Raw genomic sequence first — 113947 nt, 5'->3', positions numbered from 1 at the left:
AACCAGGCCAGGGTCGAGGACGACACCACCGTGTTCTCCACCAGCACCCGCAACTTCAACAACCGACTCGGAAAAGGCGCCCAGGTTTACCTGGGCAGCGCCGAACTGGCAGCGGTCTGCGCCCAGCTGGGACGAATCCCCACGGCGGACGAGTACCGCAGCATCGCCTCCGCAAAGATCGATCCCCTTTCCGACGAGCTCTACCGCTATCTGAATTTTGACCAGATCAGTGGCTTCGAGGATCAGGGTCGGGTGGTCAGCGCAGATGAGGAGGCCCAGATGCTGGCCGGGGCCTGATCCCCGACTGGCCATGCCATGGTCGTTCTGAGTGAACTAAAACAACGCCGCCACCAGCTCGGCTCCAGCCGCAGCATCCGACGCCTGCTGGAGCGACGCTGGTGGGTTGTGGTGCTGGCCCTGATGCTCACCGGCCTGGGCGCTGCCCTGACCGGTGTGCTGTTCAAGGCCGGCATCAAAGTCTTGAGTGGCTGGCGACTGGAACTGCTGGCGGATCTGCCGGCCTGGGCTGTTCTGCCTGGGCTCGGAGCCCTCGGCGGCCTGATTTCAGGGCTGATGGTGGCCTACCTGGCTCCAGCCGCTGGCGGCTCAGGCATCACCCACATCATGGGATTCCTGAAACACCGGGCGGTGCCGATGGGGCTTCAGGTGGGCCTGGTGAAGCTGGTGGCTGGGATCGTGGCCATCGGCAGCGGCTTCCCTCTCGGCCCGGAAGGACCTGCCGTTCAGATGGGCGGCTCCGTGGCATGGCAGATGGCGCGCTGGTTGAAAGCACCCGTGGCCTTTCGCCGCTTGATCGTGGCCGCCGGCGGCGGAGCCGGTATCGCAGCAGTGTTCAGTGCCCCCATCGGAGGCTTCGTCTACGCCGTCGAGGAATTGCTGCACTCCGCCAGACCGGTGGTGTTGCTGCTGGTGATTGTCACCACCTTCTGGGCCGATGCCTGGGCAGACGTTCTGGGTTTGGCAGGCCTCAATTCCAGTGGAGGAGGCCTCGATGCCACGCAGGGATTCCAGCTTGAACGGGAATACACGCCACTGGTGAACTTCCTGCCGATCGATCTGGGCTATCTGATCGGGCTTGGTGTGGTGGTTGGGGTGCTGGCGGAGCTCTACTGCCGCTATGTGCTCGCCATGCAACGCAAGGGCAATGCCTGGTTCGGCGATCACCTGGTGCTGCGCATGGTGATCAGTGGTGGCGTGCTAGGCGGCGTGTACGCCTTTCTGCCTGAGGACTTTCACAACCTTGAAGGGTTGCAGCACCTGATCGCAGATGGCAAGGCCGATATCCCCATGGCGCTGGGCACCTTCATCGTGCTCTTCTTCAGCACAGGTCTGGCTGCTGCGTCGGGAGCTCCAGGCGGGCTGTTTTATCCGATGCTCACCCTGGGAGGTGCCATCGGTCTGGCCTGCGGCATCTGGGTGGAAGCGCTCACCGGACACGTGCCCAGCACCTATGTGTTCGCCGGGATGGGTGCCTTCGTGGCGAGCTGTTCACGCACGCCGATCACGGCCATGTTCCTGGCCTTTGCGCTCACCAAGGATCTGCTGATCCTCAAGCCGATCCTGGTGGCTTGCCTGGCCAGCTTCCTTGTGGCACGTCTGTTTGATGACCGCTCAATTTATGAGCGCCAGCTGGGCATGGAACTGTTGGAGGAGGATCACCTGGAAGCCCGCAGAGAACGACGGGGTGGCATTCACCACGCCTGGGAGGGATCGATTCGACGCAGAAAATTTGACCCTCCCAAACCATCAACACCTCCTAAAAACAACACCAAAAAACCTGATCCATAGAAGCAACCTTCATTCCGTGGCTCAGACCAATAAAAGGTGTCTGCGGATGGTCTGCTGCAGCCGGTGATGAGCAGGTCTCCACCTCGCGGGGCAACAGCACTGATGGCCTTGGCCGGAGCATCTGAAGCATTGATCCTTCAGGATGAAGATGATCCTCTGATGCCCATGCCCTCCTGAACCAGGAAACGCTGCTGTTTGATCCGGCCGTACCGGAAACCGGAGCCCTGCGCGCGGTGATGGCCTTTCCCAGCACCTACACGGTTGGAATCACCAGCCTCGGCTACCAAATCGTGTGGGCGACTCTCGCCATGCGGTCGGATCTGGATGTACGTCGCCTGTTCACCGATCAGAGCGATCCACCGCATCGGCAGTGCGATCTGTTCGGACTCTCCCTCAGCTGGGAACTGGATGGTCCGGTGCTGCTGGATCTGCTGGAGCAGCAACGGATTCCGATCTGGAGCGAACAGCGCTCGGATCAGGATCCAATCGTGTTCGGTGGCGGTCCTGTGCTGACGGCGAACCCCGAACCGCTGGCTCCCTTTTTCGATGTGATCCTGCTGGGCGACGGCGAAGAACTGCTGCCCAGCTTCATCGACGCGCTTCAAGAGGTGCGGTCTGAATCACGATCCGTGCGCCTGAGGCGACTGGCTCAGGTGCCTGGGATTTACGTGCCATCGCTGTACGCCCCCCGCTACGGAACCGACGGCTGTTTGCAAGGCATCGTCCCGATCGAGACAGATCTGCCGGCAACAATCAGCAAGCAAACCTGGCGTGGCAACAGCCTCAGCCATTCAACGGTGATCACCCCCGAATCCGCCTGGCCCGATATCCACATGGTGGAGGTGGTGCGCAGCTGCCCGGAACTGTGCCGTTTCTGTCTGGCCAGTTATCTCACGCTTCCCTTCCGCACACCGTCTCTTGATGACGGCCTGATCCCTGCTGTCGAGAAAGGTCTGGTGGCAACGCGCAGGCTGGGACTCCTGGGTGCATCAGTCACTCAGCATCCACAGTTCGCAGACCTGCTCAGCTGGCTCGGTCATGACCGCTTTGATGACGTGCGGGTGAGTGTGAGTTCGGTGCGGGCAGCCACCGTGACGACTGAGCTTGCCAGCGGACTGGCCAAGAGGGGAAGCAAATCACTCACGATCGCCATCGAGAGCGGCAGCGAACGCATCCGCGAGGTGGTGAACAAGAAGCTGAGCAACGAGGAGATCAGTGCCGCTGCGCGCCATGCCAAAGAAGGAGGACTGCGTGCTCTCAAGCTCTACGGAATGGTTGGGCTTCCCAGTGAGCAGGAGGAGGATGTGGAATCAACCGCAGATCTGCTGCTGCAGCTCAAGAAGACCACCCCTGGCTTGCGTTTCACCCTGGGAGTGAGCACTTTTGTTCCCAAGGCTCAGACCCCCTTCCAATGGCAGGGCGTGAGACCTGAAGCCGACAAACGCCTCAAACGGCTAGCCAAACGACTGAAGCCGAAGGGAATTGATCTGCGGCCGGAGAGTTACGGCTGGAGTGTGATCCAAGCTCTGCTCTCTCGCAGTGACCGCCGTCTGGCACCGGTGATCGCTGCCGTTCGGGGATCGCAGGAAAGCCTCGGAGGCTGGAAGAAGGCCTACCGGGCTGCGGTAGCAGGCGAACTGCCGGGGGCCAGAAGCGGTGGGGTGGATTTGCCTTTGCCCCCTCCATGGGAGCAGGTGGTGCATGACAACTGGGATGAAACCGTCGTGCTGCCCTGGGACCATCTCAAAGGCCCTCTTGGACAGAAAACCTTGCTCAAACACCAGAGCCTTTCTCTGGCTGGAGCCGTGCCGACAGTTCAGGACTAAAGGACGCTCGCAAACCCGCCAGCAGAATCCAGCCGGCAATGTTGAGACGGCTGTCAAAAAAGGGCAGATCCGTTCCATGCAGAACCATCAGCACAAACAGCGCCGTCCACCAGGCCCGGTCGAACAGTCCGGACAGTCCTCGGCGCAGGCTCACCACCAACAGGGCTACGACAAAGCCCACCAGCAGCACTGCCACCGGCAGACCATGACCAATCGCCAGCTCCAGCGGCAGATTGTGAGCATGGCCATGCCACTGGCCGGTGCGCAGGGGATAGATCACTGAGAACGCTGCAGCTCCCCAACCAAGCCAGGGCCGTTCAGCGATCAATTGCAGCGCAACGGTCCATTGGCTGATACGCGTGGAAGCCAGGACCCTTTCTCCGGCGTACTGACTGTCGTTGAGACGAGCCCAGAGACTCTCAGGCACCAGAGTCCGGGCGGGATCCTGAAGCATCAACGGCACCCCGGGAAGCACGGACAGCAAGACCGGCAGAAGCGCCAGCGCCAGCAGAGGAATCAACCAGGGCCAGCTGGGTGGACCCAGAACGAGCGGCACCACCAACACCAGTGCACCCCAACCATTGCGGGATTCCGTCAGCACCAACGCCACCACCAACAACACGGCCAGGATCAGCACCACCACACGACGCCAGCGGTTCAGCCCCTGCTGCACGAGAGCAGCCAGGGTCAGTGGCCAAACCATGGACAACCAGGCGGACGCGATGTTGGCGTAATCAAACAGTCCCGAAAGACGCCCCTCGGGACGGCCACCTGCTGCCATGAACCACACGATCAATCCACCCAGCAGTTGCCACGGTCCCTGCCATCCCCACCAAAGCTGGCCGAGACCGGTCACCACCACAGGAACACTGCCTGCCACCAACAAAAGGGCAGAGCGGCGCCGGGCCTCACCACTCATCACATAAGGCTGAAAACCCCAGAAACCCCAGAAAAAAGGAATCCAGTTTCCCAGCCCCACCCAGGCGAGTCCCTGGTCATAGGCTCCAAAGCAGCCAAGAATCATCAGGCCCGAAGCCAGCAGCAGCGGAGCATTCCAGGGGTCACGCCAATAGGGCCGTTCACGACCAGCGCAACCAAACAACAGTGCTGTGAACAGCAGCAGACTTCCCAGCAGGGCTGACGACGGCAGCAGAAACAGACCGAGCTGAAAGCAGCGCCAACCACGCGCAGACGCCAGGGAGGGTCGACCTTGATCCAGCCAAACCATCACGCGAACACTGCCGTACGGCCTCGATAGACCATCACCTGTCGGCAGAGATGAAGGCGCAGCGCCCTGGCCAGAGCGAGTCGCTCAGTGTCACGCCCCTTGCGGATCAGGTCCTGTACCTCATCGCGATGGCTCACATGAGCGATCGTCTGCTCAATGATCGGACCGTCATCGAGTTCTTCAGTGACGTAATGGGAGGTCGCACCGATCAGTTTCACGCCCCGTTCCCAGGCACGGTGATAGGGCTGTGCACCCTTGAAGGCGGGCAGAAATGAGTGATGGATATTGATCACATTGGGAAATTGTTCGAGGAAGGTACCGCTGAGCACCTGCATGTACTTGGCCAGCACCGCAAGGTCCACCCGATGTTCGATCAGCAGCTCAAGAATGGTTTGCTCAGCTTCAGCCTTGCTCTCGCGGGTCACAGGCACATGAACAAAAGGAACCCCGAACTCCTTGCAGCTGCTCTCCAGATCAGGGTGATTGGCAATCACGATGGGAACCTGCATCGGCAGTTCGCCACTGCGGGCACGCCAGAGCAAATCAAGCAGGCAATGACTCTGCTTGCTCACCAGAATCGCCACACGGGGATGATCGTCGGAGAAGTGCAGCTGAGCCTCACCCCCGAGCCGTTTTGCCAGAGACTCCGCTGCTGATGGAATCGCCTGACGCGGCAGACCGAAGCCCTCCAGATCCCACTCAATCCTGCTGAGAAACAAACCAGCACCGGAATCGGTGTGGTGATCCGCATGACGGATATTGCCCCCGTTCGCAGCCACCCAGCCGGCGAGTTCACTCACAAGAGCCGGACGATCCGGACAGATCAGCTGAAGGATGACCGAAGCGGAAGACAACGATGTCAGAGAGATGACAACGTTGATTCTGCGCCGGGGCGTGCCTGCGTCTCAGCGAAGATGCAGGTTCAAGTCCCTGGATGTGGCCTGTCGGATCCGAGCACGAATGGTTGGCAGGCCAAGACGTTCATGGGCTGCAACCCTGTGACAGCCGTTAAATCCCCAGAGCTGCCCATCCACCTCCAGCAGATCAATCGGTTCGCGCAAACCCTCCTGGCGAATCGAGGCCATCAGGGCTGCCACCTTGTCTTCATCGAGGAAACGCTGCAGAGGTCTGCGGACGGAAGCCAACGGCACCTTGTCCTCCCTCATGAGCGCACACTCGTAAAGCAACAGGCCAGCTGACTTTAGGTGGCGGTTACACTCGCCACCACTCTTGTGAACACCGATGCTGAGCGCCCTGCGCCGCGTGGCCGCCTTTTGCCTCTGCCTCGCCCTCTGTTTCGGCCTCGCAGCTTGTGATGGCGGCGCCAATGCCAATCCTGCCACCATCAGCCCAGAGGATATGGCTGTGATCCGCCGCCAGGTGGAAGGGTTTACGGCTGCCAGGGACCGGCTGCCTGAACTGGCCAAGCTCGTCGACGAACGCGACTGGACCTTCACTCGCAACCTGATCCATGGCCCCATGCAGGAAGTGGGCCGCGAAATGCTGTACATCAATCAGCGGCTGCTTCCCCAGGACCGAGCAGAAGCCAACAAATTGGCGAAATCCCTGAAGGACGCCATGGCTGATCTCGATGAAGCCGCTCGTCTGCAGGACAGCGACAAACTTCAGAAGTTTTACGACGACCTTGAGGCTGACTTCGCCAATTACGCCGCAGTCATCCCCGAGCAGGCTCTGAGCTGATCGCATCCATCGCCGTCATTGGTGCCGGGGTCACCGGCACCGGCACGGCTTGGCAACTTGCCAAGCAAGGGCACAGCGTTTTGCTGGCAGACCCATCACTGGCTACACCGATCCCAGATAGGCCAGCTGATCGTGATCTGAATGGCAGCACCGCATCTCTGGGCGTGCTGATGGGCCATGCCTTCCGCCGTTCGAGCGGCAGAGCCTGGAGGCTGCGCCAACGCAGCATGACACTGTGGCCAGCATGGGTTGAGCAACTGAATCATCCGGCGTCGCCGCTGCAGCTGGAGACTCCGCTGATCCAACTCGCTGGCAGTGCCGAAGAAGCGCAGCGGATGCAACAGCTTGCGGATGCAAGACCCGATTCAGGACTGCAGTTCATCTCCAACAACAGGCTTGATGAGGCTGATCCGGTTTGGCCCCAGGCTGGTCACGGGGCAATGCTCTCCGAACGAGATGGACGAGTTGATCCTCTGCTGCTGTTGAAGGCCCTGAGGCGGAGCCTGATTGAACACAACGTGGAGCGACGAGCAACAGAGGTCGTGGAACTGCAGCGTCCTGGCAGCACAGCCCAGCGCCAATGGCGCCTCATCACCGCTGAAGGACGGAACGAAGCCGTGGATCTGGTGGTGATCTGCTCTGCTTTGGGCAGCACCAAACTGCTTCAGAGCCTTGGGCATCAACGCCCCATGGATGCCGTGCTCGGTCAGGTGCTGGAGCTACAGCTCAATAAGCCAGCCAAGCAATGGTCAGGGTGGCCAGCAGTGCTCACCTGCGGCGGCATCAATCTGATTCCGCACGAAGGACAAGATCGCCTGTGGATCGGAGCCACGCTGGAGCCTGGCGTGAACGCGGATCCGGCAACCATCGAGACCATGAAACGGTTAAACGACCTAGCCCCGGCATGGCTGGAAGACTCTCAACTGGTCGGCCAATGGCATGGCTTGCGTGCACGACCACGAGACAGACCTGCCCCTCTACTGGAAGAGCTCGAACCTGGACTGCTGCTGGCGTCAGGGCACTACCGCAACGGCGTCTTGCTGACACCCGCAACCGCTGAATGGGTTGGCCAGCACGTTGATCAAGAAACGATAACCAGCCCTTAAATCCGGTCTCCTCACATTGCAATAAGTTCAACTTGAGTGTTCTTCACTCTCCATCGATTGTTTTAGAAGAGTTCATGCAACGCTCTTTTCTCACGAGAACGCTGACTGTCATGTCGGGTGTGGCCGCAGGGCTCAGCTTGGCTGCTTGCTCCACAGGTGGTGGTAGTGATGAAAAAGGCCAGGGCAGGCTCTCCGCAGCAGGCGCTTCTTTCCCTGCAGCCATTTACCAACGATGGTTTCAGGGGTTGTCTCCCCAAGGTGTGAATGTCAACTACCAGTCAGTGGGGTCGGGTGCTGGTGTGCGTCAATTCACGGCGGAAACCGTCGATTTCGGCGCATCCGACAAGCCCATGAAACCTGAAGCCATCGCCAAGGTGAGTCGCGGTGTGGTGCAAATCCCAATGACAGCAGGTGCGATCGCTGTGGCTTACAACAACCCCGGCTGCGATCTGTCACTCACCCAGAAACAACTGGCAGGCATTTTTCTCGGGCAGATCACGAACTACAGCGAACTCGGATGTACCGACAAGGCGATCAACGTTGTCCATCGTTCCGATGGCTCCGGCACCACCTACAACTTCACGAAACATCTGGAAGCCATTAGCCCTGAATGGAAAAAGGATGTCGGTGCAGACAAGTCGGTCAAATGGCCAACCGGTGTTGGAGCAAAAGGCAATGAGGGTGTCTCCGCCCAGCTGAATCAAATCGCTGGAGGCATCGGTTATGTGGAATTGGCCTATGTGAAGGGTGATCTCCAGGCCGCTGCAGTGCAGAACGCTTCGGGTGAACAGGTGAAGCCCACCAATGCCACGGCAAGCGAAGCTCTGGGTTCCATTGACCTCGGCCCCGATCTGATCGGAAGTAACCCCAATCCCAAAGAGGGCTATCCGATCGTCACCTTCACCTGGGTGCTGGCCTATGAGACAGGCAACGACGACAAAACGGCACTGTTGAAGAAGACCTTCAACTACATGCTGTCCGAGGAAGCACAGTCGCAAGCTCCTGATCTGGGCTACGTCTCTTTGCCACCTGAAGTTGTGAGTCAAGCCAAAGCTGCTGCCGATTCCATTAACTGAACGATCGCAACCTCTAGAGCAACTGCACCTAGACCAACTCGCAAATCAAAAGGGAGCGAATGCTCCCTTTTTTGTGCAACAAAAAACCCCCGCCTGTGATCAGACGGGGGAGACAACACAAGGATTCAAGCCACGTGTGATTGGCCTTCAAGGATTACTTGGATTCAGTGAATTCAGCGTCGATCACATCATCGCCAGACTCACCTGACCCAGAACCCCCTCCAGGAGTCGCTCCTGAGTCGCCACCCGGAGCTGCACCGGCTTCAGCACCAGCCTGCTGATAAACAGAGGCTCCAACGGTGTAAAGCTCCTGCTGCAGTTCCTCAAGCAGGGTCTTCATCGCGTCGTAATCCTCCTTCTCAGTGGCCTCCTTGAGCTTGGTGCGCTTCTCCTCCACCTTGGTCTTGGCGTCTGCATCAACTTTGTCGCCAAGCTCTTCCATCTGCTTCTCGGCTTGATAGACGAGGGTTTCAGCCTGGTTCTTGAGATCGATGCGCTCGCGCTTCTCCTTATCAGCACTGGCATTGGCCTCGGCATCCTTGACCATGGTGTCCACCTCGGAGTCGCTGAGGGTGGAGGCTCCGGTGATGGAAATCGATTGCTCCTTGCCGCTGCCCTTGTCCTTGGCGGTGACGCTGAGAATGCCGTTGGCATCGATGTCGAAGGTCACTTCGATCTGAGGCACGCCGCGGGGAGCAGCTGGAATTCCGTCAAGACGGAAAGTTCCAAGACTCTTGTTGTCGGACGCCATCTCGCGCTCACCCTGGAGCACGTGAATCTCCACGTTGGTCTGGCCGTCAACCGCAGTGGAGTAGGTCTCAGACTTCTTGGTCGGCACCGTGGTGTTGCGGGTGATCATCTTGGTCATCACACCGCCGAGAGTCTCCACACCCAGAGAAAGAGGGGTGACGTCCAGCAACAGGATGTCCTTGACTTCACCGGCGAGCACACCGCCCTGGATGGCAGCACCCACGGCCACCACCTCGTCAGGATTCACCGTCTGATTGGGATCCTTGCCAGTCACTCGCTTCACCAGTTCGAGCACCGCTGGAATCCGGGTGGAACCACCCACCATCACGATCTCGTCCAGCTCACCGGACGACAGCTTGGCGTCCTTGAGCGACTGCTCAACAGGTACACGACAGCGATCAATCAATTTGGACGCCAGTTCCTCGAACTTGCCTCGGGTCAGGGTGAGGTCGAGATGCTTCGGCCCTTCTGGGGTGGCCGTGATGAACGGCAGATTGATTTCGCTCTGAGTGGCGCTGGAAAGTTCAATCTTGGCTTTTTCAGCAGCTTCGGTGAGGCGCTGGAGAGCCTGCTTGTCCTGTCGCAGATCAATGCCCTCGTTGGACTTGAAGGTGTCGGCCAGGTGATCAACAATCACCTTGTCAAAGTCATCACCGCCGAGGTGGGTGTCACCCGAGGTCGACAAAACCTCGAAAACACCATCACCAACCTCGAGAACCGAGACGTCGAAGGTTCCACCACCAAGGTCGAACACCAGAATCCGCTCATTGCTCTTTTTATCGAGCCCGTAAGCCAAAGCCGCAGCGGTGGGCTCGTTGATGATGCGCAGCACCTCAAGGCCGGCAATCTTTCCCGCATCCTTGGTGGCCTGACGCTGGGAATCATTGAAATAAGCGGGAACGGTGATCACCGCCTGGGTCACGGACTCTCCGAGGTACTTGCCGGCATCTTCTGCAAGCTTGCGCAGCACCTGGGCAGACACCTCCTCAGGGGCGAACTGCTTCTCGAGAACCGGACACTTCACTTTCACGTTGGAGCCAGCCTTCTCCACCGTGTAACTGACTTCCTTCGACTCCTCATTCACTTCATCAACCCGACGGCCGATGAAACGCTTCACGGAATAGAAGGTGTTGTCAGGATTCATGACCGCCTGGCGCTTGGCGATCTGACCCACCAGTTGATCCTGGTTCTTGGTGTAGGCCACCACCGACGGCGTGGTGCGGAAGCCCTCGGCATTGGCGATCACGGTGGGCTTGCCGCCCTCCATCACCGACACACAACTGTTGGTGGTTCCGAGATCGATGCCGACAACCTTGCCCATCCGTGCCTCCTTGCTCCGCGTAGTGACTGATTAGATCCCCTGCATCTTCGGCAGAGGCAATGCCTCCAGGCGAGGTGTGGTTCCCGAACAGACCGATGACGCAGCAGGCTGGTGGAGAGGATCGCGCTTCCCCGAATGATCAGCGGAACCACTGCACTGATCGGCCTACTGGGACAACCAGTGAGCCACTCCCTGTCACCGGTGATGCACAACGCAGCTCTAGAGGCCATGGCGCTCGATTGGCGCTACATGGCATTTCCCTGTGACGCTGAAGATCTGAAGGCGGTGCTCGATGGATTGCAAGCCGTGGGATGCCGCGGCCTGAGCGTGACGATTCCGCACAAGCAGCAGGTGGTGGGTCTCTGCCGAGAGCTGAGCCCCCTCGCCGAACGACTGGGTGCCGTGAACACGCTCACACCCCTCAAAGAAGGAGGCTGGCATGGCCACAACACTGATATGGAGGGTTTTCTGGCGCCACTGCAGATGCAAGCAGAGCAGTGGCAGGGTGCGGAGGCCGTGGTGCTGGGCTGCGGTGGCAGCGCCCGTGCCGTGGTGGCGGGGCTGCAGCAACTACCCCTCACCGCGATCCACGTCGCCGGCAGACGCCCTGATGCGCTGACTGACTTTCTGAACGACCTGCGTGCAGGCCAGGGCAGCGACAGCACGCCGCTGATCGCCATGAGCTTCGATCCGGAAACGCTCAGCAGGGTCTTGCAGCGATCGAAGCTTGTGGTGAACACCACTCCTGTGGGAATGCAGGGGCATGGGGATGACAACGCCATGCCTCTCGGCAGTGATCTCTGGGCAGGAGTTGATGCATCCATGACCCTCTACGACCTGATCTACACGCCACGACCAACGCCTTGGCTTGCACTGGGTCAACAGCGCGGATGCCACACCATCGATGGCCTGGAAATGCTGGTTCAGCAGGGAGCTGCCGCCCTGCGGCGATGGTGTGGTCGCGCAGATGTGCCTGTTGATCAGATGCGGGAAGGCGCTCTTCGAAGCCTGAATGCGCATCAGGCTTAGCCCGAACGATCCCCCCAACTGAATCGAATCACACGCTCTACGCTCGAGCCACTATCGAGGCTGCGATGGCCATTCCCGTCTGGCAACGGTTCCTGGGTCTGCTGGTGTATGTGCTGCCCTGGAGCGATGCGATTCCCTTCGGAAGCCATCTGATGGGTCAGTTCCCCTGGATGCAGTGGCTCACGCTGCCTGCATTGCCTCTCGTGCTGCTCGAGCGGGGCATCCCTTTCGGAAATCTGCTGGTGTTCTTCCTGCTGTTCCTGGCTGTGGTGCGCAATCCAAACGTGCCTTATTTCCTGCGCTTCAACACGCTCCAAGCCCTGCTGGTCGACATCATCGTGGTGCTGCTTGGCTACGCCTTTGCCATCCTGCTGCAACCACTCAGCAGTGGTCTGATGCTGCGCACCCTTTCGAGCACGGTGGTGGTGGCGGTGCTGGCCGTGGTGCTCTTCGCCTTGATCGAATGCATCCGCGGCAGAGAGCCCGATCTTCCCGGATTGAGCCAGGCGGTGCGCATGCAGCTTTACTGAAGGTGTCAACCCTAAGGAGATAAGCTTTTGAATCCGTCGCTCACGCAGTGAGCCATCAGTCCCTGTCGGATCTGTCTCCATGACCCAGACGCCTTACTACGAGACCATGTACATCCTTCGTCCGGACATTCCGGAAGAGGAAGTCGAGTCTCATCTCACCAAGTACCGCGACATTCTGGTGGAAACCGGTGCTGATGTCCTGGATAACCAGATGCGCGGCAAGCGTCGCCTCGCCTATCCGATCGCAAAGCACAAGGAAGGCATCTACGTTCAGCTGAGCCACAACGGTGATGGACAGCAGGTCGCTGTTCTTGAGAAAGCCATGCGCCTCAGCGAAGACGTCATCCGCTATCTCACCGTCAAGCAAGACGGACCTCTGCCGGCTCCCCGCGTGGCTCCAGGCACCGAACCCGCAGCACAGCCTGAAACAGCCGAAGCTTCCGCTTGAAGCAGGGGCATTGATCAACTGCTGACCGGGCGATACCGTTCGGTCATGCAGCCTCAGGAAGCCGACCATCAGGCACCATTGCCTCAATGGAACCCATCACTGGACGTGGTGCAGGCTGATCGAGAGCACGAACACGAAAGCGATGCTCTGCGAGCGCGCATCGCTGAACTCGAGCAGATGATCGAGGGTTATGAGTCGCTGCTGAGTGAGCTTCCAGAGCTGTTTGAGCGCAAGTTTCAGCAACGCCTCGAACCACTGATGGAGCGTTACCGGCTGCTGGCGAGAGCGCAGCAAATGCTGGGTGAACCTGCGTTACCCCTGATTGAGGAGCGCTCCAAGCCGCTGAGCGACATCCCCATTCCCTTCCTGGAACGTTGGCGCAACACACGACAGAGCCATCAACGGCGATCCGATCGGAACGCCGCCTGATTCAGTCCGCGACTCACGCATAACTAACGACGTCGGGCTGCCGACCAGAGCCGAATGGGCAACCCCCAGATGTAGATGAAACCCTCTGCTGCACGGTGATCAAATTGATCGTCGCTGCCATAGGAGGCCATCTCAGGAACGTAGAGGCTGCTGTCGCTGGACCTGCGCCCCGTGACGATGGCATTGCCCTTGTGCAGTCGAAGGCGGACCGTGCCATTCACATGGGTCTGAGTGCGATCCATGAATCCATCCAGAGCTTCCTTGAGCGGTCCGAACCAGAGGCCCTGATACACCAGATCCGCCCACTGCATCTCCAGTTGTCGCTTGGTGCGAAGAACGTCGGCAGCGAGTGTGAGGCTCTCCAGTTCCTGATGGGCCTGAATCAGCAGCAGCAAACCGGGAGTTTCATAGATCTCTCGGCTCTTGATCCCGACCACCCGGTTTTCAATCATGTCGAGCCTGCCGATGCCGTGCATTCCGGCAAGACGGTTGGCTTCACGAATCAGCTCGACCGGAGCCAGCCGCACGCCATCAATGCTCACAGGGTTACCGGCCTCGAAGCCGATTTCAATCTCCTGAGCCTGAGACGGCGCCGCATCCACGGACACGCTCATCGCAAACACTTCCTCCGGGGGCGCAACCATCGGATCCTCAAGCGGACCCGCCTCAACGCTGCGGCCCAGCAGGTTGAGGTCGATGGAATAGGGGGACTTCTTGCTCACTGGAGCGGGGATCCCACAACGTTCGCCGTAGGCAATGGTCTCCTCGCGGCTCATTCCCCATTCACGAGCAGGTGTGAGCACCTTCAGATCAGGAGCCAAGGCAGCAATCGCCACGTCAAAGCGCACCTGATCGTTGCCCTTGCCGGTGCAGCCATGGGCTACGGCATCGGCGCCAACCTCCCGCGCCACCTCCACGAGGCGTCTGGCGATCAGCGGACGCGCCAGTGCTGTGGACAGTGGATAGCGGCCTTCGTACAACGCATTGGCGCGGATCGCTGGAAAAGCGAACTCCTCGATGAAAGGTTGAATCAGATCACCAACCAGAGACTGACTTGCACCAGCGTCCAAAGCCTTGAGGCGAATCGGCTCCAGCTCATCACCCTGACCGAGGTCTGCAGCGAAGGTGATCACCTCGTCGACTCCCCACTCCTGCTTGAGGTAAGGAACGCAGACACTGGTGTCCACACCTCCGGAATACGCGAGCACAACCTTCTTGGCGCGTCCCATCAAGCGGACTCCTGATCTATGTCGGAACTATTCCGATTCTCCACTCCCGCGGGACGACCAGAGCAGCCATCCAGCCATCAGCCCTGAAGGCACGAACAGCAGAGCCAGCACAGGGACGGCACCGGGCTGCAGAGGCTGTGGATGCTGCTGTCCCCAGAAGCGCAGAAGCGCACTTATCAGTAGAGAGATTCCCCAGGCGGAAGCGAGAATCGCCGCTTTCTTCAAGAACAGGAAAAGCGCAGTCTTCTATGATGAAGGATTGGCTCTGAAGATCTTGTCCTCAGCTCTCACAGACTTGAGCGGCCTCGACAACGTCAACCCGGCCCTGACCCGATACGGACGCAAAGAGCCCGCACCGGTGCTTCCGCTGCGCGAGGAGCCTGATTTGTTGAGCTGGCTTGAAACCAGCGGTCGCTTGGTGGAGGACGAGGAGTCCAGTTCTCCCGAGGTGAGCACGGTGGAAGAGGAAGAGCTCTCCGCGCTGATGGGCGAAAAAGAGGACTACAAGGCCGACGAAGAGAACGAAGAAAACTGGGAAGACTGATTTAAGGTCCCTGCGATTCGTCCACGGGACTTGAGCGCTTCTGCAGACCGATCCACTCGTCTCGACGGACGTGTTCCCGCTGCTGTGTTGATCATGGCCGTCGTGATGGCGGCCTTTGCGTCAGACCGCTGGATCCCCAACAGCCTGCTGAGCCTGCCGTTGCTCACGGCCACGTTGATCTCTGCCGTTGTGACCTGGTGGGGAACACCGCGACTGCGGGCACTGAAGATGGGCCAGGTGATCAGAACCGAAGGTCCTGAAGCACATCAAAGTAAATCCGGCACACCAACGATGGGTGGCCTCTTAGTCATCCCCGTCGGCGTGATTGCAGGATGCCTGATCAGCTGGGAAGGACGTAGCGCCGCCCAGTTGTTGGCTGTTGGTCTGGTCACGCTGGCCTACATGGTGATTGGTGGCATCGATGACTGGAGCAGCCTCACCAAACGCACCAACACGGGCCTGAAACCCAGAGGGAAAATTTTGCTGCAAAGTGCAGCTGCGATGGTGTTTCTGGGCTGGTCAGCCTGGCAGGGATGGATCCCTGACACGGTGAACCTGCCCCTCGGCATTGAGATTCCTTTTGGCTGGCTGATCTGGCCACTGGGGTTGTTCGTGTTCCTTGCGGAAAGCAACGCCACCAATCTCACCGATGGACTGGACGGCCTCGCCTCAGGCTGCGGAGCCCTCGTGTTCACAGGTCTGGGATTGCAGTTGATGCTGCGCGGCAACGAGGGTGACCCTGCAATGGCAGCGTTCTGCATGGCGATGGCCGGTTGCTGGCTCGGCTTTCTGATTCACAACCGCAACCCGGCACGAGTGTTTATGGGGGATACGGGCTCCCTGGCGATGGGCGCTTCACTCAGTGCCGTGGCGTTGCTGTCCAACAGTCTCTGGCCGCTGCTGCTGATGGGTGGTGTGTTCCTGGCTGAATCGCTGTCGGTGATCATCCAGGTGTGGGTGTTCAAGGCGACCAAAGGGCCGGATGGTGTGGGACGCCGGGTGTTGCGAATGGCTCCGCTCCATCACCATTTCGAACTGGGAGGAACATCTGAGCAGGTCGTGGTGCCGATGTTCTGGCTTGTGACAGCAGGGCTGGTCTTGCTGGGTATCGCCCTAAGACCAACATGATTTACGAGCGCAAAGAGGTAAACATCACCGGCTTACCAGCTGGCTGAAAAAAATCACAATTAACAGCCCGGGGCTCAAAAACCTATGTTGATTATCGAAGAATTTAAAAATTATGACTTCGTAAATAACCCTGTATTACTGGGGTACATAGTATTATTAATCACTGAAGGAAGAGCATCTCGCCAGCCAAATTGGTCATAATCAATAGATTTAACTTTTCGTGCAATTACGGAGGAGTGACAGTATAAATCTGTTACCGGAGTGCCTCGAAGATGGGGATTAGCTTCATGTGCAAAGCGCCCTACGATAGGATTATCCAGGCCAGAATCAATGATTTCAAAACCAAGCCTTTCATTAAACAAACCTTCCAAAGCATTGGAGTTGAATTGGTAAAAATGCCAAGGCAATTCATGTTCCGAATGAGAAAAATGAGTTTCAATTGCAACATAACCACCAACTTTTAAAATTCTTGCAATCTCTTCAACAACTACCCATGGCATCGCTAGATGCTCAAATACAGCAAAAGATAAAATCAGATCAAAGCTTTCCTTTTCAAAGTGGTTGGATAAAAAATGCGCATCGGCCACTAAATCAACATTCTCACCCTCCATTACATCAACACCCACATATTCGACATCAGGGAAAAAACGTTTCCAATGCGCTTGCGAACAGACACAACGTGAGCCAATCTCGAGAACCTTAGTCTTTGAATGATTAAACTGTGCAGCCCAAGGGTGAATATTTCCATGTCTAGCCAAAGACGAACGCTTACTATTCGACGTAAAAAATCGTGAATCCAGCTGAGAAGGAATACCAACAACAAATCGGTCGCCGATTAAAACTCTTAAGCGAAGATATTTCATCAAGAGCCTAAGCTTAGAGGCAAGTCTAGACTTTAAATTCACCATAAACTAAAATCAAATCGAATAACTAACAACACCTTAGATCACAGCAATCTTTATATACGTAAAATATTACATCAATCTGTGACATAACTAGCAAAACAAACGGTTGCCAGCAATGCATGAAGACATGATGTTTCTCAAATTAACTTTTCAGCAAGTATAGCCCTTTACTCAAAAGAGTCTTATACGTAAATATATAACAAAAGACAGAGAAAGAGCTTGCTTAGTTTGTCTAATATAGACTGACCAGTTAACACAATCAAGCCGTCACTTGCCAGCAAAGACTGAGAGAGTTTGGAAAAAATCAATCTCCTCAAGCAAGTCTTCTTTTTCCAGCCTTGTTATTGTTATTCGATACTTAAACTGCTTTAAAGTGTCTTATTTCACCTGGAAGGAAGCAGGTCTCACCGCCGACTGCGCCAGCCTTGAGGCAATGGCCTCCCGCTTCGAGGAGGCCGCCAGCCTGATGCGCCGCATGGCCGACAGAGGATTCGTGCTGGAACAGCGCAATGGCGCTCAACACATCACCCACGCGGATGCTGACATCTTCCAGTCATGGGGGTTTGTGAACGAGGAACCAGCGGAGCGCCAACTGACCCTGATGCACGACCTCGAACCGTGAGGCTGATGGGTCTCAGACCCTCGCTCGCAGAGCTCCAACCAACCAGACGATGACAAACGCCAGCAGCGACGCACCCAGATAGATCAAGGCCCATTTCTGCACTGTGGCGATCTCCCAGCCGAAAATCAGCCCATCAGCGGCATCTCCAGCCGTCGTGAATGCGACGGGAGTGAAGCTCAGTGATGGGAGCATCAGGCGTGGAGCGAGGATCAATCCATGCTGCCCTGAAAAAGGCCATGACGACGTTTCCCGCCACCGTGATGCTCTTAGGCAGTGGTGAACTGGGCAAAGAGGTGGCCATTGCCGCCCAGCGCCTGGGCTGCAGGGTGATCGCCTGCGATCGCTATGCGGGGGCACCGGCCATGCAGGTGGCAGATCTGGCGGAGGTGCTGCCCATGACCGAGCCTGAGGCACTGCTGGAGGTGGTGCGACGCCACAGGCCCAGCGTGGTGATTCCAGAGATTGAAGCTCTGGCCGTGAATGCACTGGCCGAACTGGAGGACGAAGGCATCACCGTGATTCCCACGGCCCGCGCCACTGCCGTAACGATGAATCGTGATCGAATCCGCGACCTCGCATCAGCAGAGCTTGAACTGCGCACCGCTCGATTCGCCTATGCCTCCAGTGCCGAAGACCTGCACAACGCTGCAGAACCTTTGGGGTGGCCGGTGGTTGTGAAACCGGTGATGAGCTCGTCCGGGAAAGGGCAGAGCGTGGTGAAAAGCGCCGAGGATCTTGATCAGGCCTGGGAGGCGGCCATGGCCAATGCACGTGGCACCTCCAACCAGGTGATCGTGGAGGAGTTCCTGCACTTTGATCAGGAAATCACTCTGCTCACCATCCGCCAACGCGACGGCTCCACTCTGTTCTGTCCACCGATCGGACATGAACAGGCCAATGGGGACTATCAATGCAGCTGGCAGCCGGCCCAGCTGAGCGAAGAGCAGTTGCACCAGGCGCAGACCATGGCCCGCACTGTGACCGACAACCTGGGAGGGGCCGGTCTATTCGGAGTGGAGTTTTTTCTCTGCGGTGACGAGGTGATTTTTTCAGAGCTGTCCCCTCGCCCCCATGACACGGGTCTTGTCACTCTGATCAGCCAGAACCTCAGTGAGTTCGAACTGCATCTGAGAGCTGTGCTTGGTTTGCCGATCCCAACAATCTGTTGTGTCACAGCGGCTGCCAGCAGAGTGATCCTCGCGGATCGCCATGGCAGCCGGGTGAGCTTCAGCGGTCTGGAGTCAGCCCTGAGCGAGCCCGACACCCAGGTGTTGTTGTTCGGGAAAGAGGAGGCCCGCCCCGGCCGGCGCATGGGCGTGGCTCTGGCTTGCGGCAACCACCGAGCTGATGCCCAGGCCAAGGCCGATCGCAGCGCTGGTGCTGTGACGCTTCAGATCGAGGCCTAATCCAGTCGGGACCGTGCGTTGAGGAAGCGGTAGTGCTGGAGACCCTCCAGCACGCCCATCAAGCGCGACCGATTGGCGAAATAAACCCGCTGCTGATGGCGACAGCCATCGAGACAGGGGTCATGATCAGCAGTCACCACAGCCGCCGGCAGACCTTGGACCAGCTCCGCATCCCCTTGCTGACTGGCCACCACAAGAATGTGTTCAAGAGGCAAACCCCAGCGCAGCGAAAGGAAGCGAATCGCCTCGCTGAGTGAGGCCCGCATGGGAAGCACATCAAGGAACCAGTGACAGCGCAATTGAGGCCGTGCAGGCAGGCCGCTCTGGCGCAAACGCTGGCGAATCAGCGGCAACACGGAAGGGCCTGGTTGCTGCAGCAGATAACTGACCTTGAACTGACCCTGATGCTCAGGTTTCTGCAGTTTGATGTGATCGCCAAGATCGGAGAGGGTCTGCTCCACGGACTCGCGTTGCCAGTCAACGCTGATCTGGGCCTGCCAAAAGCGATCCGCCTGCTCTTCTTGGCCATAGTGAATCTGAGTGCCCGCCTGGGAGATCCAGACCTGCGGGTCAGGCAGATGAAGCTCAGCGAAACGCTGCCTGGCCACACCGAGAGGCCGTCCAGTGGTGATGCCGAAACTGGTCTGGGCAGCTTGGGCAGACGGAGCCATCAGCTGTTGTCGCAGACTCTGCAGATCCTTGAGATCCGGCTGTTCAAGACTGCTGTCGAGATCCAGCAGCAGCAGACGGGAGCCGAAAGGACTCAGCCCCGATGGCGTCGCCAACAGTTGCGATGAAACAGTCACCGTGTTCGAGCGCTTCAGACGCTCTTGCATCAGCGCCAGGTAACCGCAGACATGAGCATCCCAGCTGTAGTGACGGCTGACAGCCTCCACGCCGTTGTCACTCCACCGCCGCCAGCGATCTCGATCAGCACCGGCACGCTCCAATCCATCCTGGAGCGATTCCCGGTCGGTCACGTCAACGACAAGTCCGTTATCGCAACGACTCAGAATCTCTCGAGGACCCCCGTCATCGGTGGCGACCATCGGCAAACCTGAAGCCGCAGCCTCCAGCAGCGTGAGACCGAAAGGCTCGGTCAGCGCTGGATTGACGAACAAACCGCGGTGAGCAGCAGCCCAGCGGTAGATGGCCGGAACCTCATCACGGCGATGGTGCTTGGGATAGGCAACGGAGCCGTAGAGGTCATAACGGTCAACCAGATCAAAGATCTGCTGAAACACCTCACGCTGCTGACGATCCATCTGGCGAGAGTCATCACGATTGCCGAGCACGAGCACCAGGTTGTGGCGCTGCCGCAGGACCGCGGATCGACCGAAAGCTTCAACGAGCGCGGGAATGTTTTTACGCCGATCCGCACGGCAGATGGCCAGCAGAGGTGGACGCTCAGGCTCCCTCAGAAACGAACTCAAGAGCTCTGACACCTCAGTGAACTCACTCGAGTTGCCGTGAGGATGAAAACGTCTGCTGTCAACACCCGGTGGCACGACCTCCGCATGGTCAGGGTTGAAGCAGCCATAACGGGCGTATTGCTGATCACGCTCCTGTCGCGTGCTGGTGATCACCAGATCGGCATGAGCAAGAGCCAGTTCCTCGGCATCGATGCGCCGACTGATCGAATAATTTTGCTCGATCTGCTCATGCTCTCCACCAGCCGCAAGCAGACGGCGCAACTTCTCACGTCCTAGGGAATGGCCTGTATATGCAAGCGGAATTCCCAAACGTCGACTGACAAGAGCCCCCACATAGCCGGCGTCGGCGTAATGGGCATGAATCCAGTCGGGTCGATTGTCACTCTCCCGGAGATAACGAACCAACTGGTCGGCCAGCTCATCCAGATACGGCCAAAGCTGTTCCTTACGCAAATAACGCCGCGGTCCAAAACTGAATCGTCGGATCGATGCACCGGGTGCAATCGGCTCGAGAGGTTGGGAATAGTCGAGAGACACTCGCCGATCCTGAATCAGCCGCGTGACGACCTCGACATGATCCACCTCGGCGCGATTGGCCAGGCTGCGGGCCAGTTCCAACACGTAGAGGGTCTGACCTCCAGTGTCCGCATCACGGCCAAGCTCCAAATCCTGCGAGCGAAATAAGCCATGGAGATGAAGATGCAGCAGCCTCAGTCCCACAAGACCTCCAACACGTTCAGGAACAGGTCCTGGTGTCCGATCAAGGGTTAGGTGATATGGAACTGCGAAAAGATGAAAACAATCTGATGACTGAAAGAGAGCAATGCAAAAACATGCCCGGATCGCTTGGCTTCAAACCGGTTTAAGTCCGACCAGCACTGTTACTTGAGCGTTTTGTGGATGTAGAAATGCGGACAAAAAAGTCTTGTTGACAACACCGATATGGCGTAAAGAATTTTCATAGTTGGCCGGTGACATCCACCAGCGGCACGCGTTGATGGCCCCAACCGCCCCCCTGGAAGCTGAGCGAATCGGTGATTCCCGAATGGTCATTGATCCAAGCAAGGATCAGGGGCCCAAGGATCGGTGGTTGTTCAGCACCCACAGGAGCCCAGAGATTGAAGTGATCGCCACCTGAGGCCAGCACAATGCGGTGACCATTGGCCAGAGGCTGACCATTGCGAAGCGGAACGACCGCTTCAGGATCGGATGGAACAACCCAATCGCGGGTCCCGCTCACCAGCAGCACCTTGGCCTGCATCGACGGGCCACTGGCTTCGTCGAACAGCAGTCGCAGAGGTGGGCTCACCACAACCGCAGTCCGAACCCTCGGATCAGCCAACGACCCTTGATCGGCACCTTTGAGCCAGCTGCACTGCAAAATCCAGCTGAGGTTGCGATCTGGATCACGTGGGTCCTGACAGCGAGAACTCAGCTTTCGGCTTGTGGTCTGAAGACCACTCAGCTGCAGAGCCGCGGTGGCACCCCAGGAATGACCAACAACCGCAACGGAATCAGTTTGCACAGAGGAACCTGAAAGCAGGTTGCCGGTCTCGACCGCATCAATCACGGCAGTGACATCCATGGGACGCAAGCGCAGTTCCTCCGAAGCCGGCGGAGGCTGTTTGCCCTTGATCATTAACTCCTGCTGCTTCGCATCACTGCCCGGGTGATCTGGAAGCAACACGGAATACCCATGGGCAGCAAGCAGATAGGCCCAACCCTCAAAACTGGACGGCTCATCCCAAAGCCCATGAGAGATCACCACCAACCGACCGTTGGACCTTGCGGTCGGGACGATTTCCGTGATCTGTAAGGGCTGCGGCCGATGGTTCACCGCAACAGAGCGTTGCCGGCGGGTCCAGCCGGATGCCGCTGCAGCGACAATCGTTGAAGAGACGGGCTTGGCTGCGGTGCCCTTTTGCACCAGGGCCCGTGCATCGTCCTGGTTGGCTCTGAGTCTTTTGGCGTAGAAAGCGAGCGACTGCAAATTGATCGAGAGCTCATCTCCCGGGACTCGACGCAGAAATCCCAGCAGATGGGGCTGATCGTCCCTGTAGGCAGCGGCCAGAGCCTCAGACACCATGCGCCCGCTGGTGTCGGCTGGAAGACCCTTGACCTCAACCAATTCGGAAACAGTCAAAAGCAGCTGCTCAAACAGGGGGTGACCGAGAGATTGGCGAACAATGCTGCCGGTTTCTTCAGGGAGAGGGGCCGTCAGCAGCGATTCGATCAGCGTCTGCACCGATCCATCACCTGCCCAATCCAGCTCCTGAAGATCTGGATTGGAATCGATCAACTCCCGAGCATTGGTGGCTCGACTCAAATCCAGGCTGATGCTCTCATCCAGCACAGGCAAGGTGAAGGTGAGCCGCTCAACCGCTGCCACCGGTTGGGCGACCAACAGCGAAGCCATGGCTGCAGCCAATCCACGCAAGCGAAAACACGGAAAGGACGTCATGCCGCCAGAGGAGCACTCTGAGGAGGATGTTGCTTGAGAACCCTGGCGAGATAGCGACCGGTGTGACTGGTTGGATGCTGGGCCAACTCTTCCGGTGTTCCGCAGGCCACCAACTCTCCACCACGATCACCCCCCTCGGGACCAAGATCGATCAACCAGTCGGAACAACGGATCACATCGAGATTGTGCTCAATGCAGATGATCGAATTGCCCTTGTCCACAAGACGCTGCATCACATCCATCAGCTTGTGCACGTCATAGAAACTCAGGCCGGTGGTGGGCTCATCAATCAGGTACAGCGTCTTGCCGGTGGCCCTGCGAGACAGTTCAGTGGCCAACTTCACCCGTTGCGCCTCACCGCCGGAGAGCGTGGGTGCCGGCTGACCCAGCTTCACGTACCCAAGACCCACATCCACCAGGGTCCGCAGTCGATCCGCCGCCTGCGGAATGGCAGAAAACACGTCGGCAGCCTGCTCAACGGTCATCTCCAGAACGTCGGCGATGGTGTGACCCTTGTAGGTGACCTGAAGAGTCTCACGGTTGAATCGAGCGCCCTTGCACACGTCGCACTGCACATACACATCGGGCAGGAAATTCATCTCGATCACATTGACCCCCTGACCGCGACAGGCTTCGCAGCGACCGCCCTTGACGTTGAAACTGAACTGACCCACCTGATAGCCGCGGGCCTTGGCTTCAACCGTGGCTGCGAACACCTGACGGATTGGGTCAAAGGCACCGGTGTAAGTGGCGGGATTGGAACGGGGAGTTCTGCCGATCGGTGACTGATCGATCACGATCACCTTGTCGATCGACTTGAGACCACGCATCTCCCCAAGACCGTTGGGGAAAGGCACCTTGTGGCCGAGGCCATGCTCCAGAGCGGGATGAAGCAACTCATTCACCAACGTGCTCTTGCCGCTGCCGCTCACTCCAGTTATGGAGACCAGGCGTCCGAGCGGGAACTCCACATTCAGGTCTTTGAGATTGTTGCGATTGCAGTTGAGCAGCTTGAGGCTGCGAGTCCCTGCCGAGCGCCGTTCCGGAGGAGTGGGAATGCTTCGCTCACCACTGAGATAAGCACCTGTCACGGAGTCCTCCGCGTTCAGGAGATCATCCAGAGATCCCTGCGCCACGATGTGGCCTCCGTGCACACCGGCTCCAGGACCGATATCCACCACGTGATCGGCAGCGCGAATGGTGTCTTCATCGTGTTCAACAACCACCAGCGTGTTCCCAAGATCACGAAGACGCTCAAGGGTGGCGAGCAGGCGGTCATTGTCCCGTTGGTGCAAACCAATGCTCGGTTCATCGAGCACGTAGAGCACTCCGGTGAGACCGGCACCGATCTGGGTCGCCAGACGGATTCTCTGCGCTTCACCACCGGACAGGGTCATCGCCGGCCGATCGAGGCTCAGATAGTCCAGACCGACATCCAGCAGAAAGCGCAATCGCATGCGGATCTCGCGCAACACGAGGTCTCCGATCTGCATCTGACGGTTCGTAAGCAGTGGTTCACTGCCCTCGAAGGCACCCTCACCCATTAACTGCTCAATCCGGTCAAGGGTCTGGCCGACGCTCACAGCAGTGAGATCCGTGATTCGGAAGCAGCCCATGCGCACGGCCAATGCCTCAGGGCGCAGTCGTTTGCCAGCACAACTGGAGCAGGGGACAAGTTCCAGATATTTCTCCAGCTTCTGACGCTGGGCCTCACCACTGGCATCACGCAACTGCCGCTCAAGAATCGGCAGGATCCCCTCAAAAGGACGCTGATAGGCACCAGTTCCTTTGCGATAACGGCTGTCGGCCTGAATCAGGATCGGTTCGCGACTGCCATTGAGCAGCACATCCTGCTGCTCTTCAGACAGATCCTTCCAGGGAGTCTTGATCTCAAACCCGAAGGCCTCCCCAACGGAATACAGCAGGGAGAAGTAATAGGAATTGTCTTTCTCGGCCCAGGGAGCCACTGCGGCATAAACCGGCAGTGAGGGATCTGGAACCACTCGCTCAGGTGTGAACTTGCGCAGGTGGCCGATTCCGTGACAGTCCTCGCAAGCACCGTAAGGACTGTTGAACGAAAAAAGCCTTGGTGAAAGCTCTTCCATGATCGCCCCATGCTCGGGGCAGGCGAAATTCTCGGAGAACAAACGCTCCCGGTCGACTCCTTCAGGAAGTTGCTCGTCCTTTTTGGGAACCACCTCAACGATGGCCAAACCATCTCCGCGTTTCAGTGAGGTGCGCAGGGAGTCGGTGAGCCGTTCCTGGATTCCCTCACGAGCAACAAGCCGATCCACCACCACTTCAATGTTGTGGCTTTGGTTCTTGTCAAGTTCGATGTTGTCGGCCAGCTCGCGCACTTCTCCATCGATCCGCACCCGGGCAAAACCTTCGGCGGCTAGCCCGCTGATCAATTTGGCGTGGGTGCCCTTCTTGCCACGCACAACCGGAGCAAGCAGCTGATAACGCGTCGATTCAGGCAAGGTGAGGATCTGATCGACCATTTCATCAATGGTCTGAGGCCGGATCGGACGATCACACCTCGGGCAATGAGGGTCGCCGGCGCGACCAAACAACAGACGCAGATAATCCTGGATCTCCGTGACGGTTCCGACAGTGGAACGTGGGTTGTGACTGGTGGATTTCTGATCGATCGAGATCGCCGGTGAAAGGCCCTCAATGGCATCGACATCCGGCTTGTCGACCTGACCCAGAAACTGACGTGCGTAAGCGGAAAGACTCTCGACGTAGCGACGCTGACCCTCAGCGAAAATCGTGTCGAAAGCCAAGGAGCTTTTACCGCTGCCGCTCACTCCTGTGAACACCACCATCTTGTTGCGAGGGATGGTGAGATCGACGTTCTTGAGATTGTGCTGGCGAGCACCACGAACTCGGATCACGTTCTCTTCAGATCCAATCGCGAGTTTCACCGGCTCCGCCGGAGACGAGGCCTTTGATTTGGGAGCGGTTCGCCCCATACGGCTGGATCTCAGGAACTGAGGATTCTACTGAGATCAGATGATGCTCATGCTGCTTTCTGATCCAGAAGGCTGGCTGCATAGGCCTCGGCTTCGCGGCGCTCACCGCCAGCCAGTTCGGCCAGCTCACGCTGACGCTCCTGAGTGTCCCGCAGCTGGGACACTCGCGAATGGGTGACCCCGTCAGACACGTCCTTGCTGACGCGGAAATGATGATCAGCAGCAGCAGCCACCAGCGGCTGATGGGTTACACAGAACACCTGACGATGGCGCGATAACAGCCGAAGCAGATCGGCCATGGCACCGCTGACACGGCCGCTCACTCCAGTGTCGATTTCATCGAAGAGCAGTGTGCTGGATCCATCTACCTCGGCAAGGCAGGTCTTGAGAGCCAGCAGAAAACGCGACATCTCACCCCCGGAAGCCACTTCAGCAAGCGGGGCCATCGGCTGTCCTGGATTCGCTGAGAACAGGAAACAGACCGCATCCGCTCCGCTCTCGCCAGGTTCAGAGGGCTCAACAGCGACCTCGAAACGCACATTGGCCAATCCCATCGGCCTGAGATGGGCCATCAACCGCTCTTGCAGCTCCGCCGCAACAATCAACCGTTGTGAACGCAGCGAAGCATTGCTGCGATCACGGATGACACAAGCCGCCTGCTCCTGGCTGCGCAACTGCTCAAGCAGTGCATCAACACCACCGGACTGCTGACGATCACGCAGCTCATCGCGACGCTTGATCAGATCGATCAGATCCTGACCATGACGTCGTTCCAGGCGCTTGAGCTCGGCCAGGCGATCCTGAAGCACAGACAGACGATGGGGATCACTGTCCAGAGAGGCTCCGTAACCCTCCAGCTCCCTGATCAGATCCTGAACACCTGATTCAAGATCGAGACATCGCTCACTCAAAGGCTTCAAAGACGGGTCGAGACCCTGCATCTGCTGCAGCTCATGACTGCAGGCCAGCAAGTGATCAAGCGTTGAGGGTGCCTGATCAGCACCGTCCTGAAGACGCCCGATCAACAGACCCAGACCCTCCTGCAGACGCACCCCATGAACGAGACGGTCCTGTTCCCGTTCGAGCTGATCAATTTCCTCGGGGTCGTCAAGCTCAGCTCGGTCGAGCTCAGCCAGCAACAACTCCAGCTCCTCACGCTGTTGATCCAGACGCAACCGATCTGTTTCAGCCCGCTCAAGCTTGGACTGACAGCGAAGCCAATCGTTCCAGTGACGGCGAACCTGTCTGAGCTCGGCATCAAGGGAAGCTCCGCCGAGATGGTCAAGCCAGCGTTTCTGCTGACCGGGACGTGCCAGCTGCTGGGTTTGACCCTGAACGGTGAGATCAATCAGCAGAGGACGCAGCACCAGCAGCTGCTGACGATTCACCATCACCCCGTTCAGCCTTGAGCGGCTGCTGAGGCGATCCTCCTGACGCCGCCATTCACGGCTCACCACCAAATCCTCCTCTCCGTCGCTGATCTCCTGTTCAAGCAACCAGCGGCTGGCGGCTGCGCCAGGACGAAAACTGGCCTCGATCACGCCTCGGTCACAACCGGAACGCAACAGACGCGCACCTGCCCCCGCCTGCAGACCTCCAAGCACGGCATCCAAAGCATCGAGAAGGATCGACTTCCCTGCCCCTGTCTCGCCGGTCAGCACAGAAAAACCTTGATCAAAAGCCAGATCAAGGCTGTCGATTAAGGCGATGTTCTCGAGTCGCAGGCCGGTTAGCACGGCAGACCCCGGTGTAGGAGCAGACCGTAGCGGCGGCTTTGCTCGTTTAGAAGGGGTGCACATGGCATTGAGGCCAGTGGCCCCTCAAGAACTCGGAGATTTCATCGAAGCCGCCGGTCTACTGACGTATGACCCGGCTGCCATCACCCGGATCTACGCGGGTCATCCCCAACGGCTGCTGCGACGTCTATGGCAGACATTGGTGCCAATTGGAATGCTGCTGATCGGCATCGGTTTCGACTGGATCTTCCAGCTGCTCAAGGATCAGCAGCGAGCTCGAAGCAGGGCGCGGGAATGCTCTGAACTGCTGGTGGAGCTCGGACCGGCCTTCATCAAAGCGGGCCAGGCTCTCTCCACACGTCCAGACATCGTGCCTCCGGTGCTGCTGGAGGAACTTGCCCAGCTTCAGGACCAACTTCCAGGGTTCGACAGCGCTCTGGCCATGGCCTGCATCGAGGAAGATCTGGGTGCTCCAGTCGACAGCATCTACGCGGAACTGGAACGCGAGCCGATCTCCGCTGCCTCTCTTGGCCAGGTGCATCGCGGAACGTTGCACGACGGTCAACGTGTTGCCGTGAAAGTGCAAAGGCCTGGTCTGCGCGAACAGATCACGCTTGATCTCTACATCGTGCGCAACATCGCCGCCTGGCTCAACAGCAATATCGGCCTGATCCGCAGCGATCTTGTTGCCCTAATTGATGAACTGGGCAGTCGGGTGTTCGAAGAAATGGACTACCTGAATGAAGCCTCAAATGCGGAGAAATTCAGCGAGCTGCATCAAAGAAATCCCCGGATCGCTGTTCCAAAGATCTATCGAGAAGCCACCAGTCGAAGGGTGCTGACGATGGAATGGATCGACGGCGTCAAGCTCACCAACCTTGAGGCGGTGAGAGACATGGGCATCGATCCCGACGACATGGTGTCTGTGGGCGTGAACTGCAGCCTCCAACAGCTTCTTGAGCACGGCTTTTTCCACGCCGATCCACATCCAGGCAATCTGCTGGCCCTCGCTGATGGACGGCTCTGCTACCTGGACTTCGGAATGATGAGCGAGGTCTCGCGGGAATCACGCACAGGATTGATCCAAGCCGTGGTTCACCTGGTGAACCGTAATTTCGGCAAATTGTCCAAGGATTTCGTCAACCTTGGTTTCCTTGCGGAGGACGTGAATCTGGAGCCCATTGTTCCAGCGTTTGAAACCGTGTTCAGTCAGGCACTGGAGGCAGGTGTCAGCCGCATGGACTTCAAAGCGGTCACCGATGATCTCTCAGGGGTGATGTACAAGTTCCCGTTCAGAGTTCCGCCCTACTACGCACTGATCATCCGCTCACTGGTCACCCTTGAGGGGATTGCCCTGAGCGTGGATTCCGACTTCAAGATTCTCGGAGCTGCCTATCCCTACTTCGCGCGCCGACTGATGGAGGATCCGGATCCACAGCTCCGGCAGAGCCTGAAAGAGATGTTGTTCGACGGCGATATCTTCAGCTGGACCCGGCTGGAAAATCTGGTGGCCAGTGCAGCCAGTCAAGACCAGCTGGACCTGGAAGCCCTGCTGGATCAAGTTCTGGATTTCCTGGTGTCAACCCATGGGGGCATGCTGCGCCATCAGCTCGTTGAAACCGCAGCCGATCGCATCGATTCACTGGGGTGGATGACCCTGCAACGGATTGGACGGCGTCTGCCCCGTCCATTGCAACCCTCCCGGCTGATGGCGTCGGGAGCCGAGTTGGATCAGGACTTCTATATGGACCTTGAACCGGTCCGTCAGCTCATCCAGGTGCTGCAACAGCTTCCAGGCTTCAGTCCTGATCTGCTGTTCAGTCGCTTGCCCCGATTGATGCGTGAGCCCGACGCCCGTCGCATGGGAGTTGAACTCGCACAGGGTCTGGCCGAACGAGGAGTTGTCCGACTGGTCAAAGCAGCAGCAGGAGTCTCCCCCTAGATTCCGAGCAACTCAATCTGCCCATGTCTGCACGATCACGCCTTCGCAGGCACGCTCTGGCAACAGGTTCGGCGATGGCTCTGAGCCTACTGAGTTGCTTCCAACCCGTTCACGCCGCGAAGGACGTTGCCCTGGTGAGCGGGGCTTTCATCCGTTCGATCAGTGTTGCGGACCTCGCTTACCTGGCTGAAACCGGCGAAGCTCGGGGACTGCTGGTCGAGCTTCTGAAACTGAGCCGTCAGGATCCCGAGGAGGTTGCAAAACTGCTCAATCAGGAGCTGAATCTGCCACTGGTGCTCACGAGCAGGCTGATGTCCACAAGGATCGGAGATGTGATTCTGACCAGGGTGGCTCGGATCATCTATCCACTGAGAGTTCCCGCGCCCTCGGTGAGTGTTCCAGCCATCCGCGCTGGCGTGATCAACGGGCTGCAGATCGGTGAAGGCGGATTGACAGCCATCAAATTTCTTGAGGCCTATCCATCGGACGTGATGGAAGTGAATATCCCAGCACTCCTTGCCGTGATCGAAAAAGCAGAATCCATCGCAGGCCTGGTGCAGTTCTTCTCAGATTCCCCCCTGGACGGTCTGAAGGACGGCAGCAACTGAACCAGGCTGCAGTGCCTGCCACATAGATTCCTGAGGAACATTGCCCTGCGCAGGTGTCACTGCTCAACAGCTTCCGTCGCCGCTTCTCCCCTGCTCCTGTCATGCAGGACTGGCCAGGGCTGATTGAGGCTTACAGAACCTGGTTACCAGTGAGCAACTCCACTCCGGTGGTGACCTTGAGAGAAGGCGCAACCCCCTTGATCCCCGTGCCTTCGATCGCCGAACGGATCGGAAAGGGGGTGAAGGTCTACGTGAAATACGACGGTTTGAACCCGACTGGTTCGTTCAAGGACCGGGGCATGACCATGGCGATCAGCAAAGCCAAGGAGGCTGGATGTGAAGCGGTGATCTGTGCCAGTACCGGCAACACATCAGCGGCAGCCGCGGCCTATGCACGACGGGCAGGGATGCGGGCCTTCGTGCTGATCCCCGATGGATATGTCGCCCAGGGAAAGCTGGCTCAGGCACTGGTTTACGGCGCCGAGGTGCTCGCCATTCGCGGCAACTTTGATAAGGCACTGGACATTGTGCGGGAAGTGTCGAATCAGTACCCGGTCACCTTGGTGAATTCGGTGAACCCCTATCGCCTCCAGGGCCAGAAAACAGCCGCGTTCGAACTGATCGATGCTCTCGGTGATGCCCCCGACTGGTTGTGCATCCCAATGGGCAACGCCGGCAACATCACCGCCTACTGGATGGGCTTTCAGGAGTATCACCAGGCGGGTCGAAGCCGCACGCTGCCCAGAATGATGGGCTTCCAGGCCAGTGGATCAGCTCCGTTGGTCAACGAAACCACGGTGACCGATCCAGAAACGATCGCCACGGCCATCCGCATCGGCAATCCCGTCAACAGGGAGAAAGCCATTGCCGCACGGTCGGCAAGCAACGGCGCTTTCCTGGATGTGACAGATGAGGAAATCCTTCAGGCTTACAAGCTGCTGGGCGGGCAGGAAGGCGTGTTCTGCGAACCAGCCAGCGCTGCTTCAGTGGCAGGTCTGCTCAAACGCAAAGACGAAGTGCCGGCAGGAGCCACGGTGGTTTGCGTGCTCACGGGCAACGGACTGAAAGACCCCGATTGCGCCATCAACAACAATGACGCTGCCTTCCATACCGATCTGAACCCTGACCTGAGCACGGTGGCCAAAGTGATGGGTTTTTGAGTCCTCACCACAGCCCCAGATGATCTGCATCGCGAAAGAACCCCTCCCGAGAAGGGGTTTTTTGATGTCGAAAGGGCGAAAGGGAACAGCGGCCAGATGACGAACTGCCTGCGGAAGCTGGCGGAAAACCATGCCTGAAAGCTGTGGAGAACCAGACCCAGAAGCCTCCCTCCTCGACCGTTCCAATTTCCCCAGGCTGTTGATTCTGTGAAAAACAGCAGTTTCTCCTCACCGGCAAAAAAAGAATCCCCAGGCCTGTGTGATCAGGAAACGACTGATCAGCAAGGGACTTGATGGTTTTCCACGGTTTCCACAGGCCCTACTACGGCTGTTTTTGTTGTTTCTTCTAAAAGACTTAAACAGCCAGTAATCAGCAAGAAGGGCATGTTCGTTTGGACCATTGCGCTTCGTGCGTCCCTGTGAAACCGTGGGTGACCTCAGGCCTTGCAGCGGACAACGTCGCCATGAAACTGGTTTGTTCCCAAACGGAACTCAACGCTGCTCTGCAATTGGTCAGCAGGGCGGTTGCAGCGAGACCGACCCATCCGGTGCTTGCCAACGTGTTGCTGACCGCGGATGCCGGCACTGATCGATTGAGCCTCACTGGCTTTGACCTCAATCTGGGCATTCAGACGTCTCTCGCTGCGACCGTCGAAACCAGTGGTGCGGTGACACTGCCAGCGCGGCTGTTTGGTGAGATCGTTTCGCGTCTTTCCAGCGATTCACCGATCACTCTGGTCACTGACGCCACCGGAGAGCAGGTGGAACTCACCAGCCTGAGTGGCAGCTATCAGATGCGAGGCATGCCTGCGGATGATTTCCCGGAGCTGCCTCTGGTTGAGAACGGCACAGCGCTCAAACTGGATCCAGCAGCTTTGGTGAAAGCACTGCGCAGCACGCTGTTTGCCAGCAGTTCCGATGAAGCCAAGCAGCTGCTCACCGGGGTGCATCTCCGTTTTGATCGCACCAGCCTTGAGGCTGCTTCCACGGACGGTCACCGTCTGGCAGTGCTCAGTGTTGATGACGCACTGCAGGACCCACTTGCTCTGTCCGATCAGGACGCTTCGGAAGAGGCTGGCCTCGCTGTCACCCTGCCCGCCCGCTCCCTGCGGGAAGTGGAACGTCTGATGGCGGGATGGAAAGGAACGGACGCTGTGAGTCTGTTTTGTGAAAGCGGTCAGGTTGTGGTTCTCGCCGCTGATCAGATGGTCACCAGTCGCACGCTCGAGGGCACGTACCCCAATTACCGCCAGCTCATTCCCGATTCGTTCAATCGCACGCTTGATCTTGATCGTCGGGCCTTCGTGGCTTCACTCGAACGCATCGCTGTTCTGGCAGATCAGCACAACAATGTTGTTCGTATCGGCAGTGATCCTGAGAAGGGTCTGGTTCAGATCAGTGCCGATGCTCAGGATGTTGGCAGTGGTTCGGAGTCCCTATCTGCTCAGATTGAAGGTGATCCCGTACAGATCGCATTCAATGTTCGTTATGTGCTTGATGGACTCAAAGCGATGGATTCGGAACGTGTTCGCCTGCAGTGCAATGCCCCGACAACCCCGGCCATTCTTTCACCATCTGATGATGCTTCGGGCCTCACCTATCTGGTGATGCCTGTTCAGATTCGTTCCTGACCTTGACGCTGCCTGATCCCCTCCTGCTCAGCGATCTGCTCAGGCATCGTGTGCGTTGTGATCAGGGGCTTGATCACGGCATTGGGGTGATGGCCTGGATGCATCCTCCGGTGCATCGCCTGCTGGGCTGGGTGAGTCGGCCTTCGGCTCTGCGTAATTCCCGCACCGTCTGGAGACTTGATCAGTGTCGTGGTCTCGACGATCAGCAGGTGTTTGTGAAAGGGGCGCCGTCAGAGATTGATCAGCTCACCCTTGAGCGACTTCCCACTTTGCTTGACGCCGATTTGCTCGGTGTCGCTGGAGAGCGCCTTGGTCAGGTTGCAGACCTCGCTTTTGTTCCCTCAACAGGAGAGATCCTTCACTACCTGGTGTCTCGCAGCGATCCACGTCTGCCAGGAAGCAGCCGCTGGCGGCTCACACCTGATCGCATTGTTGATCAACAGCCAGGGATGGTCTCCACGGGTCTTCGTGATCTGGATGATCTTCCCGAGGCTCGCGCCAGTGTTCGCCAGGATTTCGTTCGTCGGTCTCGTCACTGGCGAGAGCAGTTGCAACAGTTGGGTGATCGTGCCGGCGAACGGCTTGAAGGTTGGTTGGAGGAACCGCCTTGGGATGACCACCCCTCTCGTCGTGATCTCAACGAACCTGATGATCATCCCCAGCCCATGGATTCAGATCCACTGGAGGATTGGCAGGACGACGACTGGATTGATCGAGAGCCTGCTATGCAGAACCGACGGCCTGTCGAACGCGATGGGGATCCTTGGATCTGATTGGCACGGTCAGGCCGTCGGCAACACTGGGAGCAGATGACCTGTTGACTGTGGCCCAGTCTTCTTCTGTGGCTGAGACGTTTGATGTCGCGGCCGCCCTCCGCCAGGAAGGGCTCACGCAGCAGGATTACGTCGAGATTCAACGCCGCCTGGGGCGAGACCCCAACCGCGCTGAACTTGGCATGTTCGGGGTGATGTGGTCAGAGCACTGCTGTTACCGCAACTCCAGACCGCTGCTCAGTGGTTTTCCAACAGAGGGACCTCGCATCCTGGTGGGTCCGGGTGAGAACGCCGGTGTGGTGGATCTCGGAGGAGGCCATCGCCTCGCGTTCAAGATTGAGAGTCACAACCACCCTTCGGCGGTGGAACCCTTTCAAGGTGCCGCGACAGGTGTTGGTGGAATCCTCCGCGACATCTTCACCATGGGTGCTCGTCCGATCGCGCTGCTGAATGCCTTGCGTTTTGGCCCCCTGGATGATCCCGCCAATGTCGGATTGATGCAGGGCGTGGTGGCAGGCATTGCCCATTACGGCAATTGCGTGGGCGTCCCCACCGTGGGGGGTGAAGTGGCTTTTGATCCCTCCTACAGCGGCAATCCTCTGGTCAATGCGATGGCCCTCGGTCTGATGGAGACCGACGACATTGTGAAATCCGGGGCCTCTGGAGTTGGTAATCCTGTGGTTTACGTGGGCAGCACCACCGGTCGTGATGGCATGGGTGGTGCCAGTTTTGCCAGCGCTGAGCTGAGTTCCGCCTCTTTGGATGATCGTCCAGCTGTGCAGGTGGGAGATCCCTTTCTGGAAAAGGGGTTGATTGAAGCCTGTCTGGAAGCATTCCAGAGCGGTGATGTGGTTGCCGCTCAAGACATGGGGGCTGCTGGTCTCACCTGCAGTTGTTCGGAGATGGCAGCCAAAGGGGATCTGGGAATTGAGCTGGATCTCGACAAGGTGCCTGCGCGGGAGCAGGGCATGACCGCTTACGAATACCTGTTATCTGAATCGCAGGAGCGCATGCTGTTCGTGGTGCGAGCTGGTCGCGAAGAGCCTCTGATGAAGCGTTTCCGGCGCTGGGGCCTACAGGCGGCTGTTGTGGGTCGCGTCCTGGCTGATCCTGTGGTTCGGGTGCTTCAGGCAGGCGTTGTGGCGGCAGAGGTCCCTTCGAGGGCCTTGGCGGAAGACACGCCGATCAATCACCATGATCTGCTTAGTGAGCCTCCTGCTGAGATTCAGGAGCTGTGGCGTTGGTCTGAAGCGGATCTTCCACTCCCAGGCCAAGACCATGACTGGAGTCAGAGTCTTCTGTGCTTGTTGGATGATCCAACGATTGCCAGCAAACGCTGGGTGCATCGTCAGTACGACCAGCAGGTTCTGGCGAACACCGTGGTGTCTTCTGAATCCGCAGACGCAGCAGTGGTCAGACTTCGGCCGCAGCAGGGTGAAGGATCGCTGGATGCCTCAACCAGGGGAGTGGCTGCCACGGTGGATTGTCCCAACCGTTGGGTGGCATTGGATCCTGAGCGGGGTGCCCAGGCAGCTGTTGCCGAAGCTGCACGCAATCTGAGTTGTGTCGGCGCTGAACCTCTTGCTGTCACCGACAATCTCAATTTTCCTTCGCCTGAAACCCCCAAGGGTTACTGGCAGCTTGCGAAGGCATGCCGCGGCATCTCGGACGCCTGCAGAGCTCTCAACACCCCCGTGACCGGTGGCAATGTCTCGCTCTACAACGAGATCAAAAAAGATGACGGCACGCTGCAGCCGATCCACCCCACGCCTGTGATCGGCATGGTGGGTGGTGTCGACGACATCGCGACCGTGATTGGTCTGGGATGGCGACAGGCTCAGGATTCCATCTACCTGATTGGCGTCGGCCCTGATGACGGCGACGCTATCTCTCTGGGCTTGGCAGGCAGTGCTTATCAACAGCTGATCACAGGGTCTCTGGCTGGTCGACCACCTTTGCCGGATCTTCCGATGGAAGCCAAGGTTGGCTGCTTTGTGCGTGAGGCGATTGCTCGCGGTCTGCTGGGCTCAGCTCATGACTGCAGCGATGGCGGTCTCTGCGTGGCTTTGGCGGAATCTTCGATGGCTTCGGGCTTGGGAATTGAGGTCGATCTCAGTGTTCAGGGTGTGCGTGTGGATCGTGTTCTGTTTGCCGAAGGTGGGAGTCGGATCGTGGTGTCGGTCAAGGCAGATCGCATGGGTCCATGGGAAGCTCTGTTAGCTGAGCAGGACGATCTGCCAATCACTCGGATTGGTGTTGTGACCGAGCAGCCTTGCCTGCAGGTTTGTGTTGATCAGGATCCTTGTCTGACTCTGGCCATTGAGCAATGTCGTCATGTCTACAGCAGTTCATTACCGCGAAGAATTGATGGCAACGGGGAGCTTTCTCAATGACCATGCGTCGCTTTGCTAATGTTGAAATGATTTTATCTCCTGCCTTGTTTGATCTTCGAGCGGATCATATTGCCGATATATTTATGAATTCAATGGTCATATTTTGCTCATTCAATAACTTTGATAGCGAGTCGTAGTTATGTGTGGAATTATTGGTGTGTTTTCTGTTGATTCTGTTAATCAGCAGATCTATGACAACCTTCTTCTGCTTCAGCATCGTGGACAGGATTCCGCAGGAATTGTCACGATGGACAACTATACGTTTCACGTCCATAAACAACGTGGACGAGTTCGTGAAGCATTCCGAACGCGCGACATGCGCAAACTGCTTGGAAATGTTGGTATTGGCCATGTTCGCTATGCCACCAGTGGAGCTGCTGCAGCTGAAGATGAAGTTCAGCCTTTTTATGTCAATGCTCCGTATGGAATCACTTTTGTTCATAATGGGAATCTGACCAATACCAGTCAGCTTGAACAGGATCTTTTCAAGATTGATCGTCGCCATACCAACTCCTCCAGTGACACGGAGATGTTGGTGAATGTTTTGGCCACTGAAATCCAATCCCATCTCACTGGTCCTGATCTTTCTCCCGACCAGTTGTTTGATGCTGTGTCGTCTCTGCATCGCAGAGTCAAGGGTTCCTATGCAGCGATTGCTCTGATTTCAGGCCGCGGCCTTCTTGCTTTTCGAGATCCTTTTGGCATCAGACCCTTGATTCTTGGTCGCAGGACCGCGAAAAATGGTCGGGATGAATGGATCGTTGCAAGTGAATCGCTTGTGATTGAAAATAGTGGTTATGAAGTTGTTCGTGATGTTGAACCTGGGGAGGCGATCTTTATCGACTTTGATTTTAATTTGCACCAACGGCAGTGTGCGCAGTCATCTCAGCTTGTTCCATGTGCATTTGAATATGTTTATCTAGCAAGGCCAGATTCCGTCATGAATGGAATTTCTGTTTATGAAACAAGGCTTCGCATGGGTGATCTGCTTGCAAAAACAATCTCTGACTCATTACCAGCTGGTGATATCGATGTTGTGATGCCGATACCAGATTCAGCCAGACCTTCTGCAATGCAGGTGGCCAAACAACTTGGGATTGAATACCGCGAAGGATTTTATAAAAACCGTTATGTTGGTCGTACGTTCATTATGCCAGGACAAGCGGAAAGGAAAAAGTCAGTACGGCAAAAACTCAATGCATTGGGCACTGAATTTGCTGGAAAAAATGTTCTTATTGTGGATGATTCCATTGTTCGTGGCACGACATCCAGGGAAATTGTGCAGATGGCGCGCGACGCTGGAGCGAATCAGGTCACATTCACATCGGCTGCCCCGCCTGTTCGCTTTCCCAATGTGTATGGGATCAATATGCCCACGAGGGGAGAGCTTCTGGCTCATGGACGCTCGACTGATCAAATTGCGGATGTGCTCGCTGCCGATCATGTTGTGTATCAGAGCGTTGATAATCTCAAGAAAAGTATTGTCCACGGAACTGACATCCAGGACCTTGAGATGTCCTGTTTTGACGGTCAATATGTGACCGGAGATATTGATGAGGACTACTTCGAGTGGTTGGAGGGGAACTGCAGTTCTTGAAAAAGAACTTTAAATTCATCTTGGAACGTATTCAGCACAACAGAGGAACAAGTTGAACCAATGTTTCTTCTGTCTTGAATTTTAGCTGTGAGGGTTGATTGCTATCCATGCTGATTGCTGTGTTTTGGATGCGTGCGTGGCGCCCTTTGTTGGTCACCACACCCACCAGTTCTGCGCTTTCACAGACTGAGACCAGGCGATCGGTTTCTTTGTGATCGCCGTTCAGTTTCACAGCGATTTCCCCTAGATCTCCACGTTTGCATCGGCGTAGTTCGCTGAGGGAGAGGCGAATCAGATCACCGTTGTTGGTTCCGATCAGCACCTCACCACTGTTGTTTGATTCAGAACTGTTTGATTCAGAATTGTTGCTGTCAGCGGGTTGGCTGACAGCTCCCACAAGGTTTTCTCCGGGCAGCATGCGCATGGTCATTGGCCCCTGGGCCAACTTGCCCATCAAGGGCAGGCACTGCTCTTCAACAGGAAGACAGAGAATTCGACCGATGTCACTCAACAGAGCCACGGTTCCTCCTTGTTCGCAAATCACTGCTGAAAGCAGTGAGACGCCTTCCTTCAGTTTGAGGATGGTGGCGGCGCGACCCGAGAGCTCCTGAATCTCGTCCAGTGGAAGTCGTTTGAAGCGTCCGTCTGTCGTTAACAGACCAAGAGACATGCGGCTGTTGGTGTTTTTGTCATCGACGGCTGGAAGTCGAAGCAGGTTGATCACTGTTTCGCCCTCTAAAGCGGTCGGCAGGAAACGCTCCAGTCCGCCAGGTTGCTGACCTGCAAACTCCCAGCGCACCAGTGCGATCCGACCACTGGCAGTGAGTGCCAGCAATCGCGGTGCAGGATTGATCGGCAGGATCAGTCGCGCTGGAGAAGGTTCATCGCCCAGATCGACAGCTTCATTGAGATGCAATCGGCCGAGGAGCTGGGGGCTCACCACCTTCACCTGGCCGTCGGTTTGGATCAGGATCCGCGATTCTGGTGGCAGAGCATCGAGGGCCTGGCGGCGTTGCAGTTCGGCATTGGGGCGCTGGCTTGCTGCCCGTTCCGCCAGCAGGTGATCACCTCCTTCCACCAGACGGGTGCGGCGAGGGGTGGCAAACCGTTTTTTCAGCTGGCGGAGCTCCTGAACCAGAGCATCCAGAAGCTGCTCGCGATTGTCCAGTAACAGCTTCAGTCTTTGCCGTTCAGCTCGCAGTTCATCTGCTTCCTGGCGCAGGCTCTCCTGCTCCAGCCCCGTGAGTCGTCGCAAGGGCATGGCCAGAACTGCATCCGCCTGTCGCTCGCTCAGATCCAGCTGCACCATCAGGCTCGCTCGGGCTGTTGATGCATCGCGCGCCTCCTGAATCATGGCGATGACTTTCTGTAGAGAGGCCAGCGCTGTGATCAGGCCTTCCACCACCTCGAGCCGGTCTTCCGTTTTGCGCAGGGCATGGCTGGTGCGGCGGATCAGCGTCAGTTCCCGATATTCCAGGAAGGTCTGCAGCATTCGCCGCAGCGACAGTTGGCGAGGTTGGCCGTCCACCAGTGCCAGCAGGATGGCTCCGAAATTGCTTTGCAGAGACGTTCGGCGCTGCAAGTCCTTGAGAACGGTGTCCGTATCAGCGTCTCGCCTCAGTTCCACCACAATCCGCATGCCTTCGCGGTCGCTTTCATCGCGAATGTCGGCGATGCCACCGATCTTTCCGTCGTTGACCTGTTCAGCAAGCTTTTCGATCCAGCCAGCCTTACTCAGTTGATAAGGAAGCTCAGTGACAATCACCGCATTGCGCTTGTGTTTGCCCTTTCCTGGTTGCACTTCCTCCACGTGGGCCACGCCCCGCATCGGAATGCTGCCGCGACCGCGCAGGTAGGTGTCACGGATTCCGCTGCCCAGCAGGACTTCACCGCCTGTCGGGAAATCTGGACCCGGGATCAGAGCCAGTAATTTCTCATCGCTCAGATCCGGTTTCCGAACCAATGCCACCAGCCCATCCACCACTTCACCGAGGTTGTGGGGGGGAATGCTGGTGGCCATGCCCACCGCGATGCCGGCACAGCCGTTCAGGAGCAGAAACGGCAGCTGTGCCGGCAGGACCGTTGGTTCCTGCTGGGACCCATCGAAGTTGGCGGCAAAATCGACCGTGTCGTCGCCGATCTCATCGAGCAATGCCTCGTGAGCAATCGGTGCCAGTCGCGTTTCGGTGTAACGCATTGCGGCTGGGGGGTCATCGTCCACGGAACCGAAATTGCCGTGGCCATCCAGCAGCGGATGGCGGCTTGAAAAAGTCTGGACCTGTCTGACAAGCGCGTCGTAGACCGCCTGATCGCCGTGAGGGTGATATTTACCGAGAACGTCGCCGACGACGCGGGCGCACTTGCGATATGGGCGATCAGGTGTGAGTCCAAGCTCGTGCATCGCATAGAGGATGCGGCGCTGAACCGGTTTGAGACCGTCGCGGACATCCGGCAGTGCCCGACCCACGATCACGCTCATCGCGTACTCGAGATAGGAGCGCTGCATCTCGTGATGCAGGGCGATCGGTTGAACGCGCTCCTCGGCCATCCGCTCCGGAATCAAGAAGGCAGAAGGCGCTTAGCCTACAGATCTTCCTTCTGAATCACTCAGCTGATTTGGGATCGGCATTGGCTTCAGCACGTTCGACGGCGCCTCTGAGGCTGGGTGTCGTCAGCAGAACGTCAGTCGCCTGGCGAAGTTTCGAGCCCCAGAGCTGATTCTCCTGATGCCCTGGCAGCACGTAATTGGGATCTTCAGCGAGCGCTTGACGAGCCAGTTCAAGCGATTCAGCGTCGCCCGGACTCTGTTGGTTGAGTGCAGCAGCCAAAGCCAGCATCGGCTCTGGGTTGTTCTTGATCGACAGCACAGAGCGCCAGCGTTTGATCGCTTCAGGTGTGTTGCCCATTTCGAACAGCACAAGAGCCTGATTATTCAGGGCTTCCCAGAAGCTGGGTTTGATGGTTGTGGCCTGCTCGAAAGCCTTCAGAGCTTGTCTCAGGTCCGACTGCATCACGCGGGCATTGCCGAGATCGAAGTAGGCACCCGCGTTTTTGGGGTCTAGTCGTAGACCCTCATCGAGAAGTGAGATGGCGTCATCCGGACGCTCGTCGCGCAGTGCAATCGACGCTTCTGCAAACCAGAGTCCGGCTTTTCCCGGTTTCAGTGCCTTGGCCTTGGCCAGAGAGCCGGCGGCCGCTTTGAGTTGATCACTGCGCAGCTGCGCTTCAGCCAGAACCGACCAAAGTCGTTCGTCATTGGGCTGGAGTCTGACGGCCAGTGCGGCAAGACTTGCTGCTTCCTCCGGTTGCCCCAGGCGCAGCAATTGCGCAGCGGTACGGCCAATGCCAACGCCGGCCCCCTCCAGTTCCTGGGCGCTGGGTGTGTAGACGTAGGGAGTCAGAGCTCTCACCGGTGCAGCGCTGAGAGCACCAAGGGTTCCTGTCAGCATCGTGATCATCAGAGCCTGATGCCAGCTCAGTCCTCTACGAGCTTGAACTCCCATTGCTGATCCAAGAATCAGCTCACACTAGGGGGATTGTCAGGTCTCGCTGCAGCGGCATTGCGTCTCCACATCCAGGGTTTGATCCGGCGTAGCGCCGATCCCCGCAGGCGCTCATTCCAGTCCTCGTCCGTCCAGCGTTGGATGTGGTCTGCCTGGAGGTCCAGCAACCAGGATCTCGGTTGCACATCAGGATCATCGCTGGAGGGGATCTCGCCCTGGTTGAAAGGACAGACGTCCTGGCAGATGTCACATCCAGCGACCCAGGGCCCCATGGCTTCGGCCATGGCTGCAGGCAGTTCTGGATTGCGGTTTTCAAGAGTGTGAAAAGCGATGCAGCGCCGTGCATCCACCACAAACGGTTCTGTAATCGCACTGGTTGGACAGGCTTCGATACAGGCGCGGCATTGACCGCACCGCGCTTTGGCTGGTTGATCGGCTTGGAGTTGTTCCGTGGTGATCAGATGACCGATCACCATCCATGAGCCCCTCCTGGGGTGGATCACGTTGCTGTGCTTGCCGATCCAGCCAAGTCCTGCCTCTTCCGCCCAGGCTTTGTCAAGCAGTGGCTCAGCATCCACGCAGACGCGCCAGCGACAGTGAGGTCGGATGGTTTCCAGCCAGCGACCCACCCGTCGAAGTCGCTGATTCACAACTCTGTGGTAGTCCCTTCCCCAGGCGTAGCGGGCGACAGCCAGTCGGTTGGAGTGGCGTTCGGCAGCGACGTGATAGTTCAAGCCCACCGCCAGAATGCTCTGAGCCCCTTCCAAGAGGCTTGCTGCTGAAAGGCGACGCGGTGCCGCCATCCAGTTCATGTCTGCTTGGTGGCCTGCTTCCAGCCAGCGCTGCAATGCCGCAGTCCGCATTTGCAAACGTTGGCTGCCTGGCAGTGAAGCGATTCCAACAGGGTCGAATCCCTCCTCCACGGCCCGTCGCTTAAGGGCCAGGCTCAGCTCTGCAACGTTGGCTGGAACATTCAAAAACCTGACCTTAAAGTTGGGCTCCCTTTTGGCATCGTGCCGTGTCAGCTCCCTCCCAAGATTCTTCTTTGCGTGCCGCGCCCTTGTTGCGCTGGTTGGGAATCACCTTGGTGCTTCTGCTCGCATTACAGATCGGAGTGGTGCTCAGTGCTGCCGACTGGAGTGATGGGGTTTTTCAACAGCTTTTGATTGAACGCCTTGTGAGCCAGGCTCCGATGGGTTTTGTCGGTTTGCTGCTGATGCTGATTGGGTCGCGTCTCGATCACCCGCAGCAGCTCCGCACGCCGATTCGCTGGGTTGTTTGCATTATTTCCGCAGTTCTCGCTGTGGTCATGATCGCGGTGATTCCGCTTGGAATCACAGGCAACCAATCCCTGATGGGAGAGGCCGATCAGACCCTTGAGCAAAGACGCAGTCAGCTTGAGATGGCCCGTCAACAGTCGGCGAATCCAGAGAACGTGAAGGTTCTCGGCGAGCAGCTGGCTCAGGCAGGTCAGCTGCCGGCTGATGCCACCGAGGAGGACAAGATTCAGGCTGCTCAGACGTTCATTGATAAGCAGCTCTCACAGATGACTGAGCAGATTCAGCAGGCGGAACGCCAACGTGATCTGACCCTGAATCAGCGTTTCTTCGGCGGAACCATCAGTGCTGCCGTGTTGGCGGTGGCGCTGGTCCTGCTCGCTCTCGGCGCAGTCCTCTGACCGCTGGTTAGGTTGGTGTGACTCGTTGGCTCCAGGCCCCCGGCGTTCCTTGGTTCAGTCCAATCCAAGACCTGACCTGCCGCTAAGCGCCAGGCTTCAGAATGATCTCAAGAACGATCTGATTGCGGGTCTTCTGGTGGTCATCCCGCTTGCCACCACCATCTGGCTCTCCACGATTGTCAGCAAATTTGTGCTGGCGTTCGTCACATCAATTCCCAAACAGTTCAATCCATTCATCAATCTCAATCCTCTGCTCCAGGATTTGATCAACCTGGCGCTTGGGCTGACGGTTCCCTTGATGGGAATCCTCTTGATTGGGTTGATGGCGAGAAACATCGTTGGTCGATGGCTGCTGGAATTCGGAGAGGGAACTCTGCAGCGCATTCCTCTCGCCGGTTCCGTCTACAAAACGCTCAAGCAGCTGCTGGAAACATTTCTCCGCGATAATTCCCGCCGCTTTCGACGCGTCGTGCTGGTGGAGTACCCGCGGGAAGGTCTTTACAGCGTTGGTTTTGTCACAGGCCAGGTGGGACCTTCTCTTCAGTCCGATCTCGGTCAGAACCTGCTGAGCGTGTTCATTCCGACGGCGCCTAATCCCACCACAGGTTGGTACACGCTTGTGCCTGAGGCCTCAGTCAGAGAACTTGATATTTCTGTTGAGGATGCGTTCAGAACCATCATCTCCGCTGGCATTGTGAATCCGGATGAACGCGAAGCGCCGGTGAATCGCAGTTTTTCCAGTCTGATCTCTCAGCTCAGAGCATCTGTGGCACCCTCATCGTCGTGAGTCGTCGTTCGATACATTCCGCCGCTTATGCAGACCCGAACTCTCTCCCGCGAGCTTGCACTGTTTGTGCTCGGTCAGTGCGCTGAACGAGAGCGTTCCTCAGCAGCGCAGGACAATCTCGAGACATTGCTTCAGAAAGCACTCGACAGCTTGATGCAGCACTGGCGAGAGGTGCTTGACCATTGCGCTGGCGATCTGGAAAAAGCTCAGCAATCGCTGCTTGACAGCGAGTTGCAGGACGGCAGTGCCTCGACTGATCTGGCCTCTGTGCGCACCCATCTTCGCGACACGCTCACAGGAGCGGAACAGGTGCTCAATGGTCTGTCGGCCAGTCTGGAGTTGCCTCGTCTTCTGGCGCTTGCGGATCAGGAACAGGTGCGTCAGGAAGCCATGCGCCGCATTCAGTTAGTCCTGAAGTCTCGTCAGGACATTGACGATCAACTGGACGGTGTGATGGAGGGTTGGAGACTCAGTCGCCTGCCTCGCATTGATCGCGACATCCTGCGCCTGGCAGTGGTTGATCTCCGATCAATGAACACGCCGGCTTCCGTCGCCTGCAGCGAAGCCGTGGAGCTTGCCAATCGCTACAGCGATGAACAGGGCCGTCGCATGATTAATGGGGTTCTGCGGCGTCTACAGAACGCCACTGCTTAGGCGTTGCTCTTATCCGAATGGTTTACGACTGGTTCAATCGAAGCGCCGAGGCTCCCCAGCCTCCTGAGCAGCCATCGAAGTCTGAGCAGACCCTCGATCCTGGAACTGCTCAGGACGGTTCAGGACAGACTGCATCGGTTGAAGATTCCACGCAGTCCGAATCCGAGCCCGCTGGAGCTGAGTCCGTGCAGGATTCAACGGATCAGCCCTCGCCCTCCGATCAGGCTGCCGTTGCTTCGGAAGAGGATGACCCACTTGAGTGGGCACGGCAGGCCTATGCCCGTCTGAAAGCCCAGAAGGAGCTTGAGAAGACCACGCAGTCCGTGACGGCTGAACCGGTGACTGACGAGCCGGTCGCGGTGTCTCCCGAGCCACCAGTGCCTGACACTGTGGTTCCAGCATCGGAACCCGACTCTCCAGAGCCTTCTGCACAGCAACAGCCCTCTGCCCCTGTTGAAACTCCTGCCCCCGGACTGTCTCTGCTTGAGCAGGCTGCGGCACAGCGGCAGGAACGACAGCAGCAGTTGGAGCAGGCTCCAGAACCTGTTGCTGCTGTGCAAGCCAAGCCTGCGTCTGTTCAGCCTCAGCAGACCGCTGATCAATCCGATGAACCCAGTCTTGGCGAGTTCGACGAAACCTTCACCTGGTCAGCAGAGGTTCTTGCCGCCCAAGGTCTTCGCTCTGATCAGATCACCCTGGAAGAGATCGACTGGCTTGGCCGCCTGCGACAGGGCCTGGAAAAGACCCGTCAGGGCTTTGTCACAGGTCTGCTGGAAAACCTCGGTGATGACCCGCTCACGCCTGAGGTGCTCGACGACCTCGAGTCGCTGCTTCTGCGCGCAGATGCTGGTGTTCAGGCCACAGATCAGGTGCTGGATGCTTTGCGAAGGCGCATGAATGAACAGGTGGTGGATCCCACCGAAGGCATTCGCTTCCTCAAGGAACAGTTGCGTGATCTGCTCGACCAGCCCACGCGCGACAGCGGCGTGAAGTTGCTGGCTCCTCAGCGTGATCAGCTCAACGTGTGGCTGATGGTCGGTGTGAACGGTGTTGGTAAGACCACCACGCTCGGCAAACTTGCCAACCTCGCTGTCCGTAGTGGTTACTCGGCGATGATCGCAGCGGCCGACACGTTCAGGGCCGCGGCGGTACAGCAGGTTCAGGTCTGGGGAGATCGCAGTGATGTGCCTGTGATTGCCAACCCTTCCTCCAACGCTGATCCAGCGGCAGTGGTGTTCGATGCCATTGGAGCCGCCCGATCCAAGGGCACTGATCTTGTGTTGGTTGACACGGCCGGTCGCCTGCAGACGAAGCACAACCTGATGGAAGAACTGGAGAAGATTCGTCGAGTTGTCGATCGTCTGGCTCCTGAAGCTCATGTGGAATCCCTGCTCGTGCTCGATGCCAGTCAGGGACAAAACGGTCTTAAGCAGGCGATGGCCTTTGCCAAAACTGTTGGACTCACAGGCGTGGTGATCACCAAGCTCGACGGAACGGCCCGAGGTGGAGTGGCTCTGGCGGTGGCTTCCGAGGCCGGTTTGCCGATCCGCTTCATCGGTGCCGGGGAGGGAATCAGAGATCTGCGGCCGTTCAACAGTTTCGAGTTTGTGGAAGCACTGCTGGCAGGTCGCTGACCGTTGTTTCCAAGGCGGAACTGAAACGTTCAGCTTTCTCCGGTCAGAGTTGCTACCTTGCGGTTCCTGCCAGGGGTTGCCGTGAGCAGCAATCCATCACGGCGCCATCCGGCTTCTTCGCTTCGTTCGGGGCCTCCTTCACTGACGGCGACAACGTCGCTGCGTCAGCTGCTCGACAGTCTTTCCAAGGAACAGCGCGCCAATCAGGAGCTGCTGGTTTCGATCGGTTTTGCGCTGCGCAGTTTCACCAACCTCAATCGCTTCCTTGAGCTTGTGCCCGTGGTGGCTGCTCGTCTGGTGGGGGTCGATGGTGCATTGCTCATTCCCTATCAGGCTGACGGGCGGGTGTGGACTGATCAGTTGCAGATGCAGTCCGTGTTGCGCTCGGAGACGTTGTTGCAGGCGGTGATCAACCATGAGCCTGGACGTTCGTCCGGGTTCGGTTCCGATGATGCCCTCGTGCTTGGCCTCGATCGACTGGTCCAAAGTCACCTCGGATCGGCTGGTGTGTTCGCAACGTCTCTGGTGGCCAGAGGTCGCCAGCGCGGACGCCTCTATGTGTTCAACACTTCTGGTTCGCTGGTCTGGAGTGATGCCCACCGTCGCAATGTGCAGCTGGTGGCGGATCTCACCGGGGTTGCGATCGAAAACGATCAGATGCTTCAGGAGGCCCGCCTGCATGAGCGAATGGATCGCCAGCTCAGCATCGGTGCTGAGATTCAGGCCCAGTTGCTGCCGGATCATTGTCCGGTGATTGAGGGAGTCGAACTGGCGGCTCGATGCCGTCCGGCTTTTCAGGTGGGTGGTGATTACTACGACTTCATCCCCACCCGTCCGGAGTTGATCGGTCGTCGGCGTGAGCGAGGTCGCTGGTCGCTGGTGATGGGCGATGTGATGGGTAAGGGCGTTCCAGCCGGTCTGCTGATGACGATGCTGCGCGGCATGTTGCGTGCGGAAGTGCTGAGCGGATTACCGCCAGACCGCATCCTTCATGACCTCAACCAGCTCGCGCTTGAGGATCTATCCCAGTCGCACCGCTTTGTGACGCTGTTCTATTCGGATTTTGATCCGCGAACGCGTCGTCTTCGCTTCGCCAATGCTGCGCACAATCCGCCTTTGATCTGGCGTGCGCAGCAACGCTGCATCAGTCGTCTGGATGCACCGGGTCTGTTGATCGGTCTGCAGCCAGAAGCGGAATATGGAAGTGGTTCCACGGTGCTCGAACCCGGCGATGTGCTGTTGTATTACACCGATGGCGTCACCGAGGCCCCTGGGTTGACGGGTGATCGCTTCGATGAGGCACGCCTGATCCGCAACCTCGAGACCGCCTGTCGTTCGGGTACGGGTTCGCAGGGCATCCTTGATCAATTGTTCGGCCGGCTTGATCGCTTTGTGGGGCCGGATCGACAGCTCGAGGACGATGCCTCGATGGTGGTTCTCAAGGTTCGGGAAGGGTTGATGTTGCCATCGGTTCCTCGGTCTCCGGCCTGACAAGCTGATTGCATCTGTGTTGAGGGTGGCCCATGGCAGGTGGAGTGACGGGCGGAGGCTCCGCCACCTGGAGTGACCGGTTCGAACAGGGACTGCATCCGGCGATCGAACGGTTCAACGCCTCGATCGGCTTCGATATCCATCTCCTTCAGGAGGATCTGGATGGTTCAGTGGCCCATGCCCGCATGCTGGCTGAGTGCGGAGTCATTGAGACGGTGGAGGCTGATCAGCTCTGCAGTGGTCTGGAACAGATTCGCGCAGAGGCGGCTGCCGGCAGCTTCAATCCCGGTCTCGACGATGAGGATGTGCACTTCGCTGTCGAGCGTCGGCTGATTGCACTGCTGGGGCCGGTGGGAAAAAAGCTGCATACCGGCCGCAGTCGCAATGATCAGGTGGGCACGGATCTGCGTCTCTGGCTTCGTCGTCGAATTGATGAGCTCGACCCGCAGCTGCGGCTGTTTCAGACCGCTTTGCTGCGTCAGGCGCTTGAGCACCGCAACACGCTGATTCCCGGTTACACCCACCTGCAGAGGGCCCAGCCCGTTTGTTTGGCGCACCACCTGCTTGCTTACGTGGAGATGCTCGAGCGGGATCGTCAACGGTTTCAGGATGTGCGCAAGCGCGTTAACCGCTCCCCGCTTGGTGCCGCTGCCCTGGCTGGAACGCCGGTGCCGATTGACCGGCGCAGCACCGCTGCAGCCCTGGAATTCGAAGGGATTTATGCCAACAGCCTGGATGCTGTGAGTGACCGCGATTTCGCTGTGGAGTTTTCAGCTGCCGCATCGTTGTTGATGGTTCACCTCAGCCGTCTGGCCGAGGAGGTGATCTTCTGGGCGTCGGAGGAATGCGGATTTGTGCGTCTGAGCGACCGTTGCGCCACTGGCAGCAGCCTGATGCCTCAGAAGAAGAATCCTGATGTTCCTGAACTGGTCCGTGGCAAGTGTGGTCGGGTGTTTGGTCATCTGCAGGGGCTGCTGACCATGATCAAGGGGCTGCCGCTGGCATACAACAAGGATTTCCAGGAAGACAAGGAAGCGCTGTTTGATGTGGTGAACACCAGCGTCCAGTGCGTTGAGGCGATGACGATCCTGATTGAGGAAGGGCTGAGCTTTCGTCCTGATCGGCTTGAAGCCGCCGTCGGTTCAGATTTCTCCAATGCCACCGATGTGGCCGACTATCTGGTGGCCCGAAAGGTTCCTTTCCGCGAGGCTTATCAAATCGTTGGTTCCGTGGTGAAGCAATGTCTGAGCGATGGAGTGTTGCTGCGTGATCTGAGCCTTGAACGTTGGCAGCAGTTCCATCCCTCGATTGACGCTGATCTGTTTGATGCTCTCGCGCCCCGTCAGGTTGTCGCCGCTCGCCTGAGTGAAGGCGGTACCGGGTTTGAGCGGGTCGAGGAGCAGTTGGCGCTCTGGAGCGATCGGCTCGAGTTAACGAATCACTGATCATTTCGCGAGACCGGGTCTACCCTGAGTGAGCCAGAGGTTGCAGATCCTTTCTTGGATCTTGAACCGATGGCTTGTCTGATCCGATTGGGTCCTTTCTCTTCAGGTCCAGCAGTCAAGTGAGCATTTTTGTCGGCAATCTGCCCTTCCGCGCTGAGCAGGAAGACGTGATCGAACTGTTTGCCGCTCATGGAGAGGTCACGAACTGTGCCCTTCCTCTTGAGCGTGACACCGGTCGCAAACGTGGTTTCGCCTTCGTGGAGATGGTCGATGAAGCGGCGGAGGCCGCGGCGATCGAAGCTCTCCAGGGCGCTGAATTAATGGGTCGTCCCCTCCGCATCAACAAAGCTGAGCCTCGCGGTAGTGCGCCTCGTCGTGGCGGCGGTGGTGGCTACGGCGGCGGTGGTGGTGGTGGCGGCTACGGCAGTGGTGGCTACGGCGGCGGCGGTGGTGATCGACGCTCCGGTGCCCGTGGTTGGGAAGATCGCAGCTATGGAGGCGGTTCCTCCGGTGGCGGTTACAGCGGTGGTGGAGCTGCTGGCGGGGGCGACCCGTCAGGTTCTCCTTACGGAGGCGGTGTTGAAGAGGGTCGGCGCAGTCGTCGTCGTGGTGGTGCTTCCCCGAACGATGGTGGTGGAAGCAGCTATGGCGGCGGCGCTGATGGCGGTGGAGATGACTACGGCGGTTACGGCGGCGCCGAAGGCTGAGTCACTCATTCGTTCAGTTTCAGCGATTAAAGCCCGGCTTCTTTGAGTTGCCGGGCTGAATGTTCCAGCACGCTGAGGTCAGCCCCTGCGCGCTGGGCTTGCTCACCAAGGTCGCGCCGCCAGTGGCGAGCTCCCGGAACTCCTTCCACCAGGTGCACCAGGTGGCGGCACAGGTCCCACAGACGGCCACCCCGTTTCAGGTGACGTTCGGCATGGGGCATCAGGCCTGTAATCACCTCCGATGCCTTCACCGTTCGTGGAGCGTCCCCGAAGATCAGGGCATCCATCGATGCCCAGCGCAGGGGATGGGCGTAGGCGGCCCGGCCAACCATCGCGCCGTCGCAGTGATGCAGAGCAGACAGGCACTGCTCCGGGGTGTCGAGTCCGCCGTTGAGCTCGATTTTGAGCTCGGGCCTGCGTTGCTTGAGCGCAATCACGCGCTCGTGCTGTAACGGAGGGATCGTGCGGTTCTGTTTGGGATCGAGGCCATCCAGCCAGGCTTTGCGCGCATGCACGCTGAAGCGGGTGGCTCCGGCCGCGGCCACCTGGTCCACGAAAGCAGTGAGCAGGGTGTCGCTGTCGAGGTCGTCAATGCCAACCCGGTGTTTCACTGTCACCGGCAGGGCGCTGGCGGCCACCATCGCTTCCACACACCGGGCCACGCGGCCGGGTTCTGCCATCAGGCAGGCTCCAAAATTGCCGGCCTGAACCCGAGGGCTTGGGCATCCCACATTCAGGTTGATTTCGTCGTAGCCCCAGTCCGCTGCCATCCGAGCGGCCTCGGCCAGCAGGGCTGGCTGATCCCCGCCAACTTGCAGTGCGATCGGATGCTCCTCCACATCGAAGTCGAGCAGGCGCTCCCTGCGCTTGCTGTAGTGAAGTGCCTGGGCTACCACCATTTCGCTGTACAGCAATGCATGACGGCTGATTTGGCGCATCAGCTGGCGGAAATGCCGGTCTGTGCAGTCCAGCATTGGAGCAATGCTGAAGCGCCAGCAAGGTTCCCGATCGGTTCTGGTGAGGGAATCCATCCCTCCATGCTGCCTGGTTCCTGGTTCTGAGTTGTTTAGAACGGTCTCAGCAACGACGCGACATCCGTGATGCCCTCCACCTTCGAAAAGTGGCTGTTGAGCAGACGATCCATGCTGTTCGCCACGGTTTCAGGGCTGGTTGGTGTTTTCCGGTCTCCCAAGCAGGTTTCCGCTGCTTCCGATGCGACGGATTCCAAGTGGGATCTCTCCGATCAGGAATGGAAGAAACGTTTGTCCTCGGATTCGTATCAGGTGCTTCGCAGGGAAGGCACCGAACCCCCGTTCACCAGTGAGCTCAACAGCGAGAAGAGATCCGGTATCTATCACTGTGCGGGGTGTGATCTGTCGTTGTTTTCATCGCAGGCCAAGTACGACAGCGGCACGGGTTGGCCAAGCTTCTGGCAGCCCCTGCCAGCTGCTATCGACACGAAAGTAGATTTCAAGTTGATTGTTCCGCGCACGGAATACCACTGCAGCCGCTGTGGCGGCCACCAGGGTCATGTGTTCAATGACGGTCCCAGACCCACCGGCAAGCGTTACTGCAACAACGGCGTCGCTCTGCGCTTCGAGGCCGCATGATCTGATCGTGATCGGGGGTGGTCCTGCCGGTTACATGGCAGCGATCACCGCGGCTGAACAGGGTGTGCGCGAGATCGTGGTTCTGGAGGCCACGCCGGAGCCACTTCAGAAGGTGCGCATCAGCGGTGGTGGCCGCTGCAATGTCACGCATGCCTGCTGGGATCCCGCTGAACTGTCCAGCCATTACCCCCGTGGCAGACGTCCATTGCGGGGTCCATTCAGTCGTTTCGCCTGTGGTGATGCGATCGCCTGGTTTGATGAACATGGCCTCACCCTTGTTGAGGAACCAGACGGCCGCATGTTTCCGCAGCAGAACCGTTCAGAGGCGGTGATCCAGTGCTTGCAGAACGCCGCCACTGGGGTGGGGGTGCAGCTGCGGACCAAGGTGATGGTGCAGCAGGTTGAGGTGCAGACCGATGGTGGTTTTGTGGTTGATGGGCGTGGGCTTGATCAGCCACTCAAGGCTCGCAACGTGATGCTGGCCACCGGTGGTCATCCCAGTGGTCGAAAACTTGCGGAGTCCCTTGGTCATCAAGTGGTGCCGCCGGTTCCCTCGTTGTTCAGCCTGTCGCTTCAGTCCAAAACACTTGCTGCCTGCAGTGGTATTGCCATTGATGATGTGAGCCTTGATCTGAAGCTCGGGGATCAGCGCTTTCGGCAAACCGGTCGGGTCCTGATCACCCATCGCGGACTCAGTGGTCCGGCAACGCTGCGACTCTCGGCTTTTGCCGCTCGGGCGCTGCACGACAGCCACTACAAAGGGGTACTCAAGGTGGACTGGAGTGGGGGCCTGGGCCACCAGGGGGTGGAGCAGAGGCTGCGGCAGTGGCGGATGGAGAAGGCACGTCGCACCTTGATTTCGGCCAAACCGTTTGAGCACTTGCCACGTCGTTTATGGCAGGCCTTTCTGTCTGCCGTTGTTGTGGATGGTGAGCGCCGTTGGGCGGATCTGCCGTTGAAGGCTGAGCGTCAGCTCGTCGATATTCTCTGCGCTCAGCGCCTGCTGATTCAGGGCCGGGGGCCATTTGGCGAGGAGTTCGTCACTGCTGGCGGAGTGGCCCTGGGCGAAGTGAATCTGGCCACGATGGAAAGTCGTCGTTGTCCAGGGCTCTATGTCGCCGGTGAGTTGCTGGATGTTGATGGTGTCACCGGTGGATTCAACTTCCAGGCTTGCTGGAGCGGCGGCTGGCTGGCGGGACAGGCCATCGCCGCTGTCGAATCCCAGGAGCTCGTTATTGAATCTGATCAAACACGCTGAACATCGGCAGATACATCGCCAGCAGGATTGAGCCCACGATTCCCCCGACCACAACAATCATCGCCGGCTCCAGCATTGAGGTGAGTGCCTTGACCGAAGCGGAGACCTCGTCTTCATAGAAGTCGGCCACCTTGCTGAGCATCTGGTCCATTTCGCCGGTTTCCTCGCCGATCGTGAGCATGCTCAGAGCCATGTCGGGTAGAACTTTCTGTCGCGTCAGCGCCGTGCTCAGCAGCACCCCTTCCTGAACCAGCGCTCTTGAGTCGAGGATGGCATCGGAAATGATCGAATTGCCTGCCGTTTCACTGGAGATTTCCAGTGCCATCAGGATGGGAACGCCGGCTCTGGTCAGTGAGCTGAAGATCCGGCAGAACTGTGCGGTCGCCGTTTTCATGATCAGGTCCCCGAACAGGGGCACCTTGAGCATCAAGCGATCCACCACACGTCGGCCCTTGTCGGTCGCGTAATAGCGATTGAACAGCCAGACAGCGACGAGAAGCGCGCCAGCAAAGACGAGAGCGGCTGAAGACCGCAGCAGTTTGCTCAGATCCACCATCAGCTGCGTGAACAGAGGCAGTTCCGCGCCCAGGTCTTCAAAGATGCCGGCGAAGGTTGGAATCAGAAAAATGGTCATGCCCAGGAACACAAGGATGGCGATCACCAGCACCGCCACGGGGTAGCCGAGTGCACCCTTGATCTGGTTCTGCAGGCGGGCGTTGTCCTCCAGAAGCTTGGCTAGACGTTTCAGTGATTCATCGAGAACTCCACCGGCCTCTCCGGCCTCCACCATCGCCACCGTCAGCTGATCGAACACTTTCGGCCACTGACGCATGGCGGCACCCATTGCTGTGCCCTGGTTCACTTCCATGCCCACAGCGGTGAGCGCTTTTTTGAACATCGGCAGCTTCTGCTGGGTGCTCATCAGATCGAGACTGCGCACGATCGGCACTCCTGCATCCACCAGCGCTGCCAGCTTGCTGGCCCAGACCGCTTTCTCCTTCACACCTGGAGGTTTCTGGAATGCTTCTCCCAGATCAATGGAGAGCAAGCTCCCGCCGGATGTTCCATCGGCTTTGGCAGAGGTTTCTTTTTTCCTGTTTCGTCCGGAACCGGTATCACTGGCACGTAACTCGGTGGCTTTGATGCCGCGTCGTCTCAACTGACGTTTGGCCGTGGCCACATCGTTGGCTTTGACCGTCAGCGTTCGCTCCTGACCAGTTGCGGAGGTGTAGGTGGCAGTGAATGTGGCCATGGCGGGAGTGGACCTCTCAGCTGCCGACAAGACGCTCAAGCTCAGCAGGTTTGCTGGCTTTCGCCAATGCTTCCCGTAGATCGATGTCGCCATCACTCACGAGATTTGCCAGTGCTTTTTCCAGGGTCTGCATCCCCTGTTCACCGCCGGTTTGGATCTGTGAATACAGCTGAGCGGTCTTGCCCTCGCGGATCAGGTTGGCGATGGCCGGAGTGTTGATCATGATTTCCTGAGCCATCACTCGGCCGAACTGACCAGGTTCGGGATTGCTGCGACGACAGAGCGTCTGGGAGAAGACCGCCACCAGACTTCCCGACAGTTGCACGCGGATCTGGGTTTGCTGTGCGGGTGGGAACACATCCACCATGCGGTCAACGGTCTGGGCGGCAGAACTGGTGTGCAGAGTGCCGAAGACGAGGTGACCGGTTTCCGCCGCGCTGATCGCCAGCTGAATCGTCTCAAGGTCGCGCATTTCACCCACCAGGATCACGTCCGGGTCTTCACGCAGGGCTGCTCTGAGCGCATTGCCGAAGCTGCGGGTGTCCTCATTCAGCTGGCGCTGGTGTACGAGGCTTCGATCGCTTTTGTAGACGAACTCGATCGGGTCCTCAATCGTGAGGATGTGCTCGGCGCGGGTGTGATTGATGTGATCCAGAAGTGCGGCCAGGGTGGTCGTTTTGCCTGAGCCGGTCGGTCCGGTGACCAGCACCAGACCCCGTGGTCGCTTGCTGGTCTCCACCACCACGGGTGGGAGGTTGAGCAGCTCGATGCTTGGAATCGAGCTGCCGAGTGCTCTCAGACAGGCCGCATAGCTTCCTTTCTGGCGATAGACGTTGACCCGGAAGCGGGCCACTCCCTTGAGGCCGTAGGCGCAGTCGAGTTCCCATGTCTGCTCCAGAGTCTTGCGCTGGCTGTTGTTGAGCATTGAGAAGATCAGCCGGTTGCAGCTCTCCTCGAGCAGGGCTTCATCACGCATCGCCCGCAGTTGCCCGCTGAAGCGTCCGTAGGGGGGCTGGCCGCTCGCGATGTGCAGATCACTGCCTCCGCCTTTCACCAGTTCTTCCATCAGGTCTTCGATCATCAGCTCCATCGCTCGCTCCTCAGTGACGTGGGGTCAGGCAGTAAGGACATTCCAGCCAACCTTCCTGAAGTCCGCCACCACAGCTGCTGCACGTGAGCGTGCTCAGGGCTCTGGCCCGGCGCTCTGATTCCAGGCCGGAATCGGTTAGCACCATGCGGCCCACTTCCTCCAGGGTGGTGTGTCCCTCCCTCACCAGATCGAGGCTGTAGCCCAGCAGAGTCTTCATGCCTCCCTCAAGAGCCAGCTGGCGCACCATGTCCGTGGTGGCGCCTTTGGCCACGGTGGTTGCCAACGCCTCATTCATGCGCAGCACTTCGTAGACGCCGACTCGCCCCTTGTACCCGCTGCCCTGACACTTGGGGCAAGGCTCGGCCTGGCCTTCATGGTGGTTGGCCCGGAAGAAACTGACGTCCGCTTCGTTGCTGGCCATCAGTCCGAAGCGACCCAGTTCCTCGGGATCAGGCCGGTAGGCAATACGGCATTGGGAGCAGACCCGCCGCAGCAGACGCTGGGACACAATCCCGATCAGTGAGGCGCTGACCATGAACGGCTCCACACCCATCTCGTCGAGTCGGGCGATGGCGCTGGGAGCGTCATTGCAGTGGAGGGTGGTGAGCACCAGATGACCGGTGAGAGCGGCTTCGATGGCTGTTTTCGCTGTTTCCAGATCGCGCGTTTCGCCCACAAGCAGCACATCCGGGTCTTGGCGCATGAAGGCTCTCAGTGCCTGACTGAAATCGAAACCTTTTTCCCGGTTCACCTGGCATTGGGTAATGCCTGGCAGGGCGTATTCGATCGGATCCTCCACCGTGGAGATGTTGATTCCTGGTTCGTTGCGTTCCGCCAGCAGGGAATAGAGCGTGGTGGACTTGCCGGATCCAGTCGGTCCTGTCACCAGGATCATTCCGAAGGGTTTGGACCCCAGAGCGCGCACCAGCTTCAGGGCTTCAGGATTGGAAATCAGCTTGTCGAGACCCAGCTGGGTGGCGGAGCTGTCCAGCAGCCGCAGCACGATCTTCTCCCCGTAGCGACTGGGCAGACTGTTCACGCGGAAATCCACCGTGCGGTTCTGGAACCTTCGCCGGATGCGACCGTCCTGGGGGAGCCGGCGTTCGGCGATGTCAAGGTCCGCCATGATCTTGAACCTGGAGGTCACCGCTGGCACCAGTCGGCTCGGAAGGGTTTCGATCTGGCTTTGCAGCACTCCGTCCTGACGGAAGCGCAGTTGAAGCCCGGCTTGCTGAGGCTCCACATGGATGTCGCTGGCACCCAGTTCAAGGGCCTGCATCAGGATGCGATCCACCAGATCGATCACGGGGGAGCGTTCTGCATCGTTGAGGCCGGATTCAAGATCCTGCGGTTTAGAGGAGTCGGCATTCTCCTCATCGGGATCGGCTTCCAGCACCCCGTCGACGGTGAAGTCCTTCAGATAGGAGATGGCTGTCTCAGCCACGCTTTCGCTTTCTGAACCTTCCGGAGCTGACGTCTGGCTGTTGGTCACGACGACGGCGTTGGATCGCTGCGATGGTTCCGTGATCGCCGGTTCCCCGTGGGGAGCTTCGTCACTGACAGCGGATTTCTTGCTGAGCAGCTCCGTCAGCCTGTCCGCAAGCGCGGCATGACGGACAGGATCAAATCCCATTGTTTCCAGTTCTTCGAGCAGCACCGGTTCATCAGCGATGCCGAGATTGCCTGGAATAGACCTCTGAAGAAGCAGTTCCAGTTCCAGATGCCGGCGGTCTTCGCTCACGGATCAAAGTCGCAGAAAGGTGCGGGCTTCCCCCGCTTGTGGGAGGACTGCCTCACCTATCAACATGTCTAGACGTGAATTCGCAACCGGTCAGCATGAGTGGCGATGCTTCCACCCCAGCGCAGGATCCGTCGTCGGCTGGTTCCGACGGCCAGCAACCTGCCGTGACGCCAACCGAAACTCTGGACACGACACCAGTCGTGGATGAGGCAGCGTCCTCTGAAGGCGCAGCCGAATCGGAGTCAGGGACACAGTCCGTCGACAACGAGGCCCGTCTTGAGCAGCTGGAGAAGGAGCACTCCGCGCTCAGAGAGGAGCATGAGGTGTTGCGCGGTCAGTACGTGCGCATCGCTGCCGACTTCGACAACTTCCGCAAGCGTCAGAGTCGCGACCAGGACGACCTCAAGCTGCAGCTCATCTGCAGCACCCTCAGTGAAATTCTTCCCGTTGTGGATAATTTCGAGCGTGCTCGTCAGCAGCTCGATCCTCAGACGGAGGAAGCCCAGGGGCTTCACCGCAGCTATCAGGGGCTCTACAAACAGCTGGTTGAGGTGCTCAAACAGCTTGGTGTTGCTCCGATGCGAGTGGTCGGCCAGGAGTTTGATCCAACCCTGCACGAGGCGGTGCTGCGTGAGCCCAGTGAGGAGTATTCCGAAGATGTGGTGATTGAGGAGCTGCAGCGCGGCTATCACCTCGACGGCCGCGTCCTGCGTCACGCCATGGTCAAGGTGTCGATGGGGCCTGGCCCGCAACAGACGACCGCCAGCGAGACGTCCACTTCTGATGCCGACGTGACGACTGAAGGGGAGGCTTCGGGAGATGCCAACGGTTGATCAGACCTCTGCTTTTACTGTGATCTTCGGGACGTCCAGCTGATGGCCGATTATTACGAGCTGCTCGGAGTCAGCAGGGATGCTGATGCCGACACCCTCAAACGGGCCTATCGGCGTCTGGCGCGCCAATATCACCCCGACATCAACAAAGAACCCGGCGCAGAGGATCGCTTCAAAGAGATCGGTCGTGCCTACGAGGTTCTCAGTGACCCCCAGACCCGTGGTCGCTACGACCAATTCGGTGAGGCGGGACTCGGTGGCGCTGCTGGCATGCCCGATATGGGCGACATGGGTGGGTTCGCCGATATTTTTGAAACCTTTTTCAGCGGGTTCGGTGGTGCCGCCGGTGGTGGTCGTCAGCAACGCCGTCGTGGACCTCAGCAGGGAGATGACCTGCGTTACGACCTCACGATCGATTTTGAACAGGGGGTGTTCGGACAGGAGCGGGAGATTCGTGTTCCTCACTTGGAAACCTGCAGCACATGCTCCGGCAGTGGTGCCAAGAGCGGCAGTGGTCCCACCACCTGCTCGACCTGTGGAGGTGTCGGCCAAGTGCGCCGGGCGACCAGGACTCCTTTCGGCAGTTTCACCCAGGTGGCGGAATGTCCCAGCTGCAATGCCACTGGTCAGGTGATTGCTGATCCCTGCAATGCCTGTGGCGGTCAGGGTGTTACTCAGGTGCGCAAGAAGTTGCGGATCAACATTCCTGCTGGTGTTGACACCGGCACACGTCTCAGGGTGACTGGTGAGGGCAATGCTGGCTTACGCGGCGGTCCCTCTGGCGACTTGTACGTGTTCCTGACCGTTAAACCCCACCCGTCGTTGCAGAGGGATGGATTGACGGTCCACTCCGAAGTGAAAGTGAGCTACCTCCAGGCGATTCTCGGCGACACCATCGAAGTGGACACCGTGGACGGTCCAACCAGCCTCGAGATTCCTGCTGGAACGCAACCCAATGCAGTTCTCACCCTTGAAAACAAGGGCATTCCCAAGTTGGGCAATCCTGTGGCCCGCGGCAATCAACGCATCACGGTGAATGTGAAGCTCCCCACCCGTCTCAACACCGAGGAGAAGGGACTGCTCGAGGAGCTGGCTGGTCATCACTCCGCCAGGGGAGAGCAGCACCATCACCACAAGAGCGGTCTGTTTGCGCGTCTGTTCGGACAGCGTTGACCATGACGGAGCGTCTCCCTGATCGTCAGCTCGATCTCTGTGGGACGCCCTGTCCGCTCAATTTCATTCGCTGTCGGCTCACGCTTGAGAGCATGACTGCCGGTCAATGCCTTCAGGTGGATCTCGATCCTGGTGAGCCAGAAGAGATGGTGGTTCCAGGACTGCGCCGTGATGGCCATCAGGTCCATGTGGAGCGTCTCTCGGATGCACAGGTGCGCTTGAAGGTGATCTGTGCCGGTGATTAGCTCTGAGCTGCATCCGGGCATGGTCGTTGCACTGCAGGCCAACTACCTCGAGGTGGAGCTGGAGGCTCCACCTGCTGATGTTCCTTCCCGTCTGCTCTGCACGCGTCGTACCCGGCTGAACCATCGCGGTGCTGCGGTCCACGTGGGCGATCGAGTGCGTGTGGAAGCCATTGACTGTGATCACGCCAGGGCCGTGGTTGCTGAAGTGGAACCTCGGAGCAGTTTTCTGGTTCGTCCTCCCGTGGCCAACGCCTCCTGCATCTTGGTGGCGGTCGCCGCTGAGCAACCTGCTTTTGATGCCGCTCAGGTCAGCAGGTTCCTGCTCACGGCTGAAAAAACAGGATTGCAGGTGTTGCTCGTGCTGACCAAGTGCGATCTGCTGGATGCCGATGCTCTGTCACAACTGCGTCAACGTCTGCAGGGATGGGGCTATGAACCGATTCTTGTGTCCACTCGTTCGGGAATGGGTCTGGAGGAACTGCGCGCTCACTTGGCGACCGTTCCAATCTCGGTGCTGTGCGGCCCTTCGGGGGTGGGCAAGAGTTCGTTGCTGAATGGTCTCCTGCCCGGACTGGCGTTACGGGTGGGTGCGGTCTCAGGTCGTCTGCAGAGGGGCCGTCACACCACGCGTCATGTGGAATTGCATGCGTTCTCTCCTGGCTCCAGAGTTGCTGACACTCCAGGGTTCAATCGTCCGGAGTTACCGGATGATGTGTCCAATCTGGAGGTGCTGTTCCCAGAGCTGCGTGTCCAGCTTGATCAACACCCCTGCCGTTTCCGTGACTGTCTGCACCGGGATGAGCCAGGTTGTGGTGTGACTCGCGACTGGGAGCGTTATCCCCTGTACCGCAAAGCCGTGGAGGAGCTTCTTGAGATCAGCCGCTCATTCCGGGCAGGTTGAGATCGAGCCCGCCGGTGAGCTCCTGCATTCGCTCCTTCATGGTTCCAGTGGAACGTTCGTAAGCCGACTGAAGTGCGGCGAGTGTGGCGGCTTCAGCGGCTTCTTGCCCTTCGTTCAGCAGGCTGGGATCCAACTTCACACGCAGGGGCTGTTGGTTGCCTGAAAGCCAGATGGAGGCTCGGCCGTCTTCGCTGCTGCCTTCGATCTCCATGGCATCGAGCTCTTCCTGCAGTTTCTGAGCGTCTTGCTGGATCTGCTGTGCCTTGCGGAAGGCTTCGGTGAGCTGTCCAAAATTGGGAAGTCCGAACCCGGCCATGGCATTGCTGAAGGAACCGAAAGGTTAGGCCGACATCTCGAATCCCAGTCGTTTCACTTCCGGCTGGAGCTGGATGCCGTGGGCATCGGCCACCTCCTGTTGCACCAAGCCAATCAGGTTGCGGATATCTGCAGCGCGGGCTCCTCCAGTGTTGACAATGAAGTTGGCGTGCACTTCAGAGACCTGTGCGCCTCCGACACGGCGGCCTTTGAGGCCAAGACCTTCGATCAAACGACCGGCCTTTGCTGGTTCTGGATTGCGAAAGACGCTGCCACAGCTGGGTTGTTTGTAAGGCTGGGTGCTGGTGCGATGGTTGAGGTTTCCGCTGGTGCGCTGTTGCAGCTCGGCCGGATCATGACCTGCTTCCAGTTGAAATTCGGCGGCCACCACCAGGAACGGTTGGGTCTGCAGAGCACTGTGGCGGTAAGCGAAATCGAGCGATTCCCGCTCGAGCCTGCGGATGCTGAAATCATCGCCTTGTAGAGGCACCACATCCACGCTGAGCAGTCGTTCAGCGGTGCAACCACCCTGTGCACCGGCGTTCATCACAGCGGCTCCGCCCACGGTGCCAGGGATGCCCACGGCCCACTCCAGCCCTTGCAATCCTTTTCTCGCCGCACGCCTTGCCAGGGTCGGGATCGGTTCACCAGAACTTGCCCGCACCCTGCCGGTCTGGGCGTCCAGATCAAGTCCCTGCAAACGTCTCAGGCAGAGAGTGAGTCCTGGAAGCCCTGTATCAGCGATCAGCAGATTGGAGCCTGCACCGATCACACGGACGGGTAGTCCTTCGTTTGCTGCCCAATCGAGCAGGGTGGGAATCTGATCGGCTTCATTCGGTTCGGCCAGCCACTGCGCAGGTCCGCCCACTCGCCAGGTTGTGTAGTGGGCCAGGGAGACCTGCTCCTGCAGGATTCCCTGTTCCTTTAGGTCTCTCAAGCTGTCAGTGTCGACTGACATGACGTCTGCTCCTGTAAGGCGTTCGGTGACAGCCGTGACCAGAGACTGTTCACATCACCGGCTCCCATCGCCAGTACAAGGTCATCAGCACAGCTGTGCTCTCGAACCAGATCAGCCAGTTCGTCCATGGTTTCGGCCACCAGAACCGTCTGATCGGCACTGTGTTGCTGAATGCACGCTGCCAGGGCTTCGCTGCTGACACCGGGGATGGGAGTTTCACCGGCTGAAAACACCGGAGCCAGAACAAGGATGTCGACGTTGGAGAGCGCCATCGCGAATTCGTTCTGAAATTCCTGCGTGCGGCTGTATCGATGAGGTTGGAAGACCGCTAACAATCGTTTGGGACTTCGCGGCAGCGGGCTTCGCCCACTGGACACCATGAGAGCGGCCATCGCCAGGGTTGCAGCCACTTCACTGGGGTGATGGGCGTAGTCGTCCACCACCAGGCGTCCCTGCCAGTCGCCGCGGTAGTCAAAGCGGCGTCCAGGTGTCTTGAGTTCATTGAGGTGGGTCACCAGACGTTCGAGAGGAATTCCTTCCAAACGGCAGGCAGCGAGAGCCCCCAGTGCATTGCTCAGGTTGTGCAGCCCAGGCAGCGGCAACGTGATTCGCCCGACGTACTCAGCCTGCTCATAGAGATCTGCAACCGTGTGATCGCCTTCGAGGGCTACTGGCAGAGCGGCGAAGTCAACATTGTCGCTGCGTTGCACTGACCACCAGGCATCAGCTTGGAAATGTTCGCTCAGGATCGGGTCGTCCTGATTGGCAAGCAGTCGACCGCAACCGGCAGCGAAGCGCCGCATGGTGGTGATCAGATCGTCGAGATCCCTGTAGTGATCGGTGTGATCCAGTTCCAGATTGGTAATCACCCCCAGGGTTGCGTTGAATTTCACCAGGGAGCCATCGGATTCATCGGCTTCTGCCACCAGCAGACGGCCCGAACCCGCATGTCCGTTGCTTGCGTAGCAGGGAACGATCCCACCGATGACAGCGGTGGGATCTTCACCAGCACTGTGCAGAAGTGAGGTCACCACTGTGCTTGTGGTGGTTTTGCCGTGACTGCCCGCCACTGCGATCGAAGGCTGTTGATCAATCAGGGCAGCGAGTAGGTCGGAGCGATGCCAGACGGTCAGCTGCAATTGCCGGGCTGCGGCCAGTTCAGGATTGCTTTCGGGGATGGCGCTGCTGATTACCACCAATGGCGTGGCTAAACCCCGTGTTTTCAGTTCATCAAAATTATTTGCAGTCTGCGAGGTGAAAGTCACCATCCCAAGCGACTGAAGAGCCTCCATCGCTGGGGAGAGCTTGCGGTCGGAGCCACTCACCTTGTGACCGCGGCTCAGCAGAATTCTCGCCAGGGCAGACATGCCGATTCCGCCAGCACCGATGAAGTGCACTGAGGAAGGGCTGTCAAGCGATCTGCTCAAGAACAAATGCCATGGACGCGCACCATAAATCAGCATTTCCTGCTGACCACCAATTGGCGCAGACTGTCGCGCTAGCCCACTCAGAAATGCGTTATTGGGGCCCAATCATTGGCAATTAGCGATTTCTGTATGATCAGCGGCCATTCCCTGCGGATTGTCCGCTCCTCATATGACTCTGCGCGTTGCGATCAATGGATTCGGCCGAATCGGTCGCAATGTGATGCGGGGATGGATCAGCCGTGGTGCTGACACCGACATCGAGATTGTGGGCGTGAATGCCACTTCGGACCCTAAAACCAGTGCTCACCTGCTGACTTACGACTCCATTCTGGGCAAGCTCGACCCCAGCGTGAAGATCGAAACCACTGACGATTCGATGATCGTCAATGGCAAGCAGGTGAAGTTCTTCTCCGATCGCAATCCCCTCAATTGCCCCTGGAAGGATTGGGGTGTGGATCTGGTTCTTGAATCGACCGGTGTCTTCAACACCGACGAGAAGGCCAGCATGCACATTCAGGCCGGTGCCAAGAAGGTGATTCTCACCGCTCCTGGTAAAGGCCCCAAGGTCGGCACATTTGTGGTCGGTGTGAATGAGGATCAATACCGTCATGAAGATTTCGACATCCTCAGCAACGCCAGCTGCACCACCAACTGTCTTGCCCCGCTGGTGAAGGTGATCGATCAGTCGATCGGCATCAACCGTGGCCTGATGACCACCATTCACAGCTACACAGGCGACCAGCGGATTCTCGATAACAACCATCGCGATCTGCGTCGTGCTCGCGCCGCAGCTGTGAACATGGTTCCCACCTCCACCGGTGCAGCTCAGGCCGTGGCTCTGGTCTATCCCGCTGTGAAGGGCAAGTTCACTGGTATCGCCATGCGCGTGCCCACTCCGAACGTCTCAGCCGTTGACCTGGTGTTCGAGTCCAACCGCGCTTCCTCCGTCGATGAGATCAAGTCGATCCTCAAGGCAGCTGCTGATGGCCCGATGAGCAAGATCATCAAGTACGGCGATCTGCCCTTGGTGTCCAGCGACTACGCCGGTACGAATCAGTCGACCATCTTTGACGCGGATCTGACCCTTGCCATGGGTGACAACTTCTTCAAGATCGTTGCTTGGTACGACAACGAGTGGGGCTACAGCCAAAGAGTTGTGGACCTCGCCGAGGTGGTGGCCAGGAACTGGAAATGATCAGGATTTGATCTGATTGTTAATCCCTCCCGGCGGGAGGGATTTTTTTTGGTCATGCACCATTCAACGCAGAGCCGAAGTGATCAAACTCTGCAGCGGTTACAGGACCTTTGGTCTCACTCCATACGATCTGATTGCTCTCGGCAGTGATGCAGCCGATGCGCCGGCTGTGAGGTTGATGTTCAAGCCAGCGTTGGGCCCAGTTGGCCGGGAGACTCAGCACCAATTCAAAATCCTCGCCACCGTTCAGGCACCATTGATCCCAGAGTTCTCCAGCGGGCCAGCCTTCCGCTCGCGGAAGCCACTCATGGGTCAGTTGAGCTCCGCACTCACTGCTGTTGCAAAGAGCCCTCACTGCCGCCAGGAGGCCGTCACTGCTGTCTGTGCCGGCCGCTCTCCAGGGCAGGTCTTCAGGTTTGGTCTCAAGCAGCGTGTTCAAGGCATCCAGTCTGGGTCTGGGGCGGCGATGTTGGCTGGTGGCCTGGTGATGAAGCGCTTCCGTCAGTGCACTGGTGCCATCCAGAGTCGGGTCACTTTGAAGCAGTGCTAGCCCTAAACGGCTCAGACCATGGGGTCCGCTGGTGACGAGCCAGTCGCCTGGACAGGCATCACCACGATGAAGGCGTAAAGGGCCGAGTCGACCGAGTGCGGTGACCGAGATCAGTCTTTGTCTGCCTGCGGAGCAGTCTCCTCCCAGCAGGATGCCTCCGTAGCAGTTGAGCGCTTCGCCAATCCCGCGGTAGAGATCCTCAACCCAGCTCCATGGAGTGCTTCCCGGTGCCACCAGCGCCACTGTGATCCCATCCACAGCAACGGCGCCGCTGGCTGCCAGATCCGACAGGTTGGTTGCCACGGCCCGCCAGCCCACATCCGCTGGGCTTGTGGTGCTGTCACTGAAGTGAATGTCATCCACAAGCACGTCGGTGTTCACCAGCAGCTGCCGGGTGTCGGCGGCCAGGGTGCAGGTGTCATCAGCCAGCTGGCCAGGTGGAGCAAAGCGAGCCAGTCGCCTGAGCAGCTCCGCTTCACCAAGCCCCGCCAGCGTGACCGTCACGGAGCTCAGGCGTGTTGCTGGAGTCGATCGGCACCTTGGACGACTTTGATCCGTTTGATCTCGTCGTTGACACCCAGCTCCTCGAGCACATCGAATCCATCAACGACATAGCCGAAGGCTGCATTGCGCCCGTCAACCAGATTCAGCCCTGCTGGTGTCAGCTCCGCCTCGTAGAGAAACAGAAAGAACTGGGATGAGCCGTCATCAAGCGCCTGATCGGAGTGTGCCCAACCCAGCGTTCCAAGGGTCGCAAAGGGAAGCACCGGAGTGGCTTTGAACATGCCGACGTCTTCGAACGTCTGGTTGTAGAGGGTTTCCGGTTCATCGGGCACACGGATTTCCAAGGGCACGTGACGTTCCTGCTTGGTTTTTGGATCCACATAACCAATGTCAGGTCCTTTGGGATCGCCGCTTTGCAGGATGTAGAAATCTTCTGCTCGGTTGAAGGGCAGTCCGTCGTAGAAGCCCTTCAGGCTGAGATCAATGAATGCACCCGCAGTCAGCGGTGCGTTGTAACCATCCACCACAGCGGTGAGATCGCCTTCGGTGGTTTCGATCACAACGGTGGCTCGGCCTGCCAGCCGCGGCAGGTCGTCGAATTCCGCTGGGATATCAGGTAGCCGGTCATCAATCAGCAGTGATTCAAGGTCACCGATCTTGCTGAGGGTCTGGCGGCGCGACTGAATAAACCCAGCTTTGTCTTTGTCTTCAACGCGTTCCTGCAGAACGTTGAGGTTGTCGGACACGGCATCAAGGATTTGGTCGGCCTTCGCTTGATCGTCGCTTGGAATTGCTGTGACGATCGCGTCCCTCTTGTTGCTCAGCAGGGACTGAGTGCGCTTGAGGCCACGTCCGAGAGCACTCCAGCGCTTGGCACGCAGATCATCACTGGTGTATTCGAGCAGGTGCTGAAGATCGCGAAGATCTTCCTGATTCATAGGCAGGGAATCACGCAGGATCGCCGTCGGATCCTGTACGGCATTTCCCTGAGGAAGTCCTGCCCAGGCCGGCGGTGTCCAGGCCAGGCCAACCATGATCAGCAGGCTGATCAGCCATGCTCTAAACCGCTGAAATCCCAACCGAATCGCCAAGGAGAACCCCAGGTGCTGAAAGGACTTTGGCACAGCCGTATGATCCCCTGAACCGTTCGGCGGGAATGATCTCCAGCAACGACTTTCGCACCGGCACCACGATTGAGCTCGACGGTGCCGTTTGGCGCGTGGTCGAGTTCCTGCACGTGAAGCCTGGCAAAGGCTCGGCCTTCGTTCGCACCAAGCTCAAGGCCGTTCAGACCGGAAGCGTTGTTGACAAAACCTTCCGTGCCGGAGAGATGGTTCCTCAGGCGATGCTGGAGAAAGCCACTCTCCAGCACACCTATATGGAAGGTGAGGACTATGTCTTCATGGACATGTCGAGCTATGAGGAAACTCGCCTCACTGCTCAGCAGATCGGTGACAGCCGCAAGTACCTCAAGGAGGGGATGGAAGTGAGTGTGGTCTCGTGGAACGAGAAGCCCCTTGAAGTGGAATTACCGAACTCCGTTGTTCTGGAGATATCCCAGACCGATCCTGGAGTGAAAGGCGACACCGCCACCGGTGGAACCAAGCCTGCGATCCTTGAAACTGGTGCTCAGGTGATGGTTCCTTTGTTCCTCTCGATTGGCGAGAAGATCAAGGTGGACACGCGCAATGATTCCTATCTGGGTCGGGAGAGCAGCTGACGATGCAACTCGATCACGATCAACTGCACAAGCTTTTGGACGCCCTCTGTGAGAGCGATATCCAGGAGTTCCGCCTTGAAGGCGACGACTTCCGCCTGGAAGTCCGTCGCAACCTGCCGGTGACAGCCGTGGCTCCCCCTGTGGTCCCTGTAGCTCAGGCTTCAGCACCGGTCCAAGTTGTTGATGTTCCTGCTCAGGGGGAATCGGCTCCAGCGGCTCCACCTGCGGCGGCGGGTTCCCGTTCTGATCTGGTCGATGTCACGGCACCCATGGTCGGCACCTTCTACACCGCTCCTGCCCCAGGTGAAGCCCCCTTCGTGGAGATCGGCAATCGGATCAATGCCGGTCAGACAATCTGCATTCTTGAAGCCATGAAGCTCATGAACGAGCTCGAGGCGGAGGTCGCGGGCGAAGTGGTTGAAATCCTTGTGGATAACGGCACCCCTGTGGAATTCGGTCAGGTGCTGATGCGCGTCAAGCCCGGCTGAGTTCCCAGGCCGCCTGAATGGCGGCGAGCATGCTTGTTCCTCTTGCCACGCCTTGACCGGCGATGTCGAATCCGGTGCCGTGGTCGGGGGAGGTTCGCAGAAAAGACAAACCCAGGGTTGTGTTCACGGCCTGATCGAAGGCCAGCAACTTCACCGGAATCAGGCCCTGATCGTGATACAAAGCCAGGATTCCATCAGGTCCGACCTGACCGGCACTGTTGCTCCAGGCTTCAGCAGCACTCAACCAGCAGGTGTCTGGAGGGAGGGGGCCTCTCAGTTGCACGTCAGGATGCTCGTTCGCCCAGCGCTTTAGTAGCGGGTTCAGCCACTGCTGCTCTTCACCTCCCAGTTGTCCCTGCTCTCCGGCATGCGGGTTGAGGCCGGCCACAAGCAATTGAGGAGCGTGATTGAAGCGCAGGCAGAACCCTGCCAGTTCATCGAGCTTGCGTTCAACCAGATCCGCTGTGAGAACCTCTGAAACCTGTCCGAGTGGGATGTGTGTGGTGGCCAGCAAAGTGTTCAGCCTCCATCCGGTTGCCGGAGAGACAGCCGTGAACAGCATGGAGGCACTGTTACATCCATCCAGTTCCGCCAGACGTTCGGTCTGACCGGGATAGCGATGTCCGGCTTGATGCCAGGCATGTTTCGCGATCGGTGCGGTCACCAGTGCCCGTGCTTGTTGCTGTTTGACCAGCTCCACAGCTCTGCTCAGCCATCGGAAACCGGCTTCTCCACTTGTTGCTCCTGCGTCGCCAGGCTCGAGAGGCCCTCCGGGTACGGGTAAATCTTCAATGCTCAATGCATCTGGATCTGCAATGGGATCCTGCGAGCACAGTCTGAGCTGGTCAGCGGTCTTCTGCAGGCTGGCCCTGCAGCCGACCAGCAGAGGGATCGGCATGTCCGCTGGCCGCCTGGGATCAGCCAGGGCTTTCAGCGTGACTTCCATGCCGATCCCAGCAGGATCACCGAGTGCGATCACAAGGCGCTGCTTAGCGTCATGGCATTCGATGGATGAGGTCATGCTGCGTTGGCTGGTGATCGGCCTGTTGCTCTACGGCCTGGGAACGGCGCTTCGGGAGGGATGGCTGGAAGTTCAGTGGAGTCGATTTCTGCATGATGCAGGTCTGACCTTCATCGATCCTGATCAGCCCTTGAAGCTGGATCAGGTTCCTCTGCTCAGTCCGAAGCGCTCCGACTCGGATTCCCCATGAGTCTTTCCGCTTCCAGGCAGTGGGCAAGCCCGCTGCGGAAGTTGGGATAAACCATGTTGTAGCCAAGTGTCTTGCAGAGAAGATCGTTGCTCACTCTGCGGTTTTCAGCCCAGAAGCTTCGGGCCATGGCGCTCATGTCAGCTTCAGCATCCGTGTAATTGCGAGTCTCCGGCAGGTCGCAGTTCAAAAGGTCTGCGGCATGGCGCTGCATCACATGACTTGGAGCGGGCTCATGATCACAGAGGTTCACAACGGGAGGGTGCTGTCCTGCGGCAGAGCAGTGCATCAAGTGCAGGCAGGCCGCGGCGATGTCATCGACGTGCACCCGGCAGAACACCTGGCCCGGTTTGTGGACAGGTTTCAGGGTGCCGGCCTTCACCGCCCCAAGGGGTGAGCGACCCGGTCCGTAGATCCCCGGTAACCGCAGAATCTGCACCGGCAGACCGCTGTTCAGCCACTCCTGTTCACAGCTCAGACGCCTGCGACTGCGATCCTGACCCGGTTGCGGTGCATCCGCCTCGCTCACCCAGGCCCCTTCTGTGTCGCCGTAGACGCCTGTGGTGGACAGATAGCCAGCCCAGCGAAGGGGCAGTTGCCTGAGCTGAGGCCCCAGTGTCTGCAACACAGGGTCGCTCTGATCCTGTCCTGGGGGGATGGTGCTCAGCAGATGGGTCACACCATCCAGCTCGGCGTCCGTTGGCAGCACGTTTTGGGCCGTGTCAAACCGTAGATCTCTGCTCTCGGGATCGGGGTTTCTGCGGGTCGTGAGCACTCTGATGTTCAGGGCTTCGGCCAGTGCAGCCAGCCGACGTCCACTGAAGCCGGCTCCAAGGATGCACAACGTGGAACCAGCGGGCAGTGATCGGCAACGGTTGACAAGTGATTCGGTCATGAGTACAAACGTATTAGTGACAATGCGGCCGTGACCAGTTCCTGTCTTCCCCTGATGTCGTCTCAGGTCTCCATGCTGCCTCGAAGTGCCGGCAATCGCAGCATGGCCATGCCAACTGGCGAGAGCACTGCTCTGCGTCGCTTGGCGGCAACCGTCTTCGCCTCCGTGTTGGTGAGTGCGGCCTTTGTGCTGGCACCCGAGCAGCCTGAACAGCAGGCCTCAATCTGTCAGCAGCATCATTCAGCTGAGGCTTGCAGAGTCTGGTGATTCAGGCATCCGCTCGAGTCGATTCAGGCAGCCTCGAGGCCCCAGTCCTGACGCCTCTGAGTGTTGAGTGATGCATCAGGTGCCATTGATGCATTGGTGATTTGATTCAGCTCAGGTTGAGCCCACTGCAGAAGTCTCAGGGCAAGACGCAAATCGCCATCCATCCAGGCACGAATCGCCATGGCTCGTCGCGGATCGTAGAAGCGCTGACGTCGATACCAATGAAAAACATCGGAATCAGATTTATGCCCATTGCAAGAGAGGCAGGCTGGAACGCAGTTTTCAGTAATGCTTAAACCACCCTTGGCTCTTGGAAGAATATGGTCGATGGATTCAGATTGTTTTCCGCAGTAAATACAGCTCTTGCCGGTGTAAGTATGTAGCGATTGACGCCATCTTCGGACTCGCAGTTTGGGGCATAGATCTTCAAGGAAAACCGCGTCCCTGTTATGCATCCGAATGATTCGGTTGAAAGAATTCTGGCGCTTTCTCTGGGTTCGTCAATGTGTTCTTGGCTGCATTTTTGGCACTTTTTGAAGTGTGATCTTTGAGCCTCAAGCCTCTTGTGGTGATCACAAGAAGCAATACAATTGCATTTGCTGAATTGTCGCTACGGCATCATCAACGTCCTGCTGCAGCCTGGGGCTGACCCCTTCAGGACTGGTGAGGGTCACCTACCCCTTTGATGCCGTCACCCATGCGCAGATGGGCCGGATCAGGCCTCGCGGACTCTGGAAAGGCTCGCAGCATGGCTGGGAATTTCCACTGGCCGCAGCTGAGTGTCTGCTCGACCGTTTGGGTTCACGTTTTCAGGTTGACGACGAACTGGTGCGTTGGCTGGACTGGCACCGTCATCCACTGCCACCCCTTCCTCGTCACCGCGAGCTGATGGCCAGTGCCGACCTGGATCAGCCTTTAGCTGATGGCCGTGTACCGCTGCCTCATCAACGGTCGGGTGCTCGATGGCTGCTGGCACGCCGCGGAGCCTTGCTTGCTGATGAGATGGGTCTGGGAAAGACGCTGACGTCGCTGCTGGCGGCTCGCGCACTGATGCGTGCCGTGCCTCTGCGCTTGATGGTGATTGCTCCCGTGGGACTTCACCCGCACTGGCAGCGGGAAGTGAAGTCGCTCGATCTCGACTGCACCCTGCACAGCTGGGCCCGGTTGCCGGCCGACCTTCCTGAAGCCGGGACACTTCTGGTGGTTGATGAAGCGCATTACGCCCAGTCGCTTCAGGCTCAGCGGACCCAGGCCCTGTTGCGCCTGGCCCGCCATCCGCGCCTGCGGGCGGTGTGGATGCTCACGGGCACACCCATCCGCAATGGTCGACCGATTCAGTTCTTTCCGCTGCTGGCGGCCATGGATCATCCACTGGCTCGCGATCAGCGTTCCTTTGAGGAGATCTTTTGCCAAGGACACTGGACTGAACAGGGTGGTCGGCGATGCTGGCGTGCCGATGGTGCAAGTCGTCTGGAGGAACTGCGGCGCCTCACCCGACCCTTGGTTCTGCATCGACGCAAGCAGCAGGTGCTGGGTCTGCCCGCCAAGCAGCGCCGCTGCCATGGCATTGCACTGGCTGCCGATCAGGCACTCGGATTCGATCACCGCCTGCGTCTTGTGGTGGAGGACTATCGCCGACGTGTGCAGCTCGGTGAAGTGCGTTCGGATGCTGAATCACTGGCCGTGCTCACCTCCCTGCGCATGATTGCGGCCGAATTCAAGCTTCCTGCTGCTCAGGCGCTTGTGGAGCAGTTGCGTGCTGATGGTCAGGCGATCGTTCTGTTCAGCTCCTTCGTGTCACCGCTGCAGCTCCTGCAGGAGCGGTTGGGTGGTGAACTGTTAACCGGACGGCAAAAACCGGAACAGCGACAGGCTGCGGTCGATCATTTTCAGGCTGGTGGAACCGACCTGCTTTTGGCGACCTATGGCTGCGGAGGGTTGGGATTCACACTGCATCGGGCACGTCAGGTTGTGCTTCTGGAGCGGCCTTGGACTCCGGGCGATGTTGACCAGGCTGAGGATCGCTGCCACCGCATCGGCATGGACGGTGGGCTGACCAGCCATTGGCTTCAGCTTGGTTTGGCCGATCAACTGGTGGATGGCCTGGTGGCGAGCAAAGCAGACAAGATTGAGTTGCTGCTGGGCCCGCGTCGCATCAGCGTGGAGCGTCAGCCGTTGCCGGCCATGGTGGCCCGTTGTTTGCAGGATTGCTGACGGACCTCCAGCTCATGCTGGAGCAGAGGATCTCTGGATTGGTTCCGGCCGTTGAGCATGGAGATGGCCTGGATCACATCAGCGCAGGCCTCGTCGTCACGCCCCATCAGTGTCTGGATCAGTGACCTGTCGGTCAGCGGCACTGGATTGTCAGGGTGACTCGCCACAACCGCATCGCAATACTCCAGAGCCTGGTCCAGCCTCTCCAGGTTGATGTTTTCAAGGCAACTGGAAGCTTTCAGCTGGGGATCTGGTGATGCAGCTTGAGGGCTTTCGGCGTTCTTGCAGGCCTGAATCGTGAGCAGCAGAACACCGATCAGGAGAGCCGACTGCGGCCATCTGGACCGCCAATCGGCTTTCGCAGGCCTACGCAATGACAAGGGTTTCAGTAGCTGTATCGATCATCAGCATCCCAGTCCGTTGAAGCTTCACTGGTAGAACCACTGCTGGTGATTGTGCTCTCACTGGTTGTGCTTGAGGACTTCTTGGAGCTTTTGCCTCCAAACAGATCGCCAAGATACCGACCGCAATCCGGGTAGCTACCGGGTTCCTCCACCACGGTTTCGGTGATCATCACGGCCGCATGCTCCGGAGATGTCTTGAACACCCCACTGCTTTGCCGCTTGATCAAGGCATAGGAGGCTTCGAAGCTCACTGCGTGATCATTGCCGTTGCTGCGCATGTAGCAATAAACCTGAGCGCCTTTTTTGGAGTCGGTGCTGGCTGCCTCAACAGGTGCAGCTGCGAGCAGCATGCCCGCCAGAGGCAGCAGGACGGCAAGGCGGGTGCGGAGGCTGGCCATTGATGGACAGAGAAGGCGGTCTGCGTCAACGTATCGGCTCGTGTTTGGCTGTCCAGAGGGGAATCAGGAATTTCCCAGTCCGAGAGGGGTGAGCAGTTTCACCACCAGTGGCAGGACCAGAAGCACGGTGATCAGTCGCACGGCATGCAGCGCCGCAACAGCAGCGCCAACGCCGTAATCCTCGCCGACCAGGCTCATGCCGCTGATTCCACCAGGCGCTGCTCCCAGCAGGGTGATGAGTGGATCAACCCCAAGCAGACGACTGGTCCAGAGACCAATCACCAGGCCTGTCATCACCAACGTGAGAGTGATCAGCACCGCAGGCTTCCAGAGATGCTGCAGCTGCTCAAGAGATGTTCGTGTCAGTCCGGTGCCGATCACAGTCCCGATTCCGATCTGAAGAGCGGTGCGTGTACCCGCCGGCCATTCGGCCATCTCAAGACGTCCGCTCATGCTCACGATTGCCGCACCGATCAGTGCGCCCGCAAGCGGTGCTGCAGGAATCCCAGTTTTCATGGCGAGCAGTCCCATACCAGTTCCGGCCAGGGCATACACCAGCAGGGTCATCAGAGAAGGCATGGCACCCGCAGGCAGCAGATCTCTCAGTTTGAAGCCAGAGCGGGATGGCCCTGTTGCACTGCTCTTGAGAGTTGGCCACTCATGTGTTGTCATCAGGCCAGCACTCGCCTGTCTTCGGATGACTCAGTCCGTGTCCTTCCGCATCACTCGTACGGCGGAAGATGTCGCCCAGATGCTCAACGCTTTGTCGCAGCGTTTGGTGAAGCTTGAACAGCGGCTGGAGAGTCTGGAGCTGCAGGTGCGTCAGCAGCGCAGCGAGGCGGAAACCATGCCTGCTGAAGAACGGCAGCGCCTCGATGATGTGGACCAACTTCTGCTCGATTGCCAGGAGTTGCTCAACAGCACTGAGCTGAGTTCGGCTGCGGTTTCCGACTCGGCAGCAGTGTTGTCTCAGCCTTCGGCGAGTGAGTCTGAATACGAGGCTGAAGCTGCATAAAGCTGGTCACAGGTGGCAAAATGAAAAGAAAGCTGACCATGGCACCCACCACTTTCTCAACCTCCGGTCCTCGCAAGACCGGTATCAGCCGTTGTACTCACGCTCCAGGTTCACCCGGATTGTCATCTTCGAGCTGCAGCGGTTTCTTTGAGGGCGGTCATCAGCTTGAAAAGCTTGAATTTGCCCTAGCCGTAGCCATTACCCGAGGTGATCAATCAAGATCTGATCAGTTGCGTGCTCAGATCGCAGACCTGGGCGGCAATATCGAAGAACCAGGCACTTGAGTTGTGATTGCTCGCATCGCAATGAAACGGGATTGAGATGTGAAAAGCCTGAGTTCATATATTCGGCATCCTCGCGTTTTTGTGAATTGATATTTTCCGCGATCGTTTGATATTATTTGTGCAATTATTCCATTGTCGCTTTGACGGCGTTGTTGAAATCTGCTGTACCTCTTCAATCCGTAGAGCCTGACCGAGAGCAGCTGCTAACTCGTGCACGTCAGTGGTTTGATCAGGCGCGCGCTCAGGCAAGCGAAGGAAATACTGCTGGATCCGCCCAATTGATCTTGAAGGCTCTCAACCATGAACGCAGAGCTGGAAGCGTCGGCCCACAGGTTGTACAACTGATTAAGCCCAGGGCTTCAACATCCAGCTGGGGCAATCGAAGTTAAAAAGATTATTATTGATCAATGAATGAAAGCGGGTGACCGGATTTGAACCGGCGACGTTCAGCTTGGGAAGCTGACATTCTACCGCTGAATTACACCCGCATCCGAATATTCTAGCTCATGCTGGAAACTTCTTGACAGTAATATTCGCTTTTCACTGACTCAAAATTTCTGAAGCTGCACTCAATCCAGTGCCCATCGTGCCCTTGTGGAGGCCGAGTGATTGCAGAACTGATTCGATTGCTGCCACTGCCGTCAGCACGTCTCTGTCGCAAACAAATCCAAGGTGTCCGATCCGGAAGACTTTGCCCTTGAGATGATCCTGACCGCCGGCGAGCAGGATGTCGTAGCGGTCTTTGACAGCCTTGCGTAGTTGTTCGGCATCAACGCCATCGGGTGCCACAGCGGTGATCGCAGGACTGCCATACCCTTCCGCGGCAAACAGAGGCAAACCAATCGCCTTCATGGCTGCATGGGAGGCTGCCCGATGCCTGGAATGGCGAACAAAAATGGCCTCCAAGCCTTCGATTTGCATCATCTCCAGCGCTGCTTCCAGTGCGAAGTAGAGATTCACTGCCGGGGTGAAGGGGTTGCTGTTCTTGGCGGCTGTTTTCCGATAAGGGCCAAGGTCCAGGTAGAACTTCGGGAGATCGGAGTGTTCGTAGGCCTTCCAGGCTCGATCGCTCATGGCAACGAAGCTCAGGCCGGGGGGCATCATGTAGCCCTTTTGGGAGCCGGAGGCGACGACATCCAGGCCCCAGGCATCCATCGGCACGTCGGCAGCTCCAAGGCTTGTGACGCAGTCCGCAATGGTCAGAGCCGTGCCATGGGTTTTGACATGGCCGCTGATGGTTTCCAGGTCATTGATCACTCCGGTGGAGGTTTCGGAGTGGGTGAGGATCACTGCCTTGATTGATTTGGCCGTGTCAGCTTCCAGTGCGCTGCGAAATGTGTCCGGATTGAGCGGTTGACCCCACTCGGCTTTGATCACTTCCACATCCAGGCCGTAGGCCTGTGCCACTTTCACCCAGCGTTCGCCGAACTTGCCATTGTCACCACAGAGAACCTTGTCTCCGCGGCTGAGTGTGTTGATGATGCCCGCCTCCATGGCGGCAGTGCCGCTACCGGTGATGACGAGCACATCGCTGCTGGTTTGATGCAGCCAGCGCAGCTGTGCATTGGTGCGTTCCACCACGGCCTGGAACTCGCCGCTGCGATGGCCAATCGGGTGGCGGCCCATGGCCTTGAGCACTGTTTCGGGCACCGGGGTGGGTCCCGGGATCATCAGGGTGAGCTTGTCCTGCACGGGCTCGATGGGTGCCAATCGTTCATCCTAAAAAACGATCTGCGGGGTTCCCCATCGCCACAACATCTGCCGATGGAGGCTCCGGGCTGACCCTGCCTGTTTGGGTGGCGGCTGCGGCGCGCGCTGCGGCGCTTGTTCTGGGTGGATCCGCAGCGCCTTCGAGCATTGACCTCAGGATTCCTGCTGAACAGGGGCTGCGTCGTGTGGAGCTGCATGCGGCGTCACTGCTGGATGGCGGTCAGAAGGCACTGGCGATCAGCATCTGCGATCCCGGTGATGGATTGGATCTCACCCGCGGCCTGGAGATCTGGGTGCTTGTGAACCGAAGTTCCTCCAGGGAGGGATTGCAGATCCACGCTGGCGAGGGCGTTGGTCGGCTAGAGCAAGACGGTTCACTGTGTATCTCAGGTTTCGCCCGGGAGTTGCTTGAGCTCAATCTCAGCGATCTGTTGCCGGTTGTGGGCGGTCTGGAGGTTGAGGTGGTGTTGCCCCGCGGAAGGGAGTTGGCATTGCGTACCAGCAATTCGGCGTTCGGAGTGGTTGAGGGTCTCGCGTTGATTGGCACGCAGGCGGAGGTGCAGACCAGTGCTTCCCCTGATCAGCTGCAGTTGGCTCGTGAGCGGTTGCGTCAGCTCACGGATCAGAACGGTTTCGCAGGTCGGTTGACGCTTGTCATTGGTGAAAACGGTTTGGATCTGGCGCAGCAGCTGGGACTGTCCGATCAGCAGCCACTTTTGAAGTCAGGCAACTGGATCGGGCCCTTGTTGGTGGCTGCTGCTGAATCCGGAGTGCGGGAGCTGCTCGTGCTCGGATATCACGGAAAACTGATCAAATTGGCGGGAGGGATCTTTCATACCCACCACCACCTCGCTGATGCACGCCTGGAGGTGTTGGCTGCTCTGGCCGTGCAGCAGGGTCTCAGTCTGGAATCCATTCGCGCCCTGCTGCAAAGCGCCTCGATCGAACAGGCCTGGGGTTGGCTGCAAGCCCATGATCTCGAGCAGGCCATGGGTCTCTGGATGGCCGTGGCTGAGGCTGTTGAAGGGCGGAGTGAGGCTTATCTGAAGCGCTATGGCTGTACTGGCATGCGAGTCGGGGCAGCATTGTTCAACCGCGAGCGTCAGTTGCTTTGGGCTGGGCCTGAAGGACGACTGATGCTTCGGCATTGCGGCGTTCAACTCCATCCTGTGGCTGCTGATTCAGGTCAAGGCCCTTCTCTACGCTGATTCATTGGCGGCCGATTTCCGCGGCCTACCGTTCCACGGCTTACGTGCGAGATGTCCCAGGTTCCGATTGAAGGTCAGCGTCAGCCGGCCATCGTCATTCTTGATTTCGGCTCCCAGTACTCCGAACTGATTGCTCGCCGGGTCCGAGAGACCGAGGTTTTTTCTGTGGTGCTGGGCTACAGCACATCCGTTGAAGAGCTGCGTCAACTCGCGCCTAAGGGGATCATCCTCAGCGGCGGCCCGAGTTCTGTGTATGCCGAAGGTGCTCCTCTCTGTGATCCACAGATCTGGTCGATGGGGATTCCGGTGCTCGGCGTCTGTTACGGCATGCAGCTGATGGTGCAGCAGTTGGGCGGACGTGTGGTGGCAGCCACCGGTAAGGCGGAGTACGGCAAAGCACCGCTCGAGGTGGACGATCCCACGGACTTGCTCACCAATGTGGATCACGGCTCCACGATGTGGATGAGTCATGGGGATTCGGTGGAAGCACTGCCGGAGGGCTTCGTGCGTCTTGCCCATACGGCCAATACTCCCGAGGCGGCCGTCGCTCACCACCAGCGTCAGTTGTATGGGGTGCAGTTTCATCCCGAGGTGGTGCATTCCACCTGCGGCATGGCGATGATCCGAAATTTTGTTTATCACATCTGCGGCTGCGAGCCTGACTGGACGACAGCAACGTTCATTGAGGAAGCTGTCAAGCAGATTCGCAATCAGGTGGGCGAGAAGAGGGTGCTGCTCGCTCTCTCAGGTGGCGTGGATTCCTCAACCCTGGCCTTTTTGCTCAAGAAGGCCATTGGTGATCAACTCACCTGCATGTTCATTGACCAGGGCTTCATGCGGAAGGGTGAGCCTGAATTCCTGATGGACTTCTTCGATCGCAAGTTCAACATTCACGTTGAGTACATCAAGGCCCGGCAACGATTCCTGACCAAGCTCAAGGACGTCACGGATCCTGAGCAGAAGCGCAAGATCATCGGCACCGAATTCATTCGTGTGTTTGAAGAGGAGAGTCGTCGTCTCGGTCCTTTTGATTACCTGGCTCAGGGCACGCTGTATCCCGATGTGATCGAGAGTGCCGGAACCAATGTGGATCCCAAGACCGGTGAGCGTGTGGCCGTGAAAATCAAGAGCCACCACAACGTGGGTGGTCTGCCCAAGGATCTTCAGTTCAAGTTGGTGGAACCGCTGCGCAAGCTGTTCAAAGACGAAGTGCGCAAGGTCGGTCGCTCGCTAGGCCTTCCTGAGGAGATCGTGCGTCGTCACCCCTTCCCTGGTCCGGGTCTGGCCATTCGCATTCTTGGTGAAGTCACAGCGGAGAAGCTCGACTGTTTGCGTGATGCTGACCTGATCGTGCGTGAGGAAGTGAAGGAGGCCGGCCTGTATCACGACATCTGGCAGGCCTTCGCTGTGTTGTTGCCTGTGCGATCGGTGGGAGTCATGGGTGACAAGCGCACCTATGCCTGGCCGATTGTGCTCCGATGCGTGTCCAGTGAGGACGGCATGACCGCTGACTGGTCGCGCTTGCCTTATGACCTGATGGAGACCATTTCCAATCGCATTGTCAATGAAGTGAAAGGTGTGAACCGTGTGGTTCTGGACATCACCAGCAAGCCCCCCGGCACGATTGAGTGGGAATAGTGCATCGATTCCAGAGAATCGCTGACTGAATGCCTGCCTCTTGCAGTTGCTGGGTCTGGAGTGATCTCTGCATTTTTACTTTATTCATCATGAGATAGACACTTTTGCGACTGTGGTCTTTTGAAATAGGGTGAATCTTGTTTGGGCGACGCCAGCATTTGTAAGCTAAATCCGTGCCAAATGTGTCAAGTTCGTATTGATAGAGGCTTGTTGACCCATTCTGATTTTGCAGTCGTTGATGTAAGTTTTTTTACTTGTCCTGTTGCGGCTTGATGTCTACGTTCAAGATGATATTGCTTGTTGCAATGAATTACTTAAAGAACATTCGCTGTGTTTCCGTTTCTGCTGCTGTGGTTGCAGGAGGTCTTCTGGCAACGTCAATCGCGACGGATACGCATTCGGCAAAAGCGGCTGTTGAGGATTACGAAATCAACGCAGCGACGATCTCTGGAGACCAGCAAAACACCGATTTCATTAATCGTGTTGGCGCAAAGCAGCTTGCCAATGATCTTCGCCGAGGCGGCTATGTGATCTATTTGCGTCATGCAAGAACCAACAAGGATTGGGGCGATCAGGTCAGTCCAAATCTGAATCTCGCTGAATGCAGCACGCAGCGTCGATTGAGTCCGGATGGCAAAAAAGAGGCAGTGCAGATTGGTAAAGGCATTAAGGCCGCAAGAATTCCTGTTGGTGATGTGATTTCCAGCGACTATTGCCGTGCCTACAACACTGCACAACTGGCATTTGGTAAATACACAAAAAATTCAAATCTGAATTTCCTGCCTTGTGTTGATTGCACGCCTCAGGATTACAAGGAATATGCCAACAGAGTGTCTCCACTTCTGTCGGCAATGCCGGCTTCAGGTACCAATACATTCCTCGTTGGTCATGATGATCCTTTCCAGGGAGTCACCATGGGAGTGATGCCGCCCGATGGCATTTATCCCGACCCAATGGGTGTGTCCTATGTGGTGAAGCCGCTGGGAAATGGTCAGTTTGAACTGGTGGCCAAACTTCTTCCCACACAGTGGAGAGCATTGGCTCAATTCTGATTCAGATCGATCGTTGATCTGATCCCGTTTTGCGTTGGTTCTTCGCAAGGAACCAACGCTTTTTGATGCCGTTCAATGTCGGGCGGGGATGAGAGTGTCAATGAGTGCCTTCAGGGGGCTGGTAGGCCGCTGCCAGCACCGATAACCTTGGCCCCCGGCTTCAAGGATGTGACCGCTGCCCAACAGCAGGACCAGCAACTGCAGCGACGTCTCCAGCAGGACAGCATCCAGCTTGCTGGCAAGACCATCTACATCAATCCGTTTCTCTACTGGCGACGCTTCGACAGCAACACGGATCGCTGGCTGCGAGAGCCTGGACAGCTGAATGAGGATCAGATTCAGCAGAACCGCGGTCGTTTTTATCCGGAGCTGGAGTGGGCTCTGCTCGATCCCACTGATCAGGAGATCAAGGATGGCGCTGTGGAGATGTTCCTCAAAAGTCTGGAACTGATCGGGACGTTTCACCCTGAACTCACTTCAGGCCAGCTGCTTGAGGTCGAGCGCAAGATGGCGATCACCAAAAAGCGCTCCTTCGAACGCTGGGTGGAGAAGTCGTACCGAAGGCGGGTTCGACTTCAAACCCGGGAGAGGCGTCGGTTTGCCCGTGATCGTTTCTGGCGTGGCTGGTCTGAGTGGATTGCCCTCGAGACCACGCATCATGCTTTGGTCCCGATCGTGGCGCTTGTTGTGCTGTCCGGTGTGATCGGCTGGTCATTGGGATCCTCTCGTTCAGCCTGTCCGACACTTGTTCTCCCTTCGGAGCAGACTGGACTTCGTTGAATCATCAGGCCCGCCTCTATGGCCGACAGCCAACCACTCGATTCACTTCGCCTGGCGTTGATGCAGGAGGTTCTGCCGATGGGTCTGGCGTTTGTCGATCGCGTCCGCACCGATGGTCCTGCCAAGGCCGTGGAGTCTGTTGCCAGAGGGGATGATCCACTTGGCGATCTGCGTGAGCAGGGTGAAGCCGCGGCACGCGAAGTTCGCGAACGCTTGGATCTGATCAGCCCTGGGCTGGGAAATCCTGTGATGTCAGTCCAGGTGGAGGTGGATGAGCCTGAAGCGCCGCAAGACAGTCTGGAGTCGAATCACATTGACGCGTCGCAGTTGCACGACGTCCTGGCACGGATTGATGGGCGTCTGCAGCGGTTGGATGCGCTGATGGACAAGGTGAGTTGACTGGGATGGCGGGTTCGGGTGTCTCGCAACGGGATGGTCAGCGTCAGAGCGGTTTGCGCCAGCAGCCATTGGTGCTTCTGGGGCTCGTGCTGCTGGTGAGTGGGGCGATGGTTTCCCGCCTGGTTTGGCTCCAGGTGCTGGAAGGCTCCCGCTACCGCGAACTGGCTGATGAGAATCGCATTCGCCTTGTCCCTCGTTCACCGACACGAGGACGGCTGCTGGATCGCAAAGGTCGGGTGCTGGCCTCCAGCAAATTGACCTATTCCCTTTACGTCGAGCCTCGCTTGGTGGACGACGCCAGCTGGCCCGACCTGCGCGATCGTCTGGCCCGCTTGCTGAGTCTTGATGCGGCCGTGCTGGATCAGCGCCGTGGCAGCGGACTGGCACGGGACGGTTACCGCATCAATCTGGCTACTGATCTGAAGCCGGAACAGGTTCTGCGTTTCCGGGAGCAGTCGCAGGGGTTGAAGGGGGCCCAGGTGGATGTGGACATCCTGCGCTTCTATCCCCACGGAACCCTGGCGGCCCATGCCCTGGGCTACACCCAGCCCATCACGGAGCAGGAATACAAGACCCTCGCCGAAAAGGGATACAAAATCCGAGATCGCATCGGGCGCATCGGCGTGGAGGCTGCCTATGAAACCCATCTTCGCGGCGCCTGGGGTGGGCAGATGCTCGAGGTGAATGCCATGGGTGAGGTGCAACGTCATCTCGGCGATCGGCCTTCGGTTGCCGGCAAGGACCTCAAGCTCACGCTGGATCTGGATCTACAGAAGGCAGCAGAGCAGGCTTTGGATGACAAGCCCGGTGGTGCGATCGTCGCGATGGATCCCAGCAATGGCGCCCTTCTTGCTCTTGCCAGCAAGCCCACATTCGACCCGAATTTCTTCTCCAAGCTCGTCACGACCCAGAAGGAGTACGACGCACTGTTTTCCAATCCGAAGAAGCCATTGCTCAGTCGGTCCATGAATGCCTATGACCCCGGCAGCACCTGGAAGGCCGTGACGGCGATGGCCGGCATGGAGTCCGGCAAATTCCCTGCTGATACGCAACTTAACACCACCGCCTGCATCACTTACGGAGGTCATTGCTTCCCTGATCACAACGGTGCCGGATTCGGCCGCATCGGCTATGCCGATGCGTTGCGTTTTTCCAGCAACACCTTTTTCTACCAAGTGGGTGTCGGCTCAGGATCCCTTGCACTGAAAAAAGCGGCGGATGCCCTGGGTTTCCAACAGAAGACCGGCATCGAGATCGGTTGGGAGGAAAGTGTGGGCCTCGTGGGTGATGAAGACTGGGCGGCGGCCGGTCGTGGCTGGGCTGACCCAGGGACGACCCCCTGGATTCCGGAAGACATGGCCAGTGCCTCCATTGGGCAGTCGGTGGTGCAGATCACGCCCCTGCAGTTGGCCAGGGCCTATTCGGTGTTCGCCAATGGTGGCTGGCTGGTGACCCCCCATCTGGCTGATCAGGGGCTGGACTGGACTGACCCTGCCCGGCGCACAAAGGTCGACATCAAACCATCCACGCTCAACAAGATTCGCGAGGGTCTGCGCAAGGTGGTGTCTGATGGCACCGGTTACGGATTGAACGGTCCTGGGATTCCACCGGCCGGAGGCAAGACGGGTACTGCAGAAGACAGCACAGGTGGACCGGACCATGCCTGGTTCGCCACCTATGCCCCCTATCCGGAGGGAAAAATCGTGATCGTGGCCTTTGCCCAGAACACACCTGGCGGAGGATCAGTGCATGCACTGCCGATGGCCAAAAAGGTGATGGAGGTCTGGAACCGCACGCGCGGCAAGCAATGATTCAGGCGGCAGCGCTCAGTTGCTGCTTCTGGAGAACGTTGCGGTAGTAGCCGCGCAGTTGTTCAGTTGCGCCTGCCCAGCCCCAGCGTTCTGCTTCTTCTCTGGCGGCTCTGCGCAGGGACTGGCGTTCGATGTCATTGCCGAGCAGGCGACGCGTGGCTGTGATCAGGCTGGCAGCACCTCCGTCGTTGCCGTCAGGTTCATACAGACAGCCATTCACGCCGTCGGTGATGATGTCGGGAATGCCGCCGCGGTTGGCTCCAACCACAGGGCAACCGGCCGCCATGGCTTCCAGCAACACCAGTCCGAGGGTTTCCGTGCTGGAGGGGAAGAGGAAAGCATCACCGCTCGCATAGGCGCTTGCCAGCTCTTCACCGGCTAGGTAACCCACAAATGTGGTGGCCGTGCCTTCGAAATGTTTTTCCAGCTGCTGGCGGTGGGGTCCGTCGCCGACCAGCGCCAGACGAGCATCGGGCAGAGCTTCGAGCACAGGTTTGATCCGCTCGATCTGTTTCTCTGCCGAGAGCCGGCCCACGTAGAGCAGTAGTGCGCCGCGGTCGTCTTGATCGCCCATCAAGCGTTGACGCATTGCATTGCTGCGCAGCTCAGGGCTGAAAAGCTCGGTGTCCACCCCTCGCTGCCAGAGATCCGTGTGCTGGATGCCCTTGTCACTCAGCTCCTGAACCATGGCCGTGGAGGTGCACAGATTCAGAAGGGCCTGGTTATGGGCGGCTTTCAGCAGTTCCCAGAGCAATGGCTCGAGCATGCCCATGCCGTAGTGCTCGAGGTACTTGGGCAGGTGGGTGTGATAGCTGGCAACCAGCGGGATGGATTTGGTCTTGGCGAGCCAGATGCCTCCGAGTCCCAGCACCGCTGGGTTGACAACATGAATCAGGTCTGGCGCAAAGCTGTCGATCGCTTCGGAGACAGCTGGCCGCGGCAGAGCCAGCTTCAGCTCCGGGTAGAGCGGCAGAGGCATCGCTGGCACACCGATCAGGCGGGCGCCCATGTACTCCTCCGGACAGCCTTCCGGACAGAACACCATCACCTCATCGCCGGCGTCCACCAGATGCTTCACCGTTTTGGTGAGGCGGGTGACGATACCGTCGACCTTGGGCAGGAAGGTTTCGGTGAAGAAGGCGATTTTCAAGGGAGGGGCCTGATCAGGAGGCGGAGCCGATGGCTTGTGCCTGGGTTTTGGTCCAGGCAGAGGTGCAGAGGATGCGGTTGCGATCGCAGCGATCGGCGTAACGGGTGGCGATTTCCACCACTTCCTTCAACAGACCATCATCCAGTGTGGTGGGGTTGAGCCCCAGCTCAATGAAACAACGGTTGTCCACGATTAGGTCGTTTTCAACGGCTTCATTACGGGGGTTGGGCAGGTTGTTCACCTTGGCTCCAGTGAGGGCTGCAACCTTGTTGGCCAGTTCGCCCACCTGGTGGCTTTCGGTCATCTGGTTGAAGATCTTGACTCGTTCGCCTTGTTCTGGCGGGTTGTCCAGGGCCAGCTGAACGCAGCGCACGGAGTCGCGGATGTGAATGAACGCACGGGTCTGGCCTCCAGTGCCGTGCACGGTGAGTGGATAGCCGATGGCCGCCTGCATCAGGAAGCGATTGAGCACTGTTCCGTAGTCGCCGTCGTAATCAAAACGGTTGGTCAACCGAGGGTCGCGATCGGTCGCCTCTGTGTTCGTGCCCCAGACGATGCCTTGATGGAGGTCGGTGATGCGGACCTTGTCGTTCTTGTTGTAGTAGAGGAAGAGCAGCTGATCCAGCGTCTTGGTCATGTGATAGACGCTGCCCGGGCTCGCAGGGTGGAGGATTTCCTCCTCGAAGCGACTGCCATCGGGCTGGGGGACTTCAACTTTCAGGTAGCCCTCAGGAATGGTGGCACCTCTGTGGGAGCCGTATCCGTAGACGCCCATGGTGCCCAGGTGGACCACATGAATGTCTTGGCCGGATTCCACGATGGCGGCCAGCAGGTTGTGAGTGCCGTTGACGTTGTTGTCGACGGTGTAGCGCTTTGTCGCGCTGCTTTTCATCGAATAGGGAGCTGCGCGTTGTTCAGCGAAGTGCACAACCGCTTCAGGTTTCTCCTGGTTGAGCAGATCCACCAGGCGCTCGTACTCGTGGGCGATATCCATGTGCACGAAGCGCATGGGTTTGCCGCCGGTCTCGTCCCAGGCTTTGAGTCGATCACCGATGTTGGCAATCGGTGTGAGCGATTCAACCTCCAGGTCGATGTCGATCTTGCGGCGACTCAGGTTGTCCACGATCACAACATCGTGGTCCTGGTCCGCCAAATTCACGGCGCAGGGCCAGCCGCAGAAGCCGTCACCACCGAGAACGAGAACTTTCACCCCAAACTCCTGCTGAAGCGTGCGAGCCGCCAATGAGGTGCAAGCTACTACAGGGTTTTCAGCTGATCGCCACGGTTAGGGCCATCAGTGCCACCACCAGCAATGAGCCGCTGATGATCAACGCTCTTGAGGCACTGCTGCGGCTGGTTTCCTTGGCCATGACCTCCATGCGGGGCTCCTTGGCGAAGGCATTCAGACGTCCACCTTCTTCGGTTGTGACCTGCATGGGTCCGTTGTGACTGGACGGACCTTATGAGTGCAATTGCTCAATGACCACTTTTATGTCGCTTGCTTCATGTGACTTCACCAGTCGTTACTTGACCAGGCCGGTTGTCGGGGAGCTGGCACTGGCCTGGTCAAGTTTCGGCAGTCGACCAGAAAGGTAAGCAGTGCGGCCCGCTTGAACCGCCTGACCCATCGCTTCAGCCATCGCCGCAGGGTTGCCTGCTAGGGCAATGGCGCTGTTCACCAAGACCGCATCGGCCCCCATTTCCAGAGCGGCGGCGGCTTCACTGGGGACCCCGATCCCGGCATCCACGACGACAGGAACACCGGCGTTCTCGATGATGAGCGCGATGTTTGATGCGTTGCGCAGCCCCTGCCCGGATCCGATCGGCGAACCCAGGGGCATCACTGTTGCGCAGCCCACCTCTTCAAGCCGTTTGGCGAGCAGCGGATCGGCATTGATGTAGGGCAGCACTGTGAATCCTTCCTTCACAAGCTGTTCAGCAGCCTCGAGAGTTCCGAAGGGATCCGGCAAAAGATGCCGGCTGTCGGGAATCACCTCCAGCTTCACAAACGTGTTGTCTTCCTGACCTGCCAGCTTGGCCAGCTCGCGGCCCAGCCTGGCCACACGCACGGCTTCATCTGCGTTGGCACAGCCAGCAGTGTTAGGCAGCATCCAGATGCGTTTCCAGTCGATGGCATCCATCAGACCGGCGTGGCCGGCTGCCACGGTCTGAACACGCCTGACGGCCACGGTCACCATGTCGCAATCGGAGCGAACGAGGCTTTGCTGCATCGCTTCCAGATTCGGATACTTGCCCGTGCCGGTGAACAGCCTGCTGTTGAACTGCCGACCACCGATCAGAAGTGGGTCGGTGCTGGACGGGGTCGAAGCCATTGAATGAGCTGCGGACTGGTGGGGAACCGGATCGGAAGTCGAACAGGCCACGGCTGAGGGACCTACCCTGCGGCCATCATCCGTTCACGTCATGCCCATTACTATGGACATGAACGCGCCGATTGAGATCCCGGCGACGTTCGAACCGTCATTACCTCTCGATGCCTCCGCCTTGACGGAGCCACTTGATCTTGAAGGTTCGGTTCAGCGTTTTGATCCGATTGCCAGGGCCGCCAATATCGCAATGTCGATGCCGAGAGAGTGGTGTGGCAGTTACATGTCGTTTTCAAGCGGCAACAGCGTTGATGTGAAACTCACATTTGCAAGTGTTCAGCCCATCGGCCAGATGGTTGATTTGAGGGGAAACATGCAGATCGGAGAGATCAGCACGCCTGTGCAAGGCAATCTCAATGCCTCATCGGATCAGGTGGATTTGCTGCCGCTCGCCAGCCAGCTCACGGACGACCTCGAGCCTGGTGGTAATTACCTCGCTCTTCAGGGGATATCGCTTTCGAGCTGGCAGGCTCCACGGCTCACCAATCGCGGCGGCAGCCTGAGCTTGGCTCCAAGCTGCCCTGGTTCAGAAGCCCCTGCTGTCAGAGCTCTCTGGTGAGTTCTTCTGCGATTCGATGAATGAGCTGGTTGTTTTGCCGCCTGCTGCTCGTTCCAAACGTTTGAGTCGGTTTTTTGCCGTTTTGTTCGTCGGCTCAAGTGCCAGTACTTTGCGGTAGAGGTCTGCTGCTTCCTCCCTGTTGAGCAGTCGCTCCTGAGCAAATGCGAGATTGTTCAGAGCCACTGGATAGTCCTGTTTGGCCTGCAGAGCAAATTTGTAATGCTTTACCGCTCCTGAAAAATCCTTCTGAGCAGCCAGGGAAAATCCCAAGGCGTTCTGGATCAGAGCCCGAGCTTCCTGAGGTTCATTGTTCAGGCGTTTCACGGCCTGACGCAATGTTGCTGTGGCCTTGGGATAAAGACGTTTGCGTAATTGGACGGAGGCAAGCTCATACAAATCACCAGCATCCTTCGAGGATCCTGCTTCGGATTGCTCGAGTCTGTTGAGCTCTAATTCATCACGTCGAACCCGCAGAAGCTGACGCCCTGCAATCACGGCAGCAACAGCAAGCAGGCCAATCAGTCCAAGCAGGTAGGTCTGAGGCAGGAAGGAATTCATGAAGGCTGGCTGAGCTCCCGTGAAGGGACGCTATTCAACCCTGGGTTGCATTCACCACACTGGCGAAGCTGGAGGGGTCCACCACGGCCATTTGTGCCAGCATTTTACGGTTGATGCGTACATCAGCCTTTTTGAGGCCACCGATTAAACGGCTGTAGCTCACACCGTTCAAGCGTGCTGCTGCATTGATCCTGGCAATCCACAGACGGCGGAAGTCGCGCTTGCGTCGGCGCCGGTCGCGGTAGGCGTTGCACAGAGCTTTCATGACCCGCTGATTGGCGGTGCGGAAGAGAGTTCCGTTGCTGCCTTGGAAGCCGCGAGCCAGACGGAGAATCTTGTTGCGACGCTTACGGGCGACGTTGCCTCTTTTAACGCGTGCCATGGGTCTTGAAAAAGGGAATTAAGGGGAGATGTGAATTGAGTTACTGCTAAAGAAGCAGGCCGCGACTCAGGCGTAAGGCATCATCAGGGATACACGCTCTTCGTCGGTTCGATCAACGACAGCTTTCGTTTTCAGGTGTCGCTTCAATTTCGGGCTTTTGTGATCCAGCAGGTGATTGTGAAACGCCCGGCGTCTCAGGAATTTGCCAGTGCCTGTTGCTTTGAACCGCTTGGCGGCTGCTTTGCGGGTCTTGAGCTTGGGCATTTCTCTGGCAGCGCGTGGCACAAACGACAAACATAGAACCTCACCCTGCCTTCAGCCAAACCCTTTGTTCAGGTTCATGCTCAGATCAGCTGTCCAGTCCGCTGTGATGCCCCGTTCCGCTCCAGTTGCAGTCTTCAGGCTTCTTCCCTGGATTTGGCTTCCGGTCTGGGCGGGCCTGGGTTGTCAGGCCCGGGTCATCGAGCTGTCTTCGCCTACGCCTGAAGCTCGAGATGAGGCTGTTGTGGTGCCCACTCATCGAAGCGTGCCCTTGCCGCCCTCGGCCAGGAATTCCGTTCTCTGGGTGTCACTTGACGATCATCTCGGTGCAGGAACTCGGTCCGATCGATCGGCTGCTCAATTGACGTTGATCAGCGCGGGAGCTGCTCCTCTGCAACTGCTGGATCAGGCCGGAAAGCTTGTGTTGTCGGCTGACCGTCTGCGCTTCAGCTGGCGACGCGTCGCTCTCCCGGAACCTCTCGATGTGGCCCGACGTGTTGCCGGACCCTTTGCGAGTTTCGAGTCAGCCGATCAAATCGCTCAGCGATGGCGTGGTCAGGGGGTGGAGGCTCAGGTGGCCCATCCAGGCGAATGGGAGGTTTGGGCTCCAGCTCATGCGCTTGATCTTGCAGGTGTGTCCCTGCGTGAGGTCAGTCAGCGCATCAGCAGTGTTGTGATGCCCGTGCTCGAGGGGCCCGAGGGAGGACGCACCCTGCAGGGGCCTCTGCAAGTGCAAGCTCCTGATGGCATGCGTTGGAACAATGGTGTTCTGCGCGGACCGTTTCGTCTGCAGGCGGACGCCTACGGCAGCTGGACGCTGCTGGAGCAGCTTCCGCTGGAGCGTTATCTCGAGGGGGTGGTGCCTCATGAGATCGGAGCGGGATCTCCAGCGGCTGCACTGCAGGCCCAGGCCGTGCTGGCCCGCACCTGGGCTTTGGCCAATAGCCATCGTTTTGCTCTGGATGGATATCACCTCTGCAGTGACACTCAATGCCAGGTGTACAGCGATCCACGGCTGGCAAGCCCAGCAGTTCGCCAGGCCATCCGTGCCACCTCCGGGGAGGTCTTGTTGTGGGATGGCCAGCCGATTCATGCGGTTTATCACGCGACCAATGGCGGAGTGAGTGCGCTCGCAGAGGAGGCCTGGAACATGGATCCACTTCCTTATGTACAGGTGCAGGCGGATGGTGCGGCCGTTTGGGGTCAATCCATCTCCTTGCCTCTGCGCAGCAACCAGGACGTGAAGTCTCTGTTGAACAACGGCGGTGGTGCCTATGGAGCAGGTCATCCCCGTTTTCGCTGGAGCCGTGTTTACACCGCAGGACAGCTAGGTCAGGCCCTGGCAGCAGCAGGCCAGGGAGATGCAGCCCCGACATCGATGAGCGTGCAGAAGCGCGGGCCCAGCGGACGGGTCCTGGCCCTTGAGATTGATCGAGATCCTGGCGCCGAACCTGTGGTCTTGAAACTGGATGCCATCAGGCGCACCCTTCGCCGTTTGCCCAGCACGTTGTTCGTTGTTGATGTTGAAGGGGCAGGGGTCTGGCGCTTCCAAGGCGGGGGATTTGGCCACGGAGTGGGGCTGTCCCAGGCAGGTGCAATCGATCTGGCTGATCGCGGTTGGAGTGCTCAGCGAATCCTGCAGCACTACTACCCGGGAACTCAGTTGGGGCCATTCACAGCCCCTGCTGGGTCGGCTCCTGCTGAGGCCCCCTAAAGTCGCCATGTTTCGTCGTGGTGGGAGGGTTGTGGCCGCAGGGACTGGAGATCACCGCCGCGGCAAGACGGTCTTCTTCCTGGCGGCCTGTGGCTGGGCCGGCGCGGCGCCCCATTGGCTGGATCCATCCCGGAGCCTGATTCCTGCCTTCACTCTGGCGATGTTGCTTGGCGGATACGCCCTGCGCACCCTGATGCGAGGTTCTGATCAGCAGACCACGCAGAGCACTGGCAGCGACCCGGACGATTCCCTGTCCATGTCAGCGGCACTATCAGAAAAGGTCTTCCCCACGCTGGATGTGGTGGTTGCCGCCCGTGATGAGGAAGCGGTGGTCACTCGCCTGGTGGAGCGCCTCAGTGCCTTGCGCTACCCCGACGGTCGACTAAGCCTGTATGTGGTGGACGACGGTAGCGAAGACCGCACTCCCGATCGTCTCGCAGAGCTTCAGACCCGTTTCCCGTCCTTGCGGGTGATCAGCCGGCCTCGGAATGCCGGCGGGGGAAAGTCGGGAGCTCTCAATGCCGCTCTGGCTCAAACCCAGGGTGAATGGCTGCTGATTCTTGATGCGGATGCACAGCTGAGTGCAGATCAGCTGGAACGGCTGATGCCCTTCGCAACTAGCGGTGATTGGTCTGCAGTTCAGATGCGAAAAGCGGTCACGAATGCCAGCAGCAACTGGTTAACTCGTGTTCAGGCCATGGAGATGGCCTTTGATGCCCAGCTTCAGGATGGGCGGCTTGCCGGTGGTGGTGTGGCTGAACTGCGCGGCAATGGTGAGCTGTTGCGCCGGGATCTACTGGAGGCCTGTGGTGGTTTCAATGAGGACACCGTCACTGACGATCTGGATCTGAGTTTTCGATTGATGCTTCAGGGAGCTCGGATCGGCATCCTCTGGGATCCACCCGTGCAGGAGGAGGCCGTTGAGTCGCTTCAGGCACTCTGGAAGCAGCGCCAGCGTTGGGCTGAAGGAGGCTTGCAACGCTTTCTCGACTACTGGCCGGGATTGATTTCTTCGCGTCTGACCCTTTCTCAGCGCAGGGATGTGGCCTGTTTCTTTCTGCTTCAGTACGCCCTTCCCGTGGTCTCATGGGCGGATCTGTTCACGAGTGTGATCAGCCGCACCACTCCGGCTTACTGGCCTCTGTCGATCGTGGCCTTCAGCGTGTCTGGGGTGGCATATTGGCGCGGCTGTCGACGCCCCAGTGAAGGGCCCGATTTGCCCTCGCCGGGTCTGTTGAATCTTCTACTCGGCATCGCCTATCTCGGTCACTGGTTCCTTGTGATCCCCTGGGTCACCTTGCGCATGGCGTTTCTTCCCAAACGACTTGTCTGGGCCAAGACCACGCACAGCGGACAGGACGAGACGCTTCAGGCTTCAGAACCTGGGATCTAGTTGTTGAGGTCCACGTCCAGGACCTGACCATTGAAGAAGTCAGCGAAGCGCTTCACCTTTTCATCCATGGCTGAAGGTTCAGGGCGCACTGGCTGGAGTGTTGTTGGTTGAGTCGACACGGCGCCAGTGCCTGTCTGAACCGGTGCTGCCTGGCTGGTGGCAATCGAGGGGGCTGCAGTCGCCGGCGGCGGCTGGGCAGCCGTTGCTGATGTGGGTGCCGGTGATGCTGGATTGTTCGGCACCACAGCGGCCGATGGAGGGGGGGAAGGCAGTTGAACGCCGTTGCCGGGAGCTGGTGCCGGCGGTGGTGCCGGTGTGGATGCTGTTGGGTTCGGCATAGCTGCCATGGGTGCTGCGCCTCCATGGTTTTCGAGCACCAGCTGACGGTTGCCTCCCATGGCAGTTGCAATCGCTTTTTCCAGCAAGGTTGCGCGGCTCTGCACCATGCCCATCCAGTTCCCGGAGACCTGCACGACGGCACGGTGACTGTCGATCCGGACCAGCCGGGCCTGCTGCGACAGCAGCATGCGCGTGGAGGGGAGTTCCAGGCTGGCCAGGATTTGTTGCCAGAGCTCTCCGAGGTCTTCGCTTGGGGCGGGAGTGGTTGCAGCTGTTTCAGCTGGGGGCTCGGATGCTGCTGCTTGTGAAGGCGGCGTGTGGGCGTTGGATGTGTCGGGAAGGCTCACCGCTGGCACACCTGATGAGCTGTCGGCTGTTGAGGCAACGGCTGTTGAAGCGATGGCTGTTGAAGCGATGGCTGCTGAAGCAACAGCTGGTGCTGGGGCAGGCGCTGATGTTGGAATAGCTGCTGAGGCCACAGGAACCGCAGATCTCACTCGAGCTGGTGCCGGTGATGAGGTTGCTGGGCTTGTCGCGGCGGCTGGTTCAGCCAGCAAACCGAGCAGCAGTACCTCCAGCCAGAGGCGAGGTTGAACGCTCTGACGCAGCTGTTGTTCAGCGCCTCGAAGCTGGGCCTGCCACTGCAGCAGTCGTGTCCGACCAATCGATTTGGCCAGGCCCGGCAGCTGATCGCGGAACTGTGGGGAGACACCGGTGAGTTCAGGTCGATCTGGAGCAGCGGCCATCAGCACGAGATCCCTCAGGATCCCGGCCATGCCCTGCAGTACCGATCCGGCATCACGGCCGCGGTCAAGCAGTTGCCGGCTCGCTTCCAGCAGCGTGACTGGCTCACTGGTGCTCATGGCCTTCACCAGCTCCAGCAACTCCTGCTCAGGAACTGCTCCCAGCAGATCCCATACCGCTCCGGCTTCGATCGGTCCTGGCAGGAGGCTGAGCTGATCCAGCAAGCTCTCTGCATCGCGCAGGCCACCCTGGGCTCGTTGGGCCACCACATGCAGAGCATCCGGTTGGATTGGAATCGATTCCTCCGCAGCGATCCATTGGAGGTGCTGCTCGAGTGCATCGAGAGGAATCCGCCGAAAGTCAAATCGCTGGCAGCGGCTGAGGATGGTGGGTAGAACCCTCTGTGGGTCGGTTGTGGCCAGCACGAACACCACCTGTGGAGGTGGTTCCTCCAGCGTCTTGAGCAGCGCATTGAAGGCTGCGGTGGAGAGCATGTGGCACTCGTCGACCACATAAACCTTCCAACGCGCCTGCACCGGAGCGAACCTTGAACGCTCGATCAGGTCGCGGATGTTGTCGACGCCGGTGTTGGAGGCGGCATCAATCTCGATGACATCCAGTGCTGTGCCTGAGGCGATTGTGTTGCACAGTTCGCAGTTGCTACAGGGTTCCGGCGTTGGGCCGTCATTGCTGAGGCAGTTGAGTGAACGGGCCAGGATGCGAGCGCTGGAGGTTTTACCCGTTCCCCGAGGTCCGCTGAAGAGATAGGCGGGGGCAATGCGTCCGGTGCGCAGGGCATGGCCGAGGGTGGCCGCAATCGCTTCCTGACCCACCAGCTGATCAAGCCGTTGGGGCCGGTACTTGTGATGCAGTGGCTGATACGGCTGGCTCATGCACTGCCGGCAGGATTCTGAGGCTACCGAGGTTCAGGTCGTCAGACTGTGTTTTCTCTTTGAGAGGTCTCATCCAGCAGTGAATGGAGCTTGTCTTCCATGTCTTCAACGGCTGCGAGTTCATCGGCGATGCTCCGGCCTGTGAGCAACAGCTGCCGACTGCGTCGATTCACGCGTTGATCAGCCCCCTGACCAGGCATGCCTTGCATCCAGTTCTCCGCCTGTTCCAGGGTGCTGTCCAGTTTCTGCATCAGATGGATTCGCAGTTTCTGGAGTTGTTCCAGAGCTCGCTTGGCACGTTGGCGTGACTGCTCATCGATCATTCCCTTGCGCAGCAGCACACCAATGCCGGTGAGCAGGGCCGCAGGCATCAGCTGGCCGAGTGCCAGTGCACCGAGGCTGCCTGTATGGAGCCAGTCCTCCACCTGACCGCTCCGATGCCGCCCTGTTTTGCACCAGTTGGCGAAGTGCTCGCAATTGTTGAACAGCAGGTTGTAGTTCTGTTCGCCAACTCTGCTCATCGCCCTTCTCAGAGTCACCCCCGCCGGTGATGCCTGTTCATGGCTGACCATGCTCACCTCCTGCCCCCTGCTGAACTCTTCGAGTGAGCTGCGCAGGATTTCCCGACCTTCCAGGTAATGGGCGACCGAGCCATCGCCCAGATCGATCCCGTGATGCAGGAACAAACCGTGCTGACGAGGAACCCTCAGATGGTCGGCGGTGGCCATGGCCTTGATCGAGGGCTGAACTGAGTCTCTCGCGAAGTTCCTGCTCAGACAGGCTCAGAAAGTGGGGGTCTTCCGAACCGCATCGGTTGGGTCTGAGGGCGGCTTGTTAAGCATCACCGAAGCTGTGTTGTTCCGATCAGGCTGATTCCTGCTGGCGATCGTTGCCGGGCAGAGACACCACCTTCCCGCCTGTGTGCTCCTCCACCATGGCGCGGGTGATGGTGAAGTCAGGCACGTTTTTGCGAGAGGGGAGCTCGTACATGAGGTCGAGCATCAGCTCTTCAACAATGCCGCGCAAGGCTCTAGCACCGGTTTTGCGTCGATGCGCCTCTTGAGCGATGGCTTCGATGGCTCCCGCCTCGAAGTCAAGTTTCACGTTGTCCATGCTCAGCAGCGTTCGGAACTGCTTAACCAGAGCATCCCTGGGTTCGGTGAGGATGGATTCCAGAGCATGTTCGTCCAGTGGATCGAGAACAGCGCTCACCGGCATGCGACCGATGAACTCAGGAATCAGCCCGTATTTCACCAGGTCATCCGGCTCGAGGTGACGCAACACCTGGGAAGCCTGAAGATCGCGTGTTGCCTTGCCGCGACCGCGGCCGTCGCTGGGCACGAAGCCAATGGCGTTGCGCCCCATGCGTTTCTGCACCACATCGTCCAAACCCACGAACGCACCGCCACAGATGAACAGGATCTGGCTGGTATCGATCTGGATGCAGTCCTGATAAGGGTGCTTGCGGCCGCCCTGGGGTGGAACATTGGCCACGGTGCCTTCCAGCATCTTGAGCAGTGCCTGCTGCACCCCCTCACCGGAAACATCCCTGGTGATCGATGGGTTTTCGCTCTTGCGGGCGATCTTGTCGATTTCGTCGATGTAGATGATCCCCCGTTGGGCGAGATCCACATCCATGTCGGCCTTCTGCAGCAGCCTCAGCAGAATGTTCTCCACGTCTTCGCCCACGTAGCCCGCTTCTGTGAGGGTGGTGGCGTCGGCCACGGCGAAGGGCACATCCAGCATCTCCGCCAGGGTTTGGGCAAGCAGCGTCTTGCCACAGCCCGTGGGGCCGATCAGAAGAATGTTGGATTTGTGCAGCCGGGTGGCGGTCTGTTCCGTTTCCCCTTTGCCATCGCCCTGCCAGGCCAGGCGCTTGTAGTGGTTGTAAACCGCCACTGACATCACTTTCTTGGCAGCGTCCTGTCCCACGACCTGCTGGTCAAGGAAACCCTTGATCTCCTGTGGTTTGGGAATGGAGGCGAGGGTAGGGGCAGGTTTTGTGGTCTTGCGGGTCTGATTTGAGCCGCTTTTGCGCGTCGGCTCACTGCCTTGCCGGCCACCACCCTGCGCGTCGATCAGTTCCTCATCCAGGATCTCGTTGCAGAGATCGATGCACTCATCACAGATGTAGACACCTGGGCCTGCAATCAGCTTGCGAACTTGCTCCTGGGACTTTCCGCAGAAGGAGCACTTCAGATGGGCGTCGAACTTGGCCATCGGGCGCTTCGCAGGTCAGTCGGAACACAGAGCTGGGTCAGACGGATCTCAACCCAGACACTGAGGATCGCGACAGAACGGGCTGATGTCAGCCCTCCGTAACGATTTCTCCGTCTCCGAAACTGTCCACCACTCGATCAATCAGGCCGTAATCGACGGCCTCAGCTGGAGACATGAAATTGTCACGGTCCGTGTCTTCGGCGATCTTGTCCAAGGGCTGGCCGGTGTGATCGGCCATCAGACCGTTGAGAGTCTCCTTGAGGAACAGGATTTCCTTGGCTTGGATTTCAATATCAACAGCCTGGCCCTGAGCACCACCGAGGGGTTGGTGAATCATGATTCGTGCATTGGGAAGCGCCAGTCGCTTGCCTTTGGCACCTCCGGACAGCAGGAAAGCTCCCATGGACGCTGCCAAGCCGTAGCAGATGGTGACGATGTCAGGCGCCACCTGCTGCATGGTGTCGTAGATCGCCAGACCCGCTGTCACAGAGCCGCCTGGGGAATTGATGTAGATCTGAATGTCCTTTTCGGGATCTTCCGCTTCGAGGAACAGCAGCTGAGCCACAAGGGCGTCCGCGACCTGATCGTCCACACCGGTGCCGAGAAAGATGATCCGCTCCCGCAACAATCTGGAGTAGATGTCAAAGGCGCGGTCTCCTCGACCCGACTGTTCAACCACCGTGGGCAACACCCCAGGAGCTGCCTGAGGATGCTGCGACACAGGTTGAATCCCCTGCCAGCGGTTCTGAATTGGATGGTGACTGCGGACGTCGATCACTCGGCGGCTGGCGGGCTTTGCATGCAATCTATGGCTGCAGATCAGGCTTCGGCGTCATCACTGCCCTTCTTGGCGCTTTTCGCCTTGGTGGTTTTTTTCTTTTCAGCGGGTTTGCCACTCTTGGCTGCGGCTTTCTTGGCAGTTCCCTTGCTCTCTTTGCCTGAGTCGTCAGGTGCTTTGTCGGTGACGGTGCTGTTCTCTTCCAGCCAACCCAGCAGTTTCTCCTGAAGCAGATCGTCCAACACGGCCTCACGAAGACGCTCGGGGTCGATGTCGCGTTCGCCCGCGAGTTGCTGCTTCACATCCTCGAGCTTGGCGTCAATTTCACCGTCGTCGACTGTGAGTTTTTCACTCTCTGCCAGGGCTGTTAAGGCAAGGCTTCGGCGCAGGCGCTCCTCCGCTTCAGGGCGTGAGGAGTCCATCAGGTTGCGGACCAGTTCAGGAGTGAACAGAGATTTCACATCCATTCCCTGCTGGGCAAATTGTCCAGCGGTCTGTTCCACCAGATTGCGAACCTCCTGCTGGATCAGGCTTTCGGGAAGCTCAACCTCGAGCTGTTCCACGAGTGCGGCCAGCAGGGCGTCGTGCCGGTTGCTGCGTGCGCGGCGCTCGGCGTCATCCTTCAGACGCTTTTCAAGGTCGCTGCGCAGATCAGCCAGAGACTCCTGTTCGCTGGCCTGCTTGGCGAAGTCGTCGTTCAGTTCAGGTAGCTCGCGGGTTTTGAGGTCCTTCAGTTCGATCTCAAAGTTGGCCTTGCGACCGCGTGCATCCTCCTTGGGATAGTCATCGGGGAATGTGCACTCCACGGTTTTGCTCTCGCCGACCGCCATGCCCACCACGCCTTCAATGAAGCCGGGGATCATGCGGCCGTGCTCGAGGTCCACATCCATGGAGTCAGCGCTGCCGCCCTCGATCTCACTGCCGTCGTCGCTGTAGCTGCCCTTGAATCCCACAACAGCGATATCTCCCTTCTCCGCTTTGCGTCCTTCCACGGGAACCACGGTGGCCAGCTGGCGGCGTGAATCCTCGAGCATCTCGTCCACGCGGGCCGGGTCGTAGCTGACACTCTCCGCCTCGGCTTTCAGACCTTTCGTGCTCTTCAGCTTCGGCGTTGGAGCCACATCGGTTTCCAGCGTGACCGTGATGCCTTCACCCGGTTTGAAGCTTTCCAGCAGTTCATCGAAGCCGCCGCTCAGTTCCGGCTGGCCGAGAGCTTCGATGGTTTCCTGTTCAAGGGCATCGCGCCAGACGCTGTCGACCAGCGTTTCCAGCGCTGTGGCGCGGATCCGCAGAGCTCCCAGCTGCTGCACCAGAACGGTGCGGGGAATCTTGCCTTTGCGGAACCCCGGCAGATTGACACTGCGGCTCAACCGCTTGATCGCTTCCTCATAACTGGCTTCGCAGCGTTCCGCTGGAACAGCGACCTCCACAGCCAGTCGGCTACCGGGACGGGAGGAGGTGGAAACCTTCAGGCTGGCGGCACTCATCGGCTGGGTCGCAGGTACAAGCAGCCCAACACATTAATTAAGTGCCCGACCATCACCCCCGCGTAAGCTGCTTTGTAGGAAAAGCCACACCCTGGCTTCAAGTGTTCAGGGTCGTTGCAGCCGGTGGTTGCACCACCTGCCCGTCAGTCTCTGTGTCACCGTCCGTTTGACCCCCGTTTACTCGTTACCGAATCGACCTTTAACGGTGGCCGTTCTTGGTGCCAGTGGTGCGGTGGGGCAGGAATTGCTTCAGCTGCTTCAGGAACGCAACTTTCCGGTTGGTGAGCTGCGTCTGCTGGCCTCTGCCCGTTCCGCTGGGCAGGTCTGTCAATGGAACGCAGAGACGATCACGGTTCAGGAAGTCTGCGAGTCCTCGTTTCAGGGCGTCGATCTGGTGCTCGCATCCGCTGGCGGTTCGGTGTCGCGCCAATGGCGTAAAGCGATTGTTTCCGCCGGTGCCGTGATGGTGGATAACTCCAGTGCCTTCCGCATGGAGGACGGCGTGCCCCTGGTGGTTCCTGAGGTGAATCCGCAGGCTGCTGCTGAGCACAACGGTGTGATCGCCAATCCCAACTGCACCACGATCCTGCTCACGCTGGCTCTGGCCCCTCTGGCTGCGAAGCGTCCGATGCACAGGGTGGTCGTGAGCACTTATCAGTCAGCGAGTGGTGCCGGAGCCAGGGCCATGGAGGAACTGAAGGATCTTTCCCGAGTGGTGCTTGATGGCGGCACGCCCAAGAGTGAGGTTCTCCCCCACTCATTGGCTTTCAACCTTTTTCTGCACAACTCTCCACTGCAGTCCAACAGTTATTGCGAAGAGGAAATGAAAATGGTCCATGAAACCCGCAAGATCATGGGTTTGCCGCAGCTTCGATTCTCGGCGACGTGTGTACGGGTGCCGGTCCTGCGCGCCCATTCAGAAGCAGTCAACGTGGAATTCGCTGAGCCTTTCCCCGTGACGGAAGCCCGCGAGTTGCTCGCCGCTGCCCCCGGGGTGGATCTGCTCGAGGACCCTGCCAGCAATCGCTTTCCCATGCCGACGGACGTGACTGGCCGTGATCCGGTGGTTGTGGGGAGGATTCGACAGGACATCAGTGAAGAGAACGCGCTTGAGTTCTGGCTGTGTGGAGATCAGATCCGCAAAGGTGCGGCTCTCAATGCCATTCAGATCGCTGAACTGCTGTTGCCCGCCGCCTGAACGCCATGAGCACTGCTGCAGAACTCTCTCCCACCCCTTTTGGCCGTTTGGTGACAGCCATGGTCACCCCTTTCGATGCAGAGGGTGGCGTGGATCTGGCGCTCGCTGGTCGTCTGGCACGTCACCTGGTGGATGAGGGATCAGAAGGCCTGGTGGTGTGCGGCACCACCGGCGAATCCCCCACGCTCAGCTGGAGCGAGCAACTGAAGATGTTTGAGGCAGTGCGTCAGGCCGTGGGGCCTGGCGTGCATGTGCTGGCGGGAACCGGCAGTAACTGCACGCGTGAGGCGGTGGAGGCGACCCGTGAGGCGGCGGCAGCCGGTGCCGATGGTGCATTGGTGGTGGTGCCCTACTACAACAAACCCCCTCAAGACGGGATGGAAGCCCATTTCCGTGCCATTGCCGAAGCTGCTTCTGACCTGCCGCTGATGCTGTACAACATCCCCGGCAGGACAGGTTGCAACATGCAGCCGGCCTCAGTTGCCAGGCTGATGAATTGCGCCAATGTGGTGAGCTTCAAGGCCGCCAGCGGAACCACGGAAGAAGTCTCCCAACTACGACAGGCCTGCGGTCATCGCCTGGCGATTTACAGCGGCGACGACGCACTCACCCTGCCCATGCTCTCTGTGGGCGCCGTGGGCGTGGTGAGTGTGGCCAGTCATGTCGTGGGTCGCCGACTGCGCAACATGATTGAGGCCTATCTGGCTGGTCAGAACGCTGTCGCCCTTTCGCAGCATGAGCAGTTATTGCCGCTGTTCAAAGCCCTGTTCGCCACCACCAATCCCATTCCGGTGAAGGCCGCTCTCGAGTTGAGTGGCTGGCCGGTGGGTGCTCCCCGACTTCCCCTCGTTCCACTGGAGCCCGCCATGCGCGCTGCCCTCTCCGAAGCCCTTGATGCCCTGCGTCAGACCTGACGCCAAGGCTGCTTACAGCGCTGATGTGCGCCTCCCTGATTGATTTTTTCCATACGCAAGCGAACCCATGACCGTCACAACTGCTCAAACCAAGCAACCCACCCTGAGAGTGATTCCTCTGGGAGGACTGCATGAAATCGGCAAGAACACCTGCGTTTTTGAATACGGCGATGACCTGATGCTGGTTGACGCCGGCCTCGCCTTCCCCGGCGATGGCATGCACGGTGTGAACGTGGTTCTGCCCGATACCAGCTTCCTGCGCGAGAACCAGAAGCGCATCCGCGGCATGATCGTCACCCATGGTCATGAAGACCACATCGGTGGCATCGCTCACCATCTCAAGCACTTCAACATCCCGGTGATCTATGGGCCGCGACTGGCTCTCTCGATGCTCACCGGAAAGATGGATGAGGCGGGCGTCGCCGATCGCACCACCTTGCAGACCGTTGGACCTCGCGACGTGGTGAAGGTGGGTCAGCACTTCTCAGTGGAGTTCATCCGCAACACCCACTCGATGGCCGACAGCTTTTCGCTGGCCATCTCCACACCGGTGGGAACCATCATTTTCACGGGTGACTTCAAGTTCGATCACACCCCTGTCGACGGCGAGCATTTCGATCTGGCTCGGCTGGCTCACCATGGTGACAAGGGAGTTCTCTGTCTGTTCAGCGATTCCACCAACGCCGAGGTGCCGGGTTTCTGTCCTCCCGAGCGGTCTGTGTTCTCCAACCTTGACCGTCACATCGCCGAGGCCGAGGGGCGTGTCATCGTCACCACCTTTGCCAGTTCCATTCATCGTGTGTCGATGATCCTTGAGCTTGCTCTCAAGAACGGCCGCAAGGTTGGCCTGCTGGGTCGCTCCATGCTCAACGTGATCGCCAAGGCCCGTGAGCTGGGCTACATGCGTGCTCCGGATGAGCTGTTTGTGCCGATCAAGCAGATCAACAATGTCTCCGATCGTGAAACCCTGCTGCTGATGACCGGCAGTCAGGGTGAGCCCCTTGCCGCACTGAGCCGCATCTCCCGCGGTGAACACCCGCAGGTGAGAGTCAAGAGCTCCGACACGATCATCTTCTCCGCGAGTCCGATTCCCGGAAACACCATTTCCGTGGTGAACACGATCGACCGACTGATGATGCTGGGCGCCAAGGTGGTGTACGGCAAGGGAGAGGGCATTCATGTCTCTGGCCATGGCTTCCAGGAGGACCAGAAGCTGATGCTGGCTCTCACTCGTCCGAAATTTTTCGTGCCCGTGCACGGTGAGCACCGCATGTTGGTGCGTCATGCCAGGACCGGTCACTCCATGGGCGTTCCTGAAGACAACACGCTGATCATTGATAACGGTGATGTGGTTGAGCTCACCGCAGACTCAATCACCAAGTCGGATCCTGTGAAGGCTGGTATCGAGCTGCTCGATCAGTCGCGCAACGGAATTGTTGATGCCCGCGTGCTGAAGGAACGTCAGCAACTGGCAGAAGATGGCATCGTCACGATCCTTGCTGCGATCAGCACCGACGGCGCCATGGTGGCTCCACCTCGCGTCAATCTTCGCGGTGTCGTCACCACTGCCGATGCCCGCAAGATGTCGCTGTGGACCGAACGGGAAATCAAGTGGGTGCTTGAGAATCGCTGGAAGCAGCTCACGCGCAACACCGGTGGCAAGGCCCCGGATGTCGACTGGATGGGTGTGCAGCGGGAGGTTGAGGTTGGCCTCAGCCGCCGCATGCGCCGTGAACTTCAGGTGGAGCCTCTGATTCTCTGTCTGGTACAGCCGGCACCAGCAGGAACACCTGTGTATCAAGGCCGTGCGGACGCCGAGCCGGATGACCGTCCAGCGCCCCGTGGACGTGGTGGTCGCCACGGCGGTGGCCATGGAGCTGGTCGGCACGGTGGTGGTGGTGGCCGAGATCGCAACCGCGAAGGCACTCCAGCGCGGGTGATCACGACAGCTCGCTCAGCTGCTGTTGAGGCCAAGTCGGCCCCAGCGAAGCAACCTGTGGTCGCCGCTTCGCAAGCCCCCGCACCAGCCAAGGAGCCTGCGCCCGCTGCACCCACCTCTGCGGCGCCTGCAGTCGATCAAGACATGCCCGCTGGCCGTACCCGTCGTCGTCGCTCAGCTGCGGCGTAGGGCTTTTCGCAGCCAAGACCATCGGCCAGTGGCCTGGCCGCTGTCCGAGCTGTCCTCGGATGGCGGTAAGTCTTTTTCTGGAAGTTTCACCACGATCCTGCCTTCCGCTAAACGATTCCGGATTGTGTCGCTGATCTCCGGGTCGGCATTGGGCTTGGTTGCTTTGATTACGGCTTCAGTCGCTGACATCTGGACGAGTTCACCATCTCGTTCAGGTTCGGTTTCTGGCTCAGGTTCCTGTTCACTGATGGGCTGAGGTTCAGCTTCGAGCTCAGGCTCAGCTACAGCATCGATCTCGATGGAGATTGTTTGGTCGTGACTGTCGTCTGATTGTTCGTCGTTGAGCTTGGTGATCACTGATGTTGTCTCTGGCTCAGGTTCCTGTTCACGGATGGGCTGGGGTTCAGCTTCGGGCTCAGGCTCAGCTACAGCGTTGATCTCGATAGAGATTGTTTGGTCGGGACTGTCGTCTGATTGTTCGTCGTTGTTGAGCCAGGGCATCGCGGTTGTGACGGTGCTTGGCCGCGCCGAGCTCATCGCCGGGGATGCCTCGTTGACAAAGGGGTCAGCCACCAAGGAAAGCGAGCCCTTGGTTGGCAGAGACTCCGTGCGTTGATCCTCACCTGGATCGCTCGCCTGCGTGGATCTGGTCACCAACTCACGTTCGTTCCGGATCCGTTCCAGGCCCTGTTCCGCCAGTTCCCGCAGGGTGTCCTGTGGGTGACTCGCCAGCACCAGCTGGTAATGCCTTTCAGCTTGATCAGGGGCTTGAAAGCCGTAGAGGTCAATGTGGCCCGCCAGTAAAGCCACGAAGGCTCGCCAAGCCAGAACCGCATCCCGTTCCGCGCCCTCTTCGGCTACTGGCTCCAGCTGGTTGAGCAGTTCAACAGTGATGGATTGCGCCGTCTCAAAGTCACCAGCGCCGTAGGCCTGTTCAGCGGCGAGATAGTTGCTCTGGAAGTCGCCGTCCAAGTGAGTTCAGTTTCTGTCTTCCAGTTGTACCCAGTCCCGGCACCAGTGGAGTCGCTTCCGACCGGCCAGATGACGCTCACCGGGCGGTTGGGTTGGACCGAGGGCAGTGCTCAGTTCTTCAAGCTGCCTGGCCGAGAGTGCTGGCAAGCCTTGGGTCTGCAGCCATCCGTGCAAGAGCAGTCGTCTTGCTGAACCGGGAAGTTGTTGCAGTGGAGACCGTCTCAAGGCTCCGTCCTGTCGTTTCAGGTTGTCCAGACTCAGCGTCACCAGTGCGCTCTGGGTGTCCTGCAGCTGGGACACTCGCTCACTCAGCTCAGCCATCCGCCTGCTGCATCCGGGATGCAGGGCCTCCAGCACCGGTAGGACCTCCTGACGGATGCGGTTGCGATCGAAGCGTGGATCACCGTTGCTTGGGTCTGTCCAGATCGGTAGTTGCAGGTCCTGGCAGATGGCGGCCGTTTCGTCACGGCTGAAGTGCAGCAGTGGACGGACCAGGTGAATGTCATCCGTTGCTGAGTCATTGAGGGGGCGCTGCCAACGCAGGTTGCCCAGCCCGGCCAGGTCTGTGCCCCGGCTGAGTTGCAACAGCAGTGATTCGGCTCGGTCGCTGGCGGTGTGGCCAGTCACGACCGTGTGGCAAGGGTTGGCAGGGCTGTTGAGGTTGAGCTGCTCACAGGCCTGATGCAGCTCGGTGTAACGCCAAGCACGGGCTTTGGCTTCGCTGCCGGTGGTGCTGACAGTGCTGGTGCTGATCAGCAGGGGCAGCTCTTGCGTCTGGCACCAGCTGGCCAAATTGCTGGCAATGGATGCGGACCCTGGATGCCAGCCGTGGTCTCCATGCCAGAGCTGCAGAGTCCAGTGATGTCGATCGGACAAATCCCTCAGCAGCCCCAGCAGAGCCATTGAGTCCTGACCGCCCGAAACCGCCAGCAGCAGTGTTGAACCATCTGGCAACAGCTCGGGATTCCGCAGAAGTTGGCGGTGAAGTCTGTCGTGCCAGTTCAGCCAAGGCTCGCCGGCTCTCATCGCTCTGGGTGAATGTCGATTCGATCCTGCCTGTTCGTGCGGTGTGAGAATGCAGTCATCTGATGTCAGCTTGATGTCCCGCCTTGCTCTGCTGCCTGCTGCCCTCCGCCGCAGCCTTGAACAGCGTTCCGCGCTGAAGGTGATCGCCGGTCTGATGAACTTCGATGCGGATTCCGTCGCTCGCGTGTCCCGCGCCGCTGGATTGGGTGGAGCGGATCTGATTGATGTGGCCTGTGATGCGCAACTGGTGAAGTTGGCGATTGAGGCCTCCGGTGGCCTGCCGGTCTGCGTATCGTCTGTGGAGCCCGAGCAATTTCCGGCTGCTGTGGCTGCAGGTGCGGTAATGGTGGAGATCGGCAATTTCGATGCCTTTTATCCCCAGGGGCGCATCTTCGGAGCTGAAGAGGTTCTGGAACTCACACGCCGCACCCGCGGATTGCTGCCTGAGGTGGTGCTGAGCGTCACCGTTCCCCACGTGTTGCCGATGGATCAGCAGGAACAGCTGGCGGTTGATCTGGTGGCGGCCGGTGCCGATCTGATCCAGACCGAAGGTGGCACCAGTGCCAAACCCTTCAGCGCCGGCAGCCTCGGTCTGATTGAGAAGGCTGCGCCCACCCTGGCCGCGGCTCACAGCATCAGCGCTGCTCTGCATCACGCCGGTGAGACGGCCCCGGTGCTGTGTGCATCGGGTCTTTCGGCTGTCACCGTGCCGATGGCGATCGCAGCTGGCGCAGCCGGTGTGGGCGTTGGTTCTGCGGTGAATCGCCTCGATGATGAGCTGGCCATGGTGGCTGTGGTGCGCGGTCTGCGTGAATCCTTAGGCAGTGAGGTCACCAGCCGGGTCTGATTGCTGCGGACACGCGCGCCCCAATGGGCCCCGTAACGTGGGTGCCCCATTCAGGGTTTACAGCGCGAGGAACATGCCTGCCTACGACCTGACTGCGCCCTACACCCCCAAAGGTGATCAGCCGACGGCGATCACACAACTGGTGGAGGGTGTGAATGGTGGTCGTCGTTATCAGACTCTTCTGGGTGCGACCGGCACGGGCAAGACGTTCACGATGGCCAATGTCATCGCTCAGACCGGTCGTCCTGCCTTGGTGTTGGCTCACAACAAGACTCTGGCGGCACAGCTTTGCAATGAGCTGAGGGAATTCTTTCCCAACAATGCTGTGGAATATTTCATCTCCTATTACGACTATTACCAGCCGGAAGCGTATGTGCCGGTGAGTGATACCTACATCGCCAAAACAGCATCGATCAATGAAGAGATCGACATGCTGCGCCACTCAGCGACGCGATCGTTGTTTGAACGCCGTGATGTGATTGTTGTGGCTTCCATCAGCTGCATCTACGGCCTGGGAATACCCAGTGAATACCTGAAGGCATCGGTGCAGTTTCGGGTTGGTGAATCTCTCGATCTCCGGGGCTCTTTGCGCGAACTGGTGAATAACCAGTACAGCCGCAACGACATGGACATCACTCGCGGCCGCTTCCGCGTCAAGGGCGATGTGCTGGAAATCGGGCCTGCTTATGAAGACCGTTTAGTGCGGGTGGAGCTGTTCGGTGATGAGGTGGAGGCGATCCGCTATGTCGACCCCACCACCGGCGAAATCCTGCAGAGTCTGGAAACCATCAACATCTATCCGGCCAAGCACTTTGTGACGCCGAAGGATCGTTTGGATTCGGCGGTGAAGGACATCCGCCATGAGCTCAAAGATCGACTGGAGTTTCTGCAAACCGAAGGCAAGCTGCTGGAAGCTCAGCGCCTGGAGCAACGCACCACCTACGACCTGGAGATGCTGCAGCAGGTGGGCTATTGCAATGGCGTTGAAAACTACGCCCGTCATTTGGCTGGACGTGAACCGGGCTCCGCGCCGGAATGCCTGATCGATTATTTCCCCGACGACTGGCTGCTGATTGTTGATGAGAGCCACGTCACCTGTTCACAGCTTCAGGCCATGTACAACGGCGATCAGGCCCGCAAGAAGGTGTTGATCGATCACGGCTTCCGCCTGCCCAGTGCAGCCGACAATCGGCCGCTCAAAGGCGAAGAGTTTTGGACCAAGGCACGCCAGACCGTGTTTGTGAGTGCCACGCCCGGTGACTGGGAAGTGAAGGTGAGTGATGGTCAGGTGGCGGAGCAGGTCATCCGCCCCACCGGAGTGCTGGACCCGGTTGTGGAGGTGAGGCCGACGACAGGTCAGATCGACGACCTACTGGGAGAGATCCGTACGCGGGCCGAAAAGCAGCAGCGCGTGCTGGTGACCACGCTCACCAAGCGCATGGCGGAAGATCTCACGGATTACCTGGCCGAAAACAAGGTGCGGGTGCGCTATCTGCACTCGGAGATCCATTCGATTGAGCGCATCGAGATCATTCAGGACCTGCGCCTGGGTGAGTACGACGTGCTCGTGGGTGTGAACCTGCTGCGAGAAGGCCTGGATCTGCCCGAGGTGAGCCTGGTGGCAATCCTGGACGCCGACAAGGAAGGATTCCTGCGAGCGCAACGATCACTGATTCAGACGATCGGCCGTGCTGCACGGCATGTGGAGGGTGTTGCGCTGCTGTATGCCGACAACATGACGGATTCGATGGCCAAGGCGATCGAGGAGACCGAACGGCGGCGCAAGATCCAACAGGTCCATAACGAACAGCATGGAATTGTGCCGACGGCAGCCGGTAAAAAGGCCAGCAACTCAATCCTTTCGTTTCTGGAGCTCTCCAGGAAACTCAAGACCGATGGCCCCGATGCCGACCTGGTGCAGGTTGCCAGCAAGGCTGTTCAGGCCTTGGAGAACGACACTGATGGCATGGCTCTCGATGCCTTGCCCGAACTGATCGATCAGCTTGAAGTCAAGATGAAAGACGCAGCCAAGAAGCTCGATTTTGAGGAGGCTGCCAACCTTCGCGATCGGATCAAGAAGCTGCGCCAGAAGCTGGTGGGTCAGAGCTGAGTTGCTGAGGCTCCGCTAGGCCACCAGAGGTGATTCGCTCCCTTTTGCGGCATGGCGGGTGCTGCCGCCCAGCTTGAAACCGGCATGCACGGCCTGAAGTGCTGCCACACCATCGGCCTCAGCGACTACGCAGCTGGTGCGGATCTCACTGGTGGCGATCATTTCGATGTTCACGCCTGCTTCCGCCAGAAAACGGAACATTCGTCCTGCGGTACCCGCCGTGGCGGGCATGCCCGCGCCCACGGCACTGACCCTGGCAATGGCTGGACCGTCTTCGAGCAGGGCTCCAGGCCACTGACCCAGCAGAGCACTCAGGGCGCGATCCGCCGCACTGCGGTCGTCACGTTTCAGGGTGAAACTGATATCTCGGCTGCCATCGGCGTGCTGGCGTTCCGACTGGACGATGGCATCGAGGCTGATGCCCGCGTCGGCCAGCGCGTTGCAGAGGGCTCCGGCGGTTCCTGGTTTGTCAGGCACATGGCGCACGCTGACCTGGGCCTGGTCACGGTCGAGGGCCACGCCACGCACTTCCGGCTCAGTTTCGCCGCTCGCGCTGGGATTGAGGTTGATCTGACCGGGCTCCAGTTCGAAGGCCTCCTGGGTGGCTTGAAGGGCTTTGCTGCCAACGTCGGCGTTGATCACACAGCTGACCTTCACTTCACTGGTTGCGATCACACGCAGATTGATGCCAACCCGGGAGAGGGTCTGGAACAAACCGGCGGCAATGCCCGGGCGGCCCATGATTCCGGCGCCGCTGATGCTCAGTTTGCTCATCCCGGACTGGGCGACCAGCTCACCGCCCAGCTTCTGGATCAGGGATTCACAGATGCTGCGAGCCCTTTCCAGGTCAGTTTCAGCCACGGTGAAGGTGATGTCGTTGCTGTTGCCGTCGTGGGTGGCCTGGATGATCAGATCCACATTCACGCCGCCCTCAGACAGGCTTTCGAACAGCTGGGCGGCAACGCCCGGCTGATCGGACACCCGTGAGAGAGCCAGCACGGCTTGATGTTCCACCAGTTCGGCGCCGTCCACCGGTCTGCCCAGTTCAAGGCCTTCGCGGCCAATGGGTCGCGAGTTGCGGCTGGTGAGTGTGGTGCCTGGTTCATCACTCCAGCTGGAGCGCACCACCATCGTGACGCCGTAGTTGCGCGCGATCTCCACGGCGCGCGGGTGCAGCACGGCGGCGCCAAGGCTGGCCAGTTCGAGCATTTCGTCGCAGCTCACCTGAGGCATCAGCTGGGCGTCCTCCACCTTGCGGGGATCGGTGGTGAGCACCCCAGGTACATCGGTGTAGATCTCACAGGCCTCCGCGCCCAGAGCTGCTGCCAGGGCGACGGCTGAGGTATCAGAGCCTCCACGGCCCAGTGTGGTGATTTCGGCGGTGCCGCCGCTGCTCTGGCTGGTGCCCTGAAACCCGGCCACCACCACTACGCGGCCTTCGGCCAGTCGGCTGCGCAGACGATCGGTGCGCACGTCGAGGATGCGTGCCTTGCCATGGGCTGATTCGGTCACGATGCCCACCTGGGGGCCGGTCATGGAGATGGCCTGCACGCCCAGCTCATGCAACGCCATGGAGAGCAGCGCAATCGACACCTGTTCACCGGTGGCCAGCAGCATGTCCATCTCCCGCTGGGGTGGATTGCTGCTGATGGCGTTGGCCTTGGCGGTTAATTCATCGGTGGTGTGACCCATGGCTGAGACCACGATCACCAGATCGTGCCCCTCCTCCTTGCAGTTGGCGATACGCCTGGCCACGGCCTGGATGCGCTCCACGCTGCCGACGGAGGTTCCGCCGAACTTCTGCACCAGCAGGGCCATCCATGCCGCCTCATTTCGCAGGCGATTGTCTCACTGTGCTGCTCCCAGCAGGCCATCCCGGAACGCATCTCCGGGCTGGGTGCCGCGTTTAAGGGCTGCTTCCACATCCAGCAGGCGGCCAAGCAGGTTGAGGCAGCGCTGGGGTGAACGCCCCTGCAGCTGTTTGCGCATCACGTAGATGCGCTTGGGGTTACCGATTCCCGCCGCTTTGGCGATCACCCCCACGTCCCGCTCTCCCTGTTGTTCCAGCAGCATCACCCAAAGCCAGCCTCTGATCTGGCCGGTGAGCGTGGCCACGATGCGCAGGGCTGGTTCGCCGGCATCATTGAGGGCATCCAGCAAGGCAATCGCCTGGCCTGGATCGCCAGCCAACAGCGCGTCCCCCACCTGCAGAGCGTTGGTGCTGAGCCCCTCGATCAGGCTGTCAACGGAGCTGGCACTGATGCGTGCCTCTCCGCTGCTCTCAGCATGCAGAGCCAGCTTCTGCAGTTCCATGGTCAGCCTGGTGCTGTCGTTGCCAATGGCATCGATCAAGGCATCCACCGCACCAGGCTCCAACTTCAGGTTCAGCTCCTCAGCGGTGCGCTCCACCAGCTCGCGCTGGCCGGCCCCGTCCCAGACCGCCGGCAACTTGAAGCTGCGCTCGCAGGCCTCTCCCGCCTTGATGCGTTTCATCAGGGCTTTGGTGGTGCGCAGACGACCGTCAGGTTTGGAGGGATGGCAAAGCAGCAGCTGGGTGCTTTCAGGGATGCCATCCAGAGAGGCTTCGAAGCGCTCGGCCAGCTCACTGGGACAGGCGTTGCAGAAGGGAGATCGCTGCAGCAGCACCACCCTGGAACCAGCACCGAACGGTGGTGTGCGTGCCTCTTCCAGGGCCTGCCTGGCCTGTCCTGCCTCGCTGCCATCCAAGCGACTCACGTTCACGCTCGCCCAGCTCGGATCCACCGCCTTCTCGATCAAGGCCTGAACCGCCCGTTCCAGCGCGGCTGAATCATCGCCCCAGAACAACTGGATCGGCATTGAGGCGTGTCGTCGGACAATGACAAAGTCTGCCCTGACTGGCAGTCCCCGTCAGAGCAATGTGCAGCAATGGCCGACCATCCGATCTTCACGGAAAGCATCCGCCGAATTCGGGTCTTGCTGGGGGAGACGGGACTCGATCCTTTGCAGCAGCAGGTGTTGGAACGTCTGGTGCACAGCAGTGGAGATCCTGGCCTGCAGCCGTTGCTGCGGTTCAGCGAGGGGGCCTGCGAGCAGGGACTTGCGGCCTTGCAGAGCGGGGCAGCGATCCTCACCGATACGGCGATGGCCGCTGCTGCCGTGACGCCGATGGCCATGCGCACACTGGGCACGTCCGTGTGCTGTCTGCTCGACTGGGCTCCTGAGGTTTCACCGCAAGACTCCACCCGTTCCGCCGCGGCGATGCTGAGGGCTTGGCCGGAGCTCACGCAGGCGGCAAGCGCGAAGGGCCAGCCCATGCCGGTGCTGCTGGTGGGCAGTGCCCCGACGGCGTTGGAGCAGTTGCTTGATCAGCTGGATGCCGGTGCCCCTGCCCCTTCGCTGGTGATCGGCATGCCGGTTGGCTTTGTGGGCGTCCCTGAAAGCAAGCGACGTCTCGCGGCTACGGCCCTGGCTCAGATCCGCCTGGATGGAACCCGCGGTGGCGCCGGTTTGGTGGCTGCAGCAGCCAATGCCCTGTTGCGAGCTGCTCAGGCCGCCAGCTGATCGAGCACCTGCCGGGCCCGTTGCACAACGCGGGAGGGCACCCCGGCCAGGCGGGCGGCTTCGATGCCGTAGCTGCGGCTGGCACCGCCGATCTGCACCTGGTGCAGGAACACGAGGTCATCGCCGGTTTCCTCCACCATCACCTGAAAGTTGGCCACGTTGGCCCGCTGCTCCGCCAGGTTGTTGAGCTCGTGATAGTGGGTGGCGAACACCGTTCGCGCTTTGAGATCGCCGGCCAGATGTTCGCTTACCGCCCAGGCGATCGAGAGACCATCGAAGGTGGCTGTGCCGCGGCCGATTTCATCAAGCAGCACCAGGGAGCGGTCGCTGGCATGGTGAAGGATGTTGGCGGTTTCGGCCATTTCCACCATGAAGGTGGATTGACCTGCGGCCAGATCATCCACGGCGCCCACCCGCGTGAAGATGCGATCGGCAAGGCCGACCTGAGCGGATGATGCAGGCACCCAGCTGCCGATCTGGGCCAATAGTTGGATCAGGCCGATCTGGCGCAGATAACAGCTTTTGCCGCTGGCATTGGGCCCTGTCAGCACGATCAGGTCGGTGTCACTTCCCAAACCAAGATCATTTGGGGTGAAGGCAGCTTCCACCAGCAACTGTTCCACCACGGGGTGGCGACCAGCGGTGATCTTGAGGGCGCGATCGTCGCTCAGTTGCGGAGCACACCAGCCTGCTGTGGCAGCCGTGTCGGCCAGGGCTGTGAGTGCGTCCAACCCCGCTATCGCACGGGCGGCCTCGCGGACTGGTGTTGCCATGCCGCCCACCTGGTCGCGCAACTTGCAGAACAGCTCGTATTCGCGCTGAAAGGCCCGTGCCCGCAGCTGGAAGATGCGGCCTTCGCGCTCCTTCAGTTCGGGCGTGATGAAGCGTTCTTCATTGGCCAGGGTCTGGCGGCGGATCCAGTGGTCGGGCACGGAGGACGCCTTCGCTTTGCTCACTGCCAGGAAATATCCAAAGGTGCGGTGGTACTGCAGACGCAGATTGCTGATGCCGCTGAGCTCTTTCTCCAAACGCTCCTGCTCGGCCAGCCAGGCGTCCTGGTCATCGAGTTGATTGCGCAGGCCATCCAGCAGCGGATCCACCCCGTCGTGGATGAGCCCGCCTTCGCTGAGGGAGAGGGGCGGGGCGTCCACCAAGGCATGGCGAACGGAGGCAGCCAGTTCAGCGAGCGCCGGGTTGGGTGGCAGCAACGCCTCCAGAACCTGTGGCCATCTGTCCAGGGCCCCCTCCAGGCGACTGGCCAGTCGTGGCAGGCGTTCCAGACCATCGGCGATGGCCACCAGGTCGCGGGCGCTGGCATGACCGGCGCCGGCTCGACCCGCCAACCGTTCCAGATCGCCCATGGGCCTGAGCAGCCGACGCAGGCTCTGGCGCAGGGGCCTCTGGTTCACCAGCAGGCTCACCACACTTTGCCGCTCCCGGATGGCATCGAGGTCCATCAGCGGTGCTTCCAGCCAGCGGCGTAGACATCGCCCACCCATGGCGGTGAGGGTCTGGTCGATGGCCCAGAGCAGTGAGCCCTGGAGTTGCCCGTCGCGTTGGGTCGCCGTCAGTTCCAGATTGCGGCGCGTCTGGGCATCGAGCACCAGGGCATCACCGGCCTGCACGATCTTCGGCACATCCAGGGGCACCCGCGTGGCCTCTTCGAGCGGCTGGGTGTCATTGACGTAGTGCAGCAGCCCACCAAAGGCCCTCAGGGCCAGAGGCAGTTCCTGCAGGCCAAGGCCATCCAGGCCAGCCAGCCGGTAGTGCGTGATCAGGGCTTGTTCGGCCTGGGGGCGGCTGAAGGGTGTGAGCGCCATCGGGCTGAGCCTCAGCCGTTCAGGACACCAGGCAGGTCGTTGCGTGTTGGTGTCGTCGCTGGCTGCCCAGAGCAGTTCCGAGGCCTCCAGCTGGGCCAGGTGCTGGTGTAAGGCATCGCTGCCACTGCGTTCCATCACCTGAACGTCGCCCGTGCTCACATCGGCGCTGGCTAGGCCCCAGCGCAAGGGTTGCTTGCTGCTGGCAGGTTCCACCACCACCGCTGCCAGCCAGTTGTTGCGGCGTGCAGCGAGCATGCCTTCTTCCAACACCGTGCCCGGGGTGAGCACTCGCGTAATTCCGCGCTTGAGCAGAGCTCCCTTGGCTGGGGTCGTCTCCAACTGGTCACAGAGCGCCACGGAGTAGCCGCGTCGGATTAGCTCAGCGCAGTAGCGCTCGGCGGCGTGATGGGGAATTCCCGCCATCGGCACGCGTCCGATCGCCTTGCCTCCTTCTTTGCCGGTGAGAGTGAGTTCCAGCACCCGCGAGAGCTCGACGGCGTCCTCGAAGAAGCACTCGAAGAAATCACCGAGTCGGTAGAGCAGCACGCGCTCAGGGTGCTCTCCCTTGAGCTCCACGTAATGGCGCAACATCGGCGTCAGCAGGGTCTGATCCACCTGTCTGTGGTGGGCCCAGGGTGGGGCATCGCTGTCGTCGCCGTCTGAGCCGGTCAGCTCCTCGACCTGATTGAACGCTTGGTCGAGATCACTGTTGTTGCCCTGTCGCTTCCTGGGGCGGGCAGAGGCATCAGCGCTGAGGCTGGCGTCAGTGAGCTCAGCCAGTGCATCCGTGCCCAAGGCCTCAGAAGCCCTGGTGGAGCTGGCTGTGGGTTGATCAGTGGGTTCCGGAGCGCCGAACAGATTTCCCTGCAGTGACTGCTCCTCGGGCTGGGGGCAGGTGCGGGGCATGGGACATCCGGAAGTGGCTGGATCGTACCGATGGTGTTCACCACAAGCTGTGAAGCTTGATGCGCAGACGACGAAGACGACTCTCCCTCACATGTGAGAATCCCCGTGAACGACCTGGCGTCGACCGATTCACCATGCAAATCCTTAACACCCTCACCGTTCTGGCATTGGTGGTGATGTCCTTTGCGTTGATCGTGGCTGTGCCTGTTCTTTACGCCTCGAATGAAGACAGCGGCCGCTCGAATCGCTTGATCCTGCTCGGTGGCATCGCCTGGGTGGCCTTGGTGCTGGTGAACTGGGGCATGAGCTTCTTCGTGGTCTGAGACCAGGCCGACGCGCATCTTTTTTATCCAGTTCACGCCGGCCGGGTGTGAACATGGAATGAACGGATCAAGGCGTCATGGCCACCTTTGAAGGACGGTTCACCGATGTGCAGGGCCTGCGCATCGCCGTCGTTGTTGCCCGATTCAACGATCTGGTGACTGCCAAGTTGTTGAGCGGCTGCCTTGACTGTCTTGGACGCCATGGGATTGACACCAGCGCAGACAGCACTCAGCTGGATACGGCCTGGGTGCCGGGTTCTTTTGAGCTTCCCCTGGTGGCCCAGCAGTTGGCTCGCAGCGGTCGCTATCAGGTGGTAATCACCCTTGGAGCTGTGATTCGTGGGGATACGCCCCATTTCGATGTTGTGGTGGCCGAAGCCAGCAAGGGGATTGCCAACGTGTCTCGTGACACCGGTGTGCCCGTGATCTTCGGGGTGCTCACCACCGATACGATGCAACAGGCGCTCGAGCGGGCAGGGATCAAGAGCAATCTGGGATGGAGCTATGCCCTGCAGGCTCTGGAAATGGGTTCTCTTGTTAAGGCACTGCCAGCGGCTTGAACGGTGGATTGACCAACGGCCCCTTGGTGGTGCATGCTCATCGGGTCGTCAGGTGACATTCACCGGCTGGCCTGCGGATGTAGCTCAGTGGTAGAGCATCTCCTTGCCAAGGAGAGGGTCGAGAGTTCGAATCTCTTCATCCGCTTGTTGAATCATTGCTTTCGGATCAGCAAGTGCTGAGAGGAAACGCTGCTGAATCCCGTTTGTTCATAAAAACCATTGCTGTTGGTTGTCATCAGATACACCCGCTCGACCTCACGCAATTTGGGAGAAGCCAGCAACGCTTCAACGACCCGCCTTCCGAGTCCACGACCCTGCAGGTCGCCCGCCACCACCACATCCCAGAGCACGGCCCGGTAAATCCCATCGCTGCTGGCTCGCCCGAAGCCCACCATGCGTTTGCCGCGCCAGAGGCTCACAACCACCTGGCTGCCTTTGAGCATTTCACGCAGTTGTTGACGGCTGCGGCCCTGGGCCCAGAAGGCGTGTTTATTCAG

At 58.9% G+C, this 113947-nt stretch carries 108 protein-coding genes and 2 tRNA genes (2 of these 110 only partly in view); 60 read left to right on the top strand and 50 right to left on the bottom strand.

The genetic code is table 11. From position 1 onward, the window contains the following. The 3 genes from acnB to AC6EI9_RS10460 form a co-directional block, all read left to right on the top strand. Positions 1-297 carry the end of a bifunctional aconitate hydratase 2/2-methylisocitrate dehydratase gene (gene acnB / locus AC6EI9_RS10470; protein WP_498467708.1) on the top strand. It extends 2286 nt beyond the left edge of the window, so only the last 297 of its 2583 coding nucleotides appear in the window; the start codon falls outside the window, past its left edge; its stop codon occupies positions 295-297. A gap of 18 nt (positions 298-315) precedes the next feature. Continuing rightward, positions 316-1809 (top strand): ClC family H(+)/Cl(-) exchange transporter, encoded by a 1494-nt coding sequence (locus AC6EI9_RS10465; RefSeq protein WP_498467707.1) that lies wholly within the window; start codon positions 316-318, stop codon positions 1807-1809. A 236-nt stretch (positions 1810-2045) separates the two neighbouring features. Next, a complete protein-coding gene (locus AC6EI9_RS10460; protein WP_498467706.1) occupies positions 2046-3635 on the top strand; it encodes a B12-binding domain-containing radical SAM protein in 1590 nt (529 codons plus the stop codon). Here AC6EI9_RS10460 and AC6EI9_RS10455 read toward each other — a convergent pair. From AC6EI9_RS10455 to AC6EI9_RS10445, 3 genes are read right to left on the bottom strand one after another with little or no spacing between them, the layout of a single operon-like run. Next, positions 3583-4863 (bottom strand): O-antigen ligase family protein, encoded by a 1281-nt coding sequence (locus AC6EI9_RS10455; protein WP_498467705.1) that lies wholly within the window; start codon positions 4861-4863, stop codon positions 3583-3585. The two genes, AC6EI9_RS10460 and AC6EI9_RS10455, sit on opposite strands and share 53 nt — an antisense overlap. Continuing rightward, a complete protein-coding gene (purU, locus tag AC6EI9_RS10450) occupies positions 4863-5717 on the bottom strand; it encodes a formyltetrahydrofolate deformylase (protein ID WP_498467704.1) in 855 nt (284 codons plus the stop codon). Before purU ends, AC6EI9_RS10455 begins: the two co-directional genes overlap by 1 nt. 51 nt (positions 5718-5768) lie before the next feature. Further along, complete coding sequence (locus AC6EI9_RS10445; RefSeq protein ID WP_498467703.1) at positions 5769-6029, bottom strand: sulfiredoxin; 261 nt, start codon at positions 6027-6029, stop codon at positions 5769-5771. 76 nt (positions 6030-6105) lie between these two features. Between AC6EI9_RS10445 and psbQ the strand changes: the two genes are divergently transcribed. From psbQ to pstS, 3 genes are all read left to right on the top strand, one after another. Then, entirely contained in the window at positions 6106-6564 is a 459-nt protein-coding gene (psbQ, locus tag AC6EI9_RS10440; RefSeq protein ID WP_498467702.1) for a photosystem II protein PsbQ, read from the top strand. Beyond that, positions 6561-7670 carry an NAD(P)/FAD-dependent oxidoreductase gene (locus AC6EI9_RS10435; RefSeq protein ID WP_498470028.1) on the top strand — a complete coding sequence of 370 codons (1110 nt, stop codon included), beginning with the start codon at positions 6561-6563 and terminating at the stop codon, positions 7668-7670. The genes psbQ and AC6EI9_RS10435 overlap by 4 nt, the downstream gene beginning before the upstream one ends. A gap of 74 nt (positions 7671-7744) precedes the next feature. Next, positions 7745-8746: a phosphate ABC transporter substrate-binding protein PstS gene (gene pstS, locus AC6EI9_RS10430; protein WP_498467701.1), complete on the top strand. Its 1002-nt coding sequence runs from the start codon at positions 7745-7747 to the stop codon at positions 8744-8746. Between the two features lie 154 nt (positions 8747-8900). On the opposite strand, the gene dnaK is transcribed toward pstS, so the two are convergent. After that, positions 8901-10817 (bottom strand): molecular chaperone DnaK, encoded by a 1917-nt coding sequence (gene dnaK / locus AC6EI9_RS10425; protein ID WP_498467700.1) that lies wholly within the window; start codon positions 10815-10817, stop codon positions 8901-8903. Positions 10818-10952: 135 nt separating this feature from the next. On the opposite strand from dnaK, the gene AC6EI9_RS10420 reads away from it, so the two are divergent. The 4 genes from AC6EI9_RS10420 to AC6EI9_RS10405 all read left to right on the top strand — a co-directional run bounded on the left by AC6EI9_RS10420 (position 10953) and on the right by AC6EI9_RS10405 (position 13253). Next, positions 10953-11846, top strand: a complete 894-nt coding sequence (locus AC6EI9_RS10420) for a shikimate dehydrogenase (RefSeq protein ID WP_498470026.1) — start codon at positions 10953-10955, stop codon at positions 11844-11846. Positions 11847-11911: 65 nt separating this feature from the next. After that, the gene (locus AC6EI9_RS10415) at positions 11912-12376 is read left to right on the top strand and encodes a Tic20 family protein (protein ID WP_067093818.1); all 465 of its coding nucleotides are present in this window, start codon (positions 11912-11914) and stop codon (positions 12374-12376) included. 79 nt (positions 12377-12455) lie between these two features. Continuing rightward, complete coding sequence (rpsF, locus tag AC6EI9_RS10410; RefSeq protein WP_066908700.1) at positions 12456-12824, top strand: 30S ribosomal protein S6; 369 nt, start codon at positions 12456-12458, stop codon at positions 12822-12824. 45 nt (positions 12825-12869) lie between these two features. After that, entirely contained in the window at positions 12870-13253 is a 384-nt protein-coding gene (locus AC6EI9_RS10405) for a hypothetical protein (protein WP_498467699.1), read from the top strand. A 23-nt stretch (positions 13254-13276) separates the two neighbouring features. Here AC6EI9_RS10405 and AC6EI9_RS10400 read toward each other — a convergent pair whose 3' ends face one another. Then, positions 13277-14482 (bottom strand): argininosuccinate synthase, encoded by a 1206-nt coding sequence (locus AC6EI9_RS10400; RefSeq protein WP_498467698.1) that lies wholly within the window; start codon positions 14480-14482, stop codon positions 13277-13279. A gap of 27 nt (positions 14483-14509) precedes the next feature. Continuing rightward, a complete protein-coding gene (locus tag AC6EI9_RS10395) occupies positions 14510-14707 on the bottom strand; it encodes a hypothetical protein (protein WP_498467697.1) in 198 nt (65 codons plus the stop codon). Between the two features lie 70 nt (positions 14708-14777). On the opposite strand from AC6EI9_RS10395, the gene AC6EI9_RS10390 reads away from it, so the two are divergent. Both AC6EI9_RS10390 and mraY read left to right on the top strand, forming a co-directional pair. Next, a complete protein-coding gene (locus tag AC6EI9_RS10390) occupies positions 14778-15026 on the top strand; it encodes a DUF3134 domain-containing protein (RefSeq protein ID WP_498467696.1) in 249 nt (82 codons plus the stop codon). A 93-nt stretch (positions 15027-15119) separates the two neighbouring features. Then, the gene (mraY, locus tag AC6EI9_RS10385; protein WP_498470025.1) at positions 15120-16154 is read left to right on the top strand and encodes a phospho-N-acetylmuramoyl-pentapeptide-transferase; all 1035 of its coding nucleotides are present in this window, start codon (positions 15120-15122) and stop codon (positions 16152-16154) included. A 110-nt stretch (positions 16155-16264) separates the two neighbouring features. Here the strand turns inward: mraY and AC6EI9_RS10380 are convergent, their stop codons facing one another. Further along, a complete protein-coding gene (locus AC6EI9_RS10380) occupies positions 16265-17017 on the bottom strand; it encodes a class I SAM-dependent methyltransferase (RefSeq protein ID WP_498467695.1) in 753 nt (250 codons plus the stop codon). A gap of 415 nt (positions 17018-17432) precedes the next feature. On the opposite strand from AC6EI9_RS10380, the gene AC6EI9_RS10375 reads away from it, so the two are divergent. After that, complete coding sequence (locus tag AC6EI9_RS10375; protein WP_498467694.1) at positions 17433-17681, top strand: hypothetical protein; 249 nt, start codon at positions 17433-17435, stop codon at positions 17679-17681. 12 nt (positions 17682-17693) lie between these two features. Here AC6EI9_RS10375 and AC6EI9_RS10370 read toward each other — a convergent pair whose 3' ends face one another. After that, a complete protein-coding gene (locus AC6EI9_RS10370; RefSeq protein WP_498467693.1) occupies positions 17694-17873 on the bottom strand; it encodes a cytochrome B6 in 180 nt (59 codons plus the stop codon). Positions 17874-17917: 44 nt separating this feature from the next. Here AC6EI9_RS10370 and purT point away from each other — a divergent pair, with 44 nt between their 5' ends. Continuing rightward, positions 17918-19087 (top strand): formate-dependent phosphoribosylglycinamide formyltransferase, encoded by a 1170-nt coding sequence (purT, locus tag AC6EI9_RS10365; protein WP_498467692.1) that lies wholly within the window; start codon positions 17918-17920, stop codon positions 19085-19087. Here purT and AC6EI9_RS10360 read toward each other — a convergent pair. From AC6EI9_RS10360 to recN, 4 genes are all read right to left on the bottom strand, one after another. After that, complete coding sequence (locus AC6EI9_RS10360) at positions 19084-21240, bottom strand: HAD family hydrolase (RefSeq protein ID WP_498467691.1); 2157 nt, start codon at positions 21238-21240, stop codon at positions 19084-19086. The genes purT and AC6EI9_RS10360 overlap by 4 nt on opposite strands. A 238-nt stretch (positions 21241-21478) precedes the next feature. Continuing rightward, positions 21479-22981: an alpha/beta fold hydrolase gene (locus AC6EI9_RS10355; RefSeq protein ID WP_498467690.1), complete on the bottom strand. Its 1503-nt coding sequence runs from the start codon at positions 22979-22981 to the stop codon at positions 21479-21481. Next, positions 22978-25956, bottom strand: coding sequence for an excinuclease ABC subunit UvrA (uvrA, locus tag AC6EI9_RS10350; protein ID WP_498467689.1), 2979 nt, complete (start codon positions 25954-25956; stop codon positions 22978-22980). The genes AC6EI9_RS10355 and uvrA overlap by 4 nt, the downstream gene beginning before the upstream one ends. Before the next feature lie 47 nt (positions 25957-26003). Next, positions 26004-27692, bottom strand: a complete 1689-nt coding sequence (recN, locus tag AC6EI9_RS10345; RefSeq protein WP_498467688.1) for a DNA repair protein RecN — start codon at positions 27690-27692, stop codon at positions 26004-26006. 61 nt (positions 27693-27753) lie between these two features. Here recN and AC6EI9_RS10340 point away from each other — a divergent pair, with 61 nt between their 5' ends. The 7 genes from AC6EI9_RS10340 (at position 27754) to purF (ending at position 37796) form a co-directional block, all read left to right on the top strand. After that, on the top strand, positions 27754-29634 hold the full coding sequence (locus AC6EI9_RS10340; protein WP_498467687.1) for an ABC1 kinase family protein: 1881 nt from the start codon (positions 27754-27756) through the stop codon (positions 29632-29634). A 23-nt stretch (positions 29635-29657) separates the two neighbouring features. Continuing rightward, positions 29658-30242, top strand: a complete 585-nt coding sequence (locus AC6EI9_RS10335; RefSeq protein ID WP_498467686.1) for an alpha/beta hydrolase — start codon at positions 29658-29660, stop codon at positions 30240-30242. Between the two features lie 101 nt (positions 30243-30343). Next, the gene (gene thrC, locus AC6EI9_RS10330; RefSeq protein ID WP_498470023.1) at positions 30344-31402 is read left to right on the top strand and encodes a threonine synthase; all 1059 of its coding nucleotides are present in this window, start codon (positions 30344-30346) and stop codon (positions 31400-31402) included. 464 nt (positions 31403-31866) lie between these two features. Beyond that, positions 31867-33033 (top strand): DNA polymerase III subunit beta, encoded by a 1167-nt coding sequence (dnaN, locus tag AC6EI9_RS10325; protein WP_498470022.1) that lies wholly within the window; start codon positions 31867-31869, stop codon positions 33031-33033. 2 nt (positions 33034-33035) lie between these two features. Further along, positions 33036-33806: an RNA methyltransferase gene (locus tag AC6EI9_RS10320; protein ID WP_498467685.1), complete on the top strand. Its 771-nt coding sequence runs from the start codon at positions 33036-33038 to the stop codon at positions 33804-33806. A gap of 50 nt (positions 33807-33856) precedes the next feature. Beyond that, a complete protein-coding gene (gene purL, locus AC6EI9_RS10315) occupies positions 33857-36199 on the top strand; it encodes a phosphoribosylformylglycinamidine synthase subunit PurL (protein WP_498470021.1) in 2343 nt (780 codons plus the stop codon). A 139-nt stretch (positions 36200-36338) separates the two neighbouring features. Then, entirely contained in the window at positions 36339-37796 is a 1458-nt protein-coding gene (purF, locus tag AC6EI9_RS10310) for an amidophosphoribosyltransferase (RefSeq protein WP_498467684.1), read from the top strand. A gap of 31 nt (positions 37797-37827) precedes the next feature. Here purF and AC6EI9_RS10305 read toward each other — a convergent pair whose 3' ends face one another. Genes AC6EI9_RS10305 through queG form a run of 3 tightly spaced genes read right to left on the bottom strand, consistent with a single transcriptional unit; the run spans position 37828 to position 42276 of the window. Next, positions 37828-40344 (bottom strand): DNA gyrase/topoisomerase IV subunit A, encoded by a 2517-nt coding sequence (locus AC6EI9_RS10305; RefSeq protein ID WP_498467683.1) that lies wholly within the window; start codon positions 40342-40344, stop codon positions 37828-37830. A gap of 55 nt (positions 40345-40399) precedes the next feature. After that, entirely contained in the window at positions 40400-41254 is an 855-nt protein-coding gene (locus AC6EI9_RS10300; protein WP_498467682.1) for a tetratricopeptide repeat protein, read from the bottom strand. Positions 41255-41313: 59 nt separating this feature from the next. Further along, a complete protein-coding gene (queG, locus tag AC6EI9_RS10295) occupies positions 41314-42276 on the bottom strand; it encodes a tRNA epoxyqueuosine(34) reductase QueG (RefSeq protein WP_498467681.1) in 963 nt (320 codons plus the stop codon). 41 nt (positions 42277-42317) lie between these two features. Here queG and AC6EI9_RS10290 point away from each other — a divergent pair, with 41 nt between their 5' ends. The 7 genes from AC6EI9_RS10290 to AC6EI9_RS10260 all read left to right on the top strand — a co-directional run bounded on the left by AC6EI9_RS10290 (position 42318) and on the right by AC6EI9_RS10260 (position 49695). Beyond that, entirely contained in the window at positions 42318-42977 is a 660-nt protein-coding gene (locus tag AC6EI9_RS10290; RefSeq protein ID WP_498467680.1) for an HpsJ family protein, read from the top strand. A 49-nt stretch (positions 42978-43026) separates the two neighbouring features. Beyond that, complete coding sequence (locus AC6EI9_RS10285) at positions 43027-43764, top strand: DUF502 domain-containing protein (RefSeq protein WP_498467679.1); 738 nt, start codon at positions 43027-43029, stop codon at positions 43762-43764. Positions 43765-43791: 27 nt separating this feature from the next. Next, a complete protein-coding gene (gene nusB / locus AC6EI9_RS10280; protein WP_498467678.1) occupies positions 43792-44418 on the top strand; it encodes a transcription antitermination factor NusB in 627 nt (208 codons plus the stop codon). Between the two features lie 17 nt (positions 44419-44435). Next, the gene (gene ftsY, locus AC6EI9_RS10275) at positions 44436-46052 is read left to right on the top strand and encodes a signal recognition particle-docking protein FtsY (RefSeq protein ID WP_498467677.1); all 1617 of its coding nucleotides are present in this window, start codon (positions 44436-44438) and stop codon (positions 46050-46052) included. A gap of 81 nt (positions 46053-46133) precedes the next feature. Further along, positions 46134-47543: a PP2C family protein-serine/threonine phosphatase gene (locus tag AC6EI9_RS10270; protein WP_498467676.1), complete on the top strand. Its 1410-nt coding sequence runs from the start codon at positions 46134-46136 to the stop codon at positions 47541-47543. Positions 47544-47575: 32 nt separating this feature from the next. Further along, positions 47576-48988, top strand: coding sequence for an argininosuccinate lyase (gene argH / locus AC6EI9_RS10265; protein ID WP_498467675.1), 1413 nt, complete (start codon positions 47576-47578; stop codon positions 48986-48988). Between the two features lie 119 nt (positions 48989-49107). Further along, the gene (locus AC6EI9_RS10260; protein ID WP_498467674.1) at positions 49108-49695 is read left to right on the top strand and encodes an RNA recognition motif domain-containing protein; all 588 of its coding nucleotides are present in this window, start codon (positions 49108-49110) and stop codon (positions 49693-49695) included. Positions 49696-49721: 26 nt separating this feature from the next. On the opposite strand, the gene dusA is transcribed toward AC6EI9_RS10260, so the two are convergent. Beyond that, the gene (dusA, locus tag AC6EI9_RS10255; RefSeq protein ID WP_498467673.1) at positions 49722-50726 is read right to left on the bottom strand and encodes a tRNA dihydrouridine(20/20a) synthase DusA; all 1005 of its coding nucleotides are present in this window, start codon (positions 50724-50726) and stop codon (positions 49722-49724) included. Between the two features lie 69 nt (positions 50727-50795). On the opposite strand from dusA, the gene msrB reads away from it, so the two are divergent. Then, the gene (msrB, locus tag AC6EI9_RS10250) at positions 50796-51305 is read left to right on the top strand and encodes a peptide-methionine (R)-S-oxide reductase MsrB (protein ID WP_498467672.1); all 510 of its coding nucleotides are present in this window, start codon (positions 50796-50798) and stop codon (positions 51303-51305) included. After that, positions 51235-52563: a BaiN/RdsA family NAD(P)/FAD-dependent oxidoreductase gene (locus AC6EI9_RS10245; protein ID WP_498467671.1), complete on the top strand. Its 1329-nt coding sequence runs from the start codon at positions 51235-51237 to the stop codon at positions 52561-52563. The genes msrB and AC6EI9_RS10245 overlap by 71 nt, the downstream gene beginning before the upstream one ends. Here AC6EI9_RS10245 and AC6EI9_RS10240 read toward each other — a convergent pair. From AC6EI9_RS10240 to AC6EI9_RS10230, 3 genes are read right to left on the bottom strand one after another with little or no spacing between them, the layout of a single operon-like run. Beyond that, on the bottom strand, positions 52538-53815 hold the full coding sequence (locus tag AC6EI9_RS10240) for a type II secretion system F family protein (protein WP_498467670.1): 1278 nt from the start codon (positions 53813-53815) through the stop codon (positions 52538-52540). The two genes, AC6EI9_RS10245 and AC6EI9_RS10240, sit on opposite strands and share 26 nt — an antisense overlap. 16 nt (positions 53816-53831) lie before the next feature. Then, the gene (locus tag AC6EI9_RS10235) at positions 53832-54905 is read right to left on the bottom strand and encodes a type IV pilus twitching motility protein PilT (RefSeq protein ID WP_498467669.1); all 1074 of its coding nucleotides are present in this window, start codon (positions 54903-54905) and stop codon (positions 53832-53834) included. Positions 54906-54915: 10 nt separating this feature from the next. Then, positions 54916-56538 (bottom strand): GspE/PulE family protein, encoded by a 1623-nt coding sequence (locus tag AC6EI9_RS10230; protein WP_498470020.1) that lies wholly within the window; start codon positions 56536-56538, stop codon positions 54916-54918. A 203-nt stretch (positions 56539-56741) separates the two neighbouring features. Here AC6EI9_RS10230 and grpE point away from each other — a divergent pair, with 203 nt between their 5' ends. The 4 genes from grpE to rsgA are packed head-to-tail and all read left to right on the top strand — an operon-like array spanning position 56742 to position 59798. After that, positions 56742-57479: a nucleotide exchange factor GrpE gene (gene grpE / locus AC6EI9_RS10225; protein WP_498470019.1), complete on the top strand. Its 738-nt coding sequence runs from the start codon at positions 56742-56744 to the stop codon at positions 57477-57479. Between the two features lie 42 nt (positions 57480-57521). Beyond that, entirely contained in the window at positions 57522-58652 is a 1131-nt protein-coding gene (dnaJ, locus tag AC6EI9_RS10220) for a molecular chaperone DnaJ (protein WP_498467668.1), read from the top strand. A gap of 2 nt (positions 58653-58654) precedes the next feature. After that, the gene (locus tag AC6EI9_RS10215; protein WP_498467667.1) at positions 58655-58897 is read left to right on the top strand and encodes a sulfurtransferase TusA family protein; all 243 of its coding nucleotides are present in this window, start codon (positions 58655-58657) and stop codon (positions 58895-58897) included. A 19-nt stretch (positions 58898-58916) separates the two neighbouring features. Beyond that, positions 58917-59798, top strand: a complete 882-nt coding sequence (gene rsgA / locus AC6EI9_RS10210) for a ribosome small subunit-dependent GTPase A (protein WP_498467666.1) — start codon at positions 58917-58919, stop codon at positions 59796-59798. On the opposite strand, the gene AC6EI9_RS10205 is transcribed toward rsgA, so the two are convergent. The 3 genes from AC6EI9_RS10205 to murC are packed head-to-tail and all read right to left on the bottom strand — an operon-like array spanning position 59773 to position 62498. Then, positions 59773-60114: a YbaB/EbfC family nucleoid-associated protein gene (locus AC6EI9_RS10205; protein WP_498467665.1), complete on the bottom strand. Its 342-nt coding sequence runs from the start codon at positions 60112-60114 to the stop codon at positions 59773-59775. The two genes, rsgA and AC6EI9_RS10205, sit on opposite strands and share 26 nt — an antisense overlap. A 24-nt stretch (positions 60115-60138) precedes the next feature. Beyond that, a complete protein-coding gene (gene murB / locus AC6EI9_RS10200) occupies positions 60139-61071 on the bottom strand; it encodes a UDP-N-acetylmuramate dehydrogenase (protein ID WP_498467664.1) in 933 nt (310 codons plus the stop codon). After that, the gene (gene murC / locus AC6EI9_RS10195) at positions 61047-62498 is read right to left on the bottom strand and encodes a UDP-N-acetylmuramate--L-alanine ligase (protein ID WP_498467663.1); all 1452 of its coding nucleotides are present in this window, start codon (positions 62496-62498) and stop codon (positions 61047-61049) included. The genes murB and murC overlap by 25 nt, the downstream gene beginning before the upstream one ends. A 169-nt stretch (positions 62499-62667) precedes the next feature. Here murC and gap point away from each other — a divergent pair, with 169 nt between their 5' ends. After that, entirely contained in the window at positions 62668-63693 is a 1026-nt protein-coding gene (gene gap / locus AC6EI9_RS10190; RefSeq protein WP_114990516.1) for a type I glyceraldehyde-3-phosphate dehydrogenase, read from the top strand. Between the two features lie 52 nt (positions 63694-63745). On the opposite strand, the gene thiL is transcribed toward gap, so the two are convergent. Both thiL and AC6EI9_RS10180 read right to left on the bottom strand, forming a co-directional pair. After that, positions 63746-64747 carry a thiamine-phosphate kinase gene (gene thiL / locus AC6EI9_RS10185; protein WP_498467662.1) on the bottom strand — a complete coding sequence of 334 codons (1002 nt, stop codon included), beginning with the start codon at positions 64745-64747 and terminating at the stop codon, positions 63746-63748. A 5-nt stretch (positions 64748-64752) separates the two neighbouring features. Next, on the bottom strand, positions 64753-65871 hold the full coding sequence (locus AC6EI9_RS10180) for a peptidylprolyl isomerase (RefSeq protein ID WP_498467661.1): 1119 nt from the start codon (positions 65869-65871) through the stop codon (positions 64753-64755). 32 nt (positions 65872-65903) lie between these two features. On the opposite strand from AC6EI9_RS10180, the gene efp reads away from it, so the two are divergent. Both efp and accB read left to right on the top strand, forming a co-directional pair. Further along, entirely contained in the window at positions 65904-66467 is a 564-nt protein-coding gene (gene efp / locus AC6EI9_RS10175; RefSeq protein ID WP_498470018.1) for an elongation factor P, read from the top strand. 2 nt (positions 66468-66469) lie between these two features. Further along, positions 66470-66955, top strand: coding sequence for an acetyl-CoA carboxylase biotin carboxyl carrier protein (accB, locus tag AC6EI9_RS10170; protein WP_498467660.1), 486 nt, complete (start codon positions 66470-66472; stop codon positions 66953-66955). Here the strand turns inward: accB and pdxA are convergent. After that, positions 66942-67976 carry a 4-hydroxythreonine-4-phosphate dehydrogenase PdxA gene (gene pdxA, locus AC6EI9_RS10165; protein ID WP_498467659.1) on the bottom strand — a complete coding sequence of 345 codons (1035 nt, stop codon included), beginning with the start codon at positions 67974-67976 and terminating at the stop codon, positions 66942-66944. The two genes, accB and pdxA, sit on opposite strands and share 14 nt — an antisense overlap. Between pdxA and AC6EI9_RS10160 the strand changes: the two genes are divergently transcribed. Next, on the top strand, positions 67963-68166 hold the full coding sequence (locus tag AC6EI9_RS10160) for a 4-hydroxythreonine-4-phosphate dehydrogenase (RefSeq protein ID WP_498467658.1): 204 nt from the start codon (positions 67963-67965) through the stop codon (positions 68164-68166). The two genes, pdxA and AC6EI9_RS10160, sit on opposite strands and share 14 nt — an antisense overlap. Here AC6EI9_RS10160 and AC6EI9_RS10155 read toward each other — a convergent pair. Then, complete coding sequence (locus AC6EI9_RS10155; RefSeq protein WP_498467657.1) at positions 68132-69058, bottom strand: SDR family oxidoreductase; 927 nt, start codon at positions 69056-69058, stop codon at positions 68132-68134. The genes AC6EI9_RS10160 and AC6EI9_RS10155 overlap by 35 nt on opposite strands. A 30-nt stretch (positions 69059-69088) precedes the next feature. Between AC6EI9_RS10155 and AC6EI9_RS10150 the strand changes: the two genes are divergently transcribed. Beyond that, a complete protein-coding gene (locus tag AC6EI9_RS10150) occupies positions 69089-69325 on the top strand; it encodes a serine protease inhibitor (protein WP_498467656.1) in 237 nt (78 codons plus the stop codon). A 23-nt stretch (positions 69326-69348) separates the two neighbouring features. Here the strand turns inward: AC6EI9_RS10150 and AC6EI9_RS10145 are convergent, their stop codons facing one another. Further along, positions 69349-69780, bottom strand: coding sequence for an HNH endonuclease (locus AC6EI9_RS10145; RefSeq protein WP_498467655.1), 432 nt, complete (start codon positions 69778-69780; stop codon positions 69349-69351). A gap of 250 nt (positions 69781-70030) precedes the next feature. On the opposite strand from AC6EI9_RS10145, the gene AC6EI9_RS10140 reads away from it, so the two are divergent. Beyond that, entirely contained in the window at positions 70031-71539 is a 1509-nt protein-coding gene (locus tag AC6EI9_RS10140; protein ID WP_498470017.1) for a DEAD/DEAH box helicase, read from the top strand. Here the strand turns inward: AC6EI9_RS10140 and AC6EI9_RS10135 are convergent. The 3 genes from AC6EI9_RS10135 to AC6EI9_RS10125 all read right to left on the bottom strand — a co-directional run bounded on the left by AC6EI9_RS10135 (position 71494) and on the right by AC6EI9_RS10125 (position 72920). After that, the gene (locus AC6EI9_RS10135) at positions 71494-71919 is read right to left on the bottom strand and encodes a hypothetical protein (RefSeq protein WP_498467654.1); all 426 of its coding nucleotides are present in this window, start codon (positions 71917-71919) and stop codon (positions 71494-71496) included. The genes AC6EI9_RS10140 and AC6EI9_RS10135 overlap by 46 nt on opposite strands. A 5-nt stretch (positions 71920-71924) precedes the next feature. Next, a complete protein-coding gene (locus tag AC6EI9_RS10130; RefSeq protein ID WP_498467653.1) occupies positions 71925-72341 on the bottom strand; it encodes a DUF6554 family protein in 417 nt (138 codons plus the stop codon). A 63-nt stretch (positions 72342-72404) separates the two neighbouring features. Further along, a complete protein-coding gene (locus tag AC6EI9_RS10125; RefSeq protein ID WP_498470015.1) occupies positions 72405-72920 on the bottom strand; it encodes an AbrB family transcriptional regulator in 516 nt (171 codons plus the stop codon). Positions 72921-73038: 118 nt separating this feature from the next. On the opposite strand from AC6EI9_RS10125, the gene AC6EI9_RS10120 reads away from it, so the two are divergent. Next, on the top strand, positions 73039-73356 hold the full coding sequence (locus AC6EI9_RS10120; protein ID WP_498467652.1) for a chemotaxis protein: 318 nt from the start codon (positions 73039-73041) through the stop codon (positions 73354-73356). 38 nt (positions 73357-73394) lie between these two features. Then, positions 73395-73640 carry a DUF8683 family protein gene (locus AC6EI9_RS10115; RefSeq protein WP_498467651.1) on the top strand — a complete coding sequence of 82 codons (246 nt, stop codon included), beginning with the start codon at positions 73395-73397 and terminating at the stop codon, positions 73638-73640. A gap of 416 nt (positions 73641-74056) precedes the next feature. On the opposite strand, the gene AC6EI9_RS10110 is transcribed toward AC6EI9_RS10115, so the two are convergent. Both AC6EI9_RS10110 and AC6EI9_RS10105 read right to left on the bottom strand, forming a co-directional pair. Beyond that, a tRNA-Gly gene (locus AC6EI9_RS10110) sits at positions 74057-74128 on the bottom strand. Positions 74129-74180: 52 nt separating this feature from the next. Next, the gene (locus AC6EI9_RS10105; RefSeq protein WP_498470014.1) at positions 74181-75332 is read right to left on the bottom strand and encodes a pyridoxal-phosphate-dependent aminotransferase family protein; all 1152 of its coding nucleotides are present in this window, start codon (positions 75330-75332) and stop codon (positions 74181-74183) included. Positions 75333-75385: 53 nt separating this feature from the next. Between AC6EI9_RS10105 and cbiD the strand changes: the two genes are divergently transcribed. From cbiD to mrdA, 6 genes are all read left to right on the top strand, one after another. Continuing rightward, entirely contained in the window at positions 75386-76558 is a 1173-nt protein-coding gene (cbiD, locus tag AC6EI9_RS10100) for a cobalt-precorrin-5B (C(1))-methyltransferase CbiD (protein ID WP_498470012.1), read from the top strand. Positions 76559-76609: 51 nt separating this feature from the next. Continuing rightward, positions 76610-78196 (top strand): glutamine-hydrolyzing GMP synthase, encoded by a 1587-nt coding sequence (gene guaA, locus AC6EI9_RS10095; RefSeq protein ID WP_498467650.1) that lies wholly within the window; start codon positions 76610-76612, stop codon positions 78194-78196. Between the two features lie 254 nt (positions 78197-78450). Continuing rightward, positions 78451-79248: a histidine phosphatase family protein gene (locus AC6EI9_RS10090; RefSeq protein WP_498467649.1), complete on the top strand. Its 798-nt coding sequence runs from the start codon at positions 78451-78453 to the stop codon at positions 79246-79248. A gap of 168 nt (positions 79249-79416) precedes the next feature. Beyond that, the gene (locus AC6EI9_RS10085) at positions 79417-80028 is read left to right on the top strand and encodes a DUF8672 family protein (protein WP_498470011.1); all 612 of its coding nucleotides are present in this window, start codon (positions 79417-79419) and stop codon (positions 80026-80028) included. 18 nt (positions 80029-80046) lie between these two features. Next, the gene (locus tag AC6EI9_RS10080; RefSeq protein WP_498467648.1) at positions 80047-80427 is read left to right on the top strand and encodes a hypothetical protein; all 381 of its coding nucleotides are present in this window, start codon (positions 80047-80049) and stop codon (positions 80425-80427) included. A gap of 5 nt (positions 80428-80432) precedes the next feature. Next, positions 80433-82238: a penicillin-binding protein 2 gene (mrdA, locus tag AC6EI9_RS10075; protein ID WP_498467647.1), complete on the top strand. Its 1806-nt coding sequence runs from the start codon at positions 80433-80435 to the stop codon at positions 82236-82238. 1 nt (position 82239) lies between these two features. On the opposite strand, the gene AC6EI9_RS10070 is transcribed toward mrdA, so the two are convergent. The 4 genes from AC6EI9_RS10070 to AC6EI9_RS10055 all read right to left on the bottom strand — a co-directional run bounded on the left by AC6EI9_RS10070 (position 82240) and on the right by AC6EI9_RS10055 (position 85721). Beyond that, positions 82240-83388 (bottom strand): glycosyltransferase family 4 protein, encoded by a 1149-nt coding sequence (locus AC6EI9_RS10070; RefSeq protein WP_498467646.1) that lies wholly within the window; start codon positions 83386-83388, stop codon positions 82240-82242. 13 nt (positions 83389-83401) lie between these two features. After that, complete coding sequence (locus AC6EI9_RS10065) at positions 83402-84598, bottom strand: NAD-dependent epimerase/dehydratase family protein (protein ID WP_498467645.1); 1197 nt, start codon at positions 84596-84598, stop codon at positions 83402-83404. Positions 84599-84656: 58 nt separating this feature from the next. Next, positions 84657-84824, bottom strand: a complete 168-nt coding sequence (gene psb34 / locus AC6EI9_RS10060) for a photosystem II assembly protein Psb34 (RefSeq protein WP_498467644.1) — start codon at positions 84822-84824, stop codon at positions 84657-84659. An 87-nt stretch (positions 84825-84911) separates the two neighbouring features. After that, on the bottom strand, positions 84912-85721 hold the full coding sequence (locus AC6EI9_RS10055) for a thiazole synthase (RefSeq protein ID WP_498467643.1): 810 nt from the start codon (positions 85719-85721) through the stop codon (positions 84912-84914). A 172-nt stretch (positions 85722-85893) separates the two neighbouring features. Between AC6EI9_RS10055 and AC6EI9_RS10050 the strand changes: the two genes are divergently transcribed. Continuing rightward, a complete protein-coding gene (locus tag AC6EI9_RS10050; protein ID WP_498467642.1) occupies positions 85894-86334 on the top strand; it encodes a hypothetical protein in 441 nt (146 codons plus the stop codon). On the opposite strand, the gene AC6EI9_RS10045 is transcribed toward AC6EI9_RS10050, so the two are convergent. From AC6EI9_RS10045 to rpmI, 3 genes are all read right to left on the bottom strand, one after another. Beyond that, positions 86302-86892 (bottom strand): tetratricopeptide repeat protein, encoded by a 591-nt coding sequence (locus tag AC6EI9_RS10045; RefSeq protein WP_498467641.1) that lies wholly within the window; start codon positions 86890-86892, stop codon positions 86302-86304. The two genes, AC6EI9_RS10050 and AC6EI9_RS10045, sit on opposite strands and share 33 nt — an antisense overlap. A gap of 34 nt (positions 86893-86926) precedes the next feature. Beyond that, entirely contained in the window at positions 86927-87274 is a 348-nt protein-coding gene (rplT, locus tag AC6EI9_RS10040; RefSeq protein ID WP_498467640.1) for a 50S ribosomal protein L20, read from the bottom strand. 66 nt (positions 87275-87340) lie between these two features. Further along, positions 87341-87538 carry a 50S ribosomal protein L35 gene (rpmI, locus tag AC6EI9_RS10035; RefSeq protein WP_498467639.1) on the bottom strand — a complete coding sequence of 66 codons (198 nt, stop codon included), beginning with the start codon at positions 87536-87538 and terminating at the stop codon, positions 87341-87343. Between the two features lie 106 nt (positions 87539-87644). Between rpmI and AC6EI9_RS10030 the strand changes: the two genes are divergently transcribed. Together AC6EI9_RS10030 and AC6EI9_RS10025 are read left to right on the top strand one after the other, a co-directional pair. Continuing rightward, positions 87645-89249, top strand: a complete 1605-nt coding sequence (locus AC6EI9_RS10030) for a SpoIID/LytB domain-containing protein (RefSeq protein WP_498467638.1) — start codon at positions 87645-87647, stop codon at positions 89247-89249. A gap of 7 nt (positions 89250-89256) precedes the next feature. Next, positions 89257-90642, top strand: a complete 1386-nt coding sequence (locus AC6EI9_RS10025) for a glycosyltransferase family 2 protein (RefSeq protein ID WP_498467637.1) — start codon at positions 89257-89259, stop codon at positions 90640-90642. On the opposite strand, the gene AC6EI9_RS10020 is transcribed toward AC6EI9_RS10025, so the two are convergent. The 5 genes from AC6EI9_RS10020 to tig all read right to left on the bottom strand — a co-directional run bounded on the left by AC6EI9_RS10020 (position 90639) and on the right by tig (position 97103). Then, complete coding sequence (locus AC6EI9_RS10020; protein WP_498467636.1) at positions 90639-92618, bottom strand: DNA polymerase III subunit gamma/tau; 1980 nt, start codon at positions 92616-92618, stop codon at positions 90639-90641. The genes AC6EI9_RS10025 and AC6EI9_RS10020 overlap by 4 nt on opposite strands. 41 nt (positions 92619-92659) lie before the next feature. Next, positions 92660-93346: a lecithin retinol acyltransferase family protein gene (locus AC6EI9_RS10015; RefSeq protein WP_498467635.1), complete on the bottom strand. Its 687-nt coding sequence runs from the start codon at positions 93344-93346 to the stop codon at positions 92660-92662. A gap of 136 nt (positions 93347-93482) precedes the next feature. Further along, the gene (gene clpX / locus AC6EI9_RS10010) at positions 93483-94838 is read right to left on the bottom strand and encodes an ATP-dependent protease ATP-binding subunit ClpX (RefSeq protein WP_498467634.1); all 1356 of its coding nucleotides are present in this window, start codon (positions 94836-94838) and stop codon (positions 93483-93485) included. Between the two features lie 88 nt (positions 94839-94926). Beyond that, on the bottom strand, positions 94927-95616 hold the full coding sequence (gene clpP, locus AC6EI9_RS10005; RefSeq protein ID WP_115126032.1) for an ATP-dependent Clp endopeptidase proteolytic subunit ClpP: 690 nt from the start codon (positions 95614-95616) through the stop codon (positions 94927-94929). 41 nt (positions 95617-95657) lie between these two features. Then, a complete protein-coding gene (gene tig / locus AC6EI9_RS10000; protein ID WP_498467633.1) occupies positions 95658-97103 on the bottom strand; it encodes a trigger factor in 1446 nt (481 codons plus the stop codon). Between the two features lie 205 nt (positions 97104-97308). Here tig and AC6EI9_RS09995 point away from each other — a divergent pair, with 205 nt between their 5' ends. From AC6EI9_RS09995 to AC6EI9_RS09985, 3 genes are all read left to right on the top strand, one after another. Next, positions 97309-98301 carry an aspartate-semialdehyde dehydrogenase gene (locus AC6EI9_RS09995; protein WP_498467632.1) on the top strand — a complete coding sequence of 331 codons (993 nt, stop codon included), beginning with the start codon at positions 97309-97311 and terminating at the stop codon, positions 98299-98301. 5 nt (positions 98302-98306) lie between these two features. Then, the gene (gene dapA / locus AC6EI9_RS09990) at positions 98307-99215 is read left to right on the top strand and encodes a 4-hydroxy-tetrahydrodipicolinate synthase (protein WP_498467631.1); all 909 of its coding nucleotides are present in this window, start codon (positions 98307-98309) and stop codon (positions 99213-99215) included. Positions 99216-99282: 67 nt separating this feature from the next. Continuing rightward, positions 99283-101343: a ribonuclease J gene (locus AC6EI9_RS09985; protein WP_498467630.1), complete on the top strand. Its 2061-nt coding sequence runs from the start codon at positions 99283-99285 to the stop codon at positions 101341-101343. Here AC6EI9_RS09985 and AC6EI9_RS09980 read toward each other — a convergent pair. Together AC6EI9_RS09980 and tilS are read right to left on the bottom strand one after the other, a co-directional pair. After that, on the bottom strand, positions 101329-102315 hold the full coding sequence (locus AC6EI9_RS09980; RefSeq protein WP_498467629.1) for a hypothetical protein: 987 nt from the start codon (positions 102313-102315) through the stop codon (positions 101329-101331). The genes AC6EI9_RS09985 and AC6EI9_RS09980 overlap by 15 nt on opposite strands. Before the next feature lie 6 nt (positions 102316-102321). After that, positions 102322-103341 carry a tRNA lysidine(34) synthetase TilS gene (gene tilS / locus AC6EI9_RS09975; RefSeq protein WP_498467628.1) on the bottom strand — a complete coding sequence of 340 codons (1020 nt, stop codon included), beginning with the start codon at positions 103339-103341 and terminating at the stop codon, positions 102322-102324. A 73-nt stretch (positions 103342-103414) separates the two neighbouring features. Here tilS and AC6EI9_RS09970 point away from each other — a divergent pair, with 73 nt between their 5' ends. Both AC6EI9_RS09970 and uvrB read left to right on the top strand, forming a co-directional pair. After that, on the top strand, positions 103415-104188 hold the full coding sequence (locus AC6EI9_RS09970) for a DUF561 domain-containing protein (protein WP_498467627.1): 774 nt from the start codon (positions 103415-103417) through the stop codon (positions 104186-104188). 73 nt (positions 104189-104261) lie between these two features. Beyond that, positions 104262-106298 carry an excinuclease ABC subunit UvrB gene (uvrB, locus tag AC6EI9_RS09965; protein WP_498467626.1) on the top strand — a complete coding sequence of 679 codons (2037 nt, stop codon included), beginning with the start codon at positions 104262-104264 and terminating at the stop codon, positions 106296-106298. 15 nt (positions 106299-106313) lie between these two features. On the opposite strand, the gene AC6EI9_RS09960 is transcribed toward uvrB, so the two are convergent. Further along, complete coding sequence (locus AC6EI9_RS09960) at positions 106314-108116, bottom strand: aspartate kinase (RefSeq protein WP_498467625.1); 1803 nt, start codon at positions 108114-108116, stop codon at positions 106314-106316. 30 nt (positions 108117-108146) lie between these two features. Continuing rightward, positions 108147-109136, bottom strand: coding sequence for a DNA polymerase III subunit delta (gene holA, locus AC6EI9_RS09955; protein ID WP_498467624.1), 990 nt, complete (start codon positions 109134-109136; stop codon positions 108147-108149). Between the two features lie 69 nt (positions 109137-109205). On the opposite strand from holA, the gene AC6EI9_RS09950 reads away from it, so the two are divergent. Then, the gene (locus tag AC6EI9_RS09950; RefSeq protein ID WP_498467623.1) at positions 109206-109841 is read left to right on the top strand and encodes a precorrin-8X methylmutase; all 636 of its coding nucleotides are present in this window, start codon (positions 109206-109208) and stop codon (positions 109839-109841) included. On the opposite strand, the gene mutS is transcribed toward AC6EI9_RS09950, so the two are convergent. Continuing rightward, positions 109826-112567, bottom strand: a complete 2742-nt coding sequence (gene mutS / locus AC6EI9_RS09945) for a DNA mismatch repair protein MutS (protein ID WP_498467622.1) — start codon at positions 112565-112567, stop codon at positions 109826-109828. The two genes, AC6EI9_RS09950 and mutS, sit on opposite strands and share 16 nt — an antisense overlap. Before the next feature lie 134 nt (positions 112568-112701). On the opposite strand from mutS, the gene psbZ reads away from it, so the two are divergent. The 3 genes from psbZ (at position 112702) to AC6EI9_RS09930 (ending at position 113595) form a co-directional block, all read left to right on the top strand. Beyond that, positions 112702-112890, top strand: coding sequence for a photosystem II reaction center protein PsbZ (gene psbZ, locus AC6EI9_RS09940; protein WP_011932021.1), 189 nt, complete (start codon positions 112702-112704; stop codon positions 112888-112890). 77 nt (positions 112891-112967) lie between these two features. Next, positions 112968-113450, top strand: coding sequence for a 6,7-dimethyl-8-ribityllumazine synthase (gene ribH, locus AC6EI9_RS09935; RefSeq protein WP_498467621.1), 483 nt, complete (start codon positions 112968-112970; stop codon positions 113448-113450). A gap of 73 nt (positions 113451-113523) precedes the next feature. Next, positions 113524-113595: transfer RNA gene (locus AC6EI9_RS09930), tRNA-Gly, on the top strand. Between the two features lie 7 nt (positions 113596-113602). Here the strand turns inward: AC6EI9_RS09930 and AC6EI9_RS09925 are convergent. Next, positions 113603-113947, bottom strand: the 3' portion of a protein-coding gene (locus AC6EI9_RS09925) for a GNAT family N-acetyltransferase (protein ID WP_498470009.1). The gene runs 111 nt beyond the window's last position; the window shows 345 of its 456 coding nt (coding positions 112-456); its start codon lies beyond the right edge, outside the window — the gene reads right to left on this strand; the stop codon is at positions 113603-113605.

The sequence above is a fragment of the Synechococcus sp. MIT2312 genome (genome assembly GCF_059772315.1).
Note: the sequence above shows the minus strand (reverse complement) of the source record. Positions and strands in the feature narration are given on the sequence as shown.

Coding starts and splice junctions, on each gene's coding strand:
- tilS (WP_498467628.1), bottom strand. CDS start 103,341: ATGAGAGCCGGCGAGCCTTGGCTGAACTGGCACGACAGACTTCACCGC.
- AC6EI9_RS10240 (WP_498467670.1), bottom strand. CDS start 53,815: ATGGCCACATTCACTGCCACCTACACCTCCGCAACTGGTCAGGAGCGA.
- AC6EI9_RS10055 (WP_498467643.1), bottom strand. CDS start 85,721: ATGGCTTCGACCCCGTCCAGCACCGACCCACTTCTGATCGGTGGTCGG.
- dnaN (WP_498470022.1), top strand. CDS start 31,867: ATGAAACTGGTTTGTTCCCAAACGGAACTCAACGCTGCTCTGCAATTG.
- efp (WP_498470018.1), top strand. CDS start 65,904: ATGATCTCCAGCAACGACTTTCGCACCGGCACCACGATTGAGCTCGAC.
- AC6EI9_RS10120 (WP_498467652.1), top strand. CDS start 73,039: ATGACTCAGTCCGTGTCCTTCCGCATCACTCGTACGGCGGAAGATGTC.
- dusA (WP_498467673.1), bottom strand. CDS start 50,726: ATGGATTCCCTCACCAGAACCGATCGGGAACCTTGCTGGCGCTTCAGC.
- AC6EI9_RS10235 (WP_498467669.1), bottom strand. CDS start 54,905: ATGGAGCTGATGATCGAAGACCTGATGGAAGAACTGGTGAAAGGCGGA.
- AC6EI9_RS10115 (WP_498467651.1), top strand. CDS start 73,395: ATGGCACCCACCACTTTCTCAACCTCCGGTCCTCGCAAGACCGGTATC.
- AC6EI9_RS10415 (WP_067093818.1), top strand. CDS start 11,912: ATGGCCATTCCCGTCTGGCAACGGTTCCTGGGTCTGCTGGTGTATGTG.
- pdxA (WP_498467659.1), bottom strand. CDS start 67,976: ATGACCTCATCCATCGAATGCCATGACGCTAAGCAGCGCCTTGTGATC.
- AC6EI9_RS10300 (WP_498467682.1), bottom strand. CDS start 41,254: ATGATCACGATGCTGACAGGAACCCTTGGTGCTCTCAGCGCTGCACCG.
- clpX (WP_498467634.1), bottom strand. CDS start 94,838: ATGGCCAAGTTCGACGCCCATCTGAAGTGCTCCTTCTGCGGAAAGTCC.
- AC6EI9_RS10125 (WP_498470015.1), bottom strand. CDS start 72,920: ATGCCTTCTCTGATGACCCTGCTGGTGTATGCCCTGGCCGGAACTGGT.
- rplT (WP_498467640.1), bottom strand. CDS start 87,274: ATGGCACGCGTTAAAAGAGGCAACGTCGCCCGTAAGCGTCGCAACAAG.
- AC6EI9_RS10245 (WP_498467671.1), top strand. CDS start 51,235: ATGACGGTCCCAGACCCACCGGCAAGCGTTACTGCAACAACGGCGTCG.
- dnaK (WP_498467700.1), bottom strand. CDS start 10,817: ATGGGCAAGGTTGTCGGCATCGATCTCGGAACCACCAACAGTTGTGTG.
- uvrB (WP_498467626.1), top strand. CDS start 104,262: ATGCCTGCCTACGACCTGACTGCGCCCTACACCCCCAAAGGTGATCAG.
- dnaJ (WP_498467668.1), top strand. CDS start 57,522: ATGGCCGATTATTACGAGCTGCTCGGAGTCAGCAGGGATGCTGATGCC.
- uvrA (WP_498467689.1), bottom strand. CDS start 25,956: ATGGGGCGAACCGCTCCCAAATCAAAGGCCTCGTCTCCGGCGGAGCCG.
- AC6EI9_RS10215 (WP_498467667.1), top strand. CDS start 58,655: ATGACGGAGCGTCTCCCTGATCGTCAGCTCGATCTCTGTGGGACGCCC.
- AC6EI9_RS10080 (WP_498467648.1), top strand. CDS start 80,047: ATGGCCGACAGCCAACCACTCGATTCACTTCGCCTGGCGTTGATGCAG.
- purT (WP_498467692.1), top strand. CDS start 17,918: ATGACGACGTTTCCCGCCACCGTGATGCTCTTAGGCAGTGGTGAACTG.
- AC6EI9_RS10380 (WP_498467695.1), bottom strand. CDS start 17,017: ATGAAATATCTTCGCTTAAGAGTTTTAATCGGCGACCGATTTGTTGTT.
- mrdA (WP_498467647.1), top strand. CDS start 80,433: ATGGCGGGTTCGGGTGTCTCGCAACGGGATGGTCAGCGTCAGAGCGGT.
- accB (WP_498467660.1), top strand. CDS start 66,470: ATGCAACTCGATCACGATCAACTGCACAAGCTTTTGGACGCCCTCTGT.
- tig (WP_498467633.1), bottom strand. CDS start 97,103: ATGAGTGCCGCCAGCCTGAAGGTTTCCACCTCCTCCCGTCCCGGTAGC.
- dapA (WP_498467631.1), top strand. CDS start 98,307: ATGAGCACTGCTGCAGAACTCTCTCCCACCCCTTTTGGCCGTTTGGTG.
- AC6EI9_RS09950 (WP_498467623.1), top strand. CDS start 109,206: ATGGCCGACCATCCGATCTTCACGGAAAGCATCCGCCGAATTCGGGTC.
- psbQ (WP_498467702.1), top strand. CDS start 6,106: ATGCTGAGCGCCCTGCGCCGCGTGGCCGCCTTTTGCCTCTGCCTCGCC.
- AC6EI9_RS09970 (WP_498467627.1), top strand. CDS start 103,415: ATGTCCCGCCTTGCTCTGCTGCCTGCTGCCCTCCGCCGCAGCCTTGAA.
- AC6EI9_RS10015 (WP_498467635.1), bottom strand. CDS start 93,346: ATGGCCACCGCCGACCATCTGAGGGTTCCTCGTCAGCACGGTTTGTTC.
- thrC (WP_498470023.1), top strand. CDS start 30,344: ATGCAGGACTGGCCAGGGCTGATTGAGGCTTACAGAACCTGGTTACCA.
- rpsF (WP_066908700.1), top strand. CDS start 12,456: ATGACCCAGACGCCTTACTACGAGACCATGTACATCCTTCGTCCGGAC.
- purF (WP_498467684.1), top strand. CDS start 36,339: ATGTGTGGAATTATTGGTGTGTTTTCTGTTGATTCTGTTAATCAGCAG.
- AC6EI9_RS10145 (WP_498467655.1), bottom strand. CDS start 69,780: ATGCATAACAGGGACGCGGTTTTCCTTGAAGATCTATGCCCCAAACTG.
- AC6EI9_RS10340 (WP_498467687.1), top strand. CDS start 27,754: ATGGCATTGAGGCCAGTGGCCCCTCAAGAACTCGGAGATTTCATCGAA.
- mraY (WP_498470025.1), top strand. CDS start 15,120: ATGGCCGTCGTGATGGCGGCCTTTGCGTCAGACCGCTGGATCCCCAAC.
- ftsY (WP_498467677.1), top strand. CDS start 44,436: ATGGTTTACGACTGGTTCAATCGAAGCGCCGAGGCTCCCCAGCCTCCT.
- AC6EI9_RS10370 (WP_498467693.1), bottom strand. CDS start 17,873: ATGCTCCCATCACTGAGCTTCACTCCCGTCGCATTCACGACGGCTGGA.
- guaA (WP_498467650.1), top strand. CDS start 76,610: ATGTCCCAGGTTCCGATTGAAGGTCAGCGTCAGCCGGCCATCGTCATT.
- AC6EI9_RS09985 (WP_498467630.1), top strand. CDS start 99,283: ATGACCGTCACAACTGCTCAAACCAAGCAACCCACCCTGAGAGTGATT.
- AC6EI9_RS10460 (WP_498467706.1), top strand. CDS start 2,046: ATGGCCTTTCCCAGCACCTACACGGTTGGAATCACCAGCCTCGGCTAC.
- AC6EI9_RS10025 (WP_498467637.1), top strand. CDS start 89,257: ATGTTTCGTCGTGGTGGGAGGGTTGTGGCCGCAGGGACTGGAGATCAC.
- AC6EI9_RS10205 (WP_498467665.1), bottom strand. CDS start 60,114: ATGGCCGGGTTCGGACTTCCCAATTTTGGACAGCTCACCGAAGCCTTC.
- AC6EI9_RS10355 (WP_498467690.1), bottom strand. CDS start 22,981: ATGACGTCCTTTCCGTGTTTTCGCTTGCGTGGATTGGCTGCAGCCATG.
- nusB (WP_498467678.1), top strand. CDS start 43,792: ATGCAGACCCGAACTCTCTCCCGCGAGCTTGCACTGTTTGTGCTCGGT.
- rpmI (WP_498467639.1), bottom strand. CDS start 87,538: ATGCCCAAGCTCAAGACCCGCAAAGCAGCCGCCAAGCGGTTCAAAGCA.
- AC6EI9_RS10230 (WP_498470020.1), bottom strand. CDS start 56,538: ATGGGATTTGATCCTGTCCGTCATGCCGCGCTTGCGGACAGGCTGACG.
- pstS (WP_498467701.1), top strand. CDS start 7,745: ATGCAACGCTCTTTTCTCACGAGAACGCTGACTGTCATGTCGGGTGTG.
- AC6EI9_RS10445 (WP_498467703.1), bottom strand. CDS start 6,029: ATGAGGGAGGACAAGGTGCCGTTGGCTTCCGTCCGCAGACCTCTGCAG.
- murB (WP_498467664.1), bottom strand. CDS start 61,071: ATGTCAGTCGACACTGACAGCTTGAGAGACCTAAAGGAACAGGGAATC.
- AC6EI9_RS10400 (WP_498467698.1), bottom strand. CDS start 14,482: ATGGGACGCGCCAAGAAGGTTGTGCTCGCGTATTCCGGAGGTGTGGAC.
- AC6EI9_RS10020 (WP_498467636.1), bottom strand. CDS start 92,618: ATGAGCCAGCCGTATCAGCCACTGCATCACAAGTACCGGCCCCAACGG.
- AC6EI9_RS10305 (WP_498467683.1), bottom strand. CDS start 40,344: ATGGCCGAGGAGCGCGTTCAACCGATCGCCCTGCATCACGAGATGCAG.
- grpE (WP_498470019.1), top strand. CDS start 56,742: ATGAGTGGCGATGCTTCCACCCCAGCGCAGGATCCGTCGTCGGCTGGT.
- AC6EI9_RS10455 (WP_498467705.1), bottom strand. CDS start 4,863: ATGGTTTGGCTGGATCAAGGTCGACCCTCCCTGGCGTCTGCGCGTGGT.
- AC6EI9_RS10045 (WP_498467641.1), bottom strand. CDS start 86,892: ATGAATTCCTTCCTGCCTCAGACCTACCTGCTTGGACTGATTGGCCTG.
- AC6EI9_RS10155 (WP_498467657.1), bottom strand. CDS start 69,058: ATGACCGAATCACTTGTCAACCGTTGCCGATCACTGCCCGCTGGTTCC.
- AC6EI9_RS10030 (WP_498467638.1), top strand. CDS start 87,645: ATGCCCCGTTCCGCTCCAGTTGCAGTCTTCAGGCTTCTTCCCTGGATT.
- msrB (WP_498467672.1), top strand. CDS start 50,796: ATGCCCTCCACCTTCGAAAAGTGGCTGTTGAGCAGACGATCCATGCTG.
- AC6EI9_RS09960 (WP_498467625.1), bottom strand. CDS start 108,116: ATGGCCCTGCTGGTGCAGAAGTTCGGCGGAACCTCCGTCGGCAGCGTG.
- argH (WP_498467675.1), top strand. CDS start 47,576: ATGGCAGGTGGAGTGACGGGCGGAGGCTCCGCCACCTGGAGTGACCGG.
- mutS (WP_498467622.1), bottom strand. CDS start 112,567: ATGCCCCGCACCTGCCCCCAGCCCGAGGAGCAGTCACTGCAGGGAAAT.
- AC6EI9_RS10465 (WP_498467707.1), top strand. CDS start 316: ATGGTCGTTCTGAGTGAACTAAAACAACGCCGCCACCAGCTCGGCTCC.
- AC6EI9_RS10160 (WP_498467658.1), top strand. CDS start 67,963: ATGGATGAGGTCATGCTGCGTTGGCTGGTGATCGGCCTGTTGCTCTAC.
- AC6EI9_RS10405 (WP_498467699.1), top strand. CDS start 12,870: ATGCAGCCTCAGGAAGCCGACCATCAGGCACCATTGCCTCAATGGAAC.
- ribH (WP_498467621.1), top strand. CDS start 112,968: ATGGCCACCTTTGAAGGACGGTTCACCGATGTGCAGGGCCTGCGCATC.
- AC6EI9_RS10335 (WP_498467686.1), top strand. CDS start 29,658: ATGTCTGCACGATCACGCCTTCGCAGGCACGCTCTGGCAACAGGTTCG.
- psbZ (WP_011932021.1), top strand. CDS start 112,702: ATGCAAATCCTTAACACCCTCACCGTTCTGGCATTGGTGGTGATGTCC.
- rsgA (WP_498467666.1), top strand. CDS start 58,917: ATGGTCGTTGCACTGCAGGCCAACTACCTCGAGGTGGAGCTGGAGGCT.
- gap (WP_114990516.1), top strand. CDS start 62,668: ATGACTCTGCGCGTTGCGATCAATGGATTCGGCCGAATCGGTCGCAAT.
- AC6EI9_RS10130 (WP_498467653.1), bottom strand. CDS start 72,341: ATGGCCAGCCTCCGCACCCGCCTTGCCGTCCTGCTGCCTCTGGCGGGC.
- AC6EI9_RS10140 (WP_498470017.1), top strand. CDS start 70,031: ATGGGCCGGATCAGGCCTCGCGGACTCTGGAAAGGCTCGCAGCATGGC.
- AC6EI9_RS10420 (WP_498470026.1), top strand. CDS start 10,953: ATGATCAGCGGAACCACTGCACTGATCGGCCTACTGGGACAACCAGTG.
- holA (WP_498467624.1), bottom strand. CDS start 109,136: ATGCCGATCCAGTTGTTCTGGGGCGATGATTCAGCCGCGCTGGAACGG.
- psb34 (WP_498467644.1), bottom strand. CDS start 84,824: ATGCAGGTCACAACCGAAGAAGGTGGACGTCTGAATGCCTTCGCCAAG.